At 70.6% G+C, this 101768-nt stretch carries 100 protein-coding genes, 4 tRNA genes and 1 pseudogene (1 of these 105 running past the window's edge); 45 read left to right on the top strand and 60 right to left on the bottom strand.

What is annotated here, in order from left to right:
* The 3 genes from M3147_RS12865 to M3147_RS12855 form a co-directional block, all read right to left on the bottom strand.
* Positions 1-2296: SdrD B-like domain-containing protein (locus M3147_RS12865; protein WP_285873826.1), on the bottom strand; the 2296-nt coding region annotated here is incomplete at its 3' end.
* 294 nt (positions 2297-2590) lie between these two features.
* Positions 2591-3133: a GNAT family N-acetyltransferase gene (locus M3147_RS12860; RefSeq protein WP_251203864.1), complete on the bottom strand. Its 543-nt coding sequence runs from the start codon at positions 3131-3133 to the stop codon at positions 2591-2593.
* Entirely contained in the window at positions 3130-3753 is a 624-nt protein-coding gene (locus M3147_RS12855; RefSeq protein ID WP_251203863.1) for a TetR/AcrR family transcriptional regulator, read from the bottom strand. Before M3147_RS12855 ends, M3147_RS12860 begins: the two co-directional genes overlap by 4 nt.
* Positions 3754-3840: 87 nt before the next feature.
* On the opposite strand from M3147_RS12855, the gene M3147_RS12850 reads away from it, so the two are divergent.
* The 3 genes from M3147_RS12850 to M3147_RS12840 all read left to right on the top strand — a co-directional run bounded on the left by M3147_RS12850 (position 3841) and on the right by M3147_RS12840 (position 7004).
* Positions 3841-4704, top strand: a complete 864-nt coding sequence (locus M3147_RS12850) for a carbon-nitrogen hydrolase family protein (protein ID WP_251203862.1) — start codon at positions 3841-3843, stop codon at positions 4702-4704.
* Positions 4704-6119, top strand: a complete 1416-nt coding sequence (locus M3147_RS12845) for an APC family permease (protein WP_251203861.1) — start codon at positions 4704-4706, stop codon at positions 6117-6119. Before M3147_RS12850 ends, M3147_RS12845 begins: the two co-directional genes overlap by 1 nt.
* 162 nt (positions 6120-6281) lie before the next feature.
* Positions 6282-7004: a GntR family transcriptional regulator gene (locus tag M3147_RS12840; RefSeq protein WP_251203873.1), complete on the top strand. Its 723-nt coding sequence runs from the start codon at positions 6282-6284 to the stop codon at positions 7002-7004.
* A gap of 181 nt (positions 7005-7185) precedes the next feature.
* On the opposite strand, the gene M3147_RS12835 is transcribed toward M3147_RS12840, so the two are convergent.
* The 12 genes from M3147_RS12835 to iolC all read right to left on the bottom strand — a co-directional run bounded on the left by M3147_RS12835 (position 7186) and on the right by iolC (position 21314).
* Entirely contained in the window at positions 7186-8307 is a 1122-nt protein-coding gene (locus M3147_RS12835) for a Gfo/Idh/MocA family protein (protein ID WP_251203860.1), read from the bottom strand.
* Complete coding sequence (locus M3147_RS12830; protein ID WP_251203859.1) at positions 8304-9266, bottom strand: ROK family protein; 963 nt, start codon at positions 9264-9266, stop codon at positions 8304-8306. Before M3147_RS12830 ends, M3147_RS12835 begins: the two co-directional genes overlap by 4 nt.
* Entirely contained in the window at positions 9263-10156 is an 894-nt protein-coding gene (locus M3147_RS12825) for a TIM barrel protein (RefSeq protein WP_251203858.1), read from the bottom strand. Before M3147_RS12825 ends, M3147_RS12830 begins: the two co-directional genes overlap by 4 nt.
* Positions 10157-10182: 26 nt before the next feature.
* Positions 10183-11310, bottom strand: coding sequence for an ABC transporter ATP-binding protein (locus M3147_RS12820; RefSeq protein WP_251203857.1), 1128 nt, complete (start codon positions 11308-11310; stop codon positions 10183-10185).
* A gap of 16 nt (positions 11311-11326) precedes the next feature.
* The gene (locus tag M3147_RS12815) at positions 11327-13060 is read right to left on the bottom strand and encodes an ABC transporter permease (protein WP_251203856.1); all 1734 of its coding nucleotides are present in this window, start codon (positions 13058-13060) and stop codon (positions 11327-11329) included.
* A gap of 57 nt (positions 13061-13117) precedes the next feature.
* Positions 13118-14155, bottom strand: coding sequence for an extracellular solute-binding protein (locus M3147_RS12810; protein ID WP_251203855.1), 1038 nt, complete (start codon positions 14153-14155; stop codon positions 13118-13120).
* Positions 14152-15630, bottom strand: a complete 1479-nt coding sequence (locus M3147_RS12805) for a CehA/McbA family metallohydrolase (protein WP_251203854.1) — start codon at positions 15628-15630, stop codon at positions 14152-14154. The genes M3147_RS12810 and M3147_RS12805 overlap by 4 nt, the downstream gene beginning before the upstream one ends.
* Before the next feature lie 107 nt (positions 15631-15737).
* A complete protein-coding gene (locus tag M3147_RS12800) occupies positions 15738-16535 on the bottom strand; it encodes a 6-phosphogluconolactonase (RefSeq protein WP_251203853.1) in 798 nt (265 codons plus the stop codon).
* Between the two features lie 52 nt (positions 16536-16587).
* Complete coding sequence (gene iolD / locus M3147_RS12795; protein ID WP_251203852.1) at positions 16588-18498, bottom strand: 3D-(3,5/4)-trihydroxycyclohexane-1,2-dione acylhydrolase (decyclizing); 1911 nt, start codon at positions 18496-18498, stop codon at positions 16588-16590.
* Positions 18495-19415: a 5-deoxy-glucuronate isomerase gene (iolB, locus tag M3147_RS12790; RefSeq protein WP_251203851.1), complete on the bottom strand. Its 921-nt coding sequence runs from the start codon at positions 19413-19415 to the stop codon at positions 18495-18497. Before iolB ends, iolD begins: the two co-directional genes overlap by 4 nt.
* Positions 19412-20344, bottom strand: a complete 933-nt coding sequence (locus tag M3147_RS12785; protein ID WP_251203850.1) for a Cgl0159 family (beta/alpha)8-fold protein — start codon at positions 20342-20344, stop codon at positions 19412-19414. The genes iolB and M3147_RS12785 overlap by 4 nt, the downstream gene beginning before the upstream one ends.
* Positions 20337-21314, bottom strand: a complete 978-nt coding sequence (iolC, locus tag M3147_RS12780; protein WP_251203849.1) for a 5-dehydro-2-deoxygluconokinase — start codon at positions 21312-21314, stop codon at positions 20337-20339. The genes M3147_RS12785 and iolC overlap by 8 nt, the downstream gene beginning before the upstream one ends.
* A gap of 242 nt (positions 21315-21556) precedes the next feature.
* Between iolC and M3147_RS12775 the strand changes: the two genes are divergently transcribed.
* The 4 genes from M3147_RS12775 to M3147_RS12760 all read left to right on the top strand — a co-directional run bounded on the left by M3147_RS12775 (position 21557) and on the right by M3147_RS12760 (position 25590).
* On the top strand, positions 21557-22903 hold the full coding sequence (locus M3147_RS12775) for an ABC transporter substrate-binding protein (RefSeq protein WP_251203848.1): 1347 nt from the start codon (positions 21557-21559) through the stop codon (positions 22901-22903).
* A gap of 59 nt (positions 22904-22962) precedes the next feature.
* A complete protein-coding gene (locus M3147_RS12770) occupies positions 22963-23931 on the top strand; it encodes a carbohydrate ABC transporter permease (protein ID WP_251203847.1) in 969 nt (322 codons plus the stop codon).
* Positions 23928-24758, top strand: coding sequence for a carbohydrate ABC transporter permease (locus M3147_RS12765; RefSeq protein WP_251203846.1), 831 nt, complete (start codon positions 23928-23930; stop codon positions 24756-24758). Before M3147_RS12770 ends, M3147_RS12765 begins: the two co-directional genes overlap by 4 nt.
* An 82-nt stretch (positions 24759-24840) precedes the next feature.
* On the top strand, positions 24841-25590 hold the full coding sequence (locus tag M3147_RS12760) for a GntR family transcriptional regulator (protein WP_251203845.1): 750 nt from the start codon (positions 24841-24843) through the stop codon (positions 25588-25590).
* Here M3147_RS12760 and M3147_RS12755 read toward each other — a convergent pair.
* A complete protein-coding gene (locus M3147_RS12755) occupies positions 25535-26557 on the bottom strand; it encodes a helix-turn-helix transcriptional regulator (RefSeq protein ID WP_251203844.1) in 1023 nt (340 codons plus the stop codon). The two genes, M3147_RS12760 and M3147_RS12755, sit on opposite strands and share 56 nt — an antisense overlap.
* Positions 26558-26659: 102 nt before the next feature.
* Between M3147_RS12755 and M3147_RS12750 the strand changes: the two genes are divergently transcribed.
* Entirely contained in the window at positions 26660-27115 is a 456-nt protein-coding gene (locus tag M3147_RS12750) for a VOC family protein (RefSeq protein WP_251203843.1), read from the top strand.
* A gap of 43 nt (positions 27116-27158) precedes the next feature.
* Here M3147_RS12750 and M3147_RS12745 read toward each other — a convergent pair whose 3' ends face one another.
* The 3 genes from M3147_RS12745 to M3147_RS12735 all read right to left on the bottom strand — a co-directional run bounded on the left by M3147_RS12745 (position 27159) and on the right by M3147_RS12735 (position 28920).
* Positions 27159-27350: a hypothetical protein gene (locus M3147_RS12745; RefSeq protein ID WP_251203842.1), complete on the bottom strand. Its 192-nt coding sequence runs from the start codon at positions 27348-27350 to the stop codon at positions 27159-27161.
* Between the two features lie 92 nt (positions 27351-27442).
* Entirely contained in the window at positions 27443-28546 is a 1104-nt protein-coding gene (locus M3147_RS12740) for a fatty acid desaturase family protein (protein WP_251203841.1), read from the bottom strand.
* Positions 28547-28716: 170 nt separating this feature from the next.
* Entirely contained in the window at positions 28717-28920 is a 204-nt protein-coding gene (locus M3147_RS12735; protein ID WP_251203872.1) for a cold-shock protein, read from the bottom strand.
* A 633-nt stretch (positions 28921-29553) separates the two neighbouring features.
* On the opposite strand from M3147_RS12735, the gene M3147_RS12730 reads away from it, so the two are divergent.
* On the top strand, positions 29554-29934 hold the full coding sequence (locus tag M3147_RS12730) for a DUF7882 family protein (RefSeq protein WP_251203840.1): 381 nt from the start codon (positions 29554-29556) through the stop codon (positions 29932-29934).
* 6 nt (positions 29935-29940) lie between these two features.
* Here the strand turns inward: M3147_RS12730 and M3147_RS12725 are convergent, their stop codons facing one another.
* Entirely contained in the window at positions 29941-31383 is a 1443-nt protein-coding gene (locus tag M3147_RS12725; protein ID WP_251203839.1) for an MFS transporter, read from the bottom strand.
* A gap of 94 nt (positions 31384-31477) precedes the next feature.
* Between M3147_RS12725 and M3147_RS12720 the strand changes: the two genes are divergently transcribed.
* Positions 31478-31897: a MarR family winged helix-turn-helix transcriptional regulator gene (locus tag M3147_RS12720; RefSeq protein WP_251203838.1), complete on the top strand. Its 420-nt coding sequence runs from the start codon at positions 31478-31480 to the stop codon at positions 31895-31897.
* Between the two features lie 3 nt (positions 31898-31900).
* Here the strand turns inward: M3147_RS12720 and M3147_RS12715 are convergent, their stop codons facing one another.
* Entirely contained in the window at positions 31901-32500 is a 600-nt protein-coding gene (locus tag M3147_RS12715; protein ID WP_251203837.1) for a TetR/AcrR family transcriptional regulator, read from the bottom strand.
* A 66-nt stretch (positions 32501-32566) separates the two neighbouring features.
* Here M3147_RS12715 and M3147_RS12710 point away from each other — a divergent pair, with 66 nt between their 5' ends.
* Genes M3147_RS12710 through M3147_RS12700 form a run of 3 tightly spaced genes read left to right on the top strand, consistent with a single transcriptional unit; the run spans position 32567 to position 35575 of the window.
* Entirely contained in the window at positions 32567-33433 is an 867-nt protein-coding gene (locus M3147_RS12710; protein WP_251203836.1) for an SDR family oxidoreductase, read from the top strand.
* 13 nt (positions 33434-33446) lie between these two features.
* Positions 33447-34076 (top strand): ABC transporter ATP-binding protein, encoded by a 630-nt coding sequence (locus M3147_RS12705; protein WP_251203835.1) that lies wholly within the window; start codon positions 33447-33449, stop codon positions 34074-34076.
* On the top strand, positions 34073-35575 hold the full coding sequence (locus M3147_RS12700) for a hypothetical protein (protein ID WP_251203834.1): 1503 nt from the start codon (positions 34073-34075) through the stop codon (positions 35573-35575). Before M3147_RS12705 ends, M3147_RS12700 begins: the two co-directional genes overlap by 4 nt.
* Here the strand turns inward: M3147_RS12700 and M3147_RS12695 are convergent.
* Positions 35550-36536, bottom strand: coding sequence for an alcohol dehydrogenase catalytic domain-containing protein (locus tag M3147_RS12695; RefSeq protein WP_251203833.1), 987 nt, complete (start codon positions 36534-36536; stop codon positions 35550-35552). The two genes, M3147_RS12700 and M3147_RS12695, sit on opposite strands and share 26 nt — an antisense overlap.
* Before the next feature lie 112 nt (positions 36537-36648).
* On the opposite strand from M3147_RS12695, the gene M3147_RS12690 reads away from it, so the two are divergent.
* Positions 36649-37401, top strand: a complete 753-nt coding sequence (locus M3147_RS12690; RefSeq protein WP_251203832.1) for an acyltransferase — start codon at positions 36649-36651, stop codon at positions 37399-37401.
* A gap of 66 nt (positions 37402-37467) precedes the next feature.
* Here M3147_RS12690 and M3147_RS12685 read toward each other — a convergent pair whose 3' ends face one another.
* The 3 genes from M3147_RS12685 to M3147_RS12675 all read right to left on the bottom strand — a co-directional run bounded on the left by M3147_RS12685 (position 37468) and on the right by M3147_RS12675 (position 45056).
* Positions 37468-38688: a Fic family protein gene (locus M3147_RS12685; RefSeq protein ID WP_251203831.1), complete on the bottom strand. Its 1221-nt coding sequence runs from the start codon at positions 38686-38688 to the stop codon at positions 37468-37470.
* Positions 38689-38818: 130 nt separating this feature from the next.
* Positions 38819-44143 carry a DUF11 domain-containing protein gene (locus M3147_RS12680; RefSeq protein WP_251203830.1) on the bottom strand — a complete coding sequence of 1775 codons (5325 nt, stop codon included), beginning with the start codon at positions 44141-44143 and terminating at the stop codon, positions 38819-38821.
* 271 nt (positions 44144-44414) lie between these two features.
* Positions 44415-45056: a hypothetical protein gene (locus M3147_RS12675; RefSeq protein WP_251203829.1), complete on the bottom strand. Its 642-nt coding sequence runs from the start codon at positions 45054-45056 to the stop codon at positions 44415-44417.
* Positions 45057-45148: 92 nt separating this feature from the next.
* On the opposite strand from M3147_RS12675, the gene M3147_RS12670 reads away from it, so the two are divergent.
* The 3 genes from M3147_RS12670 to M3147_RS12660 all read left to right on the top strand — a co-directional run bounded on the left by M3147_RS12670 (position 45149) and on the right by M3147_RS12660 (position 47802).
* Positions 45149-45763 carry a TetR/AcrR family transcriptional regulator gene (locus M3147_RS12670; protein WP_251203828.1) on the top strand — a complete coding sequence of 205 codons (615 nt, stop codon included), beginning with the start codon at positions 45149-45151 and terminating at the stop codon, positions 45761-45763.
* A gap of 98 nt (positions 45764-45861) precedes the next feature.
* The gene (gene bla, locus M3147_RS12665) at positions 45862-46794 is read left to right on the top strand and encodes a class A beta-lactamase (protein WP_251203827.1); all 933 of its coding nucleotides are present in this window, start codon (positions 45862-45864) and stop codon (positions 46792-46794) included.
* Between the two features lie 144 nt (positions 46795-46938).
* Positions 46939-47802: a CPBP family intramembrane glutamic endopeptidase gene (locus tag M3147_RS12660; protein ID WP_251203826.1), complete on the top strand. Its 864-nt coding sequence runs from the start codon at positions 46939-46941 to the stop codon at positions 47800-47802.
* A 136-nt stretch (positions 47803-47938) separates the two neighbouring features.
* On the opposite strand, the gene M3147_RS12655 is transcribed toward M3147_RS12660, so the two are convergent.
* Positions 47939-48493, bottom strand: a complete 555-nt coding sequence (locus M3147_RS12655) for a TetR family transcriptional regulator (RefSeq protein ID WP_251203825.1) — start codon at positions 48491-48493, stop codon at positions 47939-47941.
* An 80-nt stretch (positions 48494-48573) separates the two neighbouring features.
* Here M3147_RS12655 and M3147_RS19640 point away from each other — a divergent pair, with 80 nt between their 5' ends.
* On the top strand, positions 48574-48948 hold the full coding sequence (locus M3147_RS19640; protein ID WP_285873825.1) for an SDR family NAD(P)-dependent oxidoreductase: 375 nt from the start codon (positions 48574-48576) through the stop codon (positions 48946-48948).
* A pseudogene (locus tag M3147_RS12645) lies at positions 48840-49330 on the top strand (SDR family NAD(P)-dependent oxidoreductase). Before M3147_RS19640 ends, M3147_RS12645 begins: the two are co-directional and overlap by 109 nt.
* Before the next feature lie 316 nt (positions 49331-49646).
* Here the strand turns inward: M3147_RS12645 and M3147_RS12635 are convergent.
* Positions 49647-50219 carry a PIN domain-containing protein gene (locus tag M3147_RS12635; protein ID WP_251203822.1) on the bottom strand — a complete coding sequence of 191 codons (573 nt, stop codon included), beginning with the start codon at positions 50217-50219 and terminating at the stop codon, positions 49647-49649.
* 2 nt (positions 50220-50221) lie between these two features.
* Complete coding sequence (locus M3147_RS12630) at positions 50222-50824, bottom strand: helix-turn-helix domain-containing protein (protein ID WP_251203821.1); 603 nt, start codon at positions 50822-50824, stop codon at positions 50222-50224.
* A 170-nt stretch (positions 50825-50994) separates the two neighbouring features.
* On the opposite strand from M3147_RS12630, the gene M3147_RS12625 reads away from it, so the two are divergent.
* The gene (locus tag M3147_RS12625) at positions 50995-51684 is read left to right on the top strand and encodes a hypothetical protein (RefSeq protein ID WP_251203820.1); all 690 of its coding nucleotides are present in this window, start codon (positions 50995-50997) and stop codon (positions 51682-51684) included.
* Between the two features lie 98 nt (positions 51685-51782).
* On the opposite strand, the gene M3147_RS12620 is transcribed toward M3147_RS12625, so the two are convergent.
* Positions 51783-52541: a tyrosine-type recombinase/integrase gene (locus M3147_RS12620; protein WP_251203819.1), complete on the bottom strand. Its 759-nt coding sequence runs from the start codon at positions 52539-52541 to the stop codon at positions 51783-51785.
* 117 nt (positions 52542-52658) lie between these two features.
* On the opposite strand from M3147_RS12620, the gene M3147_RS12615 reads away from it, so the two are divergent.
* Entirely contained in the window at positions 52659-53471 is an 813-nt protein-coding gene (locus M3147_RS12615; protein WP_251203818.1) for a hypothetical protein, read from the top strand.
* Here the strand turns inward: M3147_RS12615 and M3147_RS12610 are convergent.
* Entirely contained in the window at positions 53468-53839 is a 372-nt protein-coding gene (locus tag M3147_RS12610) for a hypothetical protein (RefSeq protein WP_251203817.1), read from the bottom strand. The genes M3147_RS12615 and M3147_RS12610 overlap by 4 nt on opposite strands.
* A 322-nt stretch (positions 53840-54161) precedes the next feature.
* Between M3147_RS12610 and M3147_RS12605 the strand changes: the two genes are divergently transcribed.
* The 5 genes from M3147_RS12605 to M3147_RS12585 are packed head-to-tail and all read left to right on the top strand — an operon-like array spanning position 54162 to position 62015.
* On the top strand, positions 54162-56909 hold the full coding sequence (locus M3147_RS12605; protein ID WP_251203816.1) for a DNA methyltransferase: 2748 nt from the start codon (positions 54162-54164) through the stop codon (positions 56907-56909).
* The gene (locus tag M3147_RS12600) at positions 56906-58891 is read left to right on the top strand and encodes a DEAD/DEAH box helicase (RefSeq protein ID WP_251203815.1); all 1986 of its coding nucleotides are present in this window, start codon (positions 56906-56908) and stop codon (positions 58889-58891) included. The genes M3147_RS12605 and M3147_RS12600 overlap by 4 nt, the downstream gene beginning before the upstream one ends.
* A complete protein-coding gene (locus tag M3147_RS12595) occupies positions 58888-60096 on the top strand; it encodes a GIY-YIG nuclease family protein (RefSeq protein ID WP_251203814.1) in 1209 nt (402 codons plus the stop codon). The genes M3147_RS12600 and M3147_RS12595 overlap by 4 nt, the downstream gene beginning before the upstream one ends.
* On the top strand, positions 60086-61174 hold the full coding sequence (locus tag M3147_RS12590; protein ID WP_251203813.1) for a hypothetical protein: 1089 nt from the start codon (positions 60086-60088) through the stop codon (positions 61172-61174). Before M3147_RS12595 ends, M3147_RS12590 begins: the two co-directional genes overlap by 11 nt.
* 13 nt (positions 61175-61187) lie before the next feature.
* Positions 61188-62015 carry a hypothetical protein gene (locus M3147_RS12585; protein ID WP_251203812.1) on the top strand — a complete coding sequence of 276 codons (828 nt, stop codon included), beginning with the start codon at positions 61188-61190 and terminating at the stop codon, positions 62013-62015.
* Between the two features lie 146 nt (positions 62016-62161).
* On the opposite strand, the gene M3147_RS12580 is transcribed toward M3147_RS12585, so the two are convergent.
* Positions 62162-62252, bottom strand: a tRNA-Ser gene (locus tag M3147_RS12580).
* Positions 62253-62346: 94 nt separating this feature from the next.
* Between M3147_RS12580 and M3147_RS12575 the strand changes: the two genes are divergently transcribed.
* Together M3147_RS12575 and radA are read left to right on the top strand one after the other, a co-directional pair.
* On the top strand, positions 62347-63117 hold the full coding sequence (locus M3147_RS12575; RefSeq protein WP_251203811.1) for an SGNH/GDSL hydrolase family protein: 771 nt from the start codon (positions 62347-62349) through the stop codon (positions 63115-63117).
* Between the two features lie 9 nt (positions 63118-63126).
* Complete coding sequence (gene radA / locus M3147_RS12570; RefSeq protein ID WP_251203810.1) at positions 63127-64491, top strand: DNA repair protein RadA; 1365 nt, start codon at positions 63127-63129, stop codon at positions 64489-64491.
* 29 nt (positions 64492-64520) lie between these two features.
* Here the strand turns inward: radA and M3147_RS12565 are convergent, their stop codons facing one another.
* On the bottom strand, positions 64521-64928 hold the full coding sequence (locus M3147_RS12565) for a dehydrogenase (RefSeq protein WP_251203809.1): 408 nt from the start codon (positions 64926-64928) through the stop codon (positions 64521-64523).
* Between the two features lie 72 nt (positions 64929-65000).
* Here M3147_RS12565 and M3147_RS12560 point away from each other — a divergent pair, with 72 nt between their 5' ends.
* Both M3147_RS12560 and M3147_RS12555 read left to right on the top strand, forming a co-directional pair.
* On the top strand, positions 65001-65660 hold the full coding sequence (locus M3147_RS12560; RefSeq protein WP_251203808.1) for a pentapeptide repeat-containing protein: 660 nt from the start codon (positions 65001-65003) through the stop codon (positions 65658-65660).
* A 23-nt stretch (positions 65661-65683) separates the two neighbouring features.
* On the top strand, positions 65684-65962 hold the full coding sequence (locus M3147_RS12555) for an SHOCT domain-containing protein (RefSeq protein WP_251203807.1): 279 nt from the start codon (positions 65684-65686) through the stop codon (positions 65960-65962).
* Between the two features lie 52 nt (positions 65963-66014).
* Here M3147_RS12555 and M3147_RS12550 read toward each other — a convergent pair whose 3' ends face one another.
* From M3147_RS12550 to M3147_RS12535, 4 genes are all read right to left on the bottom strand, one after another.
* Complete coding sequence (locus M3147_RS12550; RefSeq protein ID WP_251203806.1) at positions 66015-66656, bottom strand: hypothetical protein; 642 nt, start codon at positions 66654-66656, stop codon at positions 66015-66017.
* 73 nt (positions 66657-66729) lie between these two features.
* Complete coding sequence (locus M3147_RS12545; RefSeq protein WP_251203805.1) at positions 66730-67233, bottom strand: amino-acid N-acetyltransferase; 504 nt, start codon at positions 67231-67233, stop codon at positions 66730-66732.
* Positions 67234-67336: 103 nt separating this feature from the next.
* Complete coding sequence (locus M3147_RS12540; protein ID WP_251203804.1) at positions 67337-69865, bottom strand: ATP-dependent Clp protease ATP-binding subunit; 2529 nt, start codon at positions 69863-69865, stop codon at positions 67337-67339.
* A gap of 164 nt (positions 69866-70029) precedes the next feature.
* Positions 70030-70476, bottom strand: coding sequence for a hypothetical protein (locus M3147_RS12535; protein ID WP_251203803.1), 447 nt, complete (start codon positions 70474-70476; stop codon positions 70030-70032).
* An 86-nt stretch (positions 70477-70562) separates the two neighbouring features.
* On the opposite strand from M3147_RS12535, the gene M3147_RS12530 reads away from it, so the two are divergent.
* Positions 70563-71612: a pirin family protein gene (locus M3147_RS12530; protein WP_251203802.1), complete on the top strand. Its 1050-nt coding sequence runs from the start codon at positions 70563-70565 to the stop codon at positions 71610-71612.
* Between the two features lie 30 nt (positions 71613-71642).
* On the opposite strand, the gene cls is transcribed toward M3147_RS12530, so the two are convergent.
* The 3 genes from cls to M3147_RS12515 all read right to left on the bottom strand — a co-directional run bounded on the left by cls (position 71643) and on the right by M3147_RS12515 (position 74087).
* Entirely contained in the window at positions 71643-73112 is a 1470-nt protein-coding gene (gene cls, locus M3147_RS12525; protein ID WP_251203871.1) for a cardiolipin synthase, read from the bottom strand.
* 9 nt (positions 73113-73121) lie between these two features.
* On the bottom strand, positions 73122-73298 hold the full coding sequence (locus M3147_RS12520) for a hypothetical protein (protein WP_251203801.1): 177 nt from the start codon (positions 73296-73298) through the stop codon (positions 73122-73124).
* Positions 73299-73364: 66 nt separating this feature from the next.
* Complete coding sequence (locus M3147_RS12515) at positions 73365-74087, bottom strand: DUF1684 domain-containing protein (protein WP_251203800.1); 723 nt, start codon at positions 74085-74087, stop codon at positions 73365-73367.
* 138 nt (positions 74088-74225) lie between these two features.
* Between M3147_RS12515 and M3147_RS12510 the strand changes: the two genes are divergently transcribed.
* From M3147_RS12510 to M3147_RS12490, 5 genes are read left to right on the top strand one after another with little or no spacing between them, the layout of a single operon-like run.
* Positions 74226-76877, top strand: a complete 2652-nt coding sequence (locus M3147_RS12510; protein ID WP_251203799.1) for an ABC transporter substrate-binding protein — start codon at positions 74226-74228, stop codon at positions 76875-76877.
* Positions 76874-77866: an ABC transporter permease gene (locus M3147_RS12505; protein ID WP_251203798.1), complete on the top strand. Its 993-nt coding sequence runs from the start codon at positions 76874-76876 to the stop codon at positions 77864-77866. Before M3147_RS12510 ends, M3147_RS12505 begins: the two co-directional genes overlap by 4 nt.
* Positions 77863-78717, top strand: coding sequence for an ABC transporter permease (locus tag M3147_RS12500; RefSeq protein ID WP_251203797.1), 855 nt, complete (start codon positions 77863-77865; stop codon positions 78715-78717). Before M3147_RS12505 ends, M3147_RS12500 begins: the two co-directional genes overlap by 4 nt.
* Complete coding sequence (locus M3147_RS12495; protein WP_251203796.1) at positions 78714-80348, top strand: ATP-binding cassette domain-containing protein; 1635 nt, start codon at positions 78714-78716, stop codon at positions 80346-80348. The genes M3147_RS12500 and M3147_RS12495 overlap by 4 nt, the downstream gene beginning before the upstream one ends.
* Positions 80345-81424, top strand: a complete 1080-nt coding sequence (locus tag M3147_RS12490) for a peptidase C39 family protein (RefSeq protein WP_251203795.1) — start codon at positions 80345-80347, stop codon at positions 81422-81424. Before M3147_RS12495 ends, M3147_RS12490 begins: the two co-directional genes overlap by 4 nt.
* Before the next feature lie 64 nt (positions 81425-81488).
* Here the strand turns inward: M3147_RS12490 and M3147_RS19350 are convergent, their stop codons facing one another.
* The 14 genes from M3147_RS19350 to tilS all read right to left on the bottom strand — a co-directional run bounded on the left by M3147_RS19350 (position 81489) and on the right by tilS (position 93765).
* Complete coding sequence (locus M3147_RS19350) at positions 81489-81623, bottom strand: hypothetical protein (RefSeq protein ID WP_285873824.1); 135 nt, start codon at positions 81621-81623, stop codon at positions 81489-81491.
* Positions 81624-81625: 2 nt separating this feature from the next.
* Positions 81626-83143: a lysine--tRNA ligase gene (gene lysS / locus M3147_RS12485; RefSeq protein ID WP_251203794.1), complete on the bottom strand. Its 1518-nt coding sequence runs from the start codon at positions 83141-83143 to the stop codon at positions 81626-81628.
* An 88-nt stretch (positions 83144-83231) separates the two neighbouring features.
* On the bottom strand, positions 83232-84104 hold the full coding sequence (gene panC / locus M3147_RS12480) for a pantoate--beta-alanine ligase (RefSeq protein ID WP_251203793.1): 873 nt from the start codon (positions 84102-84104) through the stop codon (positions 83232-83234).
* Positions 84101-84859, bottom strand: a complete 759-nt coding sequence (locus M3147_RS12475) for a Rossmann-like and DUF2520 domain-containing protein (protein WP_251203792.1) — start codon at positions 84857-84859, stop codon at positions 84101-84103. Before M3147_RS12475 ends, panC begins: the two co-directional genes overlap by 4 nt.
* Complete coding sequence (locus M3147_RS12470) at positions 84852-86549, bottom strand: PH domain-containing protein (protein ID WP_251203791.1); 1698 nt, start codon at positions 86547-86549, stop codon at positions 84852-84854. The genes M3147_RS12475 and M3147_RS12470 overlap by 8 nt, the downstream gene beginning before the upstream one ends.
* Positions 86546-87136, bottom strand: coding sequence for a PH domain-containing protein (locus M3147_RS12465; RefSeq protein ID WP_251203790.1), 591 nt, complete (start codon positions 87134-87136; stop codon positions 86546-86548). Before M3147_RS12465 ends, M3147_RS12470 begins: the two co-directional genes overlap by 4 nt.
* A complete protein-coding gene (locus tag M3147_RS12460; protein WP_251203789.1) occupies positions 87129-87593 on the bottom strand; it encodes a DUF3180 domain-containing protein in 465 nt (154 codons plus the stop codon). The genes M3147_RS12465 and M3147_RS12460 overlap by 8 nt, the downstream gene beginning before the upstream one ends.
* Positions 87590-88075 carry a 2-amino-4-hydroxy-6-hydroxymethyldihydropteridine diphosphokinase gene (gene folK / locus M3147_RS12455; RefSeq protein ID WP_251203788.1) on the bottom strand — a complete coding sequence of 162 codons (486 nt, stop codon included), beginning with the start codon at positions 88073-88075 and terminating at the stop codon, positions 87590-87592. The genes M3147_RS12460 and folK overlap by 4 nt, the downstream gene beginning before the upstream one ends.
* Complete coding sequence (gene folB / locus M3147_RS12450) at positions 88072-88461, bottom strand: dihydroneopterin aldolase (protein ID WP_251203787.1); 390 nt, start codon at positions 88459-88461, stop codon at positions 88072-88074. Before folB ends, folK begins: the two co-directional genes overlap by 4 nt.
* Positions 88445-89236, bottom strand: a complete 792-nt coding sequence (gene folP, locus M3147_RS12445; RefSeq protein WP_251203870.1) for a dihydropteroate synthase — start codon at positions 89234-89236, stop codon at positions 88445-88447. The genes folB and folP overlap by 17 nt, the downstream gene beginning before the upstream one ends.
* Before the next feature lie 31 nt (positions 89237-89267).
* Positions 89268-89891, bottom strand: a complete 624-nt coding sequence (gene folE / locus M3147_RS12440; RefSeq protein ID WP_251203786.1) for a GTP cyclohydrolase I — start codon at positions 89889-89891, stop codon at positions 89268-89270.
* 17 nt (positions 89892-89908) lie between these two features.
* Entirely contained in the window at positions 89909-91927 is a 2019-nt protein-coding gene (gene ftsH / locus M3147_RS12435) for an ATP-dependent zinc metalloprotease FtsH (RefSeq protein ID WP_251203785.1), read from the bottom strand.
* Between the two features lie 178 nt (positions 91928-92105).
* On the bottom strand, positions 92106-92657 hold the full coding sequence (gene hpt / locus M3147_RS12430) for a hypoxanthine phosphoribosyltransferase (RefSeq protein ID WP_251203784.1): 552 nt from the start codon (positions 92655-92657) through the stop codon (positions 92106-92108).
* 43 nt (positions 92658-92700) lie between these two features.
* A complete protein-coding gene (tilS, locus tag M3147_RS12425; RefSeq protein ID WP_251203783.1) occupies positions 92701-93765 on the bottom strand; it encodes a tRNA lysidine(34) synthetase TilS in 1065 nt (354 codons plus the stop codon).
* Positions 93766-93826: 61 nt separating this feature from the next.
* Between tilS and ppa the strand changes: the two genes are divergently transcribed.
* A complete protein-coding gene (gene ppa / locus M3147_RS12420) occupies positions 93827-94312 on the top strand; it encodes an inorganic diphosphatase (RefSeq protein ID WP_189083594.1) in 486 nt (161 codons plus the stop codon).
* 67 nt (positions 94313-94379) lie between these two features.
* Here ppa and M3147_RS12415 read toward each other — a convergent pair whose 3' ends face one another.
* Both M3147_RS12415 and M3147_RS12410 read right to left on the bottom strand, forming a co-directional pair.
* Positions 94380-95687, bottom strand: coding sequence for a C40 family peptidase (locus M3147_RS12415; RefSeq protein ID WP_251203782.1), 1308 nt, complete (start codon positions 95685-95687; stop codon positions 94380-94382).
* Positions 95680-96960 (bottom strand): M23 family metallopeptidase, encoded by a 1281-nt coding sequence (locus M3147_RS12410; protein WP_251203781.1) that lies wholly within the window; start codon positions 96958-96960, stop codon positions 95680-95682. Before M3147_RS12410 ends, M3147_RS12415 begins: the two co-directional genes overlap by 8 nt.
* 266 nt (positions 96961-97226) lie before the next feature.
* On the opposite strand from M3147_RS12410, the gene M3147_RS12405 reads away from it, so the two are divergent.
* The 3 genes from M3147_RS12405 to M3147_RS12395 all read left to right on the top strand — a co-directional run bounded on the left by M3147_RS12405 (position 97227) and on the right by M3147_RS12395 (position 97560).
* Positions 97227-97299: transfer RNA gene (locus tag M3147_RS12405), tRNA-Glu, on the top strand.
* A gap of 37 nt (positions 97300-97336) precedes the next feature.
* A tRNA-Asp gene (locus M3147_RS12400) sits at positions 97337-97410 on the top strand.
* 77 nt (positions 97411-97487) lie between these two features.
* A tRNA-Phe gene (locus M3147_RS12395) sits at positions 97488-97560 on the top strand.
* Between the two features lie 225 nt (positions 97561-97785).
* Here the strand turns inward: M3147_RS12395 and M3147_RS12390 are convergent.
* The gene (locus tag M3147_RS12390; protein ID WP_251203780.1) at positions 97786-97971 is read right to left on the bottom strand and encodes a hypothetical protein; all 186 of its coding nucleotides are present in this window, start codon (positions 97969-97971) and stop codon (positions 97786-97788) included.
* Between the two features lie 110 nt (positions 97972-98081).
* Here M3147_RS12390 and M3147_RS12385 point away from each other — a divergent pair, with 110 nt between their 5' ends.
* Genes M3147_RS12385 through M3147_RS12375 form a run of 3 tightly spaced genes read left to right on the top strand, consistent with a single transcriptional unit; the run spans position 98082 to position 99037 of the window.
* On the top strand, positions 98082-98426 hold the full coding sequence (locus M3147_RS12385; protein ID WP_251203779.1) for a hypothetical protein: 345 nt from the start codon (positions 98082-98084) through the stop codon (positions 98424-98426).
* Between the two features lie 33 nt (positions 98427-98459).
* Positions 98460-98762 carry a hypothetical protein gene (locus M3147_RS12380; protein ID WP_251203778.1) on the top strand — a complete coding sequence of 101 codons (303 nt, stop codon included), beginning with the start codon at positions 98460-98462 and terminating at the stop codon, positions 98760-98762.
* Positions 98759-99037 carry a hypothetical protein gene (locus M3147_RS12375; RefSeq protein WP_251203777.1) on the top strand — a complete coding sequence of 93 codons (279 nt, stop codon included), beginning with the start codon at positions 98759-98761 and terminating at the stop codon, positions 99035-99037. The genes M3147_RS12380 and M3147_RS12375 overlap by 4 nt, the downstream gene beginning before the upstream one ends.
* Positions 99038-99114: 77 nt before the next feature.
* Here M3147_RS12375 and M3147_RS12370 read toward each other — a convergent pair whose 3' ends face one another.
* From M3147_RS12370 to M3147_RS12355, 4 genes are all read right to left on the bottom strand, one after another.
* Positions 99115-99471 (bottom strand): VOC family protein, encoded by a 357-nt coding sequence (locus tag M3147_RS12370; RefSeq protein WP_251203776.1) that lies wholly within the window; start codon positions 99469-99471, stop codon positions 99115-99117.
* The gene (locus M3147_RS12365; RefSeq protein WP_251203775.1) at positions 99471-99938 is read right to left on the bottom strand and encodes an SRPBCC domain-containing protein; all 468 of its coding nucleotides are present in this window, start codon (positions 99936-99938) and stop codon (positions 99471-99473) included. The genes M3147_RS12370 and M3147_RS12365 overlap by 1 nt, the downstream gene beginning before the upstream one ends.
* Positions 99931-100269, bottom strand: a complete 339-nt coding sequence (locus tag M3147_RS12360) for an ArsR/SmtB family transcription factor (RefSeq protein WP_251203774.1) — start codon at positions 100267-100269, stop codon at positions 99931-99933. Before M3147_RS12360 ends, M3147_RS12365 begins: the two co-directional genes overlap by 8 nt.
* A 119-nt stretch (positions 100270-100388) precedes the next feature.
* Positions 100389-100544 carry a hypothetical protein gene (locus M3147_RS12355; protein ID WP_251203773.1) on the bottom strand — a complete coding sequence of 52 codons (156 nt, stop codon included), beginning with the start codon at positions 100542-100544 and terminating at the stop codon, positions 100389-100391.
* 186 nt (positions 100545-100730) lie between these two features.
* On the opposite strand from M3147_RS12355, the gene M3147_RS12350 reads away from it, so the two are divergent.
* Both M3147_RS12350 and M3147_RS12345 read left to right on the top strand, forming a co-directional pair.
* Positions 100731-101339, top strand: coding sequence for a TetR/AcrR family transcriptional regulator (locus tag M3147_RS12350; protein WP_251203772.1), 609 nt, complete (start codon positions 100731-100733; stop codon positions 101337-101339).
* Positions 101329-101768, top strand: the 5' portion of a protein-coding gene (locus M3147_RS12345; RefSeq protein ID WP_251203771.1) for a TetR/AcrR family transcriptional regulator. The gene runs 154 nt beyond the window's last position; only the first 440 of its 594 coding nucleotides appear in the window; it begins with the start codon at positions 101329-101331; its stop codon lies off the right edge, out of view. Before M3147_RS12350 ends, M3147_RS12345 begins: the two co-directional genes overlap by 11 nt.

The raw sequence follows: 101768 nt of genomic DNA, 5'->3' as shown, positions 1-101768 counted from the left end.
TGGCGCCCGTCTCGTTGCCGTTCGCGTCGGACACGGTGTAGTCGATCGGGGTCGGATTGCCGGTGAACCCGGCCTCCGGGGTGAAGGTGATCTCACCCGTGTCGGGGTCAACGGTCCAGGTGCCCTCACCGGGCACCACGAGCTCGGTCACCGGGTCGCCCGAGGCGGGGTCGGTGATCTTCACCGTCGAGGGATCGAGCTCGCCCCGGTCGTTGTCCACCGTCGGGACCGTCACCGTCGAGCCCTGCGGATTGTTCAGCGACTCGTCGTCCACCGCTTCCGGCAGATACGTCACGGTCACGGTGGCGCCCGTCTCGTTGCCGTTCGCGTCGGACACGGTGTAGTCGATCGGGGTCGGATTGCCGGTGAACCCGGCCTCCGGGGTGAAGGTGATCTCACCCGTGTCGGGGTCAACGGTCCAGGTGCCCTCGCCGGGCACCACGAGCTCGGTCACCGGGTCGCCCGAGCCGGGGTCGGTGATCTTCACCGTCGAGGGATCGAGCTCGCCCCGGTCGTTGTCCACCGTCGGGACCGTCACCGTCGAGCCCTGCGCATTGTTCAGCGACTCGTCGTCCACCGCTTCCGGCAGATACGTCACGGTCACGGTGGCGCCCGTCTCGTTGCCGTTCGCGTCGGACACGGTGTAGTCGATCGGCGTCGGATTGCCGGTGAACCCGGCCTCCGGGGTGAAGGTGATCTCACCCGTGTCGGGGTCAACGGTCCAGGTGCCCTCGCCGGGCACCACGAGCTCGGTCACCGGCTCGCCCGAGCCGGGGTCGGTGATCTTCACCGTCGAGGGATCGAGCTCGCCCTCGTCGTTGCCGAGGGTCGGCACGGTCACCGGGTCGCCGATGCGGTTGCCGTGCGACTCGTCGTCGGCCGCCGCCGGGAGCACCACGAATCCGCCGTCGAGGTCGTCGACCGTCGGGCGCGCGGAATCGAGTTCGACGACCTCCGACTCGCCGGTCGCCCGGTCGAGGTCCGAGTCGGCCGCCGAGTCGCCGCCCGCGCCGCGGACGGTCGGCGCCATGCCCGCGGGGGCACCGCTCATGCGCACCTTGTAGGCCCCGAACGGCAGCTCGCCGAAGGAGTACTCGCCGTCGGGCCCGGTGGTCGTCGTGACCGGCTGGCCGTTCTCGTCGAGCACGGGTTCGCCGTTGCCGTCGAGGAGCTCCACCGTGACGCCCTCGAGCCCCGGTTCGCCGGCATCCTGAACGCCGTCGCCGTTCTCGTCGTGCCAGACGCGATCGCCGATCGCGCCGAGCTGGGGCAACCGCAGCGAGATGCGGTGGAGGTCGGAGTTCTGGGAGGGGCTCGGGTGGCCCGTCAGGCTCGTCTCGCTCGGCGTGATGTTCCCGCCGTTGATGCCGTCGAAGGCGCCCGTGCCGTCGTCCACGAAGTACGCGGAGCCCGTGCCGTACGTCGCGGCGGGGAACTGGGTGAACGGCGTGGCCAGCACGGCGATGTCGAAGGACACCGAGGTGAAGGTGCCGGAGAGCGTCACCGAGCCGCAGCCACTGTAGTCCGGCATCGGGGTGGCGACCTCGGTGCCCGGGTTCAGCTGCGGCCGCTGGTTGCACTGGCCCTGGGTGTTGCGGTTCGCCACCGAGAGAACCGTGCCGTCGGTGGTGAGGTTCGTGGCACCCCCCGAGAGTTCGGCGAGGGCGACGTCGGCGGAGGCGAGGCGCCAGACCGTGGCGTTGAAGGAGCCCCGAGCCTTCGACTGCCCGTTCGGCTCCGACGTCCAGGCGAGGCCGCCCAGGCCGGACATGTCGAGGATCGGATCGGTCACCGGCTTCGAGAAGGTGAAGGTCAGCACGCCGACGTCGCAGAGCTCGGCGGTGTTCTGGTGCCCGGCCGAGCCGAGCGGCCCGCCGCACCCCGCGGAGCCGTTCGAGTACACCCCGAGCGCCGGCAGATCACCGGGATTCGGCGCACCGGTGAACATCTCGGCCTGGCCGCCGAAGTTGCTCTGCGTCGCACCCGGCCGGAGCACCGTCGAGCCCGGGCTGCGGTCGGGATTCGGCTGGAAGTCCGCCGTGATCTGGATCGGCCCGAAGCGGGTCGGAAGCTGGCTGCTCGCGGCGTGGTACCCGGGCGAGTTCGGCGAGTACTGGGTGCTGACGTCGTCGCCCGTCAGCTCCCAGGCGTCGTTGAAGACGTACCCGTTCTGCTCGGCGGCCGAGGCGGCGGGCGCCGGCCCGACGGCCATCGCCGCCAGCCCGCCCGTGGCCATCGCGATCGTCAGCACGATCGCCGCGACCCGGCGCGGCCGTGCGTCGGTTCTCCGTCGCATGTTCATGAAGCGTCCCCTCGTCTGCTCTGGTGCGGTGGGCCGGCATCGGGCCCGGCGAGCGAAGCCACTCGTGATCGATCGATCGACATCTCGGGATACCACACCGCCTGTCAGGCTACTCTCGGACCCGAGGATTTGTCCAACCGGCCGAATACCGCAGAACCGAGGAGCGACGCTGATTGAATCGGCGAGGGGGTCGGGCGGATGGCACGGCGGTCAGCCGAGCGCACGCCGGGCGGGCTCGTTCCGGGATCCCAGGGTCGATGCGGCGCCGCCGGCCGGGCTCCGCGCGGCTCAGTCCTCCAGGAGCCGCTGGAACAGCACGTGATCCCGCCAGTCCCCAGCGATGCGGAGGTAGCGCGGGGCGAGCCCGATCCGCGTGAAGCCGTTGCGCTCCAGCACCGTCTGTGAGGCGGAGTTGTGCACGAGCGTGCCGGCCTGCACCCGGTGGAGTCCCGCGCGGCGGGCGAAGTGCAGTGCTCCGCCGACGGCTGCGGTCGCGAGCCCACGACCCTGCAGCTCGGCGTCGATCCAGTAGCCGAGGTGGGCGTTCAGGAACACCCCGCGCACGACCTCGCTGAGGTTCACCCGGCCGACGATCCGCCCGGCCGGCTCGGCCAGCACGAGCGGGATCGCGGTCCCCTCCGCGAGCCGGCGCAGGCTCGCACCGACCTCGCGCTCCTGAACGGTGGCGCTGAAGAACTCCGGCGTGCGCTCGGGCTCCCACGGCGCGAGGTGCGCACGGTTGCGCTCGTACGCCGCGGCGAGCGCAGCCCCGTCGCCCCGGGCGATCGCCCGCAACTCGATGCCACCGTCGAGTTCGATGGGCGAGATCATCGCGCCACGTCCGCCGGCACGGGCAAGGTCGTCCCGAGCAGGGCGCCCCCGAGATCGAGGATCGTGGCGAGCGCCTCCTCGCTCGTGAGCCGCCCCGTGATGACGGGCCCGGCCAGGCCGTCCTCGGCGGCGAGGAGCAGGCGGGCGACGCGGGCGGGCGCGAGCTCGGTGCGGAAGTCGCCGCCGTCGACACCGTCGCGCACGATCTCCTCGAACAGCTCGAGCTGCGCGCGTTCGAACTCGGTGGCGGGCGCCTCGAAGCCCTGGTCGCGCACGCACTGCGCGCCGAGCTCGATGAGCAGCACGGTCGCGTCGAACGACGGCTCCCCCGCGATCGGGATGCCGAGCCGGAGGCACTCCGCGAGCCGAGCCGCGGCTCCCGGGATCTGCGCGACCCGCTCGCGGCGCCGCGCGATGTACTCGAGCGCGGCGGTCGCGTACGTCTCCGCGTACAGTGCGGGAAGCTCGGGGTAGTAGTACGACACCGACGCCGGCGTGAGCTTCGCGGCTTCGGCGATGTCGGTGAGGCGCGCCGCCGATGCGCCGCGCTCGATGAGCAGCCGGGACGTGACCGTGACGAGCTCGCTGCGTCGCTGCGCCTGGTTCCGTGGTCGCGCCATGGGGCAATTCTTCCACGTTCCTTTGACGAACGCTTGACAGGCCGTATATTCATTCTTCAAACTTTGACGAATAAATGGAGGTCTGCGATGACGCGGAGTCTGACGATGGCGCTCGCCCAGGTGGCGGCGGAGCCCCGATTCGAGGTGGAAGCCTTCGGCGAGCGACTGCGCACGCTCGTCCGGCGCAATCCCACCGCCGAGTTCTGGGCCTTCCCGGAGCTGCATCTCGACGCGGCCGACACGGCAGAGCGCATCGAGGCATCCGCCCGCCCGATCGACGACCCTCGCCTCGACGCGCTCGGCGCTCTGGCGCGAGAGCTCGGCATCTGGCTCGCGCCCGGCACCGTCTACGAACGCGGCGAGCGCGGCGCGGTGCACAACACCGCGCTCGTCTTCGCACCGAGCGGCGAGCGGGTCGCGAGCTATCGCAAGATCTTCCCCTGGCGTCCGGCCGAGTCGGCGGCGCCCGGCGATCGCTTCGAGGTGTTCGAGCTGCCCGGTCTCGGGCGCATCGGGCTCTCGATCTGCTACGACATCTGGTTCCCGGAGCACGCCAGGCACCTCGCCTGGCTCGGTGCCGACGTCATCCTGAACCTGGTCCAGACCGCCACCAGCGATCGCGAGCAGGAGCTCGCGATCGTGCGCGGCAACGCCGTGATGAACCAGCTCTGGATCGCCTCGATCAACGCCGCCGCGCCCACCGGCCGCGGCCGATCCCTCGTCGTCGACCCGACCGGCTCGGTGCGCGCCGCCTCGCCCGACGCCTCCGAGGAGGTGCTGACCGTCGTCGTCGACTTCGGCCTCACCGAGCTCACCCGCGATCGCGGCACGGCCGGCGTCTCCCGCCCATGGTCGCAGTTCCGCGAGGGCGACGCCCCCATCACCCTCCCCCTCTACGACGGCCGCATCGAGCCGTCGAGCTGGCACCCCCGTTCGAAGGAGAACCGCTAGTGTCCACCCCCTCCCCCGCCGCCGAGCCCGCCCCGCCGTCCACCGAGCGCCGGCTGCTCCGCCGGCTCGGCCTCGCCGGCGTCGTGTTCTTCGGCCTCGCGTACATGGCGCCCGGCATCGTCACCTCGACCTTCGGCGTGGTGTCCTCGACGAGCGGCGGCGCGGCCCCGACGGCCTACCTCGTCGCGACCGTCGCGATGGGCCTCACCGCCGTCTCCTACGCCATGCTCGCCCGCGCCTACCCGAGTTCCGGCTCCTCGTACAGCTACGTCGGCCGTCTGCTCGGCCGGCACGCGGGCTTCCTCGCCGGCTGGGTGATCCTGCTCGACTACCTGTTCCTGCCGATGGTCGCGTGGCTCATCCAGTCGGTGTATCTGAACGCGCAGTTCCCCGACGTGCCGCTCTGGGTGTGGGTGCTCGTGAACATCGTGCCGACGACCCTCGTGAACCTGCTCGGCATCACCCTCGCCGACCGGGTCAACACCTGGCTCACCATCGCGGCGATGGCGCTCGTCGCGACGAGCACCGCGGTCATCATCGGCTTCCTCGTCAGCGGATCGGGTCCGGCGCCGGAGCCGGCGGCCGCCTTCTGGGGACCGGATGCCTCGGTCCTCGCCGTCGCCGCGGCCGCCGCCGTCGCCGCGTACTCGTTCCTCGGCTTCGACGCCGTGTCGACCCTCAGCGAGGAGACCAGGAACCCCCGCCGCACCATCCCGCTCGGCATCATCCTCGTGGTGCTGATCGGCGGCGCGATCTTCGTCGGCGTCTCCTTCGTGATGCAGCTCGCGCACCCCGGCGGCGACTTCGAGAACCCCGACATCGCCGGCTACTCGCTGCTCGTCGCGGCGGGCGGCGAGTCGCTCGCGAACGTCATCAACCTCGTCGGCATCATCGCGGCCTTCGGTTCGGGCCTCGCGATCCAGGCGACCTCGAGCCGGCTGCTCTACGTCATCGGCCGGGACGGCGTGCTGCCGCGCCGGCTCTTCGGCCGGCTGAACGCGTTCCGGGTGCCGTGGGTGAACATCCTGCTGATCGCCGGAATCGGGATGATCGGCATGCTGCTCGACATCGCGCAGGCGACCGCGCTCATCAACTTCGGCGCCTTCCTCGCCTTCGCGCTCGTGAACGCCGCCTTCCTCGCGTGGATCTGGCGCACGCGCGCGAAGCGAGCGCGCTGGGCGTCGGTGCTGCTCTCGCTCGTGCCGATCGCGGGCATCGCGATCGACCTGTCGCTGTTCTCGCAGCTCCACGACACCGCGTTCATGATCGGCGGCGCCTGGCTCGTCCTGGGCGTGGTCGTGCTCGCGATCGCGACCCGCGGCTTCCGTCGGCCCGTGCCGCGCCTCGAGGAGGAGACCGGGGATCTCGCCCCGGCGAAGGCCGACCCGGACTCCGCGACGGTCCCCGCGCCGTAGCCCGTCGGCGGGGCGCGCGGTCGAGACCCGCGCCCCGCCGCAGGAAAACCGAGCCGGATGCCGCACCGAGCACCTATATTTGTCTTGACATATCCAGGCTCGGAGGCAGACGTGGCAGAGACGACGACGGCGGGCGACGCCCCCTTCCCGCCGGAGCTGTTCATGGACCTCGATCGGTCGAGTCCGGTGCCGCTGTACTACCAGGTCGCCGAGCGCATCGAGTCGGCGATCACCTCGCACGCCCTGCCCGCCGGGTCCCGCATCGAGAACGAGATCGCGCTCAGCGAGCGGCTCGGCATCTCGCGGCCGACGATCCGTCGCGCCATCCAGGAGGTCGTCGACAAGGGCCTGCTCGTGCGCCGTCGGGGCATCGGCACGCAGGTCGTGCAGGGCCAGGTCACGCGCGGACTCGAGCTCACGAGCCTCTTCGACGACCTCGTGCGCGGCGGCCAGGTGCCGACCACCGAGCTGCTCTCCCGTGAGACGCTCCCCGCGAGCGCGGCGGTCGCCGAGGCGCTCGCGGTGCCGCTCGGCAGCGACACGCTGCACCTGCGCCGCCTGCGATCGGCCGACGGGGTGCCGGTCGCGGTGCTCGACAACGTGCTGCCCGCCGACTACCTCGACCTCGACACGGCCGCCCTGCAGAGCTACGGCCTCTACCAGGTGCTGCGCTCGCGCGGCACGACCATGCGGGTCGCGAGACAGCGGATCGGCGCCCGGCGTGCGAGCACCGACGAGAGCGAGCTGCTGGAGCTGGAGGACGGCGCCCCGGTGCTCACCGCCTCGCGGACCGTCTTCGACGACTCCGGACGCGCGGTGGAGCTCGGCACGCACTGCTACCGCCCCGACCTGTACTCCTTCGACGTCACGCTCGTGCAGAAGTAGCCCTGGTTCCCCGAGCCCGTCGAGGGGCCGAGCCCGTCGAGCGGCCGCTTCGACGAGCTCAGCGAACCGCCCGCTTCGACCAGCTCAGCGAACCACCCGCTTCGACGAGCTCAGCGACACCCGAACGACGAGTTGCCCGACTTTCATGAAAGTCGGGCAACTCGTCGTTTGAGGGACGGGCTCAGGAGGCGTCGGTCTCCGTGCGGATCGTCTCGCCGCGGGCGGCGCCGATCGCCTTGGCGAGCGCCTGCAGGCTGCGCACGTCGCGCTTGGCTCCCGCGAAATCGGACACGACCGGCTCGCCGTGGCGGATGGCCCGCGCGAAGGCGTCGAGCTGGCGCAGGAACCCGGTCTCGTAGCCGTCGGCGTAGCTCGTGTCGCGGCGCTCGAGCCCGGCGTTCCGCTCGACGCGGAGCCGGCTGCGCTCCTCCAGCAGGTACGGCTTCGCGAGGTGGTACTCGAGGCGGCCGTTCGCGGCGAGCACCTTCAGCTCCTCGTCGTACTCCGGGTACTCGGGGAGCCAGTTCCAGCTCAGCACGTACCGCACGTCGCCGACCGCGGCCGTTGCGATGAGGGAGGCCGGGGCGCTGCCCTCGAGGGTGGGGAACGCCTCGGCGGTCCACGCCTCGGGCAGCTCCAGGCCGAGCGCGCGCAGGAGGCTGAACTCGTGCACGACCGAGCCGTTCAGCACGTTCCGGTAGTAGCGCTGCACCGCGTCGGACGCGCCGGGCAGGGCGATGGCCGACTGCTCGGCCTCGTACGCCTGGGCGCGCTCGATCTCCGCGAGGTCGGCGTCGGGCTGCGGGGGCGTCATCCGCAGGTGGTCGACCTGGGGCAGGTCGTCGGGGTGGGCGACGGTGATGCGCACGAGCCGCACGTCGACGAGCTCGGCGAGCTCAGCACGCGCCCGCTCGGTGAGCGGGTCGTACATCTTCATGTAGCCGACCTGCGCGACGACGCCGGCCTCGGCGGCGGCCGCCTCGAGCTCCTCGATCTCGGCGATGGTGAGGGCGAGCGGCTTCTCGGCGAGCACGTGCTTGCCGGCGCGGATGGCGGCGAGCGCGAGCTGCGCGTGCGAGCCGGGCGTGGCGATGAGCACGGCCTCGACCTCGGGCGCGGCGATCGCCTCGGCCGGGGAGGTGGTGCCGCGGATGCCGGTGCGCCCGGTGACCTCGGCGACGCGCGACGGCGACAGGTCGCAGACGACGGCGATCTCGTAGCCGGCGCGCGCGAGGCTCGGCAGGTGCACCGACTGGGTGATGGTGCCTGCGCCGATCACGGCGATGCGGACGGGTGCGGTCATGCGGTTCTCTCTTCTCGTGATGCTGGGGCGGCCGCGAGCGATGGCGCGGCCTCGGAGGCGGTGGCGAGCTCCCAGGCGAGCGCGGCGGCGCCCAGGAGTCCGGGGTTCGTGGGCACGCCGCTCGGCAGGAGCGGCGGCGGCGACGGCCGGCGCGACGCGATGCGCTCGTACTCGGTGCGGATGCCTCGGGCCAGCCGCGTGTCCGCGGAGCCGAGGCCGCCCGCCAGCACGATGGCGGGCGGGTCGAGCAGCGAGACGAGCTGCGCGATGGCGCGCCCGATCGCGGCGGCGGCGCTGTCGACGATCTCGGCCGCGACGGGGTCGCCCGAGGCATCCGCCTCGAGGACGCCGCGCGCGCCTCCCTCGGGGAGCTCGGTCCCGGTGCGCGCGAGGTAGCGCGCGGCGATGCCGGAGCCGGAGGCGAAGCCCTCGAGGTTGCCGCGCCAGGCGGGGTCGAGCTCCGCGGGCACCGACCACTCGCCGAAGCCGATCGCCTCGCCGCGCGCGCCGTCGTGGACGCGGCGATCGAGCACGATCGCGGTGGAGATGCCGGTGCCGAGCGAAACGTAGACGAAGCCGTCGTGCTCGCGCCCGCGGCCGAGGGCGAGCTCGCCGAGCGCACCCGCCTTCACGTCGCTCGCGACACGGACCGGGACGCCGCCCGCGAGCGCGGCGAGCGCCTCCCCGGGCTGCACGGTCCAGTCGAGCACCTCGTGCGCGGTGACGACGCCGTCGTTCGAGACGTACTCGGGGAAGCCGGCGACGACCGCGCGCACCGTCGTCCCGGCGCGCGCGGCCCGCTCGAGCAGTCCGGCGGCGAGACCGAGCGTCGCCGCGAGGCCGGGGTCGCGCCCGGCCGTCCGCGCGAAGCCCTCGTCGAGCAGCCGGTACTCGCGGTCGACGAGTGCGCCGTGCGCCTTCGTGCCCCCGACGTCGAGGGCGAGCACGGCCTCGGTCATCGGCCGAGCCGCCCGGCGATCCAGTCGTGGTTGTGCCGCTGGTCGCCGACGATGCGGTCCCAGGTCTCGGCGGTCGCGGGCGCGCCGTCCTGCTCGACGACGAGCCAGCCGTCGTAGTCGCTGCGGCCGAGCTCGGCGAGGAACTCCTCGAGCGGGCCGTCGCCGGTGCCGAGCGGCACCGAGACCTCGTCCCACCAGTCGTCGATGCGCTCGTTGCCCGAAGCCTTGGCGGCCTCGAGCACGGCGGGGCGGACGTCCTTCACGTGCACGTGGTTCACCCGGTGGCCCCACTCGCGGAGGTACGCGACCGGGTCGGCGCCGCCGAGCACGAAGTGGCCGGTGTCGAGGCAGAGGCCGATGCCGCTCTGCTGCAGCAGCACGTCGATCTCGGGTGCCTGCTCCACGTAGGTGCCGAAGTGCGGGTGGAAGCTCGTGCGGAGCCCCGCCGCCCGGGCCAGCTCCTCGGCCGCGGCGAGCCGCTCGAGCGCGAGGTCCCACTGCGCGGCGTCGAGGCCGCGTTCGGCGTTCGGCCGGAAGGGGTGCGCGATGATCGCCTCGTCGCCCTCGTCGGCGAGGATCGCGAGTCCGTCGCCGCCCGCCGCGGCGAGCTCGTCCAGCGTGCGGCGCATGCCCTCCAGGTCGGCGGCCATGACCTCGTCGGGCTGGCTGAGGTGCAGCGGCACGTAGGCGCCGAGGACCGCGAGGCCGTGGTCGGCGAACAGGGTCGCCGTCTCCTCGGGAGTGCCGAAGAACCCGGGCGGGCCGAGCTCCGAGCCGGTGTAGCCGGCCGCGGCCATCGCCGCGACGAGCTCGCGCGGGGTCGCGGCGAGCTTGGAGACATCCGCCCCGCCGTGGATGCCGAAGCTGACGGGGGCCGAACCGATGCGCATCTGCTGCTCCTTCTTCGTACGGTCGCTCACGCGGCCGGCGCGGCGACGAGTTCCTCGGCCGACTCGGCCTCGGGCGCCGCCTCGCGATAGTAGTCGTCGGACTCGGGCACGAGGGCCGCGGCGCCCACGCGGATGCCGGCCTCCTCGCCGGTGGCGGCCGCCACCGGACGGCGGTGGTCGACCTCGCACAGCGTGCCGTCGGCCAGTCGCAGCGCCGAACGGTAGCCGCGACCGTGGTAGCTCGAACGCACCAGGGTGCCGCGGAGGTGCGCGTGCTCGACGTCGTCGACGAGGTCGAGGTCCTCCGGCCGCAGCACGAGCTGTACCCGACCGGTGGGCAGGGCGCCGTCGAACGCGGGCAACGCGCCGGCGATCGGCAGGTCGGAGCGGAATCCGCCCGCGCCGTCGCTCACGCCGCCGAGGAGCGTCACGTGGCCGATGAAGGAGGCGACGAACGCCGTCTCGGGCGTCTCGTAGATCGCCTGCGGCGAGCCGACCTGGTCGATCCGGCCGTCGTGCATGACCGCGACCTGGTCGCTCATCTCGAGCGCCTCCTCCTGGTCGTGCGTCACGTAGACGGCGGTGATGCCGACCTCGCGCTGGAGGCGCAGCAGCTCCTGACGCATGCCGATGCGCATCTTCGCGTCGAGGTTCGACAGCGGCTCGTCGAGGAGCAGCACGTTCGGCCGGAGCGCGAGGGCGCGGGCGATGGCGACACGCTGCTGCTGCCCGCCGGACAGCTGCCCGGGGAACGCCTCGGCGCGCCCGTCGAGGCCGACCATCCGCAGCGACTCGGCGACACGCTCCGCGATCTGCTCCTTGCCGAGCTTGCGCAGCTTCAGCCCGTAGGCGATGTTGTCGCGGATGCTCATGTGCGGCCAGAGGGCGTAGTTCTGGAAGACGAAGCCGATGTTGCGCTTCCACGACGGCATCCGGGCGATGTCGCGCCCGTCGAAGGTGACCCGGCCGCTCGTCGCGGTCTCGAAGCCCGCGAGGATGCGCAGCAGTGTCGTCTTGCCGCAGCCCGAGGGCCCGAGGAGCGTCGTGAACGAGCGCGCCTCGATCTCGAGGTCGACGCCTTTCAGCGCGACGTGCCCGGGGAACTCCTTGCTGATCGCCTCGACGCCGACGGCGACTCCGTTGCCACGTTCCATTGCTCTCTCGCTTTCTCTAGACGCTCGTGACCGAGGCGAACTTGCGCCGCACGAAGTACAGCGGGATGTAGACGGCCAGCATCAGCACGACCGTCATCGCGGAGGCGACGCCGAAGGGGCTCGCCGGCTGCATGGCGTTGGTGAAGATGACCACCGTCATCGTGATGAACGGCACGGAGTACAGCATCACCGTGGCGCTCAGCTCGGTGACCATCTGCAGGAAGCCGACGGTGCCCCCGGAGACGATCGCGGGGCGCACGAGCGGGACGGTGATCTGCCGGAACGCGCGCATCGGCTTCGCACCGACGCTCATCGCCGCCTCCTCGAGGGCGGGGTGCACCTGCGTGAGCGCGGCCTCGATCGACTTCGTCACATAGGGGATGCGGCGGATGAAGTACGCCAGCACGAGGATCGTCGCCGTGCCGGTGAGGATCAGCGGGCCGCTGCCGAAGGCGAGGATGAGGCCGATCGCGAGCACCGTGCCCGGGATGATGTACGGCACCATCGTGATGACGTTCAGCGCGGGGCTGATGACCGTGTAACGGCGGCGCACGGTGAGGTACGCGACGAGCACGGCGACGATGACGCAGAGCACGCAGGCGATCCCCGCGAGCAGCAGGCTCATCAGGATGACCTCGAGGTTCTCGTCGAAGAGCCGCACGTAGTTGTCGAAGGTCGGGACCCACTTCAGGATGCCGGCCTTCCAGGTCAGCAGGCTCGTGCCGACGACGACGAGGTGCGGCACGAAGGAGAAGCCGAAGACGACGCCGAGGTAGGCGATCATGAGGCCCTTCTTCACGCCGCGCACCGGCTGGAGCGGACGGCGCCGGCTCGACACCGAGGCGTAGGTGCGGCGGCGCAGCGCCCACTGCTGGAGCGCGAGGGCGATGCAGGCGACGCCGAGCATGACGAGGCTGCCGGCGGAGGCGATGGCCGGGTTCGTCGAGACCTCGGAGAGGAACTCGTAGTAGACGGCCGTCGGCAGCATCGGGGTGCCGCCGCCGATGATGAGCGGCGTGCCGAAGTCGGTGAAGATCTTCATGCTCGACATGTAGAAGCCGGTGACGAGGGCCGGGACGGCCATCGGCAGCACGATCCGCAGGCGGGTGCGCCAGGGGCCGGCGCCGACGCTCGAGGAGGCCTCGTCGAGGCTCGGGTCGATCGCCCGGAACGCGTCGTAGGCGAGCAGGAACACGAGCGCCTGGGTGGCCCAGACCGTCACCCAGACGATGCCGCCGGGCCCGATGATGGTGTCGAACGGCAGCTCGATGCCCCAGGCCCGAAGCTGGGTGGTGAGGATGCCGCCGCGGCCGAGCAGCAGCACCCAGGCGTAGGCGCCGAGGAAGGGCGGCGACACGGTCGCCATCGTGGCGAGGGTGAGGAAGCCGTTGCGGCCCGGCAGGTCGAACTGCGCGAGCACGTAGGCGGCCGGCACCGCGACGGCGCAGGCGAGCACGCCAGCGACGACCGCGACGACGAGCGAGTTCAGGATGGCTTCCTGGAACCTCGGCGTCGTGAAGAACTCGATGAAGTTCGCGAACGAGAAGCCGCCGTCGTCCGTGAACGCCTCGCCGACGAGCCGGAGCTGCGGGAGCACGATCGTCGAGGCGAGGAGCAGGAGCAGCCCGAGCGCGACGAGGAGCCAGACGCCGGGTCGACGGCTCGCGCGGCGCTTGACGGGGACGGGTGCGGGCGGCGCGAGCGTCTCCTCGAGCGGTTCGACGCGGTCCCGCAGGTCGTTGCTAGGCATGTTGGCACCGTTTCCGGCCGGGCCGACGCCTCGCGTCGGCCCGGCCTCGGGGATGGATTACTTGGCGCTCGCGAGCTTCTCGTCGAAGCGGGTGAGCACGGCGTCCTTGTCGGTCGCGAAGACCGCGGGGTCCGGAGCGGCGAGCTTCAGCTCGTCGGCGGCGGGCAGGCCGGCGGGCGGGGCGACGTCGGTGCGGGCCGAGCGGCGGCCGACCTCGTCGACCATGAGCTGCTGCGCCTCCTTCGACATGAGGTAGTTCACGAAGGTCTCGGCGGCCTTCGGGTGCTTCGCGCCCTCGATGACGGCGGCGACGCCGATCTGGTTCGAGACGACGTCACTCGGGTAGATGAGCTCGAGCGGGGCGCCCTCGGCGACCCAGGTGGCGCCGAGGTCCTCGTTGATGAAGCCGAGCGCGTACTCGCCGGTGCGCACGCCGTCGAACATCTGCGAGCTGCCGTCGACGACCTTCGCGTTCGGCAGGAAGCCGTCGAGGAAGTCCCAGTCGTGCGCGGTCACCATGGCGGCGAGCAGCGAGTAGGAGGTGCCGGACGAGCGCGGGTTCGCGAAGGCGATCTGGCCGGCCTCGCGCCACTTCGGGTCGGCCAGGTCCTCGAAGCTCTCGGGGTAGCTCGACGCGTCGGTGACGCGCTCGGTGTTCACCGCGATGGCCTGGAACAGCGCGTCGGTGGCGTGCCACTTGTGCTCGGGGTCGGTGACGACGGTGGCCGCGTCGTTCTCCAGCTCGACCGCGGCGAAGGCGTCGGCCGAGGCGGCGGCGTAGTTCTCGCTCGAACCGCCCCAGGCGACGTCGCCGAGGGGGTTCTTCATCTCGCTCTCGACCCGGCTGATGAGCTCGCCCGTGCCGGGGCTCGCGGTGAGCGAGACCGAGATGTCGGGATACGCCTTCTCGAACGCGGCGATGATCGGGTCGGTCACCTCGGGGCCGTGGGCCGCGTAGACGACGACGGTGCCGGACTCGGCCGAGTCGTCGCCGCCCGAGGGCTGGCCGCCGACGATGGCGCTGCAGCCGCTCAGGACGAGCGAGGCCGAGACGGCGGCGATGCCGACCGCGGCGAACTTCCTGCCGTGCTTCATGATTCTCCTTCGTGCGTGTGCGTGGTGGTGCGATGGACCGTGCGGACGAAGCTCGTGAGGGCCTCGAAGGACTCGTGCGAGCGCCAGGCGGACGCCCAGTGCCTCGGGTCGTCGGAGCGGCGGTGCAGCTCGACGCGGTACGCCGCGGCGACGGGCTCGTCGTCGACGAGGGCGAGCCGGGAGTCGCCGGGCTCGACGTCGCCCTGGAACCACATCAGGCCGTCGCGGATGACGAACAGCGCGCAGGGCACGTCGATGCGGAAGTCGATCTCGAGCTCGACGGGGCGGGCTCCGAGCTCGAGGTGCTCGCCGAGCCCGGCTTCGCGGCCGTCGCTGCGGAGCCGCAGGTCGAGCTCGGCTCCGCGGGTGACGACGGTGGCGGCGCGGCGGAGCCCGTCGAGCAGCCCCTCGGTAGACCGTTCGGCGACCCGAACGGCGGTGACCACCTGGCCCAGGCGCTGGGCCGGGTCGCCGAGTTCGTGGCAGTCGGTGCCGGCGACGGGGGCGAGGTCGTGGCCCTCGGCGAGCAGCCGGTCCCAGAGGCCGATGGCGGCGTCGTTGTTGGCGTCCTGCCCCTGGTTCACGACCTCGAGCAGGTCGACCTCCGCCCACGGCACGTCGGCGCGCCGCCAGGCCTGCTGGCCGCTGAAGGGGTGGTTGACCCCGAACAGCCCGCCCTGCGCGTGGACCTCGCGGACGAGCTCGCCCGCGCCCCGCTCGGGCCCGTCGACGTACACGTCGACCCACTCGCGCAGGCCGTGCGCGTTGCCGTGACCGCGGTGGGTGGTGACCTCGATGGAGGGCAGCACGATCGGCCCGCCGGCCGAGGCGGCCGCCTCGGCGAGCGGCCCCCAGTGGCTCCAGGTGAAGTGGTCGCTGAGCGCGAGGAAGTCGAGGCCGCGGGTGCCCGCCTCGGCGACGATCGCGGCGACCTCGTCGCGCCCGTCGCTGTGCACCGAGTGGCAGTGCAGCTCCCCGCGGAGCCAGCTCCGCCCGGGGGCGGCCCTCGTCCCGTCCGGGCGCGACGACGTCGCGGACGGCGCGGTGGGAGCGGATGCCTCGGGCGGTGCGGATACCTCGGGCGCCCCGGGCACGGCGATGAGTCGCAACGCGTACGGGCCGTCCTCACGGAAGCGGTCGAGGTCGATCCTGAGCGTCCACTCGCCCGCGGGGATCGGTCCGGCGATGGCGCCGGGGCTCGCGGTGCGCTCACCGACGACGAACCGCAGCTCCCGCGGGCCGGGGCCGCCGGGGCACTGCACGTGCCCGCGGAACACGCCGTGCGGGTCGACGAGCGCGGCGTACAGCTGGAAGCGGTCGGTGACCTTGTCGTAGTCGAGCTCGACCCGCAGCTCCCCCGTGCCGGCCGGCACCGCGACCACGCGATCGAGGTACTCGCCGGGCACCGGCCCGCGCAGCACGTCGGCGACGTCGAGCAGCAGGGCGCCGGATCGGTCGGCGGAGGTGGCGGTCATGATGCGTCCTTGAATCGGGGGAGGTGCGCGAGCGCAGTCCCATCCTCGACCAGATTTGTCAGCATGTCAATTTGACAAGACAAAGTCGGATCGAGGGCGGCCGACGGTTAGCCGCCGACGCCGGCGGCGGCGCGATCCGCGACGACGAGGGCGTCCTCGCACTCCGAGACGACGGTCGCCGGCCACTCCGGGTCGTACGCGCCGGCGGTGCTGATCCGCTCGAAGGCCCGACGCTTCTCCGCCGTCGTGATGATCATCACCGCGCTGCGCGACAGCCGGGCGATCGTGCCGATCCCGACCGTGAGCCCGTGCGTCGGCACCGCGTCGAGCGAGCCGAACTCCGGGAAGGTGCCGAGGTTGTCGATGCGGGTCTGCTCCGCGAGCCGCACCACCCGGCTGCCGCTGTCCAGGGCCGAGCCGGGCGGGTTGAAGGCGACGTGCCCGTCGCCGGCGCCGCTCGCGAGGAGGAAGCAGTCGATGCCGCCGGCCTCGCTGAGCAGTTCGTCGTACGCCTCCGGGTTCGCCGGGTCCGGCTGCAGCAGCCGGTCCTCCGCCATCCCCTCGTCGGCGGCCGCCGCGTTCAGCGGGCCCACCACTTCGTCGCGCACGAAGCGCCGGCAGCTGTTGTGCGCCTCGAGATCGACGTTGCGGAAGCCCGACTCGGTCTCGACCACGTAGTCGTCCATCAGCGCGATGCGTACGTGCGAGATAGCGAGCGCGCGCTCGCGCACGAGGCGCGCGAGCGCCCGGTACGTCGGCAGCGGCGTGCGTCCGCTCGGGCAGCCGAGCACGTAGTCGGCACCGGCGTCGCGCGCGCGCTCGATGCCGTCGGCGATGCGGGCCGCGACGAAGTCGGCGACGGCGTCTGCGTCGGCCAGCACGTGGGTCTCCGGGACGGTGGACATGGTTCTCCTCTCGAGGGGCGGCGGGGCGCCCCGATGATTCGGTCGCGCGGGCTCAGACGAGCGGGCGCTGCGCCTCGCGGGCCGCCTCGTACGCCGCACGGGCGCGCTGCGTGCTCGGCAGCTCCGAGACGGCCGCGACGGGCACGTCCCACCAGCCGCCGCCGTCGGGGGCGGGAACGAGCGGGTCGCTCTCGACGTGGATCAGGGTGGCGGTCGACGACGCCTTCGCCGCGCGCACGGCCGCGCCGAGCTCGGCGACGACGTCCGGCCCCGGCTCGATGCGCACGACGTCGATGCCGAGGCTCGCCGCGTTCGCCGCGAGATCGACGGGGAGCGGGCGTTCCGGGTCCACATCGTTCGACTCGGCATCCTGATAGCGGTACCGCGTGCCGTAGCGGTCGGTGCCGACCGTGTCGCTCAGCGCGCCGATCGACGCGTAGCCGTGGTTCTGGATCAGCACGATGACGACTTTCAGGCCCTCCGCGACCGCCGTGACGATCTCGGTGTGCATCATCAGATACGAGCCGTCGCCCACCATGACGATCACGTCGCGGTCGGGCGCGCCGCGGCGCACGCCGAGGCCGCCCGCGATCTCGTAGCCCATGCAGGAGTAGGCGTACTCGACGTGGTAGCCGAGATCGTCGCGCACCCGCCACAGCTTGTGCAGGTCGCCGGGCAGCGAACCCGCCGCGCAGACGACGACGTCGCGGGGATCACTCGCCGCCTGGACGGCGCCGATGATCTCCGACTGCGCGGGGCGCGGGCGCCCGCTCGGGGCGAACGCGGCATCCACCACGCCGTCCCAGGCGGCCTTGCCCTCGGCGAGCGCGCCCCGGTACCCCGACGAGGTGGCGTAGCCGGCGAGCTCGGCGCCGAGCGCGGCGAGCCCCGCCCTGGCGTCGGCCACGAGCGGCAGCTCGGTGCCGTGCTTCATCGCGTCGAAGCTCGCGACGTTGAGGTTCACGAAGCGCACCCCTGGATGCTGGAACGCCGAGCGCGACGCGGTCGTGAAGTCGCTGTACCTCGTGCCGATCCCGATCACGACGTCGGCCTCGGCGGCGAGCCGGTTGGCGGTCGTGGTGCCGGTCGCGCCGACCGAGCCCGCCGCGAGCGGGTGGTCCCACGGCAGCGCCCCGACGCCCGCCTGGGTCGTGGCGACCGCGATGCCCGTGGCCTCGGCGAAGCGGCGCAGCTCGTCGGCGGCGTCGGAGTACAGCACGCCGCCGCCGGCGACGATGAGCGGGGACGCGGCGCCGCGGATCGCCGCCACGGCCCGGGCGAGCTCGCCCGGCTCCGGCTGCGGGCGGCGCACGTGCCACTCGCGCTCGCGGAGGAACTCGAGGGGCACGTCGATGAGCTCGGCCTGCACGTCCTCCGGCAGCGAGATCGTCACGGCGCCGGTCTCCACGGGATCGGTGAGCACGCGCATCGCGCCGAGCGCCGCCGAGAAGAGCTGCTCCGGGCGACTCACCCGGTCGAAGAAGCGCGAGAGCGGACGGAACGCGTCGTTCACCGACACTGTCGCGTCGTGCGGCAGCTCGAGCTGCTGCAGCACCGGGTCGGCGACGCGCGTCGCGAAGGTGTCCGAGGGCAGCAGCAGCACCGGCAGCCGGTTGGTGGTGGCGAGGGCGGCCCCCGTCAGCATGTTCGTCGCGCCGGGGCCGACGGAGGCGGTGCACGCGAAGGTCGCCCGCCGGCGGTGCATCCGCGCGTAGCCGACGGCCTGGTGCACCATCGCCTGCTCGTTGCGGGCCTGGTGGTACGGCATCCGCGCCGGGTCCTCGCGGGCGAGCTGCTTCAGCGCCTGCGCGACCCCGGCGATGTTGCCGTGGCCGAAGATGCCGAAGGTGCCGGCGATGGTGCGTTCGCGCACGTCGCCGTCGACGGTCCACTGATTGGCCAGGAACTCGACGAGGGCCTGGCTCACGGTCATCCGCCGGGTGGCGCTGCGTCGTTCGGTCATTCGCGTGCTCCGTCCGTGATGGGGGCGAGGTAGGGCAGTCGGGGGTCGACGTCCTGCCCCTCCCAGCTGTGCCGCACCCAGGCGTGCGCGGGGTCGTCGCTGATCCGCCAGGCGCGCTCCGGCCCGGGGCCGGCCATGACGTTCAGGTAGTACAGGTCGTAGCCGGGCGCGGCGACGGCCGGCCCGTGGTAGCCGAAGGGGACGAGGGCGATGTCGCCCGTGCCCACCCGGCCGTCGATCTCGATCTCGCCGGCCGGGGAGCTCGCCGTGGAGAACAGCCCGAACGGCCGGGCGCCGGAAGGCGCCTCCGCTCCGCGCGTCACGGCCGCCTCGAAGTAGTAGATCTCCTCGAGCTGCGACTCCACGCCGGGCCGCTGCTCGTCGTGCTTGTGCGGCGGGTACGACGACCAGTTCTCGGACGGGGTGATCACCTCGCAGACGATGAAGCGGCCGGCGGCGAGCGTCTCCGGCGTGCCGAAGTTGTGCACCTGGCGGCTCGAGCGTCCGGCGCCGCGGAGCTCGACCGGCACCTCGTCGGCAGCGATCCGCCGCGAGGGGTGCCGCTCGTCGCTCGGCGCCTCCGCGACGGCCACCCGCCCGGTACCGCTGAGCGTCGCCGCGGTGCCCACGCCGAGGTAGGCGACGTCGCTCGGGCCGGCGAAGACCGAGGCGCGGCCGTGCAGCTCGAGGCGCTCGTGCCGCCCGTCGGCGTGCTCGAGCTCGAGCACGAAGGCGCCCGAGAGCGGCACGACGAGCCGCTCGAGTCCTCCGGCGGGCAGGGTGAGCGGCGCCGCACCGGCGGCGAGCTCGGCCACACGCAGCCCGGTCCAGCTCCAGCCTTCGAGGCCGTCGCCGACGACCGACTCCCACGGCCCTTCGGCGAGTTCGCCGCGCCGGTGCAGCCAGCGCGGGCTCACGCGAGGCCTCCGGGGTGCACGAGGCGAGCGGCGGTGTCGATCGCCCCGCGCACGTCACCGTCGGCCGGGTAGAGCAGGGTGCGTCCGACGACGAGGCCGTGCACGCCGGGCAGCTCGAGCGCGGCGGCCCAGGAGGCGTAGGTCTCGTCGGGGTGCTCGCGCGGGTCGCCGCCGAGCAGCAGGGTCGGCAGCGTCGAGGCGGCCATCACCCGCTCCATCTCGGGCACCACGGGCAGCTTCAACCAGGAGTACGCCGAGCTCGTGCCGAGGCCGGAGGCGATCGCCATCGAGGTGACGACCGCCTCCGCGCTGAGGTCGTTGACGATGCGCCCGTCGCGCCACGAGCTCATGAACGGCTCCAGCATGATCGGCAGGCGGGCGGCGGCGGCCTGGCCGACGGCGTCGGCGGTCGCCTGCAGCGTCGGGGCGGTGGCCCGGTCCTCGAGGTTGACCCGCACGAGGAGCTTGCCGAAGTCGAGCCGGGAACGCACCATGGTCGGCACGTCGTAGCCCGTGTACCGATCGTCCATCTCGAACGCGGCGCCGCGCAGGCCGCCCCGGTTCATCGAGCCGACGACGATCTTGTCGTCGAGGAGGCCGAGGAGCGCGAGGTCCTCGATGACGTCCGGGGTGCCGAGCACGCCGTCGACGCCGGGGTGGCTGAGGGCGATGGCGAGCCGGTCGAGCAGGCGGTAGCGGTCGGCCATGGCGAAGTCGTCGTCGCGGACGCCGAGGGCGCCTCGGGCCGGGTGATCGGCCGCGACGATGAACAGCCGGCGGTCCCCGCGCAGGAGCGGGCGTGACCGGCGCGCGTCGAGCGCCCGGGCGATCGCGTCGGGATCGGCGGCACGCGCCTCGCGGAGCGCGGCGAAGGACTCGGGCGGCAGCCCGCCCGCGGCGAGCTCGGCGGCGATGGTCGGCTCAGGCATCCCGGCTCCCCTCGGCAGCCGCGGCGAGCGCGGCCTCGACCTCGTCGCTCGTCGGCATGGCGGTGGAGCACTCGCGGCGGCCGGCGACGATCGCACCGGCGACGTTCGCGAAGCGGATGACGCGTTCGAGCGGTTCGCCGGCGAGCAGCCCGCGGCACAGCGCACCGCCGAAGCCGTCGCCGGCGCCGAGGCCGTTGACGACGGCGACGGCGTGCGGCGGGACCTCGACGGTTTCCTCGCGGGTCTTCGCGAGCACGCCGCGCGGCCCCTGCTTCACGACGGCGAGCTCGACGCCGCGATCGAGGAGCGCGTCGGCGGCCCGCTGCGGGTCGCGCTCGCCGACGGCGATGTCGCACTCGTCGAGGTTGCCGACGGCGACGGTGACGTGCTCGAGGGCGGCGGACACCTGCTCGCGGGCGAGCTGCTCGTGCTCCCAGAACATCGGCCGGTAGTCGAGGTCGAGGATCGTGAGCGGGGCGCGGCCCCGCGCGGCCCAGGCGGCGAGGTGCGCTGCGCGGCTCGGCTCGACGGAGAGCCCCGTCGCCGTCGACCAGTAGACGCGGGCGTCGCGGACGGCGTCGAGATCGAGCTCGGCGGCCTCGATCAGGAGGTCGGGGGCGATCGGGTCGCGGTAGAAGTAGAGCGGGAAGTCGTCGGGCGGGTAGATCTCGCAGAACGTGATCGGCGTCTTGCGCCCGGGCAGGGCCTGGACGAAGCGCGCGTCGACGCCGAGCCGGGTGAGTTCCTGGGCGACGAAGCGGCCGAACGGGTCGTCGCCGGTGCGGGTGATCACGGCGGCGGAGAGGCCGTGCCGCGCGGCCGCGACGGCGACGTTGGTCGCACTGCCGCCGAGGTACTTGCCGAAGGTCGACACCTCCTCGAGCGGCGTCGCGTCCTGGAGCGGGTACAGGTCGACGCCGACCCGGCCGATGGTCAGGACGTCGAGGGCGGCGTCGGGGGTGGGGTTCATACGGCTGGCGCTCCGGTTTCGAGGGGGAACTTTGTCTTGACAAAGTAACATGAATTGCGGATGGTTGGATCAGCGAACTGACCACTGGTCCTGAAACTGGACTAATTGGTCTCATCATGACACGATGACGACGTCCGCGCCGCCGAAGGCGACAGCCGGAGACGCACGGGCGTTCCCCCAACTCGGCAGCGATGCCGACCACCCCGCGAGCGACATCGCTGCCGCTCCGGAAAGGACCACTCATGCCCACCCGTCGAATGCGTCTCACCGGTGCCGCCGCCGCGGTCACCGCGCTCGCCCTGGGGCTCGCCGCGTGCAGTGCCCCCGGCGGCGCGCGCACCGCCCCCTCCGCCCCCGTGGAGGAGATCACGGCCCCCGTCACCCCCGAGCAGGTCGCCGAGCTCGGCGACGTCACCCTCAGCGTCTGGGCCGACCAGGGCGAACAGGACTTCATGGACCAGCTCGTGCCCGCCTACGAGGCCGAGTTCCCGAACGTCACCGTCGACATCCAGTTCAAGAGCTTCAACGACCTCACCGCGACGGTGCTCAACGCGATGAACTCCGCCGACGCGCCCGATGTCGCACAGGGCAACCAGGGCTGGGCCACCGACGGCGCGCTCGTGAAGGCCGGGCTCATCCGCCCCCTCGACGACGTCGCCGACGCCTACGACTACCGCGCCGCCGCCGGCGACGCCATCACGCAGCTGCAGTGGTCCGACGACGGCGCCAGCTTCGGCGAGGGGTCGGTCTACGGCATGTCGCCCGACAACCAGATGGTCGGCCTGTTCTCGAACCGCGCCAAGCTCGCCGAGCTCGGCCTCGGCACGCCGACCACGCTCGACGAGCTCGAAGCGGCGTTCGCCGCCGCCAAGGCCGCCGGGCAGACCCCGCTCGTGCTCGGCAACGCCGACAAGGCCTCCGCCATGCAGACCTTCTCGATCCTGCAGGGCGCCCTCACCCCGGCCGCCGACACCCGCGAGTGGATCACCGGCGCGACGGGCGCCGACTTCGCGGTCGACTCGAACCGCGAGGCGCTCGACCGCTTCGCGGAGTGGGTCGCGAAGGGCTACGTCTCCCCCGGGTACGACGGCACGAGCCCCGACGACGCGGCCGCGGCGTTCGCCTCCGGCGACGGCGTGTTCTTCATCGGCGGCAACTGGTACGCCGGCGCCATCTCCGACGGCGCGGCCTTCGACTTCACGCCCGGCCTCGCCGACGGCGACCACGCCACGAGCGGCTCGTTCGGCATGCCGTGGCACGTGAGCTCGAAGTCCGACGCCTCCCTCGCGGCGATCGCCTTCGTCGGCATGGTGAACTCCCCCGAGTCCGCCGAGCTCCTCGCCGCGACGCACCGGGTGCCGATCCAGCCGGTCGAGGCCGCGGGCGACGATGCGATGTTCGCCGCGCTGCTCGACGCCTCCGCCACCCAGCTCGAGGGCGCCGGTCCGCTCTACTGGTACGACTGGGCCACCGACACGATGTTCGACACCTTCACGGGCGGCCTGCAGGAGGTGCTCGCCGGACGCGAGAGCGCCGACGCGCTGCTCGACCGCGTGCAGTCCGACTGGGTCGACTTCCACACCGACTGACCGCGACCGGGGGTGGGCCGAGCCCGGCCCGCCCCCGGCATCCACCCGGAGACTCCTCGATGACGACCCTCTCGCCCCCGCGCCCAGGCCCGGACCCCGCCCGGCCCACCGACCGCGCCCCGCGGCGCCGCCCCTTCCTCCGCCGCTACGACTGGGACGCGTACCTCTATCTCGTCCCCGCGTTCGCCTTCTACCTCGTCTTCCTCGTGCGCCCGGTCGTCGAGTCCATCTGGATCGCGCTGTTCGACTGGGACGGCATCACCGCCAGCGAATGGGTCGGCTTCGACAACTTCGCCGGCGTGCTCGCCGACCCCCAGATCTGGCAGGCGACGCTGCACTCGCTCGTCTTCGTGGTCTTCTACGCGCTCCTGCCGACGGCCCTCGCGCTCGTCTTCGTGGGGGCGATCGCCCGCATCCGGGTGCGCGGACTGGCCGCGTTCCGTGCGCTGCTGTTCGTGCCGTACATCCTCTCCACCGTCGTCGTCGCGATCTCCTGGCGCTGGATCTTCGCCGAGTCCGGGCCGCTCAACACCGCGCTGCGGGCCATCGGGCTCGACGGGCTCACCCGCGCCTGGCTCGGCGACTTCACGACCGCGCTGCCGTCGGTCGGCATCATCGGCACCTGGGTGATGTTCGGCCTCGCCTTCGTGCTGTTCGTGAGCGGCCTGCAGAACATCCCCGCCGAGCAGTTCGAGGCGGCCCGCCTCGACGGCGCCGGGCCCGTGCGCGAGTTCTTCGCGGTCACCCTTCCCTCGCTCCGAGGGGAGATCCAGGTCGCGCTCGTGCTGATGATCACCGCCGCGCTTCGGAACTTCGACATCGTCTGGAACACCACCTCCGGCGGCCCGGGCACCTCCACCACCGTGCCCTCGTACTTCATCTACCGCGAGGCGTTCGTGACCCACCAGGTCGGCCGCGCCTCCGCGATCGCCGTGGTGCTGACCCTGCTGATCTTCGCGATCGTCGGTGCGGTGATGTGGCTCACCCGCGACCGCGACGCCGCTGCACCCCGAGGAGGGAACCGATGAGGACCCGCCGCTCCGAACAGCTCCTGGGGCATCTGCTGCTCGTCGTCGGAGCGCTGCTCGCGCTCCTTCCGTTCCTGTCGATCGTCCTGCTCGCGCTCACGCCTCCCGGCGAGCGCACGGGCGGCGGCGGCCTGCCGTCCAGCCTCACCCTGGAGAACTTCGCCACCGCGTGGACCCGCGGCGGCTTCGGCCAGGCGCTCTGGTCGTCGCTCATCGTCGCCGTGGCGGTCGTGCTCGGCGCGAGCCTCGTCTCGGTGCTCGCCGGCTACGCCTTCTCGACGATGCGGTTCCCGGGGCGCTTCGTGCTGCTCGGCATCCTGCTCGTCGGCCTCGTGATGCCCTACGAGGGCATCATCGTGCCGCTCTACTACCTGCTCGAGGGCATGGGCCTGCTGAACACGTACTGGGCGCTCATCCTGCCGCAGATCGCGACCTCGGTCTCGCTCGGCGTGCTGTGGATGCGCACCGCCTACGCGAACGTGCCGCGCTCGCTCGGCGAGGCGGCCTCGATCGACGGCGCCGGCCGGTGGGCGACGCTCTGGCGCATCTACGTACCCGTGTCGGCGCCCGCGATCGCGACGCTCGGCACGCTCCTCTTCCTCTACACGTGGAACGAGTTCCTGATGGCGCTCGTCCTCGTGCCGCAGAACCCCGACGTGCAGACCGCTCCGCTCGCGCTCTCGTTCTTCGCGGGCAGCACGCGCAACTTCGACCCCTCGGTGACGGCGGCCGCCGCGGTCATCGTCGCCCTGCCGATCCTCGTCGTCTACGCGATCTTCCAGCGCCGCTTCATCACCGGCGTCGTCGCCGGGGCGGTGAAGGAGTGAACCGGGCGCTCGGCGGCGGGCCGCGGCCCGGCTTGACCGGCGGCCGCCCGCTCAGGAGAATCGGGGCGGAGAGGCGGCCACGATGACCGAACACGCGACCGCGACCGCGGCGCCGCGGCAGCTCGGGCGCACCGCCGCCCGCGCGCGAGACGCGATCCGCGAGCTCATCGAGGCCGGCGTCTTCGAGCCCGGGCAGAAGCTGCCCGGCGAGCGCGAGCTCGCTGATCGGGTCTCGGTCAGCCGGGTCGTGCTGCGCGAGGCCCTCGCCTCGCTCGAGCGCGACGGCCTGCTGGAGAGCTCGCCGTGGCGCGGATGGTTCGTCACCGCCCCGCACATGGCGGAGCGGGTCGCCCTGCAGTCGTTCACCGAGATGGCGCTCGCCCGCGGGCTGCGGCCGGGCGCCCGGGTGCACCGCAGCGAGGTGCGCCCGGCGAGCCTCGGCGAAGCGGGCAGCCTCGCGCTCGCCCCCGCCTCCCCCGTGCTCGAGGTGCACCGGGTGCGCACGCTCGACGACGTGCCGATCTGCTACGACGTGTCGATCATCCCGGCGCAGCGGGCGGTCGGGCTGGAGCCCGAGATGCTCGAGGACGCCTCGCTCTACGGGACGCTCGAGTCCGTGTGCGGCCTCCGCGTGGTGCGCAGCGACTACACGGTGCGCGCCGAGGCCGCCGACGAGGCGATCGCCGCCGCGCTCGGCATCGCCGCGGGCGCCCCCGTGCTCGTCGGCGAGGAGACGGCCTCGGAGCTCTCCGGCACGCCGGTGCTGCTCGGCCGGGTCACGTACCGGCACGACGCATACGAGTTCCAGGCGACGCTCTACCGGCCGAACTGAGCTGCGCGGCGGCGGCCTCGGCCGCGGTCACGAGCTCGGGCGGCCCGAGCAGCTCGAACGGCCGCTCGAACTGCAGCAGTCGCGCCACGACGCCCGCCCACGACCACGAGCCGAGCGCCACGCGGCAGCGGCCGTCGGCTGCCTCGATCAGTTCGCCGGGTTCCAGCCATGGCGCGAGCTCGGATGCCTCGGCGCGGACCACCGCCTCGCCGACGCAGGGCCAGGCGGGACCGGCCGCGCTGCCTGCGCCCACGTCGCCCTGCTCCACCGCCCCGCGGAAGCGCGCCGTCAGGAACGCCAGGGCGTCGCCGTGCGGGATCCGGCGTGGCGCGAACCGCGCCCCGTGCGGCGCGCGCGGCGCCATCCGATCGAGCCGGAACAGCCGCCAGTCCTCGCGCTCCAGGTCGAAGGCGACGAGGTACCACCGCCCGTCGCGGGCGACGAGCTCGTGCGCCTCGACGCGGCGTGGGTCGCCGTCGGCCTCGGCACCGTCGCCGCGCCGGTACCCGAAGCGCAGCACCCGACGCTCGCGCACCGCCTCGCTGACCGCCAGGATCACCTCGGGGTCGGTGCGCACCGCGCTCGGCTCGTGCGCGAAGCGGAGCCCGTCGACGCGGTGCCGGAGCCGCGAGGGCAGCACCTGCCGCACCGTGCCGAGCGCCCGCTCGGCCGCCTCCTCGATGGCCGCACCGCCGCCCGTCACGGAGCTCAGCGCGATCGCGAGGGCGACCGCCTGCTCGTCGTCGAAGCGGAGCGGCGGCAGCTCCTCCCCCGCGGCGAGCCGGTAGCCGCCGTCGGGGCCCATCGTCGCCGACACCCGGTACCCGAGCTCCCGCAGTCGCTCGACGTCCCGGCGGATCGTGCGCGTGCTGACGTCGAGCCGGCCGGCGAGCTCGGCGGCCGGCCACTCACGTCTCGCCTGCAACAGGGAGAGCAACGAGAGCATGCGTGCCGAGCCATCCGTCATGCCTTCAGTCTGGGCCAGGTCGCGGACATTCGGTGTCCTCGACTGCTGGAACGCTGGCCGCAGGCGGTCGAACCGAGCCGCCCGCGATCGAGAGGAACGGCGATGAGCCTGCACACCACCACCCACCTGAACTTCCGCGACGGGCGCGCCCGCGCGGCCCTCGAGCACTACCAGCGCGTCTTCGGCGGCGAGCTCGCGCTCACGAGCTACGGCGAGCTCGGCATGCCCGCAGGCAGCCCGGACGCCGAGCGGATCGTCTTCGGCAACGTGACGAGCCCCGACGGCTTCCGCGTGATGGCCTACGACGTGCCGGGCGATGCCGGACCGGCGGATGCCTCGCCCACCGCCACCCGGCGCGAACACGGTGCGACCGTCACCGACCGGCCCTTCTTCCTGTCGCTCCGCGCCGACTCGCTCGCCGAGGCGCAGCACGCCTGGGACGGGCTCGCCGAGGGGGCGACGGTCGTCGAGCCGCTCGCCGCTTCGGCATGGTCGCCCGGCTTCGGCATGCTCGCCGATCGCTTCGGCGTCACCTGGGTGATCGACGTCGCGGGCTGAGCGCGAAGAGACGACCACGCACTGAGCCGCGGCGGACGGCACCTCACGACTCGTGCCGAGACCCGCCGTCGGCATCGCGCCGCCCGAGCATGCGCTGCCACCAGCCGCGCTTGGGCGGCGTCTCGGGCTCCGACTCGGCCGCGGGCTGCTCGCCCTTCCAGATCAGGTAGGCGAGATACGGGTCGTCCTCGGGGTTCGTCGGGGGTGCAGCGGCCCGCCGCCGTCGGATGCCCATCGTCGCCTCCCCCCGTCGGCCCGATCACCTGCCGTACCAGTGTCGGCCATCCAGCCGGGAACTCCCCCAGAGACGAGGACGCGCGGCACCGGTCAGCGGTACCGGGCGGCCACCGGGCAGTCGAAGGGATCGCGGGCGGCGAGCCCGACGCGGTTCAGGTACGCGATCACGATCGCGTAGGAGCGCCAGAGCGAGGTCTCGGTGTAGGGCACGTCGTGCGTCTGGCAGTACTCGCGCACGATCTCGCGGGTGCGGGCGAGGTGCAGGCGGGACATGCTCGGGAACAGGTGGTGCTCGACCTGGTAGTTGAGGCCGCCGAAGAGCCAGGTCGCCCACCAGCCGCCGCTGATGTTGCGCGAGGTGCGCACCTGCTTCTGGAAGAAGTCGAGCTTGGCGTCGGGCGCGATCACCGGCATGCCCTTGTGGTTCGGCGCGAACGACGCCCCCATGTACACGCCGAAGACGGCGAGCTGCACGCCGACGAAGGCGAACGCCATCCCCAGCGGGAGCACGAGGAACACGGGCACGAAGAGCACGGCGAAGCGCGCCGCGATGATGCCGAGCTCGGTCCAGCGGCCGGGGACCGGGCCGCGGGCGAAGAGATACCGGAGGCTCTGGAAGTGGAGGTTCAGCCCCTCGAGCGTCAGCAGCGGGAAGAACCACCAGCCCTGCTTGCGGGTGAGGAGCCGACGCAGGCCGCGGGCGTTCGCGGCATCCTCGTCGAGGAAGGAGATCGTGTCGACCTCGATGTCGGGATCTTTCCCGACGCGGTTCGGGTTGGCGTGGTGACGGCTGTGCTTGCTGTCCCACCAGCCGTAGCTCATGCCGACGAGGCCGGCGAGCACTCTCGCGAGCCGGTCGTTCGCCGGCCCCGAGGCGAGGATCTGACGGTGCGCGGCCTCATGGGCGAGGAAGGCGACCTGGGTGAACAGCAGCCCGAGCGCCCCGGCGATCAGGAGCTGGTACCAGCTGTCGCCGAGGAGGATGAATCCGGCGACCGCCCCGCCGAAGGCGAGCACGATGCCGGCGCCGACGAGGGCGTAGAACCACGGGGTCCGGCGGAGGAGCCCGGTCTCGCGGACGATCTGGGAGAGCTGGCTGTAGGCCCGGGTGATCGGCGGGAAGTCGCCGGCCCTGGCGTAGGTCTGTCGGACGGGGCCGAGCACGGCCTCCTGGGCGATGGGTACGGTCGGCATGGGGGCTGCCTGTCTGTGCTGGGCCGGGAGTCTTCGGCCGTGAAGCCAAAGGCGGGTGCCCATCGCTATTCCCACGTTAGGCGGTGAACCATGCCGCTGCCTGCATACCTCCCGTGATCCTGCTGTGAGCGCACGGCCGGCCCCGCCTCGGGCGGGGCCGGCCGGGGAGCTCACAGGCCGCGGATGTTGGTGGCCTGGAGGCCCTTCTGACCCTGCTCCACGTCGAACTCGACGCGCTGGTTCTCGGCGAGCTCGCGGTAGCCGTTGCCGGTGATCGCGCTGAAGTGCGCGAACACGTCGGCGGAGCCGTCGTCGGGAGCGATGAAGCCGAAGCCCTTTTCAGTGTTGAACCATTTGACGATGCCGGTGGCCATGACGTCATTCCTTCGTTGTCTGGGACCACGGGTGTGATCCGTGAATCCGCGGCGACGGCGCCGCCGCGGGGCTTTGGTGCGCCGCACGAGGTGCTCGGCGGCGGGAGCGAGAGCGGACGGCGCTGTCGATTCGAGGGCGGTGCACGCCTCGTGGAGCGTCTCGGCGCGGGCGATCGCCCGTCCGGTCGCGTCGTAGGCGCGGTAGCCGTCGCCGTCGGCCACGACGTGCCCGGCGTACTCGCCGTCGCGCGTGGCGCTGTGCACGTCGTGGTCGGCTTGCCGCCACGACAGGCGAGGGGACGAACTGGTGAAGAGAAGAGCGATGAGGATGATCGTTTCGGTACGGCTGCCGTTTCTGACGACGACGTCAGCGGCTGCGGGAAGCTGAGGATGCGCTCCAAGCGCGGAAGCGGATTCGGGACGCGTAGAACGCGACGGTGCTCGAAGATGACGGGCACTCGGTCGTGACGACCGGTGGGCTGCACGGTGTATCACTGCCCACTAGTGTACGCGATGCGGCTGGGAGGTCCAGCGCCCCGTCTGGTGGCCGAGATGCGCACCGAGCCTGACGGAACGCGAACACGACCCCGGAGTCGCCGATCCAGTCGGAGAAAAACGGCTACGGTCAGCAATATGGGAACGCTGTACTACGGGGACTCGCAGACCCCCATCGGGATCGAGGACCGCGCGCTCGCGCATCTGAAGATCGTCCTGACCACCAAGCTGCGCCGCAACGAGAGCTTCACCCTCTCGTGGCGGCACCCCGACGACGAGCCACGAGGGCGGGAGACGCTCTGGCTGCACCCGGCCATCCCGATCCGCTTCGTCTTCACCGAGCCCGAGCGCCCCGACCTGAACGCCCAGTGGCTGGAGGACCTCATGCGGTCGGCCAACAGCACGGGCGGCATCGAGCTCGTGCCGGAGCACCTCGACCCCGAGCCGATCCCGGCCGTCCCCGGCCAGCCGGTCAGCGTCGGAGCGGACGTGCAGGACGTGGAGCCGGCGCAGGGCTGACCACGACTAGCGTTCGGCCTGCATGTTCGCGGTCAACGCCCTCCCGGCCTCCGGATCACGCCGCCGGCGCAGCACCGCGAGGGCGACGACGAGCGCCACGACGAGGACCGCCGCGATCGCCAGCGACCCGGCGGCGAGCCCTTGGGCGAGCGCCGCCCGCCCCTCGGCACCGGCGTCGCCGCGAGCGCCGGCGACGGCGCCGATCACCGAGGCGACCACGGCCGTCCAGAACGCCCCGCCGATCATGCCGGTCGAATTGGCAAGCCCGGAGACCGCGCCGACCTCGTCCTCGCCCGCCTTCGACATCGCGAGGCTCATGATCGGCGGGAGCACGATCCCGATGCCGAGGCCGAGCAGCAGCAGGGGCGCGAGCACGTCGGCGAGGTAGCCGCCACCGAGGGGCACGCGCGCGAGGAGCAGTGCACCCGCGAGGAACGCGAGCAGGCCGACGACGAGGGTGATCCGCTCCCGGAAGCGCGCGGTCAGGAACGGCGCGACGACGATGGACGCGAGCGCCGTGACGATCGTCAGCGGCACGAACGACAGCGCCATCTGCATCGGGGTGTAGCCGAGCACCTGCTGCAGGAGCAGCGTCGCGATGAAGAACGAGCCGTAGAGACCGCCGGTGACGAGGAACTGGATGACATTGGCTCCCGCGACGTCGCGATCACGCAGCACGCCGAGGTGCAGCAGCGGCACCTTCGCCCGCCGCTGCCGGAGCACGAAGCCGAACAGCAGGATCACAGCGCCGCCGAGGGAGAAGATGGTGGTCCCGCCCCAACCGAGATGCTCGGCCGTGATGACGCCGTAGACGAGCAGCGACACCGCCGCCACGAGCAGTCCCGCCCCGACGACGTCGAGCCCCCGACCGAGTCCGAGTGCGCGCCCGCGCGGGAGCAGCCGCCAGCCGACGACGAGGCTGACGAGACCGATCGGCAGATTGATGAAGAACAGCCATTGCCAGCTCGCCAGCTGCATCAGCACGCCGCCGAGCAGCAGCCCGAGCGCGCCCCCGCCGGCGAAGGTGAAGCTGTAGAAGCCGATGGCCCTCGCCTGCTCCCTCGGCTCGGTGAACATGGTCACGATCAGCGCCAGGGTGACCGCGGTGATCAGCGCCGCGCCGACGCCCTGGCCGAAGCGTGAGGCGACCAGGATGATCGCACTCGGCGAGAGGCCGGCCGCGACCGAGGCGACCGTGAAGACGGACACGCCGATGAGGAGGACCCGGCGGTGGCCGAGCAGGTCTCCGAGGCGCCCGGCGAAGACCAGCAGCCCGCCGTAGGCGATGAGGTACGCGTTGATCACCCAGGACACTCCGGCCTGCGAGAAGCCGAGCTCCTTCTGCATGACCGGCAGCGCGACGTTGACGATCGTCTCGTCGAGGATCGTCATCAGCGTGCCGATGCAGAGGACGACGAGCGCGATCCAGCGCGCACGGGAGGCCTTCATGGCGGTGCTCCTTCGGTCGGTGCCAGGGGACTGCACGACCGTAACAGATAATCTATTCTTAGACGATCTATTCATGCACTGCTATGCTTGCCTCATGATCGCACGCACGGTGAGCGACCTCGTCGTCCAACTTCAGCTGCTGACCCGGTCGATCGAGCACCGGGCCGCCGACGAACTCGGCGAGCTCGACACCACGCTGCGAACCGTGAGCGTGCTCCTCTGCGCGGCATCCGGCGAGAAAACGCAGAAGGAGCTGTCCGAGCTCGCCCGCCTCGACAAGTCCACGATGGTGAACACGCTCGACGCGCTCGAGCGCTCCGGGCTCGCCGAGCGGAAGGTCCCGGCGGAGGACCGCCGGGCGCGGGTCGTGGCCGTCACCGACGAAGGTCGACGAGTCGTCGCGTCCACCGCCGGCATCCTCGACGGCCTCTACGACTCCGTGCTCGGTCGACTGCCGGAGGAGGACCGCGAACCGTTCCTGCGCTCCCTCGCGAGACTCACGCAGACCGACTAGGCCTCAGCCCTCGCGAAAGCCGCGGAGCGCGGCATCCAGCGCCCGGACCATCGCCTCGCGTCGCGTCCCTCCGGATTCCGCACGGAGCGCGCCGTCGAGGCCGGCGCCCTCGACGGCGCCGAACGCGGCCCCCACCATCGGCGCGACGCTCGCGACCGGCGCGCCCGTGTCCGCCGCGATGCGGAGCGCGAGCCCTCGCGCGAGGTCCATCAGCTGCGCCGCGAGGGAACGCGGGATCTCGCCGCGCGACCCGAGCGCGCCCCGGATCACCGCCTGCCGGGCGACCGCCTCCTCGGTCGTGGCAGCCTCGATCAACGCGAGCACGGCAGCGCGGACGCGGTCCGCGGGATGCGGGGAGTCCGCCTCGCCGGCGACCCGCCGGGCGAGCGCGGCGAAGTCCTCGACGTGCGCGAAGAGCAGGTCCTCCTTGGACGGGAAGTGCACGTAGAAGGTGCGCTCGGACACCTGGGCGCGGCGGGCGATCTCCGCCACGGTCGTGGCCTCGTACCCGTTCGCCTCGAACAGCTGCGACGCGCTGTCGCGCAGCGCCTGATGCGTGCGCCGACGCCGAGCGTCGTGTCCGTTCCCCTGCGCCTGCGGCATGGGTCGAGTCTAGCCGCGATCCGCCCACAAATTGCAGATCTGCAATCTTTGCACCATGCTGTCGCTATGGAATCGGACACGCGGACATACGTCGTGACGGGAGCGGACTCGGGCCTCGGCAGCGCGGTGGCCGAACTCCTCGCCGCGCGGGGGCGGGTGATCCGCTGCGGTCTCGGCACGGGCGTCGAAGTCCGCGCGGACCTGGCGAGCGCCGACGGCCGCGCGCGCCTCGTCGACGAGGTCGGCTCGCTGAGCGGGGGCCGGGTGGACGGCATCGTCGCCGCAGCCGGGCTCGGTGCCCCGCGGGCGGAGACGGTCGCGCTGAATCACTTCGGCACCGTCGCCGTCCTCGACGGGCTCCGCCCGCTGCTCGCCCAATCGCCTGCGCCGGCCGCGGTGGTCGTCTCGTCGTCCTCCACCCTGAACCGCGGCAGTGGGCCACTGGTGCGCGCCTGCCTCAGCGGGGACGAGGCGAAGGCGCTCGCCGTCGCGAACCGGCTGATCCGCACCAGGCGGGGCAGCCAGCTCTACCGCTCCAGCAAGATCGCGCTCAACCACTGGGTGCGGACCGCTTCGGTACAGGCCGAATGGGCCGGTTCGGGCATCGTCCTGAACGCCGTGGCCCCCGGGATCATCGGCACCGAACTCGTGCTGCGGACGTGGGACCGCGAGCGGCAGCTCCTGGAGACGGCGCTGCCGCAGCCGATGGGCGCGCCGGGACCCGTCGCGCCCGTCGCCGCGCTGCTCGCTCACGCCGTGTCGCCCGAGAACCGCTTCATGACCGGCCAGCTCATCTACTGCGACGGCGGGACGGACGCCCTGGTCCGCGGCACGCGGCCGCAGCGCCTGTTCCTGCGCTATCGCCCGCGCGAGATCCTGGCGCTCCTGCGCGAGTCACGCCGGATCGCCCGAGAGGACGCCGCGCCCGTTTGAGAGGATGGCTCCCATGATCGAGGTGGATGACGTCGTCGTGACCGCGGGCGAAGTGACGCTCCTGCCGGCCGTGACGATGACCGCCCCGCGCGGTGCCGTCCTGGCGATCCGAGGCAGGAACGGCAGCGGCAAGTCGACGCTGCTCGGCGTGCTGGCCGGCGCCAGGAACCCCTCCCAGGGCACCGTGCGGATCGGCGGCGCAGCCGTCGCCCCGCGCGACCGCGACTTCCGCCGTCGGGTCGCCGCGATGATCGGCCTGCCGCCGATGGCGCCCGATCTCACCGTCTCCGACCATGTGCTCCTGGTCGCCACGACCTGGCTGGACGACCCCCGCGATGCCGCGGCGCTCGCGGATCGGGTGATCGCGGAGCTGGCGCTGACCGCCCTGGGGCGGCGGTTCCCGCACGAACTCTCGTCGGGGCAGACCCAGTTGTTCGGTCTCGCCCTGGTCCTCGCCAGGCCGTTCGAGGTGCTGATCCTCGACGAGCCCGAACAGCGGCTGGACCCGGAGCACGTCGAGTCCGTGATCCGGGTGCTGCGCGCCCGGCGCGACGACGGGGCGACGATCGTCGTCGCCACCCACAGTCCGGCACTCGCGGACGGACTCGCCGATCGCACGCTCTGGCTGGATGCCGCAGCGTGACCGGCCGCGTCCGAGCAGCGATCGGGATCTGGCGCGCCCGCAACGTCCGCACGGGGCGGGATGGGGCGTACGCGGTCTACCTCGCACTGATGGTCGCGCTGGTGACGGTGATCCCGGTCGTCCGGGCCGCCTGGCTCGGCGTGACGAGCCCGGAGGGGATCGCCGCGATCTCCGCAGGCACCGCGCCGGAGACGGCGATCCTCGTGGTGGCGGCGCTCTGGGCGGGCGCACTGCTCCTCGGTCGCGACCGCGGCCCGGCCGTGCGGCCGCCGTTCCTCACGCACGCGCTCGCCACGAGCGGCCTCCCCGCCGCCGAGGCGTTCCGCGGGCCGGTGCTGCGCGCCGGCGCGCTCGTCACGGCGCTGACCACCGCGGCCGCCGGGCTGCTCGGCGCCGCCCTCGTCAGCGCCCGACTGGCGGACCCGCTCGACGCGGGGCTGTTCCTCGTGGTCGGCGCCCTCGTCGGCGTGATCGCCACGGTCGCCTGGCTCGCCGGGCAGGCCCTCCCGCGCACGGCGGTGCCGGCGGCCGTCGTCGTGTGCGCGCTCGGAGCGGCCACCGCGGCCGCCCCGGCCCTGCAGCCGTTCACGCCGTGGGGATGGGTCGGCCTCGCGTACCCCCTCGCCGGCGGGTCATCCGCGGTCGCCGCGCTGACGGCCCTGGGGGCGCTCAGCGCGGCACTCGTCTGCGCCATCCCGCCGCTGCTGAACCGGCTCCGCCTCCGGGAGTTGCTGGCCCAGTCGGTGCGCTGGGACTCGGCGACCACGCACGCTGGCGGCATGGACTTCAGCGCCGCCGTGTCGGTCTATCAGCGATGGCCGCGCCGCGGCCGGCGGCTCCGAGCCGTCCGAGCGCCCGGGCACCCGGCCGTGGTCTTCCTCGTGCGCGACGCGATCGGCGCGGTCCGGACACCCGGCCGCCTCGCCATCGGCGTCCTCGTCGTCGCCGCGGCCGGCACGCTGCTCGCCCTCGCCTTCGCCCCGGCGGCAGCGGGATGGGCGCTCGGGGCCGCCGCCGGAACGGTCCTGTTCGCCGGCCTCGGCCCGCTCACCGACGGCCTCCGGCACGCGGCGAGCATCTCCGCCGGGCTCCCGCTCTACGGGATCGGGGACGAGCAACTCCTCGCCAGGCACCTCCTCTTCCCGACGATCCTGACGCTCGTGGTGCTCCTCACCGCCGCCGTCGCGACCTCGCTCGTGACGGGCATCCCACCCCTCGGGCCGCTCGCCGGCGCGCTCGTGCTCGGCCCGCTCGCCCTGCTCGCACGTGTCGACGCCGCGCTCAAGGGGCCGATGCCGCCCGCACTGCTCGCACCGGTCCCGACCCCGGTGGGCGACCTCGCCGCGGCCGTGCGGATGGCGTGGGCACTCGACGCCCTGCTGCTCGTCGCCCTCTCGGGCGCCGCAGCCGCCCTCGTCCTCGTCAGCCCCCTCCCGGCCGCCGGAGCGGCGGCCGTGCTCCTCGTCGTCGGGGTCAGCCGCTGGCGTCAGCGACGCTAGCCGGCGGGTCCGCCGGGAGCACGATGGCGATCTTGCCCCGCGCATGGCGGCTCCGCTGCTGCGCGATGGCGTCCGAGAACCGCTCGACCGGGTACACCCCGGCGATGGGGACGGTGAGGCGCCCCTCGACGACGAGGGCGAGGATCCGCTGAAGGTCGCCGGGGTGGGCATCGGACCCGTTGACGGAGACGACGCCCGCGGGCGGGTCCTCGGACTCGATCGTGACGATACGACGGGCGGGGACGCCGAGCTCGCGGGCGGCGAGCGCGGTGGCCACGCCGTGCAGATCGGCCGCAGCGGCGATGCGAGCTCCGGAGGCCCGCAGGGCGCCGGCGAGCCCCTCGCCGTAGGTGAGCGGTTCCGCGCCGATGGATCGGAGGAACGGAGCCGACGACGCCGAGCCCGTGCCGACCACCTGCGCGCCGGCGTGCACGAGCAGCTGCGTCAGGATCGAGCCGACCCCGCCGCCCGCGCCACCGACCAGGACCGTCTCGCCGGGTGCGACCGCCAGGGCCCTCGCCACGGCGGACGCGGTCCGTCCGGCGATGTCCAGGACGCCCGCGGTCAGGTCGTCCACGCCGTCCGGCGTGCGGTGCAGGCTCGGATGCCGTTCCTCGAGCACGACGGACGACGCGACGGCGCGTCCCCGCGCTCCACCGAACACCCGATCGCCGACCCGCCACCTCGTCACCGCTTCGCCGGTCTCGACGACGACGCCGGCGAAGTCGTTCCCGTATCCGGCGGGAACGGCGATCCCGAACGCGGCGGCGAGCGACGGGGACTCGACGATCTGCCAGTCCACCGGATTCAGCCCGGCGACGGTCACCCGGATCCGCACCTGATCCGGCGCGAGCACGACCGCCGCGACGGGGCGCAGCGCCAGCTGGTCCACGGACCCGAAGCGGTCGAACCGCACCGCGACCTCCCCATGCACGTCACGCGGCGATCGAAGACTCGGCATGGAACGAGGATGACAGGTTCCGGCCGCGCGCGCCGCCGCCCGAGGCAACCGTTCGAAATACGCGCGCACCGTGCGGCCTCCCACCGAACCGGCCGAGAGATAGGATGCGCCCATGGGTGAAGCCGAGACCGTGCTCTACAGCGACGACCGCGGCAACCGCATCCTCGGCCACGACCCGATCCCCGACAGCTTCAACGTCCGCTTCACCGCGAACGCGCAGGACTGCACCCTCCGCGTCGGGAAGTCCGCGAAGCTCCGCGGCAACCTCGAGTTCCGCCGCGTGAACGGCGACGTCACGATCGGCGCGAACGCGAACCTCGCCGGCGTCCACATCCTCCTCGGCGACAATGCGACCATCCGCATCGGCGACGGCACCTTCGTCGGTCCGCAGACCGAGCTGTCCACCGCCGAAGGCGCGACACTCTCGATCGGAACCCGGTGCCTCATCGGCGCATACAACATCGTCCGCTCCGACGACGCGCACCCGTTCTACGATCTCGCCACCGGCGCCCGCCTGAACCGCGCTCAGAGCACGACGGTGGCCGACGGAGTATGGACCGGCCGAGGCGCCACGATCCTTCCCGGCTCACACATCGAGTCAGGTTCGATTCTCGGCGCCCAGACGGTCGTCACCGCTGGACGCCCCATCCCTGCGAACGTCGTCGCCGTCGGCAACCCGGCCCGCGTCGTCCGCCGCAACGTCCGGTGGCTGTACAAGCACGTCCAGCAGAACACCGACGTGCCCGAGAGCATCACCCCGGAGCCGATGCCGGAGCCGGTCGTCGAGATCATCGCCCCACCGTCGCTCCTCCAGCAGGCGCGCCGATTCGCCGGCCGCGTCAAGCGGGCGCTCATCGCCGGGTAGCAGTCTGGCGCTACGAGAACGCCCCCTCTCACCTTGGGTTGCAGGGGTCACGAGGTGGGTCGAGTTCTAGCCGCGCCGGCGTCGTGCTCGTTCACCGAAGGCGTCGAGTGCAGCGAGGATCTCGCCGGCTTGCCAGAGCCGGTTGCGACGGCCCTCGCTGATCTTCGTGAGCACGCCGGCGTCGACCAGCCGGTCGATGGCGTTCTGCGCCGCGACGTCGCTGATGCCGAGCTCCTGGGCGACCGTCTTCGCGTTCACGACCGGCTGCATCGGCAGGTACTGCTTCACACGGTGCACCGCGGAGTCGCTGCGGGCGGTCACCCGCTCGGCCCAGCCCGCCATGGCAGCCTCGATGTCGTCAACGAGCCGGCGGCCGTTCTGCACGGCGCTGAACACGGCGTTGGCGACCGAGGCGACGATCGCGTCGGGATCTCCCGCTCGGAACGCAGTGAGCGCAGCGAAGTAGCCATCGGTGTCTCGCAGGAGGCCCGCTGACACGGGCACGGCGACGTTCCGCGTGAGCCCACCGTGGCGCAGCATGCCCTGCAGCAGCGCTCGCCCGGTGCGGCCGTTGCCGTCGGGGAACGGGTGGATGGTCTCGAACTGCGCATGCGCGATCGCAGCCTGCACGAGCACCGGTACGTCCGCGCGCGCGGCGAACGACACGAGGTCTCCCATGAGCGCCGGCACCCGGACGTGATGAGGCGGCACGAACGTCGCCGCGTGCGGCGAGATGCTGCCGCCGCCGATCCAGACCTGCTCGCCGCGCCAGTGCCCCACGTACTCGGGTGCGCTCTCGCGCAGCAGCGCGTCGTGCATCGCGAGGATCGATGCCTCGTCCAGGCGATCGGCCATGCTGATCGCTGCGCGCATGGCGCGCACGTTCGCGACGACGAGGCGCGCGTTCTCGGACCTCGCTTGACCGATCTCCGCGAGGGCGACCTGCTTCGCGCTCGAGGTCAGGTTCTCGACCTCGGAGCTCGAGGCGGACTCCGTGCGCAGGAGGATCGACGCGAAGGGCGCCGCGATCATCCCAGCCTCGGCATCGAAGCGCGCCAGCTCCTGGCTCGCATCGTCGGCCAGCGCGAGCGTGTCTGGCTCGAGCGCGACCCGGGCATCCGCGATGAACGGCGGGACGGCCGCAAGGTAGTCACCTCGAGCTGCACGCAGCGCACGCCTCGATCCGAGCTCGTCGCCGCTGCGCACCCAGGGGCGGGCTTCGTACCCGAGCGGCGGCCAGGTGGCCGAGCCGGGCGGCTCGGCCGGACGGGCGGGATCTGCAGGCATGGTTCGATTATACCAAAGGTTAGGTGACTATCCTTCGGTATGGCGCTGCTGCGCTATAGGCGGGCCAGGCCTCTACGAGACCCCGATCGCGCTGGAATTGAGTACCTCCCGACCTGAACGCGCGCATCGCTCACGCAGGCGGTCGGCGGCGCACCAGCGTCACGCCAAGCCCGCCCGCTCCGATGAGCAGCATCGCAACGACGGCGAGCCAGCCGTTCGCCCATCCGGTGGAAGCGATCGGCGGCTGCGCGTCGGCATCGACGAGGAGCGTCGCCGTCGCCGTCACGCCCTCGGCACCGGTCGCCGATGCCGACGCCGAGTTCGTCACGGGCCCGTCTGCGCCATCGGCGACTCGGGTGCCCAGCACGATCGTCGACGTCTCCCCGGGAGCGAGAGCGCCGACCTCGCAGGTCACCGTCGCGGTCGAAACGGTGCAGCCGGACGGGGCCGCGGTGAGCACGAGGCCGTCGGGCAGCGTGTCGGTGACCACGGTCTCGTCGGCGACCGACGGGCCCCCGTTGCCGACGACGAGGGTCCAGTCGACGGACGCGCCGGGGCGCGCGGCGTCGACCGACGCGACCTTGGTGAGCGAGAGCGTCGACTGCCGCACGATCACGAGCGTCGACTCGTCGGCGTTGTTCTCGGTGACCATGTCGGGGGTGTCCGACTCGACGGTCGCGACGTTCGTGATCTCCGTTCCGTCGGGCAGCGCCGGATCGGTACCGGTCGACATGGTGATCGTGATGGACTCGCCCGGCAGGAGCTGTGGGATGGTGCACTCGAACCTGATGCCCTCGACGGGGCAGTCAGGTGCACCCTTGAGGCCGCGCTGGAGGCCGCCGCCCAGGAGGCCGTCGGCAGGCCCCACGTCGGAGAACCGAACGCCGAGCGCCGATGACGGGCCCGTGTTCGAGACGACGATGGTGTAGACCGCCTCCTCGCCCGCGGCGATCGGTGACGTCACTCGCTTCTCGATCGACACGTCAGCCTGCGACTGCACGAGCGTGGTGACGGAGGCGGGCGGCTCGAAGCCGATGTCCGTCTGGTCCGCGACGCCCGCCGCCGCGTTCACGATGAGCGAGCCCGGCGCGATGCTCGGGTCGAAGCGCACCACGACGGTGAACGTCGCGGAGTCGCCGACCCCGAGCTCGTCGACGCGGCAGCGCACCTCGTTCTGACCGGGATCTGAGAGCGTGCAGGCCGGGTCGGATGCGTCGGCGTCGAACGTGAGCGACGGGTCGAGACGGTCGACGACCTCGACGTTCGTCGCGGTCGAGGGGCCCGAGTTCGCGACCCCGAGGACGTAGCTGCCGTCGGTGCCCGCGATGACCTCGGCGGGCCCCGACTTCGACGGTGTGAGGTGCACGAGGGCGGCGATGACCGCGAGCGCGTTCGCCGTGTTGTCGTCGGGATCGTCGTCGGGCGTCGACGAGGTCACCCTCGCGGTGTTGCCGACCGTCACCGATGCCTGGCCGTGGGGCACCGCGCTCGGCGAGGTCGAGGTGACGATCGTGACGATCGTCTGCCCGTTGGGCGCCAGATCGGCGAGCTCGCAGGTCACCACGAGTGCGTCTGCGGAGCAGACCGTGCCGTCGTCGGCGACGCCGCTCACGAAGCCGAGCGAGGGGGCGAGCGTGTCGGTGAGCACGAGGTCGGCGGCCGCCGACGGACCGGCGTTCGAGACGGTCAGCGTCCACGTGAGGTTCTGCCCGGCGATCGCCGGGCCGCCGGTCTTCTCGAGCGAGACCGCCGCCTCGGGCACCACCGTGCTGTCGGTCGTCGCGGTCGCGCCGTCGGGGTCGTCCTCGGTGCCGACGGCGGTCGCGGTGTTGGTGACGACGCCGTCGAACGTCGGGTCGGTGGATGCCGCGATGCCGATGACCCGGCTCTCGCCGACGGCGAGCGCGCCCACCGGGCAGGAGACGACCTGACCGGCGACGGAGCACCCCGCCGTGCTGGGGCCGGCGAAGAAGGTGAGGCCCGACGGCAGCGTGTCAGCCACCACGACGTCGTTCGCGGTCGACGGGCCGGTGTTGCCGACGACGAGGGTGTACAGCACGACGTCGCCCGCGCGAACCGGCTCGGGTGCGGCCGTCTTCATCAGCGTCAGGTCGGCGACCCGGCTCACGTCGACCTGCGCCTCATCACTCGGGTCCTCGCCCTGCGGGTTCAGCACCGTCGCGCGGTTGACGAGCGGGCCGGCCGGGCGGTCGGCGCTGACCGTGCCGCTCACGGTGATCGTGACGGTGCCGTCGGGAGGCAGCGTGCCGAGGTCGCACGTGAGGGTCGCGACCTCGCACGTCGCCCCGTCTCCGGACATCGCGGTGATCGTGTACCCGGCGTCGGGCGTCTCGATCATGACCGGGCCGTCCGAGACCGACGGTCCCTCGTTCGCCACGACGACGGTCCAGTCGAGCGGGGCGCCCGCGACGACGGGATCGGTCATCGGGGTCTTCACGACGGTGAAGGTCGACTCGCGGATGACCTGCGTGGTCTCATCGGCAGTCACCGTTGCGCCGGTGGCATCGGTCGCGCTCGCCGTGTTCTGCAGCGTCGTGCCGGTGGCGAGAGCCGGGTCGAGCGTACCGGAGACGGTTACGACGAGCGGGCTCGTGCCGTCGGGGTCGGCTGGGACGGTGCCGAAGGAGCAGTCCAGTTCGCCGTCGGTGATCGAGCAGGGATCGCCGGCGGGCTGGGAGACGATGACCGGATCGCGCAGTTCGGTCGGCAGCGTGTCGGTGAGCGTCGCGTCGACGGCGTCGGAGGGACCGCGGTTGATGAGGGTGAACGTGTAGCCGAAGCCTGCGCCGGCGACACCGGTCGGTGCAGAGTCCTCCTTGTGCAACTCGAGGCCCGACTCGACCGCGACGTTCACGGAGTCGTCGGCGGTGTTGTCGTCGGGCGTCGCCTCGGGCTCTGCCGAGGTCGCGGTGACCGTGTTGGAGACCGGGCCCGCAGGCAGCGAGGACGCGAGCGTGCCCGTCAGCCGCACGGCCGCCGTCTCCCCGGGCTGCAACTCGGTGATCGTGCAGGCCACCGAAGCGGCATCCACCGTGCAATCGGCGGTGGGGCCCGCGGTCGAGGCCGCCGCCGTCCAGGTGACTCCGGCGGGGGCCGGGTCGGTCAGCTTCACCTCGGTCGCGAGCGAGGGACCCCGGTTGGTCACCGTGACGTCGTAATCGATGGCACCTCCGGCGACGACCACCCCGCCGACGGTGGTCTTCGACGCCACGAGGTCGACGAGTCGCGAGACGTCGGCCGTCGAGGTCGACGTGTTGTCGGCGGGCGCCGGGTCGGGCTCGTCCGAGGCGACGGTGGCCGTATTCGCGATCGACATGCCGGCGGGCGTGTCGGCCGGAAGGGTGAAGCCGATCACGAAGCGGAGCGTCGAGGTCGGGGCGAGGGTGGCCGAGGTGCACATGACGTCGGCGCCGACGAGCGAGCAGGCGGGCGAGGAGACGAGCGGGTCGAACGTGAGCCCGGCCGGCACGGGGTCGGTGACCACGACGTTCGTCGCCGACGACGGCCCGGCGTTCGTCACATCGAGGGTGTACACGGCGGGATACCCCGCCACCAGCCCGCTCGAGAGAGCCTTGAGGATCGCGAGGTTCGCGGAGCGGCTCACGGTGTTGGACGCCGTCGCGATGTTGTTGTCCGTCACCGTCTCGATCTGCGGCGTCGTCACCGCTGCCGAGTTCACGAGCACCGTGCCCGCCGCCGCGCCAGGGGCGACCGTCGCCTGCAGGGTGACCACGGTGGATGCTCCGGCTGCGAGCACCCCGCTGCAACGCGGCGAAGGCGTGATCGTGCAGCCCGATCCCGTGATCGAGGTCGCGGTCACGCCGACGGGCAGCGAGTCGACGAGCGTGTAATTCGCCGACGACGGGCCGGCGTTGTGCACGGTCATCGTGTACGTCGTGACGGCGCCGGCGGCGACGGTCGTGGGACTTGCCGACTTCGTGACCGACACGTCCACCCGTCGTTCGACGGTGAAGTTCGCGGTCGACGAGTTGTTCGACAGGTTGCCGTCCTGCACGTCGCCCGAGACGACCGCGGTGTTGCTGAACGTGCCGCTTGTCGTGCCGGCCGCGGTGAACGCGATCTGGAAGGACGCGCTCGCCCCCGGTGCGAGGGACGCGACGCTGCAGCGCACCTGGCCCGAGAGCACGAAGCAGGTCGGCGAACTCGCGGACGCTGAGAACGTCATCCCCGGCGGGACCGTGTCGGTGACCTGGACGTTCGGGGCGGTGCCGGGGCCCGCGTTCGTCGCGACCACGTCGAACACGATGGGCGCGCCCCCGGCCACCACGGTCGGCGTCGCGGTCGTCTTGGCCACGCTGAGGTCGGAGACGGCGAGCACCGTGATCGGCGCGGCATTCGTGGTGCCCGACACGTCGAAGTCGGGCGACGTTCCGCTTGCATCGATCGTGTAGGTCCCGGGTATGGTGCCGGCGGCGACGCCGAAATGCACCGAGATCAAGCCGTTCGGCGGCACGGTGAACGGTCCGCTGAAGGTGAGCGTGTTGCCCGACACGACCGGATCGGACGTCGTGAACCCCGTCGTGGAGCCCGGCGTATAGGCGAATCCGTCGGGCAGCGTCACCGTCAGCTCGTCGAGCACGCCGCTCGTCGCATTGGGATTGCTCACCCGCAGGGTGTAGCCGTCGGCGGCGCCAGGGAGCACCGACGCGACGTCGGCCGTCGCGGTGATCGTCATCGGCACGACGCCCGCCGGCGAGAAGGCGGTGGTCCACTCGAAGACGCTCGTGCCGCCCGGCGCGATGTTCAGCGGCCATGAGATGCCGATGCCGTTGTCGATGTAGCTGTTGCAGGCGCACGTGTCCGGGAACGGCTGCTGCGCGCCGATGCGCGACCACACCGAGGAGTAGCCGGCCTGATAGAAGTTGTTGCCGCCCGTGCGAGGGATGAGCTGTTCGAGGCGGCTGCCGGGCAGGGTGGAGGTCGCGCACGCCGGCGACGTGCCGAAGATCTTGCCGTAGCCGAGGTCGGAGTTCTGCAGGTAGCAGTCGCCTGCGGTGTAGATCGTGCCGAGCTGCTGCACGGCCGTGGGGTTCGCGATCGAGAGCGAGGTGTCGTAGAACTCGTTGCCGACGACGTACCGGTCGGTCTGGGTGAGCTCGACCCCGGTGGTGCTGCGCACGACCGTGACGACGGTGTACGGGTCGCCCACGGTGCCGCTACCGGTCGTCGCCGTCTGGCTCACCATCAGCCATCGGGTGCGGGGGGACGCGCCGCCGCCCGCCGGCACGTCCTGGGGGCCGAAGAGCGTGCCGTTCAGCGAGGCGAACGTGCCGCACGCGGTGCCGCCATACCACTCGGGCGACGAGTCGAGCACGTGGTTCACGGCGCAGTTGAGGTCGGGCCCGACCACGATGCTCGACAGCGGCCCGGGTGAGGTGATCGTGGTCGCCTGGGCCGGTGGGGCCTGCGGCACCAGCACCAGTGTGAGCGCGACCAGCGCGGTCGCGACAATTCCGACGGTCCTCTTGAGCCACTCGCGCATCGTGCCCCCCGGCCTCGTGCACAGACGATCTGCCATCTGAATACCACAGACACCGACGTCGCCGCACCATCGAGTTCGACATCGGCGAACCCCCCGATTGGGGGTCGCGCATGGGCGCACGCAATCCGCTCCCGCTGCTGCGCGTGCAGTTCGGGTGTGGCGGCAGGGTCACTCTGGTGCATGGTGGCTCCTTTCGGAGGGGTCAGCTGGCGAGCTCGTCGATCCAGCTCGAACGCATCCGCAGGGCTCGCTCCGCGCTGCCGAGGGCAGCGGCGAGACCGACGAGCAGATTGAGCTGGAGCGGGAGTCGGATGGGAGAGGTGAAGGTGCCGATCGAGTCGGCGATCAGAGGGATCTTCGAGAGCGCCTCGATGATCTGAGGGACCTCGACGGTGAGGCCGCCCACGACGAACACGACGGAGACGATGCCGATCACGCGGCTCACTCCGGGGTGCCGCTCGTGCAAGCGGGCGCGACGCCCTTCGGTGGATCGAGGATCGGGCGACAGCTGCTGCTCCACACCGTCTGCCCGCACATAGTGGCACCGTTTGAGCCCGAACCCGGTGATCGCCACCTCGATGTGTCCGCCTGGCACCGCGAAGCGCGTGGGCATCTTCGCGTAGGACCGCAAGGCTCCGTCGACGTAGAGACGGGCGCGGATCTCGCCGTCGGTCATATCCCCGGCGTGACGGACGTCGACCGTGTACGTCGATGTCGTGCCGTCGGCTGAGCGCAGCGTGATGGATCGGAGAGACCTGCCGAACATCTGCCACCAGCGATAGCGGCGCAGCGGTTCTCCGGAGCCGACACGGACTCGACGGTTGCGCCAGTTCTTTCCCGCCATCATCCCGACCTCCAGAAATCTAATACAGTGTGATAGCTTTCGACGGGCTAAACTAGCACACTGTTATAGACGGATGGCTCGTGAGGGAAAAAGTGGACGAAGCATCGAAGGAACCGGGAACGCGGGCGAAGATCCTCATCGCCGCGGCAACCATGCTGGGCGAGAACCCCACAGCACGTTTGAGCGTGAGAGCAGTGGCAGCCCGCGCTCAGGTGAGCACGGGATCGCTCCGCCACTTCTTCCCGACACAGCGGGAACTCATCGAGACGGTGGTGGCCGCGATGTACGACCTGGAGATCCCCGATGATCCGATCAATGATCATTCCTTGACGGCGGAGGAACGACTCATCGGATGCTTGCAACTGATCCTCCGTGAAGTCGGCGTGGGCGAGAGGGCCCGGAAGCAGTGGGGGGCGCTCTACGAGGCGTATGTGGCCACGGCTCCGTCGGAAGACGAAACAGCCACGTACCTCGCCCTGGACCGCATGGGGCGACATCGGATCTCGCAGTGGCTGACCACCTTGATCGACGAGGGAGCGATCCCCGGCGGTCGGGTCGAGGAGCGAGCGCGGTTCCTCGCGACCATGCTGGCGGGGCTCATGACCGAACGTGCGCTGCCCTCCGACGCGGTGGGCGTCGACGCCGAGATGGCGAGTCTGCGGCTCGCCGTCCACGCGGTCATGAGCGAGTGGCCCGTCGCAGGATGATCGTCGCCCGCACTCCCTCGACCACCTCACGCTCGTCGGCACACGCTTCGCCGACCTCGTCTTCGCGCCCACCGGGGCGTTCGGAGGCGCGTGAGGGCATGCGCCGAAATCTGGCCTTCGGCCTCTGCTGCCTGCTCGCCGGCTTCGCGCTCACGGGCTGCGTGGGCGCGCCTCCGCCTGCCGCGGAGTCCGCCCCGGCGTCTCCCACGGCCCGTGCGACCTCATCGAACCTCGACGCGCTCGTGGCAGACGAACTCGCGGGCCTCGAGCGGGAGTATGACGCGACTGTCGGCGTCATGGCGGTCGACACCGGAACCGGCGAATCCGTCTCGTACGGCGAGGACCGTCGCTTCGGCTTCGCCTCCACCATCAAGGCCTTCGCCGCGGCAGCCTTCCTCCAGTCCGTGTCGGGCGCAGCCCGCGATGAGACCGTGCGGTGGACGGCAGAAGAAGCCGCCGCCGCCGGCCACGCACCCGTGACCTCGCAGTACGTCGACGACGGCCTGACCTACGCGCAGCTCGCCGAAGCCGCCGTGCGAGTCAGCGACAACGCGGCTCTCAATCTCATCCTTGACCGGATCGGCGGTCCCGCAGCCCTCGACGATGCACTCGCCGAGCTGGGCGATGCCACCACGGAGGTCGTGAACGACGAGCCGACCCTCAACACGATCGAACCGGGCAGCACCGAGGACACCACGACCGCTGCCGCCTTCACGGCCTCGCTCGCGAGGATCCTGGACGGCTCCACATTGTCCGCTGCGGACACGGCACTGCTCGTCGACTGGATGAGCGACAACCGCACCGGAGACGCCCTCATCCGCGCCGGGGCACCAGCCGGCTGGACGGTCGCCGATAAATCCGGAGGCGCAGGTCCGATCCGCAACGACATCGCCCTCGTCACGCCGCCCGGAGAAGACCCCATCATCATCACGGTGCTGACGTCGCGGAACGACCCAGATGCAGACTTCGACAACGCACTCGTGGCCGGAGCCGCATCCATCGCCCTGCACGCACTCGACCGCAGCAACTGAGGAGAAGAGTGTCGCACAGCGGTCGGGTCACCTAGCCAGACCTCACGCATGTAGCACCGAAATGGCGACGAGCTTCTAGCACAGTGTGATAGCTTGGACTCCCTTGTCGCTATCACGCTGTACTAGTTTGGATAGGAATCACCCATGACCACCACCGCGCCGAACTGGCTCCTCCAGTTGGACGACCCCGTCCCAACCCCTCGGGTTCCCTCTGGCGTCGAATACCACCGCGTCTATGCTGGCGAGAAGCGCCGGATCCTCCGCGGCATCCTCGCGATCATCCTGGTGTTCGTCGGGCTGGTCGCCTTCGCGCTATTGTTCGCGCTCGGGGCACGCCTTGTCGACACGGAGTTCCTGGGGCGCTCTGGATTCACGCCGCTCCAGCAGGCCGCAGGTGCACTGTCACTCGCCGTGCTCATCCCCTACTGCATGCTGTTGCAGCGCCTGCTCTATGGAGTCCCCTTCCGGTCGATGCACTCCGTAGCCGGGCGCTTCCGATACGGCGTGCTCGGACGAGCACTGCTCGCGTTCGGCCCGGTGCTGCTCATCGTCGTCGCCTTCGGCTTCCTTCTGGCGCCCGTCGATCAGGTGCCCTGGTCGATATTCGACCTCGTCGCCTATTTCGTGATCGGCATGGTGCTTACACCACTCGCGGCAGCAGGCGAAGAGTACGGCTTCCGCGGGTTGATGTTCCGCATCGTCGGCGGATGGACGAGAGGCGCGCGCCTCGGCGCGGTGATCGGCATCGTCATCCCCACGGTCCTCTTCTCCCTCTTCCACGGCTCGCTCGACCCGTACATCCTCACCTCCTACCTCGTGCTGTTCGGATCCTTGGCGATCGTCACCTGGCGCACCGGCGGACTCGAGACCGCGATCGTCCTCCACGTCGTGTACAACGTGGCGCCCTCGTGCTCGGTACGACCCTGCACGTCGATCTCGGCGGCGCACTCAACAGCCGCGGAGAGATCGCCGGGTCCGTCACCACCCTCATCCCCGGCGCAGCACTGATCCTGATCACCGCTGCCGTCTGGTGGATCACGCGGAGGACCGGTCCCGCACGCACCCCGGCGCTGAACGGCTCAGCCGACCGTTCGTCGTGATCGTCACGATGCCCTCGGATGCGGCCCGCTCGCAGCCGAGGGCATCACGCGTCTCGGAGCATGCCTTCGACGGCTGCCACGACCGCGCGCCGATGCGCCGCGATCCGGCGGGGATCGTCGTGCGCACCCTCAAGCCCCGTGAGGCCGGTCGGAGAGAGCTGCCAGGCCTGCGCGATCGCGTAGATGAAGACCAGGACATCGACCGGCGACAGAGCGCCCGGGCTCGACACCCGAACCCCGTCCACCTTGGCGGAATACACGTCGCTGGGCTCAGACAGCGCGGAAGGTCGCTCCAGCCGTGCCCACATGCTCAGGCGGAGAATGTCAGGACGTTCCTGGTGGTGGTCGAACACTCTCCCCGCCCATTCGGCCAGGTCGTCGGGATCCGGAGGCACCTCGTTCGCGAGCGTGCGCAACGCGGTCTCGAGTGCGGCATCGAAAAGACCGCTCTTGCCCCCGAAGTACGCGTAGATCATCCGCACGTTGCTCCCGGCGCCCCGCGCGATCCGCTCGACCCGGCCACCGGCGAAACCGTGCCCGGCGAACTCCTCGATGGCCGCGGCCAGGATCCGTGACCGGGTGGCTTCCGCGTCTCTCATGCGCTGCCCTTCGACTTGACGCTCTCCGACTGCGCTTCTAGGTTATCAGTAAGTAGTTATTTACTTATCTAGGAGTCAGCATGGATCATCCAGAGATCGCCGTCGTCACCGGCGCAGGCCGAGGGCTGGGGCGAGCGACCGCGCTGGCCCTCGCCGAGAACGGATACCGCGTCGTCGTGGCGACCCGCTCCGCGGCGTCGGCTGACGCCGTCGTGAGCCGCATCGAGGAAGCCGGCGGCGAGGCGCTGCCGCTCCAATTGGACATCGGGGACCCGCGGTCCATCGACTCCGCGACGACGACACTTCTCACCGCCGTCGCTGCGACGTGGTCGGGTTCCCCCTCTCGGTGCTCGTCAACAACGCGGGGATCGGGCACTTCGCGCCGCTGGGTGAGGTGCGGGCCGCCGACTTCGACGACACGTTCGCCGTCAACGTCCGCGGGCCGTTCCTCTTGATCCAGGCACTCGCACCGCACCTCGCCGAAGGCGGACGGGTGGTGAACCTGTCGAGCTCGCTGAGTCGGCATGTGAGTCCCGCCACCGCCGTCTTTGCGGCATCCAAGGCGGCCGTCGAAGCCCTGTCGCGGAGTCTCGCGCTCGAGCTCGGACGACGCGGCATCCGCATCAACACGATCGCCCCGGTCCGACGGCGACTGACTTCAATGGCGGCGCCATGCGCGACGACGCCGAACTGCGCGCCGGACTGAGCCAGCAGACCGCGCTCGGCAGGGTCGGCGAACCGGCGGAGATCGCCGATGCCGTCGTCGCGCTCGTCGCGCCCGGCATGCGGTGGGTTACAGGTGAGCGCCTCGAGGTCTCCGGTGGAGTCCTCCTGTGAGCACGATCGCCGCCTTCGGCTCGTTGCGGATCACATGAACCAGCGCCATGCCGTGGCCTCGCGTCACGTTACCGCTGAGCTCCTACCACGGGCACTCCGGACAAGACGAAGGCCCCGATTTCCCAGTGTTTCCAGGGGACTCGAGGCCTTCGTGGTGGCGGTGACGGTGGGATTTGAACCCCTATCGCAGGTCAATGGATGCCGGGTCGACACGCTAGATCGGCATGATTCCGCGGAAGTTGGGCACATGTGCGCACACCCGAAAACAGGCTCCCGCAGGAATTCCGTTACCGCTGCGTTACCGCTGACCACCGGTCTACGGATCGTTCTTCAACGCTTCAGCGACCCGCTGCGCGAAGCCCGGAGCGCCACTCCGCGAGAGCCGCTCGAGCAGTCGGGCGACTTCCACGGGCGGCTGCCGCATGGCGGCCGCCTGTTCCGTGACGATCCGACATGCCCCGCTCGGCGAGAGGTCGAACTGGTCGAGGAGGAATGCGTCGGTTCTGATGGCCTCGAGCCCCAGGGGCGCGAGCACGGATGCTGGAAAGTCCTTCACATTCTCAGTGACGATCAGGTCGGCTCTGCCGAGGAGGGCAGCAGCCACAACGTGGGCATCGTTCGGGTCCGGCAGTTCGATTCCCTGAGCGAGCGGCTCCCACCCTTCCACGAGAGCATCATCAAAGGCTTCATTCATCGATCGGAAACGGCTCTGGAATCGACTCGCGTCGACATCTGGATGTATGCGTTCGAGAGCCCTGAGGGCTTCGTCGAGCACGTTCTGCGACCAGACCGGGCGGAAGGCTCCAGCGTCAGCCATGCGGAGCATGGTGTCGCACGGCGCCAGCGGCACGATCACACATGCGTCGAGCAATGCCGTGAACCGCGCCACCGCTACGACTGCTTCCGCGCCTGAGCCAATGCCTCCTTGTAGGCGTCCGCATCGACGTCATACAGACCGTCTTCGTCCGCTTGTCGGGTGAGCTCGTCCAAGCGGCTCCGCCTGTCAGCGCGCTTTCGGTCGCGGTATGCGAGGACATCGTGCAGTCGCAATCGCCTGTGCCTGGACTCGCCGAATCGCTCGAATGGCAGCTCGTGCTCATCAAGCAGCCGGACCAGCGTGCTACGGCTAATGCCGAGCAGTGTGGCTGCTTGCTGAGTCGTCAGTTGCCGATCGATGGGTTCGACGCTGACAGCCTCGCCGCGCTCCATCGCCGACACCACCTGCCGAAGCACGTCGTACGCCACCATCGGGAGCGGGATCTGCTCGCCGTCGGGACCGAGCAGCAGCGCAGGAGCGGTGTGATGCTCCAGGAATCGCCCGAGTTCAAGCATCTCGCTGAGGTCGTTAGGCGGGTCGACGACCAACGGATCTCTTGTTCGTACGGATGCAGTGCTCATGCCTCTATATTCGCTCAAATCATCCAAATCCGCCATATCCTTCAGCACATTGGCGGGAAGCGGGTCCGACTTCGCCTGGACGACAGACCCGCCCATGAGCGAGATCGGAACGAGTAAGGATCAATTACAGCGAGCTACATATAGCTATCGGCAGTACTGGGTGTACTATCGCTGATGTATTCGCAACCCGCTGATACAGAACCAGCCTCCCTGACGCGAGACCGTAGGAAGTGACTCGTCGGGGAGGCCGATCAAGGAGAAACTCTATGGCAGACACCCTGAATCTCGACATCAGTGACCTCACTCCGGAGGAGGTCGGCCGTGTGCTGGCTCTCGTGCGCTCGATGCGCGACGAATCCGTTCCGCACGCGGAGAGCACCGACGACTCGTCATGGGCGGAGGCCGCCTCCACCGGCTGGACTCTGGACCTGGTCCTAGTGCTCCGCGAGATGCTCCGGCGTCGCGGCAACGACGTGCAGCTCGAGGCGTTCAACCAGGCGATTCGGAACGGCGGCGAGATCAGCCGCGAGGATATCTTTCGGATCGGGAACTACGAGCCCAAGCGGCAGTTGAAGAACTGGACCAAGCCCCTGCGGACGATCACGAGCGAGCTCGTGGAGCGTGGAAGCCTCCCGGAGGACGCCGAGTTCCCGATGGAGGCCGACTACACCGAGGGTTCCGGCTACCGCCAGGCGCACCTCTTCCGAGTGGCCCCGGAGATCGTCAAGATCGTGAAGGAGGCGATGTGCGACGACTGCTGGAAGCTGGTCGACACAGGAACGAAGGGCCGCAACGTCCCGCCGCACGCACGCCTCGAGCGTGTCGGGAACTTCCGACAGTTCGGCGGCTCCGGCATGGTCGCGGACGAGCAGGACTACCACTGCACCGCCTGCGGCAAGGATTGGATGCACGAGACAGGCAACTCGGGCATGGGCTGGGTGGAGACGTCGCACTGACTCCCAAGTCCTAGGCACGGACGGTCGAAGACCCCACGGCACGCACGGCCGTGGGGTCTTCTGCCGCCGGCCCTGGAAGACACCAGGTTAGTGGAGAGCTACGACGCGAGTGAGGCTGATCGCTGGCCGTCCAGCGCCACAGCCACGGAATCGAGATCGTCCTCGAAGAGTTCGGCATAAGTATCGAGCGTCATCGCCGCGCTCGCATGCCCCAGCATCCGCTGAACCGCCTTGACGTTGGCTCCGGCGCTGATCGCGAGCGACGCGGCGGTGTGACGCAGGTCATGCGGAGTGACTCGCGGCATGATCGGCGGCGCTGCCTCTCCACGATCTTGCGCCTCCTCCGCCGCCTTGGCATCCTCCGTGCGGATCCGCTTCACCGCGCCCGCGAACCATCCGGATACAGCGTTGCCGGGGCGGAGATATCCCCCGAACTCCGCAGGCCAGAGCAGATCCTCAGACGTCCGGCCTTTCACCGCGTCACGCACGCACTTGTCCAAGAATGCCGGGTAGACGACCGCGCGCCGCTCATGCGTCTTCGGCGTGCCGACCTGCACGTGGCCGTTGACCTCGACGGCGTTCTCTTCGATCAGCACCCTGCGTCGCTTGAGGTCGACGTTCCGGACTCGGATCCCGGTGACTTCGCCCCAGCGCAGGCCAGTGTACGCAGTGAAGCGGATGACATCGGGATAGCGGGATGCCGCCGCCAGACGCTCCACCTGTTTGTGACTGAGATACGGCTTCGGCTTCTTGGACCTCTTCGGCGTCTTTACTTCCCGCGCAGGGTTCGCAGGGATCCGCCGATCACGCACCGCGCCGTCGAGAATGGACGCCAGAACTCCGTGACACCGCTTCACCGTCGTCGGCGATTTGGTCGCGGCGAGTTCGGCGATCCATGCGGCGACCTCGGTGTGCCGGATCGAGCCGACACGTCGAGTTCCCCACCTGGGCTACCTGGCTCCGACGACGACGGGTTGTTTGCCGGCCCCTCCGTCGTTGATATCTTGGCTGGTCAGCGCTCCAGCGGCGCGACGCTCGTGCTCCTTCCGTCGGGCTATGTCGAAGCCGGAGATGTGGAGACCCTTCGCGCGATCGTGGACGCGGCAAATGAGATCAGCGGTGATGACGTCGCGCTTCCCCTCTACCTCTCGACGAGCTGGCTGCGGCCCGAGCACGAACAGTTCCTGCTCGCCGTGATTGCCCTGAGCTCGCACCCCGTCCTGGTGTCGTTCGGTTCCTCCACGAACCCTTTGGACTCCAAGCGGAAGCTCGCGATCTATCGCCGGCTCGTCACCGGGTCCGGGGCGTTCAGCTGGCGGACGGATCTCGCCGGCCTGGATGCCCTCGCTCACGGCGCGCTCGGCACCGCGATCGGCACCGGCCCCGGCCTTCGCCGGTTCACACCTCCCAAGGACAAGGGGAAGGCTCGCCGCCCCGACGACCCCACGCCATACGTGCTGAACCCCGGGCACATGCACTGGATGAAGACGGGGGCAATGCGCGAAGAACTCTACGTCGGGGCACCGGCACCCACATGCGGTTGCCGGGAGTGCGGCGGTCAGCGCATCGACCGCTTCACTGAATCGCAAGCGGCGGCCGCTTCACGTCACAACCACGCGATCATCGACGAGTACGCACAATCGTTGCTGTCGGCAGCGCCGAGCGAGCGGCCCTCGCTCTGGCGGAGCATGGCCCAGGATGCACTGGTGGCTCACGAAGCGACGAGCGCCGTCGTCGGGCGCCCATGGAATGCACCGAACGACGTCTCTACCTTCGCCGGAGACTAGGCCGACGGAAGCTCAGCAAGCACCCGGCGGATGAAACTTCGCCTGGGCCCCTGGTCGTCGGCGATATCGACGGCTGGCGCCGGCATGACCTCACGACGCCGATCCGCAGATTCGAGGATGAGTCCGAACCCGTAGTACGACGCAAGCACGCGTGCCCACGCATCCTCGTCTTCGCTGAGAACCGGCAACACAAGCGTCCGCCGACAGTAGCCCGCGAACTTCGACACCGCACGCACGCCCTGCTCGAGGGTCTTCGCTCGGGTCTCGATGCGTACATCCGGTGACTCGGCGGAGTCAAGAGTCACGATGCACGTGACATTCACCCCGCGCAACCGGGTCTCGAAGGTCTGCGCCTCGATCTCAAACATGTCGCCGCCGTACCTCACTCCCGAGACGATATCAGGATGCTCGCACCGGGGTCCGACATGAACACGGCCGCGACGAGGACCCAACCGGCGCGTCGCGTCTGACTCGATCTCAACGTCACGGTTTCGTCGATCGAGAAGGTATCGCGTGGCCTGTGGGTAGCTTCGGACCGAGGCTGAGCGCGAACCTCGTGGCGACGCCGAGCGGGTAAGGCCGCGGCGACCGAGCCGCCAATAGGATCGCGAGGGAGGCATCGTTCCATCTGCTAGGAGATCGGCAAGCCGAGCGTCTGGTTTGCGACCGCTTCTGTGTCTGATGCCGCTGATGAGATTCGAGTATGAAGGCGGAAAATCCATGGCGAGGCTGAACCTCAAGGCGGTCGAAGAGCGTGTCGCCCCGCTGGCCAGTCGCGAACGCTACGACCGCGACTTCATCTTCGACCTGCTCCTTGTCTATGGCAAGCCTCAGAGCAGCGTCACACGCCTGCGCAACGGCGATCTGAATGTAGCCGCAGACCCGTCGAGTGAAGTCGCGCAGAAGAAGGTCGTCTACTTCAAAGAGACCACCGGCGACCCCCTCGAGGTTCTTGAGGAGCTGAAGACCTCGCCAAACGTGGTGCGCTTCAGCACGCGCTTCGTGATCGTCACCGACTACGCCGAACTGGTCGCGCACGACACGCAGACTGGCGAGACCATCGGCTTCCCGATCCGCGAGGTCGACCAGCATTTCACGTTTTTCCTTCCATGGGCGGGGATGGAGAAGGCGCAGTACGTCGCCGAGGCACACGCCGATGTCAAGGCCGCCGAGCGCATGGGCAAGCTCTTTGACGAACTGCTGCAGGCGAACCCCGGCCTTCTTGAGCAGCCGCACGGCCGGCACGCGCTGAACCTGTTCTTCACGCGCCTGCTGTTCTGCTTCTTCGCCGAGGACACGGGGATCTTCGCAGAGAACCAGTTCACCAACGCCGTTGGTTCACACACCTTGGCCGACGGCTCGGATACCGCCGAGTTCCTGACGGACCTATTCGCTGCGCTAGATACTGCGAACCCCGCGGACAAGCCGAGTCACCTCGCGGCGTTCCCTTACGTCAACGGTCGACTCTTCACGTTGTCGCCGGACCACGTGGTGCCCACGTTCACGAAGACCGCGCGCGAGGAGCTCATCAACGCCGGCAAGCTGATATGGCGCGAGATCAACCCCGATATTTTCGGCTCGATGTTCCAGGCAATCGTCACACCTGGCAAGCGCAGCGACCTCGGCCAGCACTACACCTCCGTCCCGAACATCCTGAAGACGATCGAGCCGCTGTTCCTGAACGCCTTGAAGGACGAACTGGATGAGGCATACGACAGCGAGCGCCGGCTCGCGAGACTGCTCGAGCGGATCAGCACGATCAAGGTGTTCGACCCCGCATGTGGCTCAGGTAACTTCCTGGTCATCGCATACAAGGAGCTACGCCGGCTCGAGCACGCCATCCTCGAGCGGCTGGCCGAGCTGCGCGGGGACCACCAGGGACAACTGCTGGGATCGCGAATCAACGTCGAGAAATTCTTTGGCATCGAGATCGACGACTTCGCTGTCGAGGTCGCGATCCTCTCTCTGTGGATCGCCAAGCATCAGATGAACGTTGAGTTCCGTGAGAAGTTCGGCATTGATCTCCCTCTGATTCCGCTTAGAGAGACCGGCCAGATCAAGCAGGGCAACGCGACTCGCATCGACTGGAACGACGTCTGTCCAAACGACGGCGGCGAGATCTACCTGATCGGCAACCCGCCATACGCCGGTGCGAAGACGCAAACGAAGGATCAGAAGGCGGACTACGGATTCGTCTTCGGTCGCCGTCCCCACTCCAAGAACCTCGACTACATCGCACTCTGGTTCATCAAAGGGTCTGACTACATCGAGGGCACGCGCGCCGAACTCGCATTCGTGACGACCAACTCGGTCGCGCAGGGCGAGCATGTCGGGCTGATGTTCCCAATGATCTTCGCCAAGGGCATCGAGATCGGATTCGCGTACACCTCGTTCAAATGGGGAAACAACGCGAAGCGCAATGCTGGAGTAACCGTCGTGGTCATCGGCCTCCGAACAGTCCGAGCTGGAGACAAGTATCTCTTCACTGACGACCTCCGAATCGCCGCCACGAATATCAATGGATACCTCACCGAGGGTGCCAACGTCGTCATGGAACGGCGCAAGACCCCTCTGGGAGCGGCGCGACCCGACATGGTTTTCGGCTCCATGCCGCGTGACGGCGGAGGCCTGATTATCTCCCCCACCGAGCGTGAGGACATGCTCGCGGCCGATCCGCGAGCCGACGAGTTCATCAAGCGCTATATGGGTTCATCCGAGGCCATTAACGACGGGGAGAGATACTGCCTCTGGATCGAGGACCGGCAGGCTGCGTCTGCTCGTTCGATTCCGGCGATCGCAGCAAGGCTGCAAAAGGTCGCCGAGGAGCGCTCGGAGAGCAAGGCAGCGAGCACGGCGTCGTTTGCCGCGCAGCCTCACAGGTTCGTTCAGATCAGCTACAAGCCGACCGAATCGATCATCGTTCCGCGTGTTTCCTCGGAAAGACGCGTGTACGTGCCGATGGGGTATCTCGGTACCGACACGGTGATCTCAGACGCGGCATTCGCCGTCTATGACGCGCAGCCATGGGTATTCGGCCTGCTCACCTCCGCGATGCACATGGCTTGGACAAAGGCAGTGGGAGGTCAGCTGGAGACCCGGCTCCGCTACTCGAACACCATCGTCTACAACAACTTCCCAGTCCCATCGTTCTCGGACGGTGTCAAGGAAGAGCTAACCCTCGCGGCGCTGCGCGTTCTGGACGTGCGGGAGTATCACTGTGAGCTGACGCTCGGGGAACTGTACGACCCGGACAAAATGCCGAACGACCTTCGCAAGGCGCACGCCGCGGTGGATGCGTTGGTCGATTCGATCTACTCGAAAAAGCCGTACGAGACCGACGAGCAGCGCCTGTCAGACCTGTTCGCGATGCACGAGCGCATGACCGCTGACGAGGCCGCGAAGGCCCCGGCAAAGAAGACCAGGGGGATCCGGAAGTGAACGCAATCAAGAAGCCCGTCAACATCGTCAACGTCACCTACGCCCAGACCAGAGAGTCGGTGAACACCGACAAGCTCGGCATGCGCGAGATGCAGCAGCGCGTCTTCGAGCAGCGCGACGCCCAGCACCTGCTAGTGAAGGCCCCGCCGGCCTCGGGCAAGTCGCGCGCGCTGATGTTTGTAGCGCTCGACAAGCTCTACAACCAGGGCCGCAAGAAGGTCATCGTGGCTGTGCCGGAGCGCTCCATCGGCGCATCCTTCGCCCCAACGGCGCTGACGAAGCACGGCTTCTGGGCGGACTGGGAGATCAAGGAGTCGAACAACCTCTGCGACGCGGGGTCATCGGCCGGCAAAGTCGACGCTTTCATCAAGTTCCTCGAGGGCTCCGACGCGACGCTGGTGTGCACGCACGCGACGTTGCGCTTCGCCTTCGAGAAGCTCGCGCCCGAAGCCTTCAACGGCACAGTTCTCGCGATCGACGAGTTCCACCACGTCTCCGCTGACACGGAGAGCTCGCGCCTCGGTGCGCTGCTGCGCGACGTGATGAACGGTTCTGACGTGCACATCGTCGCGATGACGGGCTCGTACTTCCGCGGGGACTCGGTGCCGGTGCTCTCACCTGAGGACGAGGCGAAGTTCACGCCCGTGACCTTCAACTATTACGACCAGCTCAACGGCTACGAGCACCTGCGCTCGCTCGGCATCGGTCACCACTTCTACCAGGGCCGGTACACGGATGCGATCGGCGAGGTCCTCGACCTCGACAAGAAGACGATCGTGCACATCCCGAACGTCAACTCCGGCGAGTCCACGAAGGACAAGCTCGAGGAGGTGGGCTTCATCCTCGACACGATCGGGGAGGTCGTCGACGAAAACGAGGACACCGGAATCATCAGCGTGCGGCGGAATGATACCGGCGAGGTTGTGCGCGTCGCGGACCTCGTGGATGACACCGATCAGAAGAAGCGGGGCGACACGCTGCACTACCTGGCGCATACGGCCTCGAAGGACCGTGACGCGGTGGACGTGATCATCGCCCTCGGCATGGCGAAGGAGGGCTTCGATTGGCCCTTCGCCGAGCATGCCCTGACCGTCGGCTACCGGGCCTCGCTCACCGAAGTCATCCAAATCATCGGGCGGGTGACGCGCGACAGCCCCGGCAAGTCGCACGCGCAGTTCACGAACCTCATCGCTGAGCCGGACGCCTCGCAGGGCGAGGTCAAGGTATCGGTGAACAACATGCTCAAGGCCATCACCGCCTCGCTGCTCATGGAGCAGGTCCTCGCGCAGAACTTCCAGTTCAAGACCAAGAAGTTCGACGGCGACGACGTAGGGAAGCCCGGAGAGCTGAAGATCAAGGGTTACAAGGAACCCTCGACCGCGCGGGTGAAGCAGATCGTCGAGACGGACCTGAACGACCTTAAGGCGACGATTTTGCAGGACGACACTTTCGCGAAGGCCGCGGCCGGTTCTGTGGATCCCGAGACGACCAATAAGGTGCTGATCCCGAAGATCATCCGCGAGAAGTACCCGGACCTCACTGAGGCCGAGGTCGAGGAGGTTCGCCAGCAGGTCGTCGTCGACTCGGTGATCAAAACTGGCGAGGTGCGCGAGGTTGGCGACAAGCGCTTCATTAAGCTCGCCGAGAAGTTCGTGAACATCGACGAGCTGAGCATCAACCTCATCGATTCCGTGAACCCCTTCCAGCGGGCCTTCGAAGTCATGTCCAAATCGGTCACACCCTCGGTGCTGAAGATCATCCAGGACCAGATCGCTGCGACCCGAATTGAGTTCACCGAGGAGGAGGCGCTGGCGCTGTTCCCGAAGATCCAGAATTGGGTAAAGGTGAACGGGCGCCGTCCAGACGTGCGCGCGGAAGACCCGAACGAGAAGCACCTCGCCGCGGCACTGCTCTTCCTGCAGAAGCTCAAGCAGCAGCGCGAGGCCGAGAGACGCGCAACGGAAATGGTGACCGACGCATGAGTACGAACGATGGCATTGGTCCCGTCGACTTCATAGTTCCCGATTTCCAGGCAGTTCTCGACGCCGACATCGATGGCCTTCTCGACGCACCGGAGAAGCCTCAGAAGGTAACGTCATCCGATCGGCTCGAACGTGCGTTCCTCGAGATCGTCGAGTTCTACCGGGTACATGGCAGAGTGCCGAGCTCGTCAACCCGCGAGATCGCGGAGCGCAAACTAGGCGCTCGGCTCGACGGCTTCCTTGCCAGCGACGAGCGGGCAGCTGCCGTCAAGCATCTGGACGAGTTCGGTCTGCTCGAGGCACCGCAAGCGCCGGCATCAATCGACGAGCTCCTCGAGGGTGACGACCTCGACGACCTGCTCGGCGACGACAGCGGCATCCTCGATGTCTCCGATCTGCCCGTTATGAAGCGTCCCGAGTCGCCGGACTCTGTTGCCCAGCGGGTTAAGTCTGAGGACTTCGAGCTCTATGCGCCACTGTTCAAGGCGAAGCATGCGGAGCTGGCCGATGGCACGTTCCAGCTGATGCCGTTCACCGGCCTGGACCTCATCCGCGAGGGCGCCTTCTTCGTCCTCAACGGCGTCATGTGTTTCGTCGCCGAGGTCGGGGAGGACGTGGACCTCGTCGTCGGTGGCAAGCCGAAACAGAAGCAGCGGCTGAAGGTCGTGTTCGAGAACGGCACAGAGTCAGCGATGTACAAGCAGAGCCTGATGACCCGCATGTACGAGGCGCAGGGCGAGGTGCTCGCACGCACAGGATATGACGTGGCCGACATCCTCGACGGGGACGTGGAGAGCGGCCACATCTACGTGCTTCAGTCGCTCAGCGCCGACCCGCTGATCGCAAACATGACCGACCTGCACAAGATCGGCTTCTCTACGACGAGCGTCGAGCAGCGCATCAAGAACGCGGCGAAATCACCGACCTACTTGATGGCGCCAGTCAAAGTGCTGGCGGACTACCGGCTGTACAACATCAAGGCGTCGTGGCTTGAGCACCTGATTCACAGAGTTTTCGCTGAGGTGCGCCTAGATCTCACCCAGGTCGACAAGAAGGGGCGCGACTACGACCCCTCGGAGTGGTTCGTAGTGCCGCTTGCCACGATCAACAAGGCCATCGCGATGATCATGTCAGGCGAGATCACCGACTACATCTACGACAGGATGCAGCAGAAGCTGGTGGAGCGGAGCAGTGATGACGGTTGAGATGGGCCTCTGGCGCGCCGAGGGCAGAACGCTCAGTCGGATTGTTCCGACCTCAATCGGACTGGAGTCCCAGCTCGAGGGCTACATCGAGTCCGATCCGTCGATGCTCGGTGAGGTGCTGTTGATTATCGGCCGTCAGGTTGCCACGGCCTATGGCGGATACATCGATCTCCTCGCTCTCGACGAGACCGCCGCGGTGCACGTCATCGAACTGAAGCGCGACAAGACTCCGCGTGACGTCACAGCCCAAGCACTGGACTATGGCTCCTGGGTGGCCGGACTCGGTCGCGCCGATATCCAGGCAATTTTCGAGGCCTACAAGCCGGGCTCGGCGCTGGAAGAGGCGTTCGCCGAGTGCTTCAACGAGACCTTGCCCGAGGAGGTCAACGGTTCGCAGACCTTCACCATCGTCGCCGCGAACGTCGATGCAGCTACCGAGCGGATCGTAAGGTTCCTCAATGAGGGCTTCGGGGTGCCGATCAACGTCGTCTTCTTCCGTCATTTCGCGGACAACGGCGCGACGTACCTGGCCCGCACCTGGCTGGTCGAGCACGAGGGCCAACAGGCTGCTGCGGGCGTCTCAGCGCGTCAGACCAAGACCCGTGAGCCCTGGAACGGCAGCGACTGGTACGTCTCCTTCGGAGAAGATGGCGGTGTCCGCCAGTGGGCCGACGGCCTGAAGTACGGGTTCATTTCTGGCGGCGGTGGCAAGTGGTTCTCCCAGACGCTCAAGAACCTGCCGATCGACGCCCGAATCTTCGTGCATATCCCGAAGACCGGCTACGTCGGCGTCGGCACGGTCGTCGGCGAAGCTCGCCGGTTCGACCACACAATGGTCGAGGTCAACGGTGTCGCGACCCCGCTACACACTCTGCCCCTCGCCGGGAGCTACCGTCACGACGGCGATGTCGAGGACGAGAAGGCCGAATGGGCTGTCCCCATCGATTGGACGCACGCGGTCCCACGCGAGGAAGCGATATGGCGGAACGGTATGTTCGCCAATCAGAACACGGCCGCGAAGCTCCGTCAGAAGTTCACGATCGAACAGGTGACCGAGGCGTTCGGCCTTGACGACTGAGCTAATACCTCCAATGGATCCTGATGAGGTCGTCGCGGCGCTGTGGGTGGAGTGTGATCGCTGGAGCGACCTCGCCGCCAGCTTTCAGCAGCTTGCTGACGCTGGGTTCACCGAAGGGTCTCGTGCACAGCTCGATACGGCTGCCGCTGCAGTCATCGATCCGCCGCCCGTCGTTTCGCACTACGTTCAGGAGCGCGCCTGGAACACGGCACGGATGCTTCGCGGGCTACACCGTTGGGTCTTCGATACCGAGCCGGGAAAACTCCATCTCGACGCGACAGTCATGTATCCCCTCATGCGCGCGGCGCTTGAGGACACTACGACGATCATGTGGCTACAAGAACCGTCATCGCGCGATGAACGACTAACTCGTGGACTACGAGCAATCCACCAGGATGCGCTCTACTTTTCGAAGAACCATCTGCTTCTCGCCGCCACCGCGCTTGGCCACGGCGCGCTCACGGCCGAACTCGGTGGGAAGCTCGACACGCACGTTCGACAAGAGCGGGAAGACTTCCGTGCGCACTTCGCCGACCTTGCGGGCCGACTCCGTCTCGATCCTCGCGATGTCACAGCACAGCTTGCGACGAGCGCACCGATCACGGCCGCATACGGCGACAAGAGCGTAGAGCGCGTGACCTGGGGAATGCTGAGTGATCTCAGCCACTTCTCGTACATGATGCTGCGCCACCTCTCGACGTCGCCGGTGCCCGGGTCGGCGGTTCAGCTGCTGCATGTCACCGTCCTACAATTCGCACAGACGCTCAACCGAGTCAGTGAGGATGCAATAGAGGCCCTGCGACGTGCTGCAGAGCGATCCGACGACGCTGAAGTCGTGTGATCGGTGGTTTGATGCCGCCCGTTCGTTCGGCCGGTCGATTGGCAAGGTAGAAATATCCTGTTACCGCAGAGTTACTGCTGAGCACGTTCGGGCAAAGCAAAACCCCCGCGATCCCTGTGTTTTCAAGGGAATCGCGGGGGTTTCCATGGCGGTGACGGTGGGATTTGAACCCACGGTAGGGGGTTACCCTACACAACTTTTCGAGAGTTGCACCTTCGGCCGCTCGGACACGTCACCGGGATCGATAGTAGACGATCCGTCGCGGCTGACCAAAACGAACGAGCACCGGATGGTTCAGCCGACGTTCAGCGGACACCCATAGTTTCGTCGCATGCCTGCGCCGCACCGTCTCGCCACCATCGCGCTCGTCGCGGGAGGCGTCGGCGCCGCCGCGGCCGTCGGGGCGCTCGGCTGGCGCGCCTTCGGCGAGCGCCGGCGCGAGCAGTCCGCGGTGTTGAACGAGACGCTCCCCGTGCACTCGAAGTGGTGGCGGGATCTCGCGAAAACCCGGGGCGAGCTGCTCTACGTCGCGATCGGCGACAGCGCCGCCCAGGGCATCGGCGCGAGCCGCCCCGACCTCGGCTACGTCGGGCTCCTCGCCGACGAGCTGCGCAGCCGCAGCGGCCGCACGATCCGGGTCGTGAACCTCAGCGTCTCCGGCGCGACCGTCGGTCTCGCGGTGCGCGACCAGCTCCCCCGATTCGGCAAGCTCCGCCCCGACGTCGTCACCGTCGCGATCGGCGCGAACGACATCGCCGACTGGGATGCCGCGGCCTTCGCCGAGGGCATCCGCGCCGTGTTCGACGCGGTCCCGAAGCACGCCGTGGTGGCCGACCTGCCGTACTTCTACTTCCCGGCGAACGAGCGCAAGGTCGCCGAGGCGAACGCGATCGTCCGCCGGGAGGCGGCGGCGCGCGGGCTCACGGTCGTGCCGTTGCACGAGTCCACGAAGCGGCAGGGCGTGCGCGGCATCCTGACCGGATTCGCGAAGGACTGGTTCCACCCGAACGACCGCGGCTACCGGGTCTGGGCGGGGGCATTCCGCCCGGCGGTGATCTCGCGCCTGCACCAGCTGACCGGCGGTGTCGGGGGCCGCGGCTAGGCTCTGGGCATGGCCCGAACGAGCACCGCTTTCCGCTGCACCGAGTGCGGGTGGAGCACCGCCAAATGGGTCGGTCGCTGCGCCGAGTGCCAGCAGTGGGGCACGGTCATCGAGGCCGCAGCGCCCACGGGCATCACCCGCACCGTCAAGGCCGCCGCCATCGCGCCGTCGCAGGCGGCCCGCCCGATCGCGCACATTGAGGTCGCGGCCACGAGCCACCGGCCGAGCGGCATCGGCGAGTTCGACCGGGTGCTCGGCGGCGGCATCGTCGCGGGCGCCGCCATCCTGCTCTCCGGCGAGCCCGGTGTCGGCAAGTCCACGCTGCTGCTCGAGGTCGCCGCGCGCGTCGCGGCGGGCGGCCGCCGGGTGCTCTATGTCAGCGCCGAGGAGTCGGCCGCCCAGGTGCGCCTTCGCGCCGGCCGAACCGGTGCGCTGCACGACGAGCTCTACCTCGCGGCCGAGGCCGACCTCGCCACCGTGCTCGGCCAGATCGACGAGGTCTCCCCCGAACTCCTCATCGTCGACTCGGTGCAGACGGTCGCGAGCTCCCTCGTCGACGGCCTGCCCGGCCAACCCAGCCAGGTGCGCGAGGTCGCGTCGACCCTCATCCGCGTCGCCAAAGAGCGAGACCTGCCGCTGCTGCTCGTGGGCCACGTCACGAAAGACGGCACGATCGCCGGTCCCCGCCTGCTCGAGCACCTCGTCGACGTCGTCTGCCACTTCGAGGGCGACCGGCAGACGGCCCTGCGTTTCGTGCGCGCACTCAAGAACCGCTTCGGCCCCACCGACGAGGTCGGCTGCTTCGAGATGACCGGCGACGGCATCGCCGAGGTGCCCGACCCGTCTGGCCTGTTCCTCAGCCGCGCCCGCACCTCGGTGAGCGGCACCTGCGTCACCGTGGCGCTCGAGGGCCGCCGGGCCCTGCCCGTCGAGGTGCAGGCGCTCGTCGTCGCGACGAAGGCGCCGCAGCCGCGCCGCGTGGTGAACGGGGTCGACCCCTCGCGCGTGGCGATGATCCTCGCCGTGCTCGAACGGCGGGCCGGGCTCAAGGCGCTCGGCGAGCACGACGTCTACGTCTCGACCGTCGGCGGGGTCCGTCTGATCGAGCCGGGGGCCGACCTCGCGATCGCGGTGGCCATCGCCTCGGCGATGCGCGACCGGGCCGTACCGCACGAGCTCGCCGCCTTCGGCGAGATCAGCCTGGCGGGCGAGGTGCGTCCCGTCGCGGCGGCGGCGCAGCGCGCCACCGAGGCTCGCCGACTCGGCTACACCTCGATCCTCGACGTCGAGGCGGGCAGCGTGCGCGCCGCGGTCGAGCGGGCGATGCTCGCGGCGAAGGGCTCACGCGAGCGGGAGCTCGACGCCGCGTTCTGATCGCTCCCCCCGAAGGCGTGGGCCCGGGGCTACGCCTCGAGCGCCCGCAGCAGCTCGCCCGGGGGCGCCTGCATCGGGTGCGGGCCGGCGATGTCGAGGAACACCGTGGTGATCGTGGACTCGTAGCGCTTCAGGAAGCTGCGCAACCACGCCGGGCTCTGCAGCCCGACGGCAGGCGGCAGGTTGGCCGGCTTGTGCTCGGCGTCGCTGAAGAGGAGCAACGCGACCTCACCCGTCTTCGGGTCGCGGTAGGTCCACACCTCTCCACCGTCGAGCGGGCGGTCGCGGGGGCCCGGCTTCACGAGCGGCACCACGGTGTTGCCGTGCCGGAGGGCGAGGGCGACCGCGGCCATGTCCTGCCGTTCGAGCGCCTCGGCGAGCGCCTGCGAGCGGAACTCGAGCGGCTCCTGCGCCTTCTTTTTGCCCTTGCCTGCCATGCCTTCCAGCGTAGCCGCGCCGACAGGCGGCATCCGTCCCTCGATGTCGGTCCCCGCCGGTACCGTGCTCGCATGCCCAAGCCCACCCGCGCACCCCAGATCGACCCGCTCCGCCTCGACGACCTCCAGGCCGGCGACGCCGCCGAGCTCGGCCCGCAGCGCACCGTCGAGGGGCTCCGGTTCGTCGACGCCGAGCTCGAGGGCCGCGACCTCTCCGGCGCGACGTTCTCCGAGTGCGAACTCGTGGGGTGGCACGCGCACGAGGCCTCGTTCCGCGCCGCCCGCTTCCTCGAGACGCGCATCGAGCGGCTGAACGCCCCGGTGTTCTCCGCCGCCCGTTCGACGTTCCGCGACGTGCGCATCGAGGGCTCCCGCATCGGCTCGGCCGAGCTCTACGACGCCGAACTGCACTCGCTCGTCGTCGAGCAGTCCAAGCTCGGCTGGGTGAACCTCCGCGCCGCCGGGCTTCGCGACGTGCTGTTCCGCGGGTGCAGCTTCGACGAGCTCGACCTCGGCGAGGCGACCCTCGCGCGCGTCGCCTTCGAGGACTGCACGGTCGGCGAGCTCGTCGTCACCCGCACGACCATGCAGGACGTCGACCTGCGCGGGCTCGAGATCCGCGCCATCCGCAGCCTCGAGGGCCTCGCCGGCGCGACGATCGACTCGCAGCAGGCCGCCGCGCTCGCCGAGCACTTCGCCGCCCAGCTCGGCCTGCGCATCGAAGACCGCTGATCCTCCGGCACTAGGCTCGAGCCATGTTCATGGGATTCGACGGCTGGCACGCGCTCATCATCCTCGGCATGGTGCTCGTGCCCCTCGCGATCGTCGCGGTGATCGTGCTCGTCGTGGTGCGCGTCTCGCGCAGCACCGCGCCCCCGGCGTCCCCCGTGAGCCCGTACCCGCCCCAGACCGCACCGGCACCCGCGCCGAGCGCCTCCGACCGCCTCGCGGAACTCGATCGCCTGCGCGATCAGGGCCGCATCAGCGACGCGGAGTACGAGCAGACCCGCGCGCGCATCCTCGGCGAGCTCTGACGGCGGTCCCGCAGGCCAGCCGCTCCGGGAGCTCAGTACAGGCTCCGGGAGCTCAGTACAGCAGGAACTGCTTCGTCTCGGCCGAGGTGATGCCGTCGACGGAGACCTCGAGGTGGTACGAGGCGCCGTCGGCGGGCACAGCCTCGCGCGCGCCGGTGCAGGTGTCCGCCGAGGAACTGGTGCGATCCCACACGATCGGCACGGCCGAGCTCACCGGCGTGCCGGGCGTGAGCGAGACCTGCGCGTCCACGGCGTCGCTCTGGCAGTCGCTCGAGCGCCAGTAGACCTGGTCGCCGCTGCGGATCGTGAACTCCTGCACCGCGGTGCCGGCGTTCATGACGCAGACGTTCTTGCCGGTGTTCGTGATCGACACCGAGAGCTGCGGCTGCTCGCCCGCCTGGTACTGCCCCATGTCGGTCACCGCCTCGACGAGGACCTGCGCAGGGTCGCAGGGGGCGCCGTCGGCGGCGGTCTCCTCGGTCGGGATGACCGTCTCGGGGGCGGTGCTGGCCGGGGCATCCGCGGTCTTGTCCGTCGGCGGCGCCGTCTTCTCGTCGCCCTGGCTGGAGCCCGGTCGCACGATGATCAGCACGATCGCGACGATCACCGCGACGACCCCGAGGAGCACGATCAGCCGGCGGCGCCGGTACACCGCGGGCGAGAGGCGCCCGTTCGGTGCAGGGTTCGTCGACATGGCCACAGGGTACGTCCAGCGGCGCGCGGCGGCGGTGAGGCACGCGGCGCGCCGGGGCATCCCCCAGTCGGGCTCAGAGGCGCTTCAGCATGCGGGTGTTGCCGAGCGTGTTCTGCTTCACCCGGGCGAGATCGAGGAACTCCGCCACGCCCTCGTCGTGGGAGCGCACGAGCTCCGCGTACACCTCGGGGTCGACGGTCTCCTCGCCCATGTCCTCGAAGCCGTTGCGGCCGAAGAAGCCCACCTCGAAGGTCAGGCAGAACAACCGCGACAGGCCGAGCTCGCGGGCGTCGCGCTCGAGCGCGTCGAGGAGCGCACGCCCGACGCCGCGGCCGAGCCACTCCTCGGCGACGGCGAGGGTGCGCACCTCGCCGAGGTCCTCCCAGATCACGTGCAGGGCGCCGGCGCCGATGACGCGGCCCTCGGCGTCCTCCGCGATGCGGAACTCCTGGATCGCGCCGTACAGATCGACCCGCTCCTTGCCGAGCAGGATTCGTCGGCTGACGAACGGCTCCACGACCTCGATGATCCTCGGCACATCGCTCGTGCGCGCCCGGCGCACCGTGAAGTCGGTCATCGCCCAATCGTAGGACCGCGCGGCTCGTCGAGGGAAAACGGCCGGGAACGGCGGATGCCCCGTGCTCGTCGAGCACGGGGCATCCGGGGTAGGACGGTGAGGACTACTCGCCGGAGGCGGCCGCCAGGTCGGGCGTCGCCGAACCCGTGCCGAGCGCCGCGTTCGTGTTGACGCCGACGTTCGCGGGCAGGGCCCGCTGCGTCGTCACGAAGACGAACTCGCCGTCCTGGAAGTCGACCTTCACGTGGTCGCCCGAGTTGAGCTCGCCGTGCAGGATCTTCTCGGACAGGCGGTCCTCCACCTCGCGCTGCACCGCGCGGCGCAGCGGTCGGGCGCCGAGCGCCGGGTCGAACCCGACCTCGATCAGGCGGTCCTTCGCCTCGGAGGTGAGCTCGATCGTCATGTCGCGGTCGAGCATGCGCTCGCCGAGCCGCTTGATGAAGAGGTCGACGATCTGCTTCAGCTCGGGCTTCGAGAGCTGCGGGAAGACGATGATGTCGTCGACGCGGTTCAGGAACTCCGGCTTGAAGTGCTTCTTCAGCTCCTCGTTGACCTTCGCGCGCATGAGGTCGTAGCCCGTGCGCGAGTCGCCCTCCATCTGGAAGCCGACGGGGCCGCCCGAGATGTCCTTCGTGCCGAGGTTCGTCGTCATGATGATGACGGTGTTCTTGAAGTCGACGACGCGACCCTGACCGTCGGTGAGCCGACCCTCCTCGAGGATCTGCAGCAGCGAGTTGAAGATGTCGGGGTGCGCCTTCTCGATCTCGTCGAAGAGCACGACGGAGAACGGCTTGCGGCGCACCTTCTCGGTGAGCTGGCCGCCCTCCTCGAAGCCGACGAAGCCGGGAGGGGCGCCGAACAGGCGCGAGACCGTGTGCTTCTCGCCGTACTCCGACATGTCGAGCGAGATCATCGCCGCCTCGTCGTCGAAGAGGAACTCGGCGAGCGCCTTGGCGAGCTCGGTCTTGCCGACGCCGGTGGGCCCGGCGAAGATGAACGAGCCCGAGGGGCGCTTCGGGTCCTTGAGGCCGGCGCGGGTGCGGCGGATCGTGCGGCTGAGCGCGGCGATCGCGTCCTCCTGGCCGATGACGCGCTCGTGCAGCGCCTTCTCCATGAAGACGAGCCGGCTCGACTCCTCCTCGGTGAGCTTGAACACCGGGATGCCGGTGGCCTGGGCGAGCACCTCGGCGATCAGGCCCTCGTCGACGACCGCGGTGGTCTTGACGTCGCCCGACTTCCACTGCTTCTCGAGGCGCAGCCGCTCGCCGAGGAGGTTCTTCTCCTCGTCGCGGAGCGACGCGGCCTTCTCGAAGTCCTGCTCCTCGATCGCGGTCTCCTTCGCGGCGCGCACCGTGGCGATCTTCTCGTCGAACTCGCGCAGCTCCGGCGGGCTGGAGAGGATCGAGAGCCGCAGGCGGGCGCCGGCCTCGTCGATCAGGTCGATCGCCTTGTCGGGCAGGAAGCGGTCGGAGATGTACCGGTCGGCGAGGTTCGCCGCGGCGACGATCGCGCCGTCGGTGATCGACACCTTGTGGTGCGCCTCGTAGCGGTCGCGCAGCCCCTTCAGGATGTTGATGGCGTGCGGCAGGCTCGGCTCGTTGACCTGGATCGGCTGGAAGCGCCGCTCGAGGGCCGCGTCCTTCTCGAAGTGCTTGCGGTACTCGTCGAGGGTCGTCGCACCGATGGTCTGCAGCTCGCCGCGGGCGAGCAGGGGCTTCAGGATGGAGGCCGCGTCGATCGCGCCCTCGGCCGCACCGGCGCCGACGAGGGTGTGGATCTCGTCGATGAAGACGATGATGTCGCCGCGGGTGCGGATCTCCTTCGTGACCTTCTTCAGGCGCTCTTCGAAGTCACCCCGGTAGCGGCTGCCCGCGATGAGCGAGCCGAGGTCGAGGGAGTAGAGCTGCTTGTCCTTCAGCGTCTCGGGCACCTCGTTCTTCACGATGGCCTGCGCGAGCCCTTCGACGACGGCGGTCTTGCCGACGCCGGGCTCGCCGATGAGGACGGGGTTGTTCTTGGAGCGGCGGGAGAGGATCTGCATGACCCGCTCGATCTCCTTCTCGCGCCCGATGACCGGGTCGAGCTTGCCCTCGCGGGCGGCCTGGGTGAGGTTGCGGCCGAACTGGTCGAGGATCTGCGAGCCGCCCTGGGCCTGCTGCTGCTCGTTCGCGCCGACCTGCACCTGCTCCTTGCCCTGGTAGCCGGAGAGGAGCTGGATGACCTGCTGGCGCACCCGGTTGAGGTCGGCGCCGAGCTTCACGAGCACCTGGGCCGCGACGCCCTCGCCCTCGCGGATGAGGCCGAGGAGGATGTGCTCGGTGCCGATGTAGTTGTGGCCGAGCTGCAGCGCCTCGCGCAGCGACAGCTCGAGCACCTTCTTGGCGCGCGGGGTGAAGGGGATGTGCCCGGTGGGCTGCTGCTGGCCCTGACCGATGATGTCCTGCACCTGCTCGCGCACGGCGTCGAGCGAGATGCCGAGCGACTCGAGCGCCTTCGCGGCGACGCCCTCGCCCTCGTGGATGAGGCCGAGCAGGATGTGCTCGGTGCCGATGTAGTTGTGGTTCAGCATCTTGGCCTCTTCTTGGGCCAGGACGACGACACGGCGGGCGCGGTCGGTGAATCTCTCGAACATCATCAACTCCTCGTCGACGCCGGCTGTGTGGCATCGATACAACGAGCGTAAACAAGGCGGATGGCTCGCGGGGCGCTGTTCGCCGTGGGCGCACCGGACTTGACGAACGACGACGGGCCGCCGGCGCGTGCAGCGCCGACGGCCCGTCAGAGAGTCCGGGGCCGCTACTTGATCGGCACGACCGTCTGCTCGTCGCCGAGGCGCACGGTGAGCTTCTCGGTGGTGGTGACGTTCATCGGCGTCCAGAAGACCGTGGTGTGCGGCACGTAGTCCATGGTGCAGGGCTGCGTCGCGTCGGGCTCGGGCACCACGATCTCGACTGTGTTGCCCTCGCCGGCCGGCTCGATCACCTTGATGTCGGTGCCGATGACGGGGCAGGTCGAGGAGCCGAAGGTGGTGACGGCGAGCTTGCCGCCGAGCTCGAGCCACTGCGCCTGCAGCGGGCTCTCTTCGCCGCCGGTCTCGTGCCCGGACTCGCCGTGCTCGGACTCGGGCAGGCCCGGGAAGTTCTCGACCGGGCTGGTGCCCGGCGCGCACGCCGAAAGCAGGAAGACCGAGGCCAGCGCAGCAGCGGCCAGCGACGCACGACGGATGCCCGTGGAAGAAACCATGCGCCCATGCTATCGGCTGGCGGGGACCCGATCGAAGCGGCACGACGAGGGCGGTGGGCCCCTCGGGCAGGCATAGGATGCCTCGCATGAGCAACCTCGAGCGCGACCCGGTCGAACTGCGATGCCACGCCGAGGCCGCCGGGTCCGCGGTCGAGGTGCTCCGGCCGCGGGACGTGCCGCTCGGCGGCCCCCGCGCGATGCCGGTGCGCCGCACGCTGCCGCAGCGCGGCCGGACGACGATCGGCGCGTGGTGCTTCGCCGACCACTACGGGCCCGACGACGTGGCGGAGACGGGCGGCATGGTGGTGCCCCCGCATCCGCACACCGGGCTGCAGACGGTGAGCTGGCTGTTCCAGGGCGAGATCGAGCACCGCGACTCGACGGGCAGTCACGCGCTGGTCCGGCCGGGCGCCGTGAACCTCATGACCGCGGGGCACGGCATCTCGCACTCCGAGGTCTCGACGCCGGCGACCACCACCCTGCACGGCGTGCAGCTCTGGGTCGCGCTCCCCGATGCGTCGCGCGACGTGTCGCCGTTCTTCGAGCACGCCGAGGTCGGCGAGGCGACCGTCGACGACGCCGTGGTTCGCGTCTTCGTCGGCACGCTGCCCGGTCTCGACGATGAGGCGCCCGTCACGGTCTTCACCCCGCTCGTCGCGGCCCAGATCGACCTCCCGGCGGGCGGCGAGGCCTGGATCGAGCTCGACGCCGGCTTCGAGCACGGCATCCTGGTCGATCGCGGTCCGGTGCACCTCGCGATCGCGGCGACCGACGACGAGGACCTCGATCGGCTCGTGGGCGGCGACCCGCTCGCGGTCGCCGGGCACCAGGCGACGCTCGAGCGCGCCGAGCTCGGCTACCTGCCGCCCCGGCACGAGGGCGTCCGGCTGCAGGCGGGCGACGAGCCCGTGCGCGTGGTGCTCCTCGGCGGCACGCCGTTCGGCGAGGAGCTCGTGATGTGGTGGAACTTCATCGGCCGCAGCCACGAGGAGGTCGCCGAGTTCCGGCGTCAGTGGCAGGCGGAGGTGATCGGCCGCGACAACCCCGACGGGCGCTTCGGCACCGTCGCGGACTACCCGGGCGACGCCCTGCCGGCCCCCGAGCTCCCGACGGTGCGGCTGAAGCCGCGCAGCTGAGCCCGGCCCGCGCCGCTGCGCGATCCTGCCCTACTGGAGCGCCGAGGTGAGCCTCGCGAGGTTGTCGAGCACGGTCGAGCGCAGCGGCTGCTTCAGCCACTCGTCGAGGGTGAGCTCGCGGCTGTCGCGGCGGTAGCCGTCCTCGATCTGCCGCATCTCGCGCACGAACGAGGCGCCGCGCACGAGCAGCGACACCTCGGCGTTCAGCTCGAAGGAGCGGATGTCCATGTTGGACGACCCGATCACCGCGACGTCGTCGTCGACGGTGAAGTGCTTCGCGTGCAGGATGTAGGGCGCCTGGTACATGTAGATGCGCACGCCGGCGCGGAGGAGCGCCTCGTAGTAGGAACGCTGGGCGTGGTAGACGAGGGCCTGGTCGCCGATCTCGGAGACGAAGAGCTCGACGTGCACGCCGCGCTGCGTCGCGCCGCTGATCGCCCGGAGCATGGCCTCGTCCGGCACGAAGTACGGCGAGGTGATGATGAGCTTCTCGCGCGCGGCGTAGAGCAGGGCGAGGAAGAGCTTCAGGTTGTTCTCGTTCGGGAACCCGGGGCCGGAGGGCACCACCTGGCAGTCGAGGTCCTGGGCCTCGCCAGGCTGGGAGAAGGCGTCGTCGAGCTCGTCGCGCTGGGGCGGCTCGTCGGTCTCGAGGTACCAGTCGGTCGCGAAGATCGCGTCGAGTCCGGCGACGATCGGGCCTTCGAGGCGGGCCACGAGTTCCTTCCACTTGAGCCCCCGGCGCTGGTTGCTCTTCTTGTTGTAGCTGCGGTCGATGACGTTCTGCGAGCCGAGGAAGCCGACCTCGCCGTCGACCACCAGGATCTTGCGGTGGTTGCGGAGGTCGGGCCGCTGGTACTTCCAGCGCCACGGCTGCACGGGCAGCATGAGCTGCCAGTGCACGCCCATCTCGTCGAGCTTGCGGAGGGTCTTGCGGTATCCGGCGACCCGGGCGGAGGCGATGTGGTCGAGCAGTACCCGCACCTCGACGCCGCGGGCGACCGCGTCGCCGAGGGCGTCGAAGAAGGCGGCCGTGGTGCGGTCGTAGGCGAAGATGTAGAACTCGACGTGCACGTAGCGCTTCGCGTCGTGCACGGCGTCGGTCATCGCCGCGAGCGAGCCCTCGTAGTCGCCGATGAGCTGGGCGCTGTTCGAGCCGATCAGCGGCATCGCGCCGAGGTTGCGGTTCAGGCGCACGACGCCTTCGAACCAGTCGGGCCAGCCGGCCGGGTCGCTCGCGCGCTCGACGCCGTGGGTGGACTCCCGGATGAAGCGGTCGACCTCGGCCTGGCGCTTGCGCCGGCCGCGAGGCAGCTTCGGGTTGCCGATGAGCAGGAAGAAGAGCACCCCGAGGATCGGGATGAAGAAGATGGCGAGGAGCCAGGCCATGCCGGCGGTGGGCCGGCGGTTTCGGGGAACGACGATGACGGCGACGACGCGCACGACGAGATCGATCAGGATGACGATGCCGGCGACGATCAGCGCCGCCTGCTCCCCCGTGATCACGGAGACCTAGCCGGCGGGGCGCTCGCGCGCCCGCTTCGCGCGCTCTTCGGCTTCGATGCGGGCGTACGCCTTGCGTTCGTTGCGATCGGCGCGCATGAGCGCCCGCATCACGAACCAGAAGATGAGTCCGATGAGCACGGTCGGCGCCAGCGACCAGATCGCATTCGCCCAGAAGTCGTCCATAGCCCCATCAGGATATACGGCTTCGCCGGGAAATCCCGCCTCAGCCGGGGAATCCGCCTCACCGGGTCACGCGACGACGCGTTCGCCGGCCCGAACCGGCACCGTCCAGCGGTTGCCGGGCACCGGGAGCACGCAGACGTAGTGGTCGGAGAAGGCGCACGGCGGCAGGAAGGCCCGGTTGAAGTCGACCATCGCCTGCTCGCCCTCGGGGACCGGGAAGCGGAGGAATCGGAAGGGATGGCTCTCCCCGCCGCTCGTCGCATCCGAGAACGCGGCGAAGTACCAGCCCTCGTCCTCCTGCACGGCGAGCGCCACGGGCTCGCCGTCGAGCTCCAGCTCGACCACCGCGTCGAACTCGCCAGTCGCCAGGTGCCCGTCGACCGATGTGGTCGGCTGCTCGCTCGTGCGGCGGCGCACGAGGCCCGGCACGCGCGCCGCCGGGTCGAGCGGGAAGCGCTCGATCCGCGAGATGCCGCGCTTGGCCGCGGCGCCGGGGTCGAGCACGCGCAGTGCGAACGAGCCGTCGCGTTCGAAGGCACGGACCAGGATGCCGGGAAGCTCGGCCTCCTCGCCGGGCGCGAGCCGGAGCGCCGCACCGTCGTCGGCGCCGTCGATCGCCTCGCCGACGACGAGTCCGTCAGCCGCGTGCCAGCGGCCGGGGATCCCCTCGAGCTCGAGCGGCTCGCTCCAGAGCCAGTGCGTGGCCGCGAGGCTCGCGATGCCCCGCTCGCCCCACACCCGCTCCTCGCGCTCCCGCAGCCAGTCCTCGTGCGCCGCCCGCAGATCCATGCCACCTCGCTGTGTCTCGTCGTCGTGCCTGCTCAGTTCATCGTGCCAGCTCATCGTGGCAGTTCGTCTGCGACGTGGGGTGACGCCGGCCTACATATTGTTACGCCATCGAAACATGAACATCTATAGCCTTCCCCTATGGACGATGATGGCTTCGTCGAAATCGACGCGCTGACCCGAGCGCTCGACGTGCACTCGCTGCGAATCCTGGTCGCGATCGATCGCACCGGGTCGATCAGCGCGGCCGCCCGTTCCCTCGGCTACAGCCAGCCGACCATCACCCAGCACGTGCAGCGCCTCGAGTCACGACTCGGCACCGCGCTCGTCGCCCGCACCGCCCGCTCGGCGGCGCTCACCCCGATCGGCGCACTGCTCGCGACCCATGCCCCGCGCATCGATGCGAGCCTCACCGCCGCAGCCACCGAACTCGCCCGCGCGCTCGGCCACCGGGTCGGCACCGTGCGCATCGCCGCCCCCGCCGAAGCGATCGCGACGACCATCGCCCCGGCGCTCGCCCGCATCGCGGCCGAACTGCCCGGCGTCGAGGCGCGCCTCGTCGAGGCCGGCACCGAGGAGGCGCCCGAACTCGTCCGCTCCGGTCGCGCCGACATCGCCGTCATCACGAGCGACGCCGGCGAACGCGGCGCGCGACTGCGCCGGTCGGGACTGCGGCCGACCTTCCTCTACGCCGAAGAGCTCATCGCCGCGGTGCCCACGAGCGAGGCGGGCGCCCTCGACGCGCGCGTCGCGGCATCCGCGCTCACCGGGCTCCCCTGGATCTTCGGCGACGGCACCCGCTCGGCGCTCGTGGCCGAGCTCGTCGGCCGCGATGTGGCGCCCAACGATCTGCACGTCTCCCGCCCCGACGCCGCGCTCGCGCTCGTCGCCGGCGGTCTCGGCGTCGCGTTCCTGCCGGAGCGCACGTTCGTCACCGCTCCCCCGCCGGGCGTGCGCGCGCTCGGTCTCAGCCCGGCGTGCTCCACCCGCACCGTCGCCCTGACGCTCGCCGAGGCGAGCGCCATCCCCGCCGTCGCGGCGAGCCTCCGCATGCTCGCCGCACGCCGTCCGAACGGACTCGAGGTCGAGGCGCTCGCCGACGCCCGCCGCCGTTCGCACGGGCACCGTGCGCGCTTCGCGCAACCCATCGCCCTCGCTCCGCTCCCCCGACCCCTCCAGGAGGATTCCCCCATGTCCGTTTCCCCGCGTTCCCGCGCCGCGCGCGCGGGCGCCGCCGCAGCCGGCGTGCTGCTGCTGGCCGCCTGCGCGACCGGCGCCCCCGACCCCGGTACCGGCGCCGACACCGGCGAGGAGATCGACCACATCACGGTCGCGCTCCCCGGTTCGCTGTCGAACCTCTACGTCGGCCAGGAGGCCGGCATCCTGAACTACTACATCGCTTCCATCGCGCAGGAGGGCCTCGTCTCCGTCGACGCGCAGGGCCGCGTGCAGCCCGGGCTCGCCGAGTCCTGGGAGCAGACCGACGACGTGACCTACGTCTACGAGCTCCGCGACGACGCCGAGTTCCAGGACGGCACCCCGGTCACCGCCGACGACGTCGTCTACAGCCTCGAACAGGCCCGCGACGAGACGGTCTCCCCCGGGCTCGCCTACTACCTCGCGGGCGTCGACACCATCGAGAAGACCGACGAGCAGGAGGTGACCATCACGCTCACCGCGCCCGACGCCGCCTTCGCCTCGAACATGAGCTCCGGCGGCGCCGCCTTCATCAGCTCGCAGGCGTTCTGGGAGCAGAACGCGGGCAAGGTCGGCACCGCCGACTCGCTGCTGCTCGGCACGGGTCCCTACCAGGTCACCGAGTTCGTGCCCGACTCGCACGTGCAGCTCGAGCGCGTCGACACCTGGTGGGGCGAGCTGCCCAAGGTGAAGTCGATCACGGTCGAGTTCATCCCCGACGAGTCCACGCGCCTGCTCGCCGCCCAGTCGGGCGACGTCGACGTCGCGTTCAACGTGCCGCTCGCCCAGGCCAGCCAGTGGGAGAAGCTCGACACCATGCGGGTCGAGTACGTGAACGACCTCTCCTACGTGGGCCTGTACTTCAACACCTCGCTGCCGCCCTTCGACGACCCCAAGGTGCGTGAGGCCTTCGCGCACGCCGTCGACCGCGACGCCGTCGTCGACAAGCTCCTCCGCGGGCACGGCGAGGCCGCGACCGCGATCATGACGCCGGAGTCGCTCGGCAAGGCGTACGACGCCGACGAGGCCCGCAAGGTGCTCGCCGAGATCCCGCAGTACGACTTCGACCTCGACGCCGCCAAGCAGGCGCTCGCCGCCTCCGGCCACCCCGACGGCTTCGAGGCGGAGCTGCTCACCCCCTCGACCGGCCCGCAGCTCGGCACCGCCGCGCAGTCGCTCGCCGAGAACCTCGCCTCCATCGGCGTCACCCTGAACGTCCGCGAGGTGCCGATCGAGGAGTGGCTCGCGAGCCTCGACGCCTCGTCGAGCTACGGCGTCGGCCTGATGTGGTACTTCTCGACCCTCGGCGACCCCGCCGAGGTGCCGAGCTACCTGCTCGGGCCGGGCAACCCCTCGGCGTACAGCAACCCGGAGATCGACGAGCTGCTGGCCCAGGCCGGCGCCGAGTCCGACCCGGTCGCCCGCGCCGAGCTGCTCGTGCAGGTCGAGACGCTGCAAGCCGAGGACGTCGTGAACGTCCCGCTCTGGTGGGGCCAGTCGGCCACCGCCTTCGCGAAGGACCTCGGCTTCGACGACTACAGCTCCTTCGCGTTCATCTCGTCCTGGCCGACCAGCCTCTACCGCGCCGAGCTGTGACCGAGCCCCTCCCCACGGCGCGCGCACCGCGACTGCGGCCCATCGGCCGGATGCTCGCGGTGCGCGTGCTCGGCACCCTCGCCATCCTGTTCGTCCTGTCGATCATCGTCTTCTCGATGCTGCACCTCGCCCCGGGCGACCTCGTGAAGACCCTGCTCGGCACCCGGCCGGCCTCCCCCGAGGCGGTCGCCGCGATCCGCGAGCAGTACCACCTCGACGACCCGCTGCCCGTGCAGTACCTGCGCTGGCTCGGCGGGGTGCTGACGGGCGACTTCGGCCAGTCGATCCGGTTGCAGACCTCCGTCGCCGACGCCATCGGCTCGCGGCTCGGCCTCACGCTCGCGCTCTGCGGCCTCGCCTTCGTCGCCGCGATCGGCACCGGCATCCCGCTCGGCGTGCAGAGCGCCGTGCGCGCCGGCGGTGTCCTCGACCGCGTCGGCACCGCCCTCGGCGTCATCGGCCTGAGCGCCCCCACCTTCGCGGTCGGCCTGCTGCTGCTCTACGTGTTCGCCTACTACCTGCCGATCTTCCCCGTCTACGGCGGCGGGCGCGGCCCACTCGACACGCTGTACCACCTGATCCTGCCCGCGATCACGCTCGCCGCCGGACTCGGCGCCATCGTGCTGAAGCTGACCCGCACGGCGATGCTCCGCGAGCTCGACGCAGACTACGTGACGAGCGCCAGGGCCCGCGGCATCCCGGAGGGGCGCGTGCGCCGCCTCGCGCTCCGCAACGCGGCGATCCCGATCGTCACGGGCGCGAGCCTGCTGCTCACCTTCCTCGTCGGCGGCACCGTGCTCGCCGAGACCACCTACGCGCTGCCGGGCCTCGGCACGCTGCTGCAGGACTCGGTGCTGTTCAAGGATCTCGCCGTCGTGCAGGCGCTCACCCTGCTCGTCGCGCTCGTCATCGCGGTGATCGCCCTGCTCGCCGACCTCGCGTACCTGCTGCTCGATCCGCGCGTCCGCGCGAAGGGAGGCACCGCATGAGCGCCTCGCTCGGCGCCGTCGGCGTGGCGTTCCGCCGCCGCGGTGTGCCCGCCACCGTCATCGTCTGCCTCGTCGTGCTCGCCGCCGCGTTCCTCGCGGTGGTGCTCGGCCCGGTGCTGTTCCCGGAGGCCACGAAGCAGGACATCCTGTCGAGCCTCATGCCGGCCGGCAGCCCTGGCCACCCGCTCGGCACCGACGAGCTCGGCCGCGACATCCTCGCCCTCACCGTCGCGGGCGCGGCCTCGGCCCTCGTCGGCCCCGTCTGCGTCGCGGTCGGCTCGATGCTGCTCGGCATCCTGCTCGGCACCCTCGCCGGCTACGAGCGCGGCCCGCTCGACTTCGTGATCAGCCGCTGGACCGACCTCCTCCTCGCCCTCCCCGTGCTGCTCGCCGCGATCGTCGTGTCGGGCGTGTTCGGCGGCGGCTATTGGACGACGGTGGCCCTCCTCGTGCTGCTCTTCTCCCCTTCCGACATCCGCATCGTGCGGGCCGGCGTGCTCGAGCAGAGCGCGCGCCCCTACATCGAGGCGGCGCAGATGCTCTCGCTGTCGCGCTGGCGGGTGATGTTCCGGCACATCCTGCCGAACGTCTCCTCGCTCGTGATCACGAACGCGATGCTGAACGTCGCGTTCGCGCTGGTCGCGTTCTCCTCGCTGTCGTTCCTCGGCGTCGGCGTGCCGCCGGGCACGGCGGACTGGGGGCGCCAGCTCACCGACAGCCGGGCGATCATGTTCGACAACCCGGCCGCGGTGATCGTGCCCGCGGTGCTCATCATCGCGGTCGCCTGCGCCGTGAACCTCGTCGGCGACTGGCTCGGCCAGCGCCTCACCCGGAGCGGAGGCCTGGCATGACGGGCATCGACGTCGCCCTCGACGGCATCGAGGGGCCCGCCGGGCGCATGGTCGAGCCGCTCTCCTTCGAGATCGCGCCGGCCGCTTCACTCGCCCTCATCGGCGAGTCCGGCTCGGGCAAGACGCTCACGGCGAAGAGTCTCGTCGGGCTCCTGCCGCCGGGCTTCCGCGCCGCGGGGACGCTCCGCGTCGACGGGCGGGAGCACCGGCTGGACCAGGCGGATGCCTCGTGGCGGGCCGTGCGCGGCCGCGAGGTGTCGCTGCTGCTGCAGGACCCGTTCACGAGCCTGTCGCCCGTGCACCGCTGCGGGCCGCAGATCGCCTGGACCCTCGAGGCGAAGGCGGGCCGGCGTCTGCCCGCCCGCGAACTCGACACCGAGGTCGCCCGCCGCCTCGACGAGGTGAACCTCCCCGCCAGGGTCGCCCGCGCGCACCCGCACGAGCTCTCGGGCGGCATGCGCCAGCGCGTCGCCATCGCCGCGGCGCTCGCGAGCGATCCGCGGCTCCTCATCGCCGACGAGCCGACCACGGCGCTCGACGCCTCGAACCAGGCCGAGCTCCTCGACCTGCTGCGGGAGCTGCAGCACGAGCGGGGCATGGCGATGCTGCTCATCTCGCACGACCTCGGTCTCGTCCGGGGCCGCACCGACGAGGTGCTCGTCATGCGGCACGGCGAGGTCGTCGAGCGGGGCGCCACCGCCCGGGTGCTCTCGGCGCCCGAGCACCAGTACACGAAGGCGCTCATCGCCGCCGACCCCGCGCTCGCGCTCGACGCGCCCGTGCACGCCGAGGCATCCGTGCTCGCCGAAGCAGCCGGGCGTGCCGAGGCATCCGGGCTCGCCGAGGCGGCCGGCGCCGCGCCGCTCGTGCGCGCCACGGGCGTCGTGAAGCGCTTCGGCGAGCGCACGGTGCTGGGCGGCGTCGACCTCGAGATCGCGGCCGGCGAGATCGTCGGCATCGTCGGCGAGTCCGGCTCCGGCAAATCGACGCTCGCCCGCTGCATCGCCGGCCTCGAACGGGAGGACGGCGGCACCATCGCCTTCGACGGCGCGGTGCTCACGCCCGGCCGCCGCTCGCGCACCCCCGGGCAGATGCAGATCGTGTTCCAGGATCCGTACTCCTCGCTCAATCCGATGATGACGATCGGACAGATCCTCCGCGAGGCCCTCGCCGTCGGCGGTCGCGCCCCCTCGGAGGTCGCCGAGCTGCTGCAGACGGTCGGGCTCCCCGCCGACGCCGCGGGCAAGCGCCCGGCGCAGCTCTCGGGCGGGCAGCGGCAGCGCGTCGCCATCGCCCGGGCCCTCGCACCCCGGCCGCGGCTGCTCATCTGCGACGAGTCCGTGTCGGCCCTCGACGTGCAGGTGCAGGCGCAGATCCTGGACCTGCTCGGCCGGCTCCGCGAGGAACTCGGCGTCGCCATCCTGTTCATCTCGCACGACCTCGCGGTGGTGCGCCGGATCGCCGACACCGTCACCGTCGTCTGGCAGGGCCGCGTCGTCGAGCGGGGCCCGTGCGCCCGAGTGCTCGACGCGCCCGTCGAGGAGTACACGAAGCTCCTCGTCGCCGCCGCCCACCGCGACCGCACGCTCAGCCACGACCCCAGCACCGACGGAAGGACCATCCCGGCATGACCACCACCCTCTCCCCCAGGCTCGACGACGAGCTGCGCACGGCGCTCGGGCCCGCCCGCGCGGCACGCTGGGAGCTGCCCCGCGAGGCGTACGCCCCGCGGCTCGACCTCGCCCGCGCCGCCGACGGCGCCGCCGTCGCCGCGGTGCTGAGCTCCCGGCGCGGCGCGACCGCGGCGGTGAAGATCGTCGACGTGTGGTGGCGGAGCGAGACGGATGCCCCGGCTGCGGCGCGGCTCGTCGACGAGCTCCTCGACCGCGCGGTCGCGAACGGCGACGCCGCCGTGAAGTGGGAGGTGCCCGCAGGACAGGAGCTGCCGGGCTTCGCCCGGGAGCGCGGCTTCAGCGAGCTCCACGCCCCGCATCCCTCGGCGGCGGGCACCCTCGGCAGCCGCGGCTACGTGCACTGGCTGCGCGAGCTGCCGCACGCCGAGGCGCCGTACTACGCGCAGACCACGATGTACACCTGCGGCGCGGTGACCGGCCTGCTCGCGGCGGAAGTGGCCGGGGCGGGCGGCTTCGCGTCCGACACGGCACCCGAGCCGTCGGTCGCCGACCGCGACCTCGAGCTCGCGTTCTGGCGTCGGGCGAGCAACTACCCCGCGATCGAGCCGGTCGGGCTCGGCGTCGTCATGCGCGAGACTCTGCCGCCGGAGCGCCGGGTCGAGGTGCACCTCGACCACGACGGCCCCGTGCTGATCGAGGCGTACACCGGCTTCGAGCGCGACTTCCGGGCGGAGCTGCAGTCGGAGTCGCAGCGGCAGGCGGACGCGGTCGGCGTGCCCGTCGTGCGCGAGCGCGTCGCCGTCGCCGAGATCGCCCGCCGGGTCGCGGGCGGCGAGCTCGCACTGCTCCTCATCGACGAGGCGCCGATGCACGGCGAGACCGGCCCGCACTGGGTGCTCGCGCACGCGGCCGACGAGGAGGTCGTCGTGATCGAGGATCCGTGGATCAGCTCCGATCTCGGCGAGAGCTGGGTCGACACGCACGAGCTGCCGATCCCGCACGCCGACCTCGACCGCATGGTCGCGTGGGGCGAGGCGGGCTACCGCGGCGTCGTCTTCGTCGAGCGGGGCTGAGCTGCTGTGGTTCCCTGAGCCCGTCGAAGGGAATGCGTCGCTTCGACAAGCTCAGCGAACCAGCTCAGCCGCCGTTGCTCAGCAGGCCCCAGACGCCGGAGCCGATGAAGTAGAGCGCGATCGCCCCGACCACGACCCAGATCATGATCCGCGAACTCGACGGACGCTCCGGATCCCGGTCGGGGCGATCGGCGCTCATCGCTACTTCACCAGCGGGAAGAGGATGGTCTCGCGGATGCCGAGGCCCGTGATCGCCATCAGCAGGCGGTCGATGCCCATGCCCATGCCGCCCGAGGGCGGCATGCCGAACTCGAGCGCACGCAGGAACTCCTCGTCGAGCTGCATCGCCTCGGGGTCGCCGCCCGCGGCGAGCGTCGCCTGGGCGACGAAGCGCTCGCGCTGGATCACCGGGTCGACGAGCTCCGAGTAGCCCGTGGCGAGCTCGAAGCCGCGCACGTACAGGTCCCACTTCTCGACGACGCCCGGGATCGAGCGGTGCCCGCGCACGAGCGGCGAGGTGTCCTCCGGGAAGTCCATCACGAAGGTCGGCCGGACGAGCCCGCCCTTCACGTGGTGCTCCCAGAGCTCCTCGACGAACTTGCCGGGGATGGGGTGGTCGATCTCGATGCCCGCCGCATCGGCGAGCTCCTCGAGCCGCGAGATCGGCGTCTCGGGCGTGATCTCCTCGCCGATCGCCTCGGAGAGGGAGCCGTACATCGAGATGCGGTCCCACTCGCCGCCGAGGTCGTACTCGGTGCCGTCGGCCCAGGTCACGACGTGCGAGCCCGACACGGCGGTCGCGGCATCCTGGATGAGCTTCTGGGTGAGGTCGGCGATCGTCGTGTAGTCGCCGTACGCCTCGTAGGCCTCGAGCATCGCGAACTCGGGGCTGTGCGTGGAGTCGGCGCCCTCGTTGCGGAAGTTGCGGTTGATCTCGTACACCCGCTCGATGCCGCCGACGACGGCGCGCTTCAGGTACAGCTCCGGCGCGATGCGCAGGTACAGCTCGGTGTCGAAGGCGTTCGAGTGGGTCACGAAGGGGCGGGCCGAGGCGCCGCCGTGCATGACCTGCAGCATCGGGGTCTCGACCTCGATGAAACCGAGCCCGGCGAAGGTGTGCCGGAGGCTCGCGTTGACCTTCGCCCGGTCGATGACGTTCTTGCGGGCCTGCTCGCGGGCGATGAGGTCGAGGTAGCGCGAGCGCACCCGGGTCTCCTCGCCGAGCTCGTTGTGCAGGTTCGGCAGCGGCAGGATGGCCTTCGCCGCGATGCGCCACTCCTGCACCATGATCGACAGCTCGCCGCGGCGGCTCGTGATGACCTCGCCGGAGACGAAGAGGTGGTCGCCGAGGTCGACGAGCTCCTTCCACGCGGCGAGCGATTCCTCGCCGACCTCGGCGAGGGAGACCATCGCCTGGATGCGGCTGCCGTCGCCGGACTGCAGCGCCGCGAAGCAGAGCTTGCCGGTGTTGCGGAGGTGCACGACGCGACCGGCGACCCCGACGGTCTCACCGGAGGCCTCGTCGACGCCGAGTCCGACGAAGCGGTCGCGCACCTCGGGGATCGTGGTCGTGATGGGCAGCCGCACCGGGTAGGCGCCGCCGCCGAGCTCGCTCGCCTCCTCGATCAGCCGCGAGCGCTTCTGGAGCCGCACGGCCTTCTGCTCCGAGATCTCCTCGGCCGTGGGTTCGGTGGGCTGGTTCGGCGTCTCGTCGGCCATGCTTCTCTCTCGTGGTTCTCGCGGATCGCGGTGCGCTCGGAATCGTGCGACCACCAGCCTACTTGCGGTGCACGGAGGCGAGGTGCGGTCAGCCGAGAACGACGCGCCGGTTGTCGATCAGCCGGGTCGCCCCGACCCGGGCGGCGACGAGGGCGAGCGCCGGCCCCGTGGCGTCGTCGGCCACGGGCAGGAAGGTGTCGGGGTCGACGATGACGAAGTAGTCGAGCTCCGCGCCGTCGTGGTCGCCGAAGGCGGCGACCGCTTCGGCGAGCGCCTCCGGGGCGCCCTCCGCGCCGGCGTCGGCGGCGGCGGCGAGCGCCTCGGACAGCACGAGCGCCGTGCGCCGCTCCGGCTCGCCGAGGAAGCGGTTGCGACTGGAGAGGGCGAGCCCGTCGGCTTCGCGCACGGTCTCGACGACCTCGATCTCGAGCGGGAGGTCGAGGTCGCGCACCATGCGGCGCACGAGGAAGACCTGCTGGGCGTCCTTCTGCCCGAACACGGCGACGTCGGGCTGCACGATGTTGCAGAGCTTCGCGACGACCGTGAGCATGCCGTCGAAGTGCCCGGGGCGGGACGCGCCCTCGTAGAGTCCGCCGACCTCGCCCGCGACGATGCGCGTCCGGCTCGGGCCGTCGGGGTACATCTCGGCGACGGCGGGCGCGAACACGAGCGCCGCGCCGGTCCCGGCGAGCGCGGCGACATCGGCGCCCAGGGTGCGCGGGTAGCGCTCGAGGTCTTCGTCCGGCCCGAACTGCAGCGGGTTCACGAAGATCGAGACGACGACGAGCTCGGCCAGCTCGCGGGCGCGGGCGACGAGCGCCAGGTGCCCGTCGTGCAGCGCGCCCATGGTCGGCACGAAGGCGACGGATGCCCCGCCGGCTCGCGCCTCGGCCACGCGGCTACGGAGCTCGGCGATCGTGCCGACGACGGCGGGCGGGTCGGCGGGCGTCGTGTCGTTCACCAGCGTCCTCCAAGCGGATCGTCGTGCTCGCCGGGCTCCCCGAGGGCGGCCTGCCCGTCGAGCCCCGGCCCCTCGTCGTGCCGGGCCAGGGCGTTCTCGACCGCGCTGCGCACGAGGGGCGCGAGGACCGCGCCGGGTCGGCTGACGCCCAGCCCGCCGAGGATGCCGCTCGCCTGGTCGACGATCGCGGACGAGAAGGACACCGCGGTGTCGATCGCTTCGGCATAGGCGGGACGCGCCGATTCCTCGACGACGAAGGGCTCGCCGCCCATCTCGACGACGAGGGCCTGCGCGATGGGCAGCACGGGCGCGGGCGCGGTGACGGCGAACCACGCCCCGGCGAGTCGGGCGAGATCGATGCTCGTTCCGGTGAAGCTCATCACGGGGTGCACGGCGAGCGGGATGGCGCCGGCTCGGCGGGCCGGGTCGAGCACGCCCGTGCCGTACTCGGCGGCGGTGTGCAGCACGAGCTGCCCGGGCTGCCAGTCGCCGGTCGCGGCGAGGCCCTCGACGAGCCCGGGCAGCTCGTCCGGCGGCACCGCGAGCAGTACGAGCTCGCTGCGGCGCACCACCTCGGGCGTGCTGAGCACGGGCACGCCGGGCAGCATCGCGTCGGCGCGGTCGCGGCTCGAGTCGGAGACCGCGGTGACGCCGGTGAGGGCGTGGCCCGCCCCGCCGAGGGCGGCCGCGAGCACGGCGCCGACCCGACCGGCCCCGACGGTGCCGACCCCGAGCCGTCCGGCCCGCTCAGGCATCCGCCGCCTCCCGGCCCCAGTGCTGCGAACGGTCGTCGTTCGCCCGCTCGACCGCCTCGCCTGCGAGGTGCGTGAAAAGCGCGTCACCGGCCTCGCGCTCGATGATGGGCAGGGTCGGCACGACCGGGCCCGTGACGGTGTGCAGGCGGAGCTCGGCGAGCCCGAGGCCCCGCCGCAGCGGGCCCGCGGAGAGCGCCACCGACTGCATCCGCGCGAGCGGCACGAGCACGAGCCGGCGCACGAGCGAGCCGCGCCGGAGGAGCGCGATGCCGTCGGATGCGGCCCAGCCGATGCGCCGCCACGAGAAGGGGTGCAGCCAGGCACCGCGCTTCGGCGTGATCGAGAAGCGGTCGCCGTCGAGACCGGCGCGCCCGGTGAGGCCGCTGCCGATCTGCGCCGCGACGGGGCCCCCCTCGGCCGCCTCCGGGAGCAGCAGGGCGATGACCCGCTGCACGTCTCCGGCCGTGCCGACCGGCAGCACCAGGGTGCGCTGCGCCGCCTCCGCACCGCTCGTCACGGACTGTCCGGCGACGTTGATGCGCACCGACCACCAGCCGAAGGGCCGCCAGAAGACCCACTGCGTCGCCTCGACGGCGTGGATGCGGCCGGGCGGCAGGGTGTGGTTCGCGGTCGACAGCAGGCCGTAGCCCACCCGCACGCCGTCGGGGGTGCCCGCGATCGAGTAGCGCAGCGACTTCGTGATGCGCGACCAGAAGTAGCTCACGATGCCGATCGCCGCCGGTACGAAGGTGAACAGCATCCAGAGCTGCCGGCTGACGACGCCCACGATCACGATGCCGGCGAGCGCCAGCATCCAGAGCGCGGCGCCGCCGAGCAGCGTCGAGCCGACGATGCGGCCGACCGGGATGTGCACGACGGACTCCGGCGGGGCGAGCTCGGGATCGAGCTCCGGCGCGAGGAACTCGTCGACCCGCTGGCCGACGATCGCCCCGGCGCGCGAACCGATCGTGGCGGGCCCGGTGCCCGGCGCCGCAGCCGGGCCGGCCGGCTGCGCGAGGCCGGGCAGCGGCTCGGCGAGGGTCTCGCCGGCTGCGACCGACGGCAGCGCGACCGCGGGGGCCGGGCTCTGCGTGGTCGCGCGGGCGCCGGAGGCGAGGCGCAGGATGTCTCGGCGCAGGCCGTCGGTGAGCGAAGAGCCCAGGTAGGAGAGCTGCATGTTGCCCGACTGGCCGGCGACCTGCACCTCGAGCTTCGCGGCGCCGAACAGCCGCGCGAACACCGGGCGGGTGATGTTGATGCCCTGGATGCGGTCGAGCCTGGCGCTGCGGTGGGAACGGAACAGGATGCCGCTGCGCACCTCGACCGCCTCCGGCGTGACCCGGAAGGTGTGCATCCGCCACGACAGCCAGAAGCCGACGATCACGAGCACGACGACGAGCAGCACCGCGAGCAGCGCCCAACCGACGAGGTTGTTCGCGACGATGCCGCCGATCGGGTCGCGGCCCCAGTCGTTCTCGTCGCTCCACTCGCCGAAACCGTCGTCGAGCTGGCCGGGGGCGAAGATCACGAGGAAGAACTCGACGACGCGCTCGCGCAGGTTCGCGATGACGAAGCCGGCGATCGCGATGAACACGAGGCCGCCGCGCAGCAGCGGGCTGGCCGGGTGCAGCCGGTGCCACTCGCCGTCGGCGAGGTCGACGGCCGGCTTCGCGGGGGCGGCTCCGCTCACAGGCCCGCCCGCCGGGACTCGGCGAGCGCGACGAGCTCGTCGCGCAGGCGGTCGGCCTCCGCCTCGGGGATGCCGGGCACGGTCACCGCCGTGGCGGCCGCCGCCGTCACGAACTTCAGGTCGGCGAGGCCGAGCGCGCGGGCGACGGGCCCGCGGGTGATGTCGACGAGCTGCATGCGGCCGTAGGGCACCGCGACCTGACGCTGGAACATGATGCCTCGACGGAAGAGCAGGTCGTCCTCACGCAGTCGGTAGCCGATCGAGCGCACCCGGCGGGGCTCGAAGGCGATCGCGACGACCGCGATCAGCGCGACGGCCCCCGCGGCCCACGGGGTCCACCAGAGGCCCCAGAGCGAGAAGGCGACGAGCAGCGCGGCGACGATGATCGCCGTCGTGATGATCGAGCCGATGACCTCGACGACGAGGTACTTCGGCGAGACGCGCCGCCACTCGGTGTCGGGCGCGAAGCGGTGCCCGGGCCCGGGCTCGACGGCGGCGTTCGGCTGCTCGGACTGGTCGGGCTGCTCGGACTGATCGGGCTGCTCGGACTGATCGGGCTGCTCGGACTGATCGGGCTGCTCAGGCATGGGCGGGCTCTTCATCCTCGGGGTCGTCGGGCGGAAGCGTGCAGAAGTGCTCGGCGACGAGTCCGGCGGCGAGCAGCAGGACGGCACCGATCGCGGTGGCCGCGGCGAGCCAGACGGTGCCGGCTTGCGGCACGACCGTGCGGGTCAGCAGAAACAGGGTGATGCCGAGGCCGAGGCCCGCGACGAGGGCGCCGCTCAGACTGCACGCCTTCGCGAGCACCGCCACCCGCATCGCGCGGAACGGATCGACCCGCCGCCCGGTGCCCTTCACCGCCCGGCGGATCGGCCAGGCGAGCGCGACGACGACCGCGCCGACGCCGACGAGCGTGATCGGCAGCGAAACGGGCGGCACCAGGGCGTTGCCGCCCGCGGAGACGATCGCGAGATCGCCGAGGTAGCCGAGCACGAGGCCGACGGCCACGAACGCGACGATCACCGGGGCGTGGGTGCGCTTCATCGGCGGCGCACCTCGTCGCTCGCGGCGCCGCGGAGCTCGGCGACCGTGCCGCGCCCGGCGACGACGGCGTCAGGGTCGACATCGAGCCAGGGTTGCAGCACGAAGGCCCGCTGCCAGGCGCGCGGGTGCGGCAGTTCGAGTCGCGCGTCGGCGCGCTGCACACCGCCGTGGTCGATGAGGTCGAGGTCGAGCGTGCGGTCGCCCCAGCGCTGCTCGCGCAGCCGGCCGTGGGCCAGCTCGACCCGCTGCAGCACGTCGAGGAGGGCGAGCGGGTCGAGCTCGGTCTCGACGAGGAGCACGCCGTTCAGGTAGCCGGGGGCGGCGTGGTCGACGCCGGTGAGCTTGATCGCGGGGGTCTCGTAGACGGGCGAGACCGCGACGAGTTCGACCCCGGGGGTGTCGGCGAGCTCCGCGGCGGCCTGGGCGATGGTCGCCTCGCGGTCGCCGAGGTTCGCGCCGAAGGCGATCACGGCGCGGGTCACGAGCGGTTCCTCGTGATCGTCACGGCGACGTCGTCGAACGGCACCCGGATCGGTGCCTGCGGCTTGTGCACGGTGACTTCGACGGCCTCGGCCGCCTCGAAGCCGAGCGCGATCCGCGCCACTCGCTCGGCGACCGTCTCGATGAGGTCGACCGGGTCGCCTTCGACGCCCTGCACGACGGCCTCGGCGAGTTCGCCGTAGTGCACGGTGCGCGCCAGCTCGTCGCCGCGGGCCGCCGCGGCGAGGTCGACGAAGACGGTCACGTCGATGACGAACTCCTGGCCGTCGGCGCGCTCGAAGTCGAAGACCCCGTGGTGCGCGAACACGCGCAGCCCGGTCAGGGTGATCCGGTCTCCCCCGGTGCGCTCGTCAACCACGTGCTCCATGCTGCCATGCTCCGAGGACGTCGAGGGCGAGCCGGGTCGCCGCGACGTCGTGGACGCGCACCGCCCACGCCCCGGCCTGCGCCGAGAGCACGCTCACGACGGCGGTCGGCAGGTCGCGCGCCCCGACGGGCGCGCCGTCGGGCAGGAGCCCGCCGAGGAAGCGCTTGCGCGAGGCGCCCACGAGCACGGGGAAGCCGAGCGCCTGCAGTTCGTCGAGCCGGGCGAGCAGTTGCCAGTTGTGCTCCGCCCGCTTCGAGAAACCGAGTCCGGGGTCGAGCACGATGCGCTCGGGCGAGACCCCGGCGGCGACGAGCACGTCGACCCGGGCGGCGAGCTCGTCGCGCACCTCGCGCGCGACGTCGTCGTACTCCGCGAGTCCGTCCATGCGGTCGGAGTGCCCGCGCCAGTGCATGGCGACGTAGCGCGCACCACTCGCTGCGGCGATCTCGGCCATGGCCTCGTCGGCCAGGCCGGCGGACACGTCGTTGATGATCTCGGCGCCGGCCGCCACGGCGGCCTCCGCCGTCGCGGCCCGCATCGTGTCGACGCTCACCCGGTGACCGCGGGCGGCGAGCTCGGTGACGACCGGGATGACTCGGCGGAGCTCCTCCGCCGGCTCCACCCGCGCGGCGCCGGGCCGGGTGGACTCCCCGCCGACGTCGAGCAGCTCGGCCCCCGCCGCGGCGAGCTCGAGGGCGTGCGCGATCGCCCGCTCTGGGTCGAACCAGCGGCCGCCGTCGCTGAAGGAGTCGGGCGTCACGTTGACGACGCCCATCACGAACGGTGCGCCCGGCGCCGTGGGCTCCTCAGTCACGCCGGGCCCCGATGAGCGCCACGATCTCGGCGCGGGCGGCGGGCTCGGCGAGCGCGCCCCGGCTCGCGATCGTCACCGTGGAGCTGCGCTCCTGGCGGGAGCCGCGGGTCGTGACGCAGCGGTGCTGGGCGTCGAGCACGACGAGCACGCCCTTCGGCTCCAGCCCGGTCTCGAGCGCGTCGGCGATCTCCTCGGCGAGGCGCTCCTGCAGCTGTGGCCGGCTCGCGAGCGTGTCGACGACCGCGGGGATGCGACCGAGGCCGACCACCCGGTTGCCGGGGAGGTAGGCGACGTGCGCCGTGCCGACGAAGGGCAGCAGGTGGTGCTCGCAGACGGAGCGGAAGTCGAGGTCGCGCAGCACGACGGCGTCGGAGGTCGTCGGGGTGTCGGCATCCGCCCCGCCCTTCGCCCGGCGGATGCCGGCGTCGAGCGGGACCGCGTCGGCGAGGTGCACGAGCGGGTCGACGGCGAGGCCGCCGAAGAACTCCGCGTAGGCCTCGGCGACCCGCTGCGGGGTGCGCGCGAGCCCGGGACGCGACGGGTCCTCCCCGATCGCGAGCAGGATCTCGCGCACGGCGCGCTCGATGCGCTCCTGGTCGACGCCGGGTGTCGTCATCCCCGCCCCGTCACGGCTCAGGCCGTCGCCGGCCGCGGGTTCGACCGCGGCGCCTTCGGCTCGGCCGCGGGCTCCTCGGGCGTCACGTCGGAGTCGATGCCGCCGTCGACGAGGCCGGCGTCGATCGGCATCTTCTCGGTGGGGAACGCGATCGGCGGCACGTCGGAGACCGGGCGCTTGTCGCTCGAGAGCCAGAGCGGGCGCTCGGGGAGCTTGCGCACGTCCTTGAAGATCTCGGCGATCTGGTTGTGGTCGAGGGTCTCCTGTTCGAGGAGCTCGGCCGCGAGCTTGTCGAGGATGTCGCGGTTGTCGTTCAGCACCTGCCACGCCTCGTCGTGCGCCTGCTCGATGAGCGTGCGCACCTCGGCGTCGACCTTCTCGGCGATGCCCTCGGAGTAGTCGCGCTGGTGGCCCATGTCGCGGCCGAGGAACATCTCGCCCGAGGACTGGCCGAGCTTCACGGCGCCGACGTTCGCCGACATGCCGTACTCGGTGACCATCTTGCGCGCGGTCGCCGTCGCCTTCTCGATGTCGTTCGAGGCGCCGGTCGAGGGGTCGTGGAACACGATCTCCTCGGCGACCCGGCCGCCCATCGCATAGGTGAGCTGATCGAGCAGCTCGTTGCGGGTGATGGAGTACTTGTCTTCCAGCGGCAGCACCATCGTGTAGCCGAGGGCGCGGCCGCGCGGCAGGATCGTGATCTTCGTGACCGGGTCGGTGTAGTTCATCGCCGCCGCCGCGAGCGCATGGCCGCCCTCGTGGTACGCCGTGATGAGCTTCTCCTTGTCCTTCATCACGCGGGTTCGCCGCTGCGGGCCGGCGATCACGCGGTCGACGGCCTCGTCGAGGGCTCGGTTGTCGATGAGCTGCGCGTTCGAGCGGGCGGTGAGCAGGGCGGCCTCGTTCAGCACGTTCGCGAGGTCGGCACCGGTGAAGCCCGGGGTCTTGCGCGCGAGCACCTCGAGGTCGACGCCCTTCGCGAGCGGCTTGCCCTTCGAGTGCACCTCGAGGATCTTCTGGCGGCCCTTGAGGTCGGGTGCGTCGACGCCGATCTGCCGGTCGAAGCGGCCCGGGCGCAGCAGCGCCGGGTCGAGGATGTCGGGGCGGTTCGTCGCCGCGATGAGGATGACGTTCGTCTTCGGGTCGAAGCCGTCCATCTCGACGAGGAGCTGGTTCAGCGTCTGCTCGCGCTCGTCGTGCCCGCCGCCCATGCCGGCACCGCGGTGGCGGCCGACGGCGTCGATCTCGTCGACGAAGATGATGGCCGGGGCGTTCTGCTTGGCCTGGTCGAAGAGGTCGCGCACGCGGCTCGCGCCGACGCCGACGAACATCTCGACGAAGTCGGAGCCCGAGATCGAGTAGAAGGGCACGCCCGCCTCGCCGGCGACGGCGCGGGCGAGCAGGGTCTTGCCGGTGCCGGGAGGGCCGTAGAGCAGCACGCCCTTGGGGATGCGCGCGCCCACCGCCTGGAACTTCGCCGGCTCCTTCAGGAACTCCTTGATCTCGTGGAGCTCCTCGATGGCCTCGTCGGCGCCCGCGACGTCGTCGAAGGTGACCTTCGGGCTCTCCTTCGAGACGAGCTTCGCCTTCGACTTGCCGAACTGCATGACGCGGTTGCCGCCGCCCTGCATGCCGGACAGCATGATCCAGAAGAAGAGGCCGATGAGCAGCAGCGGCAGGAGGATGCCGAGCATCGAGAGGAACCAGTTCGGCTGCGGCACCTCGTCGTTGAAGCCGTCCTTCGGGTTCGCGTCGTCGACCGCCGCGATGACGTCGGCCCCGCGCGGGGTGACGTAGTAGAACTGCACTTGCGTGCCGAGCTTCTCGTCGGCCTTCGCGAGCGTGAGGTCGACGCGGTTCTCGCCGTCGACGATCTTCGCGGCGGCGACCTTGCCGTCCTTCAGGAGCTCGAGGCCCTCCTGCGTCGACACCTCTTTGAACCCGGAGGCCGTGATGAGGCTCGCGCCGATCCACACCACGATCGCGGCGATCAGGATGTAGATGATCGGTCCGCGCAGGATCTTCTTCATGTTCATGGTGCTGCCAGGCTACCGTTCACCCGCTGATCGCTGGATGTGTGTTCGCTGAGGGCTGCGAAGCAGTCCCGAAGCGGACCGGCCGGCACTGCCGCTGAGGGCTGCGAAGCAGTCCCGAAGCGGACCGGCCGGCACTGCCGCTGAGGGCTGCGCAGCAGTCGTGCGCAGCAGCGCTCGCCTAGCTGTAGACGTGGGGCGCGAGGATCGCGACGTCGCGGAGGTTGCGGTAGCGCTCGGCATAGTCGAGGCCGTAGCCGACGACGAACTGGTTCGGGATGTCGAAGCCGAGGTAGCGCACGTCGACCTCGACCTTCGCGGCGTCGGGCTTGCGCAGCAGGGCGCAGACCTCGACCGAGGCGGCGCCGCGCGAGCGCAGGTTCTCGAGCAGCCAGCTGAGGGTGAGGCCGGAGTCGATGATGTCCTCGACGATGAGCACGTCGCGGCCGGTGAGGTCGGTGTCGAGGTCCTTCAGGATCTTCACGACGCCGGAGGACTGCGTGCCGGCGCCGTAACTCGACACGGCCATCCAGTCCATGTTGAGGTGCGGGCGGAGTTCGCGCGCGAGGTCGGCCATGACCATGACCGCGCCCTTCAGCACGCCGACGAGGAGCAGGTCGCGCCCCTGGTAGTCGGCCTCGATGCGTCGGGCGAGCTCGGCGAGCTTCGCGTGGATCTCGGATTCGGTCACCAGGACTTCGGTGAGGTCGCCCTCGATGTCGCTCGCGTGCATGGAACGATCCTAGGCGACCCGGGGACCAGCCCGGTGTCGCGGCTCAGTGATCGTGCGGCAGGATCTCGGTCGCCCCGGTCGCCGAGAACACGACGTGGGCTCCGGCGCGGGTCGCGACGGCCCCGCCGGGCAGCGCGACGGGCCCCTGTCCGTGCCACTCGGTGACGAGCCGGGCGACCTCGAGCGTCTGCACCCGGCTGAGCGCGACGCCGAACTCGCTGCCGACGACGTGCCGGATGATGCGCTGGCGGAGGGCGGCGGGGTTCGCGGCGAGCACCGCGGCGGAGACGGCGATGCCGGCCTCGGCGGGCTCGCAGATCTCCTCGATGAACTCCTCGAGCTGCTCGTCGAACGCCGCTTCGTCTTCGCGGAGCTGTTCGGCGGTGCGGGCGAGGGCCTCGGCGATGCCCGGCCCGAGCTCGGCCTCGAGCACGGGCAGCACGCGCTCGCGCACCCGCACGCGCGCGTACCCGGGATCGGTGTTGTGCGGGTCGTCCCAGGCGTCGAGCCCCGCGTCGAGGCACGCCTGGCGCGTCGTCTCGCGGCGGAGCCCGAGCAGCGGACGCACGTAGCGGCCGGCGCGCTGCGGCATGCCCATGAGGCTCGCGCCACCGGCGCCTCGGGCGAGGCCGAGCAGCACCGTCTCGGCCTGGTCGTCGAGCGTGTGGCCGAGCAGCACGACGGTGGCGCCGGCCTCGGTCGCGGCGGCGTCGAGCGCCGCGTAGCGGGCGGCGCGGGCGGATGCCTCGGGCCCCTGGCCCGCGGCCGGTACCTCGACGCGGCGCACGAGCACCGGGTCGAGCCCGAGCTCCCGGGCCTGGGCGACGGCGCGCTCGGCGATCTCGGCAGAGCCGGGCTGCAGTCCATGGTCGACGACGACGGCACCGGCGCGCCATCCCGCCCGCGGCGCCTCGAAGGCGGTCGCCGCGGCGAGCGCGAGGGAGTCGGCCCCGCCGGAGAGCGCGACGAGCGCGAGCGGCGGAGTCGCGCCCGTCTCGGCGGGATCGACGGGCTCGAGCACGGCGCGCACGGCGCGGCGGGCGTCGGCGATCGGCGGAGTGAGGCGGGGGCGGCGCTCCGAGGCATCCGTGCGGTCGTCTGAGGGCATCGAGGTAACCTTATTCCGCCGCGCGCCAGGTGCCCGGCGGGACTTCACACAAGGAGAGCACATGGGCGAGTACAACGCCGTCATCGAGATCCCGAAGGGGAGCCGCAACAAGTACGAGGTCGACCACGAGACCGGCCGGGTCTTCCTCGACCGCGTGCTCTACACGGGCTTCGTCTACCCCACCGACTACGGCTTCTTCGAGAACACCCTGGGCGACGACGGCGACCCGCTCGACGTGCTGGTGCTGCTCGAGTACCCGTTGTTCCCCGGTGTCGGCGTGAAGGTGCGCCCGGTGGGCGTCTTCCACATGACCGACGACGGCGGCGGCGACGCGAAGGTCATCGCGGTGCCCGCGGGCGACCCGCGCTGGAACCACATCCAGGACGTCGACACGATCCCCGAGTACACGAAGAAGGAGATCGAGCACTTCTTCGAGCACTACAAGGACCTCGAGCCCGGCAAGTGGGTCAAGACCGAGGGCTGGGCGAACGCGGCCGAGGCCGAGGCGCTCATCCAGAAGGCGATCGAGGCCTTCCCCGGTCACTGAGCCGAACCGAACGCACGAAGGGGGCGAGCCGATCGGCTCGCCCCCTTCGTCGTCTGCCGCGAGCGGCTCAGCCGGTCGGGCGGGCGGCCGCAGAGGGGCTGCCCCAGATCGACCATTCGCGCACGTTCTTGCCGTAGTCGGGCGCCTCGAGGATGCGTCCGCCGCCGAGGTAGATCGCGACGTGGTAGTAGTCGCCGCCTGAGCCCCAGAACAGCAGGTCGCCGCGCTGGATGCTGCCGAGCGAGACCGCTTTGCCCTGATTCGCGAGGGTGTAGTACTGGTTCGTCGCCGAGTGCGTGCCGATGTAGATCCCGGCGTAGCCGTAGGCCATCTTCGTGAGACCGGAGCAGTCCCAGCGGTCCGGGCCCGCGCCGCCGAGGTCGTAAGGCTCGCCGAGCTGCTGCTGGGCATACCAGATCGCCGACTCGACGGCGCTCGTGTTCGGCGGGTTCGTGGTGCCCCCGCCAGGGTTTCCCCCGCCGGGGTTTCCGCCGCCAGGGTTCCCGCCGCCGGGGGTGCCGCCGCCTGGGGTGCCACCGCCGGGGGTGCCGCCGCCCGGGTTGCCTCCACCGGGGGACGGCTGCTGCGGCCGAGTCGCCTGCTCGGCCGCCTCGCGGGCGACGCCCTCTGCGCGCTCCCGCTCGAGCTCCGCCGTGGTGTCCTTCAAGCGGGCGAGCTGGGCGTATAGCTCCGCCGAGCGGGTCTCCTGCTCGGCCAGCACGGCGGTCGCGGCATCCGCCTTCGACTGCGCGTCGTCGTACTGACGCTTCGCGTCGTCGGCGAGCTTCTTGCGCTCCTTCGCGGCCGCGTCGGCCTGCTCGCGGAGCGAGTCGGCCGTGTTGCGGTCGGCGAGCGCCTGCTCGTAGACCGAGGTCGACTGCTCGCCGAGCTTCGAGACCATGCCCAGCTGCTTCAGCAGCCCGGCGCTGTCGCCGGAGAAGACGAGGGACGTGGTCAGGTCGTTGCCGCCGGCCTTCGCGAGGTGCGCGGCGATGAGCCCGGCCCGCATCTTCGAGATCTCGGCGACCGCCTCGGCCTCCTCCGCCTGCGTGCCGAGCGACGCCTCACGCTCGACGGCCTCGTCGCGCTTCACGACGGTCTGCCGGTACGCCTCGGCGGCGATCTGCGAGTCGCGCATCGCGGCATCCGCCGTCGCCTGCAGGCCCGCGAGCAGTTCGCCGAGCCGGGCGATCTCCGCCTGCTTGGTCTGCTCGTTCTGCTTCGCCTGCTCGATCTCGCCCCACGAGGGGTAGTCGACGGCGAACGCCGGTGCGCCGGAGACACCGATCGAGGCGGTCACAGCGCCGACCGCGACCGCGGAGAACAAGGTCACGGGCTTCACCCGGGACACCGGGCGGGTGCGGTTCTCAGCCAAGGTTCACTCCTCGTGCGGACATGAACGGGCCGGGGTTGATCCGGTCCCAGCCGTCCCAGACCTCGAAGTGCAGGTGGCAGCCCGTCGACGCGCCGGTCGTCCCGCTCCAAGCGATCTGCTGGCCGGCCGAGACCCACTGGCCGGTGCCGACGAGGATGCCGCCCTCGCGGATGTGCGCGTAGCCGGTGGAGATGCCGCCGCCGTGGTTGATCTTCACGTAGTTGCCGTAGCTGCCGCTCCAGCCGGCGATCGAGACGGTGCCGCTGTTCGCCGCGTAGATCGGGGCGCCGCAGCCGGTCGCGATGTCGTAGGCGTAGTGGTAGCCGCTCGAGCAGTAGCCGCCGCCGCAGATGATGGGGCGCGCGCCGTAGCCGTCGGAGATGTAGCCGGAGGCGGGACGGGCCCAGCCGGAGCTCGCGACGGTGCCGGGGCCGCCCGCGGCGAGCGCCTCACGACGTCGCTTCTCCTCCTCTTCCTTCCGGATCCGCTCGCCCTCCTGGTACGCGGCGGCGGTCTTCGCCTCCGCGTCCTTCATGAACTTCAGCTGCTGGTCGAGCTCGACCTTCTTCGCCTCCGACTCGGAGAGCGCGGCTTCGGCGGCCGCCTGCGCCTCCTGGGCCGCGGCGAGCGCGTCCTGCGCGGCGACGCGGAGCTTCTCGCGCTCCGCCTTGGCGACCTCCGCCTGCTCCCCGAGCGATTCCGCGTCGTTCGACTTGGACTGGGCGCTGCGGTACACCTCGGAGGTGCGCTCGACCATCTTCTCCATGTTGCCGAGCTTCGAGAGCAGCGCGTCGGTCGCGACCTGGTCCCCGGACTCGAGGAACAGGTCGACGCTGAGGTCGCCGCCGCCGGAGCGGTAGAGCTGCGCCGCCACCTGGCCGGCGTTTTTCTTCGCGTCATCGGCCTCGGCGGCGGTCTGCGCGGCGAGGGCCTCGATCTCCCCGGCCTTGCGGGCCGCGTCGTCGTAGCGCTGCTGCGCGTCGAGGAACTCCGCCATCCGCTTCTCGGCCTCGGCCCGCGTCGTGGCCACGTTCTGCTCGAGCTGCGCGATGAGCGAGGTGATCTGGTCGACCGCGGATGCCGCGGCGGCGGTGTCGGCCTTCGCCGCCTGCAGCTCGTCCCAGCTCGGGTAGTCGGCCGCGGCCGCGGGGCTCGCGCCGATGACCGTGCCGGTCACCGCGAGTCCCACCGCGAGCAGGGTCGCGAGGGCACGGCGCAGCCGCGCCGGTCGTCGGCGGGTCGTCGTCGGGCGGTTGACTGTGGTTCGGTACATGGTTCCCCGTCCACGCGGGCTCGGGCCCCCGCGCCGTTCTGTGTTCGAGCTGCTGGTTCGAGCTTCGTATTCGAGCTTCTGGTTCAAGCTCAGCTTGAGGCGATCAGAGCCACGATAGGCATGGATTCCCGGGGCGAACGGCATTTCGGCGGGCATGTCCAAGGGGCGCCGCCCGGCGGCGGGAACGGTCGCCGGCCTCGTTTTGGAATCTCGGCGGGAAACCCGTATGCTTGGCTGTCGGCGGGAGAGCGCAAGCACTCCCACCCGGCCCCATCGTTTAGTGGCCTAGGACACCGCCCTTTCACGGCGGCAGCACGGGTTCGAATCCCGTTGGGGTCACTCTCGAAGGTTTTACAATTGAATAGTCTCATTACGAGGCCCTGTGGCGCAGTTGGTTAGCGTGCCGCCCTGTCACGGCGGAGGTCGCGGGTTCAAGTCCCGTCAGGGTCGCTCAGGCGACAAGCCCTTTCCCTTTCGAGAGAAGGGGCTTTCTCCTTATCGAGGCACCGTTTCATCGGATGCCCCGAGGCTCTGTAGCTCAGTTGGTAGAGCGTTCGACTGAAAATCGAAAGGTCACCGGATCGATGCCGGTCGGAGCCACAGCGAAACCCCCGCGAGAGCGGGGGTTTTCTTGTTTTGTGGCCCTTGGGGCCAACGAGCGACTTATCCCTCCGCCCGCCAAGGCTCCGACGATCCCCACCGCGCGAAGTACGCATCGACCGCGAGCGACGAGCCCTGATCGACCGCCAACCACTCCAACGCCGCTTTGCGAGCGATCTCGTCCGTCAGCTCTTCGGGCAAGGGGTCTCGCGGGCCGTCCAAAGATCACTGATCTCCATCCACACCCGATACGCTGCCCCCGCCGTACACGCAGTCGAAGTACTCGTCGATGAACTGACCGGCACCGTCCATAACGATGTCGTACGTGCGCCGCGCTCCTCTGTTGAGGACCGCTTCGGCCACGGCACTCATCGCCACGCGAAACCGCGCCTCAAGCTCCCCGCTGCCCATGCTGCTTCCGCCCACTCCGGCACTCGCCCATCCGGCGGTGCTGATCCGACGATAGCCCCGGCCAGGTACGTTGCAGACGCATCGGCGCACCGAGTCGGTACGCTCCAGTCATGAGCGTGGATGCCGGGCGAGCAGCCGATCCGTTCCGTGCGCAGCTCGACGCACGGTGGGAGGCCTACCTCGCGACCGGCGAGCGCGCGGACGATCACGTGCGCTGGCTCGAGGCGGCCCTCGCCTCGTACCGCGACGAGGTCGTGCACTACGGGTCCCAGCTCCTGAACGACTGCACGAGACGACCATGGGACGCAGCGGTCGCGCAGCGCGCGTTCGAGAGTTACCGGGCCGAAGCGCAGCACTACGACGCGGATCCCGACGCATGGGAGGCTGCGTTCTGGGGCCGGCTTCGCGATCGGTCGCCCGAGCTCTACGCCCGGTTCGACGGCAGGATGCCGTAGCTTCGCCCCTCCCCTGCCCAATACGATCTGCATGTGGACGGACTCGCGAACGGCCTGAAGCGCCTCGATGCGGCGCAGACGACGGAACAGCTGATCGATGCACTGTGGGACCTGCGCGACTCCGCCTATGACGAGCCCGAGCGCTGGAGCACGTTCACCGCTGAGGAGCTGCTGCAGCGTCTGACCTCTGAGCTGGATCGCGACGACGCCGTCAAACCGGCAGTCGAGATCCCGGTGCCCGAACTTGGACAGGCGCTGGCGCGAGCGCTCGACCCCCATCCCCGCGACCGGTCGCGGTCAACTGATCAGGAACCCGGCGCGGAAGAACAGCGATGAAGATCGGACTCGCAGCTATGGGAGTCGGCGCGGCAGTCCTCGCGACGCTCGGGATCGTGCTCATCCTGCTTCCGGCGCCGACCGCCTCGTTCGGGTGGTTCGCCTATCAGCCCCTCGCCGATTTCGGTTTCGTCGGCGGCTTGTCTCCAGTGCCGGCGGCCCGCATCTGGGGCGTCGCGCTGCTCGTGATCGCGGTTGCGGCTGGTGCCTTCGCTGCAGGCTGGGCGCTCGGCAGCGCCCGCACCCGCAAGCTCGAACAGTCCGGCCGGACATAACCGCGACTCCGCAGGCCACCCGGGCCCAGCCGAGCAACCGTGCCGCCGACGGCGACGTGCGCCCCTCCACCGACGATTCAGTAGTGCTCACGGAAACCACCGATGAAGGTGACGGTCGTGCCGTCCGGATCATGCAGCTCGGCGAGGCGTACCCCCTTGTTGACCCCGACGGAAGCGCCGATCTCGAATCCCCGGCCACGCGCCGCTTGAACGTGCTCGTCGAGGTCGTCCACGGCCAAGTTGAGGGAGCCGCTGCCTGCAGGACCGGCCTGTGTCGAGAGCTGCACCCACCCGTTCTCGGTCAGGCGCCACTCGGCGAGCAACCCTGGCATCGGCACGTTGGTCGGCGCCGCGTCGAACAGTCGTGAGTACCAGTCGGTCGCCGCATCGAGGTCCGTTACGGGGACGACGGCGAGGACATGCCGGATGCTCATCACGCGCTCCCTTCGACGTGGCGCACCAGCGCGTCCAGCCAGGTGCCGGTGCCGCGCTCGCGCCACTCCGGGCGCTCCAGGCCGTCCAGGAAGGCGCCCTGCTCGGTGAGCACCAGCCTCGTCCCGCGCCCATCGGGAACGAACTCCACGGTGGTCAGCGACACGGTCGCAGGGCGATCATCCGAGCTGAGAAGCGCAGAGAACACGATCCGCTCCGAGGCGAGGATGTCGTGATAGGTGGCGTGGAACCGCACTCGATGCCCGTCAGCGAGCGTCGTGTCGACGGTCTCGGACCCGCCGACGGTGAAGTCCAGCCGATAGCTTTCGGCGTCCGCCGCGAACCAGCTGCGCTTGGCCGGCTCATCCGCCCACGCGGCGAACACAGCAGCCGCAGAGGCGTCCAGCCGCCGTTCGAGCATGAAGTCGGAGTGGGCGACGACGCGCTCACTCGTGTCGTGATCAGTCATGGTCGTTTCCTTTCGTCTGCGTATCGATGAATTCGCCGAGATCGTCGAGCGCCCGCTCCCATGCGGTCTGCTGGTGTTCGACCCATTCCCTCAGAACGTCGAGCGATCCGGGCTGGAGCGTGCAGGTCCGCACACGTCCCACCTTCTGCGTCTGGATCACCCCGGCAGCTTCGAGGACCGCGAGATGCTTCATCACCGCGGGGAGGGACATCGCCAGCGGTGCCGCGAGCTCGCCGACCGTGGTCGCGCCGCGCGCGAGCCGCTCGACCATCGCACGACGTGTCGGGTCGGCGACCGCCTGAAGGACAGCACCCAGAGAATGATCAACCACAAAGTTAAGTATTCCGCAGCCAGACAAAATAGTCAACCAGGAGGTGAACTATTGCGTTTCGCACCGACAGGGAGACTCTCCAGTTGGAGGGTCACCCTTTCGGTGCGGGCTTCGTCGCTCTACCGCTGGTCGTCGAGCGCCCGTGCCCCGCCCGGACGAGTCGCAAGCGCGATCAGTGCGGCGAGCGTCGCGACCGCGACTGCGATACCGGCGACGAGAGCCCAGAGCGGCTGCTCGGTGATCAGCGTCGTCGTGACGAAGACGGCGCCGAACACGATCGTGCCCCCCGGAGATCCACCCGGACTGCCGCTGCGTGACTGGTGGGCGGGGTCGACTCCCCCGCGGCTTGAACAGTCTCGGCAGCATGATGAGGAGCACGACGAGACCTGAGCCTTCCGCAGGCCGGCGCACCGACGAGAACCCGAGCCGCCGCCGCGATATCCGCCCGTAGAATCGGACCCGTGCCCGCAGCCCAGCAGCCCTCGAAGGCAGAGTCGACGCGTGCCGCGATCCTCGGGGCGGCGACGGAGCTGCTGAGCGAGCACGGCGTGCGCGGGGTGACGGTCGAGGCGGTCGCGGAGGCCGCCGACGTCTCGCTCGGGCTCCTCTACTACCACTTCGAGAACCGGCAGGATCTGATCCGCGCGGCGCTCGCGGAGGCGCTCGACCACTACGCGTACCGGCGCCCGCCGCAGGAGCTCCCGCCGGCCGAGCGCCTCCGCACGGCGCTCAGCCAGCACGTCGGCGTAACGACGGAGGCCGCGAGGCAGGACCGCGTGTACGCCGAGGCGATGCGGGCGGCGGCGTTCGACACGGCCATCCGTCCGGCCCTCGCCAGGACGCTCGAAGGCTGGAACGGCGGGATGACCCGGCTCGTGTCGGCGGCCGTGCCGCAGCTCGCCGAGGCGCACCCGGAGGCGCCGGCCGAGACGGCGACGGCGCTCACGGCGCTCGTCGACGGGCTGCAGCAGCGCGTGCGCTCCTCGCTGCTGCCGGCCGAGCGCGGGCTCGAGCTGCTCGGCCTCGCCACCGAAGCGGTCCTCGCGGGCGGGCCGTCGGATGCCGGCTGAGACGGAGAAGCCCCCCTCGAAACGCGACCGCATCCTCGCGGCCGCGGCGCAGGTGATCGGCGAGCGCGGGCTCGACGCGTTCGTCGTGAAGGACATCACGGCGCGCGCCGGCGTCACCCCGCAGTTGACGTACTACCACTTCCCGAATCGGCAGGCACTCGTCCGCGGGGTCTTCCAGTACGCGGCCGAACGGGCGCCCTCGGTGAACCTGCTGCACCTCGACCGCGAGGCGAGCGGCTACGAGGCGCTGCGCAGTGCGCTGCACGCCGAGTTCGACGACTCCCCCGAGGTGCGCGACCTGAACCTCATCTGGAACGAGGTGACCGCGCTGCCGATCGAGGACCCCGAACTCGCCGAGGCGGTGCAGCGCGCGACGGAGCGTTGGAACGAACAGGTCACCATCGGCATCCTGCGCGGCCTCGCCGACGG

The organism is Agromyces mediolanus, from assembly GCF_023715325.1.
Taxonomy (GTDB): Bacteria; Actinomycetota; Actinomycetes; order Actinomycetales; family Microbacteriaceae; genus Agromyces; species Agromyces mediolanus_A.
The sequence above is the reverse complement of the archived record's forward strand: the minus strand, read 5'-3'. Positions and strand labels throughout refer to the sequence as shown.

Excerpts from the sequence above, each read along its gene's own strand:
- M3147_RS12860 (WP_251203864.1), bottom strand. The coding sequence starts at position 3,133 with ATGATCTCGCCCATCGAACTCGACGGTGGCATCGAGTTGCGGGCGATC.
- M3147_RS12855 (WP_251203863.1), bottom strand. The coding sequence starts at position 3,753 with ATGGCGCGACCACGGAACCAGGCGCAGCGACGCAGCGAGCTCGTCACG.
- M3147_RS12850 (WP_251203862.1), top strand. The coding sequence starts at position 3,841 with ATGACGCGGAGTCTGACGATGGCGCTCGCCCAGGTGGCGGCGGAGCCC.
- M3147_RS12840 (WP_251203873.1), top strand. The coding sequence starts at position 6,282 with ATGGACCTCGATCGGTCGAGTCCGGTGCCGCTGTACTACCAGGTCGCC.
- M3147_RS12835 (WP_251203860.1), bottom strand. The coding sequence starts at position 8,307 with ATGACCGCACCCGTCCGCATCGCCGTGATCGGCGCAGGCACCATCACC.
- M3147_RS12830 (WP_251203859.1), bottom strand. The coding sequence starts at position 9,266 with ATGACCGAGGCCGTGCTCGCCCTCGACGTCGGGGGCACGAAGGCGCAC.
- M3147_RS12825 (WP_251203858.1), bottom strand. The coding sequence starts at position 10,156 with ATGCGCATCGGTTCGGCCCCCGTCAGCTTCGGCATCCACGGCGGGGCG.
- M3147_RS12820 (WP_251203857.1), bottom strand. The coding sequence starts at position 11,310 with ATGGAACGTGGCAACGGAGTCGCCGTCGGCGTCGAGGCGATCAGCAAG.
- M3147_RS12815 (WP_251203856.1), bottom strand. The coding sequence starts at position 13,060 with ATGCCTAGCAACGACCTGCGGGACCGCGTCGAACCGCTCGAGGAGACG.
- M3147_RS12810 (WP_251203855.1), bottom strand. The coding sequence starts at position 14,155 with ATGAAGCACGGCAGGAAGTTCGCCGCGGTCGGCATCGCCGCCGTCTCG.
- M3147_RS12805 (WP_251203854.1), bottom strand. The coding sequence starts at position 15,630 with ATGACCGCCACCTCCGCCGACCGATCCGGCGCCCTGCTGCTCGACGTC.
- M3147_RS12800 (WP_251203853.1), bottom strand. The coding sequence starts at position 16,535 with ATGTCCACCGTCCCGGAGACCCACGTGCTGGCCGACGCAGACGCCGTC.
- iolD (WP_251203852.1), bottom strand. The coding sequence starts at position 18,498 with ATGACCGAACGACGCAGCGCCACCCGGCGGATGACCGTGAGCCAGGCC.
- M3147_RS12785 (WP_251203850.1), bottom strand. The coding sequence starts at position 20,344 with ATGCCTGAGCCGACCATCGCCGCCGAGCTCGCCGCGGGCGGGCTGCCG.
- iolC (WP_251203849.1), bottom strand. The coding sequence starts at position 21,314 with ATGAACCCCACCCCCGACGCCGCCCTCGACGTCCTGACCATCGGCCGG.
- M3147_RS12775 (WP_251203848.1), top strand. The coding sequence starts at position 21,557 with ATGCCCACCCGTCGAATGCGTCTCACCGGTGCCGCCGCCGCGGTCACC.
- M3147_RS12770 (WP_251203847.1), top strand. The coding sequence starts at position 22,963 with ATGACGACCCTCTCGCCCCCGCGCCCAGGCCCGGACCCCGCCCGGCCC.
- M3147_RS12765 (WP_251203846.1), top strand. The coding sequence starts at position 23,928 with ATGAGGACCCGCCGCTCCGAACAGCTCCTGGGGCATCTGCTGCTCGTC.
- M3147_RS12760 (WP_251203845.1), top strand. The coding sequence starts at position 24,841 with ATGACCGAACACGCGACCGCGACCGCGGCGCCGCGGCAGCTCGGGCGC.
- M3147_RS12755 (WP_251203844.1), bottom strand. The coding sequence starts at position 26,557 with ATGACGGATGGCTCGGCACGCATGCTCTCGTTGCTCTCCCTGTTGCAG.
- M3147_RS12750 (WP_251203843.1), top strand. The coding sequence starts at position 26,660 with ATGAGCCTGCACACCACCACCCACCTGAACTTCCGCGACGGGCGCGCC.
- M3147_RS12745 (WP_251203842.1), bottom strand. The coding sequence starts at position 27,350 with ATGGGCATCCGACGGCGGCGGGCCGCTGCACCCCCGACGAACCCCGAG.
- M3147_RS12740 (WP_251203841.1), bottom strand. The coding sequence starts at position 28,546 with ATGCCGACCGTACCCATCGCCCAGGAGGCCGTGCTCGGCCCCGTCCGA.
- M3147_RS12735 (WP_251203872.1), bottom strand. The coding sequence starts at position 28,920 with ATGGCCACCGGCATCGTCAAATGGTTCAACACTGAAAAGGGCTTCGGC.
- M3147_RS12730 (WP_251203840.1), top strand. The coding sequence starts at position 29,554 with ATGGGAACGCTGTACTACGGGGACTCGCAGACCCCCATCGGGATCGAG.
- M3147_RS12725 (WP_251203839.1), bottom strand. The coding sequence starts at position 31,383 with ATGAAGGCCTCCCGTGCGCGCTGGATCGCGCTCGTCGTCCTCTGCATC.
- M3147_RS12720 (WP_251203838.1), top strand. The coding sequence starts at position 31,478 with ATGATCGCACGCACGGTGAGCGACCTCGTCGTCCAACTTCAGCTGCTG.
- M3147_RS12715 (WP_251203837.1), bottom strand. The coding sequence starts at position 32,500 with ATGCCGCAGGCGCAGGGGAACGGACACGACGCTCGGCGTCGGCGCACG.
- M3147_RS12710 (WP_251203836.1), top strand. The coding sequence starts at position 32,567 with ATGGAATCGGACACGCGGACATACGTCGTGACGGGAGCGGACTCGGGC.
- M3147_RS12705 (WP_251203835.1), top strand. The coding sequence starts at position 33,447 with ATGATCGAGGTGGATGACGTCGTCGTGACCGCGGGCGAAGTGACGCTC.
- M3147_RS12695 (WP_251203833.1), bottom strand. The coding sequence starts at position 36,536 with ATGCCGAGTCTTCGATCGCCGCGTGACGTGCATGGGGAGGTCGCGGTG.
- M3147_RS12690 (WP_251203832.1), top strand. The coding sequence starts at position 36,649 with ATGGGTGAAGCCGAGACCGTGCTCTACAGCGACGACCGCGGCAACCGC.
- M3147_RS12685 (WP_251203831.1), bottom strand. The coding sequence starts at position 38,688 with ATGCCTGCAGATCCCGCCCGTCCGGCCGAGCCGCCCGGCTCGGCCACC.
- M3147_RS12675 (WP_251203829.1), bottom strand. The coding sequence starts at position 45,056 with ATGGCGGGAAAGAACTGGCGCAACCGTCGAGTCCGTGTCGGCTCCGGA.
- bla (WP_251203827.1), top strand. The coding sequence starts at position 45,862 with ATGCGCCGAAATCTGGCCTTCGGCCTCTGCTGCCTGCTCGCCGGCTTC.
- M3147_RS12660 (WP_251203826.1), top strand. The coding sequence starts at position 46,939 with ATGACCACCACCGCGCCGAACTGGCTCCTCCAGTTGGACGACCCCGTC.
- M3147_RS12655 (WP_251203825.1), bottom strand. The coding sequence starts at position 48,493 with ATGAGAGACGCGGAAGCCACCCGGTCACGGATCCTGGCCGCGGCCATC.
- M3147_RS19640 (WP_285873825.1), top strand. The coding sequence starts at position 48,574 with ATGGATCATCCAGAGATCGCCGTCGTCACCGGCGCAGGCCGAGGGCTG.
- M3147_RS12630 (WP_251203821.1), bottom strand. The coding sequence starts at position 50,824 with ATGGGCGGGTCTGTCGTCCAGGCGAAGTCGGACCCGCTTCCCGCCAAT.
- M3147_RS12625 (WP_251203820.1), top strand. The coding sequence starts at position 50,995 with ATGGCAGACACCCTGAATCTCGACATCAGTGACCTCACTCCGGAGGAG.
- M3147_RS12610 (WP_251203817.1), bottom strand. The coding sequence starts at position 53,839 with ATGTTTGAGATCGAGGCGCAGACCTTCGAGACCCGGTTGCGCGGGGTG.
- M3147_RS12605 (WP_251203816.1), top strand. The coding sequence starts at position 54,162 with ATGAGATTCGAGTATGAAGGCGGAAAATCCATGGCGAGGCTGAACCTC.
- M3147_RS12595 (WP_251203814.1), top strand. The coding sequence starts at position 58,888 with ATGAGTACGAACGATGGCATTGGTCCCGTCGACTTCATAGTTCCCGAT.
- M3147_RS12590 (WP_251203813.1), top strand. The coding sequence starts at position 60,086 with ATGACGGTTGAGATGGGCCTCTGGCGCGCCGAGGGCAGAACGCTCAGT.
- M3147_RS12585 (WP_251203812.1), top strand. The coding sequence starts at position 61,188 with ATGGATCCTGATGAGGTCGTCGCGGCGCTGTGGGTGGAGTGTGATCGC.
- M3147_RS12575 (WP_251203811.1), top strand. The coding sequence starts at position 62,347 with ATGCCTGCGCCGCACCGTCTCGCCACCATCGCGCTCGTCGCGGGAGGC.
- radA (WP_251203810.1), top strand. The coding sequence starts at position 63,127 with ATGGCCCGAACGAGCACCGCTTTCCGCTGCACCGAGTGCGGGTGGAGC.
- M3147_RS12565 (WP_251203809.1), bottom strand. The coding sequence starts at position 64,928 with ATGGCAGGCAAGGGCAAAAAGAAGGCGCAGGAGCCGCTCGAGTTCCGC.
- M3147_RS12560 (WP_251203808.1), top strand. The coding sequence starts at position 65,001 with ATGCCCAAGCCCACCCGCGCACCCCAGATCGACCCGCTCCGCCTCGAC.
- M3147_RS12555 (WP_251203807.1), top strand. The coding sequence starts at position 65,684 with ATGTTCATGGGATTCGACGGCTGGCACGCGCTCATCATCCTCGGCATG.
- M3147_RS12550 (WP_251203806.1), bottom strand. The coding sequence starts at position 66,656 with ATGTCGACGAACCCTGCACCGAACGGGCGCCTCTCGCCCGCGGTGTAC.
- M3147_RS12545 (WP_251203805.1), bottom strand. The coding sequence starts at position 67,233 with ATGACCGACTTCACGGTGCGCCGGGCGCGCACGAGCGATGTGCCGAGG.
- M3147_RS12540 (WP_251203804.1), bottom strand. The coding sequence starts at position 69,865 with ATGTTCGAGAGATTCACCGACCGCGCCCGCCGTGTCGTCGTCCTGGCC.
- M3147_RS12535 (WP_251203803.1), bottom strand. The coding sequence starts at position 70,476 with ATGGTTTCTTCCACGGGCATCCGTCGTGCGTCGCTGGCCGCTGCTGCG.
- M3147_RS12530 (WP_251203802.1), top strand. The coding sequence starts at position 70,563 with ATGAGCAACCTCGAGCGCGACCCGGTCGAACTGCGATGCCACGCCGAG.
- M3147_RS12520 (WP_251203801.1), bottom strand. The coding sequence starts at position 73,298 with ATGGACGACTTCTGGGCGAATGCGATCTGGTCGCTGGCGCCGACCGTG.
- M3147_RS12515 (WP_251203800.1), bottom strand. The coding sequence starts at position 74,087 with ATGGATCTGCGGGCGGCGCACGAGGACTGGCTGCGGGAGCGCGAGGAG.
- M3147_RS12510 (WP_251203799.1), top strand. The coding sequence starts at position 74,226 with ATGGACGATGATGGCTTCGTCGAAATCGACGCGCTGACCCGAGCGCTC.
- M3147_RS12500 (WP_251203797.1), top strand. The coding sequence starts at position 77,863 with ATGAGCGCCTCGCTCGGCGCCGTCGGCGTGGCGTTCCGCCGCCGCGGT.
- M3147_RS12495 (WP_251203796.1), top strand. The coding sequence starts at position 78,714 with ATGACGGGCATCGACGTCGCCCTCGACGGCATCGAGGGGCCCGCCGGG.
- M3147_RS12490 (WP_251203795.1), top strand. The coding sequence starts at position 80,345 with ATGACCACCACCCTCTCCCCCAGGCTCGACGACGAGCTGCGCACGGCG.
- M3147_RS19350 (WP_285873824.1), bottom strand. The coding sequence starts at position 81,623 with ATGAGCGCCGATCGCCCCGACCGGGATCCGGAGCGTCCGTCGAGTTCG.
- lysS (WP_251203794.1), bottom strand. The coding sequence starts at position 83,143 with ATGGCCGACGAGACGCCGAACCAGCCCACCGAACCCACGGCCGAGGAG.
- M3147_RS12475 (WP_251203792.1), bottom strand. The coding sequence starts at position 84,859 with ATGCCTGAGCGGGCCGGACGGCTCGGGGTCGGCACCGTCGGGGCCGGT.
- M3147_RS12465 (WP_251203790.1), bottom strand. The coding sequence starts at position 87,136 with ATGCCTGAGCAGCCCGATCAGTCCGAGCAGCCCGATCAGTCCGAGCAG.
- M3147_RS12460 (WP_251203789.1), bottom strand. The coding sequence starts at position 87,593 with ATGAAGCGCACCCACGCCCCGGTGATCGTCGCGTTCGTGGCCGTCGGC.
- folB (WP_251203787.1), bottom strand. The coding sequence starts at position 88,461 with ATGGAGCACGTGGTTGACGAGCGCACCGGGGGAGACCGGATCACCCTG.
- folP (WP_251203870.1), bottom strand. The coding sequence starts at position 89,236 with ATGGGCGTCGTCAACGTGACGCCCGACTCCTTCAGCGACGGCGGCCGC.
- folE (WP_251203786.1), bottom strand. The coding sequence starts at position 89,891 with ATGACGACACCCGGCGTCGACCAGGAGCGCATCGAGCGCGCCGTGCGC.
- ftsH (WP_251203785.1), bottom strand. The coding sequence starts at position 91,927 with ATGAACATGAAGAAGATCCTGCGCGGACCGATCATCTACATCCTGATC.
- hpt (WP_251203784.1), bottom strand. The coding sequence starts at position 92,657 with ATGCACGCGAGCGACATCGAGGGCGACCTCACCGAAGTCCTGGTGACC.
- tilS (WP_251203783.1), bottom strand. The coding sequence starts at position 93,765 with ATGCCCTCAGACGACCGCACGGATGCCTCGGAGCGCCGCCCCCGCCTC.
- ppa (WP_189083594.1), top strand. The coding sequence starts at position 93,827 with ATGGGCGAGTACAACGCCGTCATCGAGATCCCGAAGGGGAGCCGCAAC.
- M3147_RS12410 (WP_251203781.1), bottom strand. The coding sequence starts at position 96,960 with ATGTACCGAACCACAGTCAACCGCCCGACGACGACCCGCCGACGACCG.
- M3147_RS12390 (WP_251203780.1), bottom strand. The coding sequence starts at position 97,971 with ATGGGCAGCGGGGAGCTTGAGGCGCGGTTTCGCGTGGCGATGAGTGCC.
- M3147_RS12385 (WP_251203779.1), top strand. The coding sequence starts at position 98,082 with ATGAGCGTGGATGCCGGGCGAGCAGCCGATCCGTTCCGTGCGCAGCTC.
- M3147_RS12375 (WP_251203777.1), top strand. The coding sequence starts at position 98,759 with ATGAAGATCGGACTCGCAGCTATGGGAGTCGGCGCGGCAGTCCTCGCG.
- M3147_RS12370 (WP_251203776.1), bottom strand. The coding sequence starts at position 99,471 with ATGAGCATCCGGCATGTCCTCGCCGTCGTCCCCGTAACGGACCTCGAT.
- M3147_RS12365 (WP_251203775.1), bottom strand. The coding sequence starts at position 99,938 with ATGACTGATCACGACACGAGTGAGCGCGTCGTCGCCCACTCCGACTTC.